This window comes from Oricola indica (genome assembly GCF_965227485.1).
Lineage (GTDB): Bacteria > Pseudomonadota > Alphaproteobacteria > Rhizobiales > Rhizobiaceae > Oricola > Oricola indica.
Map to the genome: position 1 here is coordinate 1,532,761 of NZ_OZ245747.1, position 110,647 is coordinate 1,643,407.

Below are 110,647 nucleotides of genomic sequence, written 5' to 3' on the forward strand. Positions count from 1 at the left end.
TGCCGAACTGGAAGCCGTGCCCGATGATCAGGTCCATGCCGTCATCGGCATAACCCTGGACCACGGCGGGAATATCGGCCTGGCTCACATTTTCCGAGAATGCGACCGTGAAGTCTCCCGAGGCTTCCAGTGCCTTGAGCCCCTTGTAGGCGCCTTCGTTCCAGCCGCCGTCGGCGACGGAACCCGGCAGGACAAGCGCTACGCTGGTTTCGGCGCTGGCGCCTGCCGCCGAGCCGAAACCGAGGATGGTTGCCGCGGCCAGACCGCTGGCGAATTTCCGAATACGTGTCATGTTTGACGTTCCTTCTCGACTTGTTCGGGGCCCTGACAGTCCCGTTGTCCTGATGGGTATCGCTGTTTGGCCGGATCGCACTTTCCCTAATCGGCATCCGTCTCTACGGGCCGTTGAAAGCGTTTTGCGATTGTCTGTCGAACTGCGATGGCCGGACTATAGAAAGGGACTTTGCCTTCCAAAATGCCGGGCGGCGAATTCAGTTCATATCAATGATGATATGATGCAACCTTTATCCATAACGCATAAATAATGTGCAAAAAAACGCGTCAAACTTGAAGATTGCCTATTTTAGCGGCGCGAATGATCGTGTCACGCAGCCAGATTGCGCTGGGATTTTGATTGGTCACGTCGTGCCACAGCAGCCGGAACTCCATGCGGGGAAAGAAGCCGGGCGCGTCTACGATCGAGAGAGGAAGGATGTTTGCGTAGACATCGGCGAAACGGCGGCATGTGGTGAAGACAAGGTCCGAGTCGAGCAGCACGTTCGGGATCAGGCTGTATTCGGGTATGAACCAACTGATGCGGCGGGGTGTTTTCAACGCCTTCAGCGATCCGTCGATTGGCCCCTTTTCGAAATTGGAAACGGGAAAGGGCGCGATGTGTTCGAGCGCGAGATAGTCTTCCGCCGTCTGCGGCGGCCGGGCGACCACGGGATGATCCGAGCGCGCCAGCAACACGATCTCGTCCGTGCCGATCGGCGCGTAGCGAAGGTTTTCGTATGTGTCGCGGGTGAACTCCGTCACGCAATCCACGACGACATCGAGTTCCCTTTCCTCCAGCGCCGACAGGACATCGACAGAATCGTCGATCGGCCTGACACGCGCCTTCAGGCCGGGACCCGCATGTGAAATTGCCGCGACGACCGGCGGAACGAGGCTGACCATGTTGGAGTCGGCGAAACCCAGCGAGAATTCCGTCTCCGAGGTTTGCGGGTCGAATTCCGGCTCCGGCTCGATGAGATCCGACAGGCGATCCAGAATGGCCTGGAGTTCGTCGCGAATGATCCGACCGCGATCGGTGATGACCATGCGCTCGCCGCTGCGCACCAGAAGCCCGTCACTGAAGCGCTCCCGCATTTCCGCGAGCAACCGGCTGACCGCTGGCTGAGAGGTTTCGAAATGGTGCGCCGTTTCCGTAACGCTCTTGACCTTCAGCAGATGAAGAAAAACCCGGTACTGCCTTGTAGTGATGCTCTGAAGTCTGGACATCACCGGATCATTTAGACCGCCGGAAACACCGTCAAGCCAGAAGGTGTGTCGAACGCCTATAAGCCAGCGTTGAAGAAACGAACCTGTCCGATGACGCCAATTCGTTGATGGCGGCTAATAGCACGCATCGGCACAGTTGAGCGCTCGGCCCGAGGTTCGTTGCTCATTGCGTGCGCGACTGGATCACGGCCACCGGCGCCGAGAGCTCCTGCACCGAGCCAGGCTCACCTTGGGAGAATGGATCTTGCGAGAGCTTCAAAGGACGCCTGAGGGACGAGTGCTTGAACAAGCATCTCTTCACCAGCCGTCGCCATGCTCGTGAGATCATCGAGGACTGGAGGATCGACTACAACCTGAACCGCCCCCACACGAGCCTCGACGGGCTCACCCCGAACGAGTTTGCAACCCGGTCCGCAACGAACCACAAGATGAACAGGGCTAGCCTATGAATGGGCTCATTCAGTGGAGTAGGTCAAAGGCACCCGAAAGCACCCTGCGAGCCGCCATCTGTGTGCCGCTCAAATCCGCCTCGAAGGACGTTCGAAAGGCGTTCGGGGACAAGAACTGGCAGACGCGCGAGGAAGCCGAGCGTGCGATCGCCGAGCTCGTCATGAAGGGGCTATCCGGTTTCGAGATCTCAATGAAGCCCGCCAAAACGCCGACTGCGCGATCGGTTCAATTGGCCGAGCAGCAGCTTCGCGAGGTCTTTCCGGATCACGATCCGGATGAGGCGATGGCAGTAGTGCGGAAGACTGTGCAGTGATGACGAGCACTGCCGCGTATCGATCGGAATCCGTATAGGTGCCCCGGATCGGATCTATTCCTTGATAAACTATCGGAATAACACCTATATCCACGCGTTCTATTGGCAATATTGCCCCTATTGTATTGCGACGTGGTAGTGAGATAGTCTCCCCGCATGGGGGAGGCATTCTAGTGGGATATGGATATCCGCGATTCATCGCCTACATGAGATGCATATGGTGGGTTTTGTGGCGCATCGTCGCGCTAATGACGCTATTCGGCGCCGCCGCAGGGCTCGTTGCGGACGTGCCGGGATTAAGCTCGGATCCTGGGTTCGTCACGATTTTAGCCATATTGGCTGGGTTTATACTGTATGCTTCCTATTTGTGCAGGGAGCATTGGATGCTCGTCGGCACACTTGTGCTAGGCGCAGGATTTTTGCGTTATGTTGCGGTTGTCGGTCCGGAAATAGAGCTTCGCGAACAATTCAAAGAAGCACGCAGGCTTGGGTCGGAAGGGCGAGAAAATGGCGAATGAGTACACGATAATCCTCTATGCGGGCGGTGCCCTAATTGCATACCTCTATCTGTGTAATCGTGTTGCTGCGTTAGTGCAGCCCGCGCGTCTTGAGGTGGCCATTTTTGGCGAACAGCTGCTGAAGCGAGATGACTTGCGCCCGATCGATCGAGCCAACATCGGGTTCTTGATGGATCACGTCTACAGTCGGCGCCTTGCTTGGTTACTTGCCGCGGCGGTCGTCCCTGCCGTGATATTCATTTCCTGGCGTCGAATTTTCGATCGTTCGAACGGTGGCATTCCCACCGGCGCCAAGCTCAGAATCGGCAGATTTACGCGCCTCGCTATCATTTCGGTTCTCGCGTCCAGCCCGTTTGCCGCGCTGCTATTCTCGATCCAGTTCGCGATCATGCTTCTGCTTTATCTGCCGGTGGGTCGATCACTGACGCTGATCGTCGAGATGGCCGATCAGATATGGGTTGGTGCGGGCAAACTCTTCAACGAGCATGCAAAGCAAAATTAATCAGGATTTCTGGTTGAACGCCGCTCTGTGAAACAGGCAGCGGCACTCGCCATTCGTGATGCTTGGCAGACGCGGGATTGTCGGGTGCGGATGATCCCTCTTACCGACGCTAAACTGCTGGACCAATTGCATCTGCAGCCTGGCAAATGCGAAAGAAATGCCGAACGTTGGGTGCGGATCTTTCCGGATTATCAAGTCATAGAAGGTTGGGCGCTCTACACTGCTGGCCTTTTTGTGCCTCACTACGTCGTTGGCCCTCTGGAGGATGATGCTGAGCTCGTCGACGTAACGTGCCGGCGCGCGCCGACTACGGAAGGGATTCCGTTTAACCTGCACATGCACGTCTCGGCCGAGCCGCTTTCGAGCTTTAAAAGGGCGGACCCTCTGGGGTGAGCCGCGCAATAAATGCTCCATAACCTCGTGACAAAGATTCCAGAACCAGCTGGCGCGCTACAACGGTTGTAGTTTGACACCGGGTTCTGGAAATTCCGGGAATATCCGGGATCAGGCGGGAACTGGCGATATTCTACGACAAATCAAGGCCTTGTCCGCTGTTCGCCAGGAGTCGGGCGGTCGTTCAATTGCCATCGGGTTTTGTGGATATTCGCTCAATCCTGCGCTCTTCGAATGCCTATTGAGTATCCTTCAAATGACCTTCGAAAACATGATTACACACAATGTCGATGAGACGATAAGCAATTGAATAAAATAGCATTTCGGATTTGAGCGCTTACCATTCAAGGATGGTGTACCGCGACGAAACCGGCAAGCGATATCCAAAAACAAGTTGGGCTTCGTGCACAAGTCGCGTTCAAGCTGGCTTAATTTCTAACATTTCAACAACTTAGAGGCAGGTTTCCATGCACTCTACCTCGCGTTAAGTTGTGCGAAACAATGCATACTTGGAACGGTGAGCCAATGCTACTCGGTAGGAATTTTGACGATATTGACAGGACGACCATCCAAGGCCTCGTGGATGCAGCTGCTACGGAGTCTGTTCACCTTGATTTCAAGAGAGAAACCTACGGAAGAACGGAGGATGATAAGAAGGAGTTCCTCAAAGATATTACCGCGTTTGCAAACTGCTTGGGCGGACATCTAATTATCGGTATCGAAGAGGCAGATGGCGTTGCCGCCGCGCTCTCCCCACTCGCGGGGATTGATGTCGATGCAGAACTACTGCGGCTGGAAAGTATCGCACGCACAGGTATTGAGCCGTCAATTATCGGGCTACGCATGAAGCGGGTGCCAACCGAGACCGGTGACCTGATTATCATTCATGTACCCCGCAGTTATAATCCACCCCACCGTGTCATCACTCGAAACAGCAATCGTTACTACTCTCGAAATTCAACGGGTGTGTTCGAACTCTCACTCGAAGAGCTTCGCCAGCTTTTCGGACAAAGACGCTCAATCGAAGAACGCGCGAAGAGCTTTCTTGGCGAACGACACTTGCGTATCCAAGCGAATGACGGCCCCCTGCGCATTCCCGTCGAACAGGGGGCAGTCGTTCTGCATCTTGTACCGCTTCCCGACTTTGGCGCCGACCGCCGCGTCGAAATAGAGGCGATACGCGCGCAGAGGGACAATTTCCCGCCCTTAGGAGCGCAGCCAGCCATCGATCGTATCAACCTCGACGGAATCGTTTGTTCGAGGGGCGGCGATGTGTGTCACGGTTACACCCAAATATTCCGTAACGGGAGTGTCGAAGCGACCAACGCGAGTGTCATCGGCAATTTAGGTGGCGGACGCGCACTTCGAACTACGGCAGTCGCAGAACAGCTGATTGCAGCACTTTCTTTTTACATGAGAGGACTCAGGGCGCTGGATATGTCCACACCAGTCCTAGTGCAGATTTCTTTTTTTGGGATGAGCAATGTGAGTATGGCCTTACCAGCGGAGTATTTTGATCCACCTCCGCCCTACACTCGAGACGAATTGCATCTGCCTCCCAGCGTTATTTCTGACTATCAGATTGACGATAACTACGAGCGTTTCGTTGCCGAGCAGATGGACTATCTTTGGAACGCTTACGGTTTCCCAAGGTGCGATTTATTCAATGGCGAGGGCCAATGGGTCGGCATATTGAGAGGTTAACGCTGCGAAGTCTCCTAAACGCATTTCACTTTAATGGTCCTCCAGCCCAAATTACGCGGGCGTTGATCTCTAGCTTCGCCTCGGCAACATCGGCCGGGATGGTCTGCATCGGATAGGACTGGTTGTCGGAGATGACTTGGACCGAACCGTCCAGCGCCAAGCTCAACCGTTTGAGATAGATATCGCCCTCGTAGGTGAAGACGAAGACGCCGCCGGCCGCGAGATCCTGTCGCGTCACGTCGAAGGTGACTATCAGGACGTCGCCATCGCTGATCGTCGGCTCCATGGAATCGCCCCGACCACCGAGCATACCGAGCCGTGCGCCGCGCGGCGCGATCGAGGCGAGCCAGTCGCGATTCACGTAGAAGAAATCCTCGACATCCTGCGCGATCGCGACAGCGCCGCCACCTGCCGATGCCTGCACCGCATATCGAGCGATCGCGACCACATCACTGGAGGATGAGAGAGCCTGCGTTTGCAACTGGCCCCGAACCGTTTCCCCGCCGGTGACCAACCAATTCAGATCAACGTCGGTGATTTTCCTCAATCGTTCCAGAAAATCGAAGCTCGGCTCCCGATCGCCCCGGATGTAATTTCCGAGTGTGCGATCTGAAACGCCGATCTGTTCTGAGAAATCGGCAACTGTAATTCCAGTTGGAATAAGGCTTTCTATGCGCTCGCCAACCCCCGTCGCTGCCTTTCTAGGCCTTGCCATGACAATTTAGAACAATTGGGGTTTACAATAACCCCGAACGTTCTTATTCTCCCCACTCCGGTGGGCTTTCGCCCGTTGAAAAAAGGAGGCTCTGCAAAGCCTCCCGGTTCGTGACCAGGAGCCACTATGGACTCGATCAATCCGAGCGCCAAGAGCGGAGCGAAGCCCGCAATCGACAAGCGCATCGAGCAGGCCGCCCGCATCAAGGCTCGCCTGTATGAAGCTGGATACAAGCTCAGCGACATAGACCGCGATTTCAAACTCCCCCCAGGGACGGCGCGCGACGCATTGCGCGCCCCGAACCTCAAGGGGGAGCGGGCGATCGCCTCCGCTCTCGGAACCAGACCAGAGCTGCTGTGGCGTGACCGCTATCACGCTTCCGGTCGAAGGAAGTCGCCCCAGGATCATTCCCGTCCGCCGACGATGGCGCAACGTCGAAAGGTAACGGGGGCGCTGACATGAGCCGCCTCCATTCGAAGGGCCATTTCAGAGTGTGCCAATACGACCAGGCACCAGATCCTATGGTCTACGCCATCGTCGCGATCAGCGTGGCGGCATCCGTCGCGGCGACGATCTCCTTCCTGGGACTGTTCTCATGAGCTGGAGCGTTGCCACTATCGGCTATCTGATCTTCTGCGCCGTCGTGCTGCTGTTCGTCATGGGCGCGCACAAGCAGGAGGAGATAACGCGGGATCGCCGCCGGCAGGAAGGGCAGGGCGATGACTGAGCCGTTCCCGCTGCTGTTCCAGGCGCTCGCACAATCGACCGGCGCTTCCGAACCCGAGACGCCCGCCACCTATCTGTTGAACGGCCGCGAAGCCGTCGTGCCGTTGTTCGAGGCGAGCGTGCGCGGGGTGAAGAGCCGCTTCCCGCACCTCTCCGAGGCGGACATCGCATCGCCGCCGCATCACTGGTTCGACGCCGCCCTCGCACGGCAGATCGCACTGCATCTGCTCGTCCAGCATTTCGACGTGCCGAAGCGGGCCGTGGCGGAGGAACTGGAGCGTTCCCGCGACGCTGTGAACCGAGCGCTGCGCACGATCGACGAGCGCCTGCAGTACCCCGAATTCCAGGACGCCTATGAGGCGATGGCCGAGAGCGCCCATGCAGCGCTGAAGGACGGAGGCGACGATGAGCAAGATTGAGGCCGTTGCCATCGCTGACATCCATGTGCCGGAGCGCCTGCGCGAGGTCGACATGGACCATGTCTATGCGATCCAGACTTCCATCGTCGAACGCGGACTCCTCAACCCGATTACCGTACGACGGACGCCAAACGCAAAGGGTGGTAAGTTCACGCTCGTCGCGGGCGCTCACCGGCTGAAGGCTATTTCGGAAAACGAAGAGACCGAAATCGACGCGATCATTGTCGAAGCGGACAAGCTGACCGCCGTGCTGATGGAGATCGAGGAGAACCTCTTCCGCAACGATCTCTCGGCGCTCGATCGGGCGATCTTCGTGCAAACCTATCGCGAAGTCTGGGAGCAGAAGCACGGCAAGATCAAGCGTGGCGGAGACCAAAGTGCAAACTTTGCACTTTGCCCCGTGGACGTCCTGCAGGAAGAGGCGGAACGAGGGTTCGCAGTGCACTGCGCCGAGCGTCTCGGCTGCTCGAAGCGCACCATCTATATGGCGCAGGAAATCAGCTCGAAGCTTCCTCGGGATATTCGTCGCCGCCTGCACGGCACACCTGCCGCCGATAACCAGTCCGCCCTCCTGAAGCTCGCCAAGCTTCCGGCCGACAAGCTCGCCAATGCAGCCAAGGTCTTCGACACGGTCGAGGGCGACTTCGACAAGATGATGGAGGCTCTCGGCGATCCGAAGCCGAAACAGAGCGCCGCCGACCAGCTCCGATCCCGCCTGATCGACACATGGGGCCGGGTCAAGCCGAAAGACCGCATCGCCTTTGTGCGCGATTAGGGGTTCAGCCCGCCGCCCGCACGCATACCAGGGGAAGCTGCGCCGCCCCGCCCGAGATCCAGTCGAGGACGTCCTCGATCGCGCAGCCAGCCGGGAGGGTTGCCCGGCGCCCTTCTTACCGAGGACCTCATGACCTACGCGACGCAACAGGACCTGATCGACCGTTTCGGCGAGACCGAATTGATCCAGCTCACCGACAAGGTGAACCGGCCGGCGACGACGATCGACACGACCATGGTCTCCAAGTGCCTTTCCGACGCCGAGGATCTAATCGATTCCTATGTCGGCAAGCTCTACGCGCTGCCGATCGCTTCGCCGCCCGACATTCTCACCCGTGTCACCTGCGAAATCGCCCGCTACTACCTGCACGGCCGCCGCACCGAAAAGGACGATCCCGTCACCCGCGACTATCTCGGCGCAATCGCCTGGCTGAAGGACGTCGCCAAGGGCCTCGTCCAGCTCGAGGCGGACGGCATCGCGGCGCCTCAGGCCGGCGACAGCGAGGTTCGTGTCGAAGCGCCCGATCGCGTCTTCACGCGCGACTCCATGAAAGGGTTCGGCTGATGGCGGACGCCGCTCAGATCGTCATCGACGACGCGGAGATCAACGCCGCGCTCGATCGCGTGGCCCGCGCCGGCGTCGACACCGCGCCGCTGATGCAGCGCATCGAGGGCATCATGCTGCGCGGCGTGCAGACCCGCTTCGAGACCGAGCGCGCGCCGGACGGCGCGCCTTGGCAGCGCCTGTCGCCGCGCACCGCCTCCAAGCGCATCGGCCGCGGCACGCGCGGCTACAACAACATCCTTCGCGTCAGCGGGCGGCTCTATTCGTCGATCTCGAGCGAGAGCGACGAGCGTTCGGCCGAGGTCGGCACCAATCTGCCTTATGCGGCGGCCCACCAGGACGGCGCGACGATCACGCAATATGCGCAGTCGCGCACGATCCGCCTGCGCAAGGTAAAGGGTCGCGTCCAGTTCGCCCGCAAGGCGCACAAGCGCGCCACCGAAAAGCGCGTCACGATCGGCGAACGGACCATCACCATTCCGGCGAGGCCCTATCTCGGCTTTTCCGACGAGGATCGCGCGGAGATCCTGGCGGCGACCGAGAGCTATTTCGAGGAAGCGGCGGGAGGCGACGCGAAATGAGTGTTGTCAGTTCCGTGATCGCCCGTCTGAAGGAGACCGGATCGCCCTTCGCGCTTGTCGAGGGCGCCGTAGATCTCGCGGCCGTCGACACCCGCCCACCGGCGACGCCGGCCGCCTATGTGCTCGCCGCCGAAGAGGCGAGCGCGGAAAACACGCGCGCCACGGGACCGGTTCTGCAGCGCATGGAAGCCGACATCGCCGTCGTCATCATCACCGACAACCTGACCGACCGCGTCATGGGCGAGGCCGCAGGCGACATCGAGGACCTTAAGGCCTGGGTGCGCGGCAAGCTGATCGGCTTCGAACCGGACGGGGCCGACGAACCGATGGAGCATGTCTCCGGCCAGATCGTCAAAGCCAGGTCCGGCACGGTCTGGTTCGACGATCGCTTCGCCGCCTCAACCTATCTCGAGGAGCAATCCTGATGGCTTACATCCCCAGAAAACCCGGCCGCTTCGTCCGAGAGACGGAAGGCGCCAGACCGCGCGAAGCGACGAAGGACGAGGCCGCCAAATCCCGCGGCACCGTCGTCGTAGCGCCGAAGAAGTCGAAGGAGACCTGACCATGGGACGCAAGATCCGCAAACTGGCGGTGCTCGCCAAGGTCCACAGCGCCTACAACACCGATCCGGTGCCGACCGCCGGCGCGAACGCGATGTTGATGACCGAGGTCGATCTTCAGCCGCTGGCCGGCGAGGAAGTCAGCCGCGACCTGTTGCTCCCCTATCTCGGCCACCAGGGCGTCGAACTGACGGGCGATTATGTCCGGCTGGAAGGTTCAGTCGAGATCGCCGGCGCCGGCGGTGCCGGAGACGTTCCCGCCTTTGGAGCATTGCTGCGCGGCTGCGGCCTTGCGGAAACCGTCAATGCCGGGACTTCGGTTGTCTACGAGCCGGTTTCGGCCGGCGAGGAAGCGGTGGCGATCTATTACTATCTCGACGGCGTGCGGCATATCATTCTCGGCGCGCGCGGCAATGTAACGATGTCCTTCGTGCCGAAGCAGATCCCGCGCTTCCGTTTCACCTTCATGGGCCTGGTCGGCACGATTTCCGACACCGCATTGCCGGCGGCCGACGTTTCCGCTTTCGTGCGGCCGGTTTCAGTCTCCAAGGCACAGACGACGCTGGAACTGCACAGCGTTTCGGCACTGATCTCCGAAAGCGTCGAGGTCAATCTCGGCAACGCGATCGAGATGCGTCATCTGATCGGCTCCGAGTCGGCGGAGATGACCGACCGGCAATCAACCGGAACGGCCGTGCTCGAGGCGCCGCTGCTTGCCTCGAAGAACTGGTTCGCTGCGGCCCAGGCACGCACCAGGGACGCCCTGCAGCTGGTTCACGGGACGACTGCAGGCAATATCGTGCAGCTCGATGCGCCGAAGGTCGAGATCGGCCGACCGACGCAGGGTTCCTCGCAGGGCATCGCCAACCTGTCCCTTCCTCTCATGCTGACGCCGGATTCCGGCGACGACGAACTCTCGATTACGGTGAAATGACATGAAATTCGTGCTCGCTGACGAATACACATTCTGGTGGCCGGTAACCGTCCGGACGCCCGATCCAGACAAGTCCGGCCAGATCGCCGAGCAGTCCTTCGAGGGCCGGTTCAAGGCGTTGGCCGATGACCGTGTGAAAGCGCTCGCCGCGACCCGCGACGACGATGAACTCCAGACGATGATCCGCGAGAGCCTGGTCGACTGGCGCGACGTCCAGGGACCGGACGGCAAGGACGTTCCGTTTTCCGGCGAAGCGCTCGCGCAGGCCTTGCGGTTTCCCTTTTTCCGTCTCGGCGTCTTCGCCGCGATCGTCGACGCGTCGAGCGGGAAAGCCGCGGAAAAAAACTGACGCAGGCCGCGGAGGCGTGGGCACACGCGACCCGCGGCCTTTCCGATCCGACTGCGCCAGTCACCAACGATGACGACACGGCCGGTCAATTCGCAATGCTTGGCGTGCAAGTCGATGCCGAGACCGACGCAACCGGGGAGACCTTCGCCGTGATGGCCGAGAACTGGCGCACCGTCAAAGCGTTCCTCGCGCTGGAGACGCAGTGGCGCGTCTCGGCCGGCGCCGGTGGCGTGATCTGGACGGGTCTCGACTATGGCGCGGCCACGGCCCGCTTGCGGCGACGTTCCTTCCGCGCTTTCGACAGGCTGATGGTCCGGCTTCGGATCATGGAGGAAGCCGCGCTCCCGATCCTCAATCGCGGAGGCCGGCCGTGACCTTCGTTCTCGGAATGCGAGCGGAGTTCGACGCAAGCGCGGTCGGCAAGGGCGTCGCGACCGTGCGAACCCAGTTCGATACCCTCGGCAATGAGGCGCGGGCTGCCGGCGTCGCGATGGATACGGCGTTTGAAAGGACAGCCGCAGGCGCGAATGCAGCCTCCTTCCAGGCGCGCAATCTCCAGTTCCAGATGATCGATATCGCGCAGACGATACCGCTCGCATTCCAGGCGCCGCTCTATGCGCTGCAGAACGTCGCGATGCAGGGCGCCCAGATCGCGCAGATCTACGGGCCCGGCGAAGGTGGCGCCGCGCGCGGATTCCGGGAAGCCGGAGCGATGGCGCTTGGCGTCGTCAGGACGCTGGCGCCGATCGCCGCGCTCGTCGCCGCCGGCGCGGGCGCCTGGAAGCTGTTTACTCATGAGGTCGATCAGGCGGCGGGCGCGACGCGGAGGCTCGCGAACGATGCCGCCTCCTATTCAGCCGTGCAGGGACAGATCGACGCCCTCGCACGCGTCCAGAAGGCCTATCGAGACGCGATTGAGGATACCGCGAACGCGCAGCTCATCGCCAGCAACGGGATCGTCGCATCGACGGAGCGCGAGTTCGAAGCCAAGAAGTCGCTGCTTGAACTGGAGCTGAAACGCCAGCGCGCGGCCGTCGAAACCCAGCGGATCGACCTCGTCAATGCCGAGAGGCAGTATCGCAAGCTGCTCACCGACACGGCCGCCATGTCGGATCATTCGCCCGTCGCACGCGGGTTCTCGGATCCGCGCATCGGCTCGGTTCCCTTCGTACGATCGCCGGACGCGGCAGCCGCCGTCGAGACACTCATGTCGGTGGCGGACAATTCGGAACTCGGCGACCAGATCCGGACAATGCGGGCCGAGCTCGAATTGACCGAGGTCGCGGCCGAGCGGTTGGCGGACATGCTGGGCACGACGTTCCGCACTGTCGACAGCGGCATGAAGGATACGAAAAAGCCCGGCGCCTCCGAACGCTTTCTCGACCGCTACCGGCGCACGCAGGACGAGGATCTCGCCCGCCTGCGTCTTGAGGCGCGCCTTATCGGGGCAACGACGGCCGAACGCGAAAAAGCCAATGCACTGCTGGAAGCGGAGATCGCGATCAAGCGCGGCAAGCTGGCGATCGATAGCGACGCCGCGCAGGAGATCCGAAGGCAGCAACTCGCTATGGCCGATCTGCGCCTGGAGATCACGCGCCAGGCGGGGGCCTGGACCATGGTGCGCGATGCCGGCATGGCGTCGATCGACGGGATCACGGAATCGCTTCGCTCGGGCGATCTGGCCGGGGCACTCGAACGCATCGGCGACCAGCTGCTCGACACGCTGGCGAGCCTGACGATCGCCAATCCGCTGAAGAACGCGCTCTATGGCGAAAACCTGCCGACGCTGTCCGACGTCAATGGCCAGGGCGGCTTTCTCTCGATGCTGTTCGGGGGAGGGTCCGGCGGTTCCGCCGGAACGGGCAGCGGCTGGAACGGCCTGAGACAGGTTACAACCGGCAACTCGGCTTCGGGTGGCGGTTTCTGGGGCGCGCTCACCTCCCTGTTCGGGTTCGACACCGGCGGCTGGACCGGCGACGGCAACCCGCGGCGCGTTGCCGGTTATGTCCATGAAGAGGAATTCGTGGTGAAGGCGGGACCGGCGCGGAAATTCCGGCCCATGCTCGAAGCGATCAACCGCGGCTCCGACCCCGGTCACGCCGAGGGCGGAATGGTTGGCAGTTCCTATGCTTCTTCGTCACCGTCCGCCTCCGGGGGCGGCCCGCGCGGCGGCGGCAACATGTATGTGAAGATCGAGGATCATGCCGGCGTGGCGATCGACACGCGCCGCGAGCAGACGCCGGATGGCGACGAGATGCTCGCCGTCATGATCGACCGCGTCGACGGCGCGATCGCCGATGGCGCCTTCGACAGTTCCTTCGGCCGCTATTCCGGCGGCAATGTGCGGGGGACGCGGCGATGACGGCGCTGTGGCCACAAGGATTGCCGCAATATGTGCTGCGCGAGGGTTTCGCCGAGACGCCGCACTGGCCGCTTCACGCCTTCCAGCCGGAAGACGGGCCGCCGCAGCACATGCCGATGACGACGGTCGATCTGCGCAGCCTGCAATGCGGCATGGTTATGCGCAATCATCACCTTGAGCTCTTCGAGGACTTCCTGTTTCACGATCTGGGCAAGGCGTCGCTACCCTTTATCGGCCCGCATCCGCGCACCCGCGCCTCCTGGCAACTGATGTTCATGAACAGCCCGACGCCGTTCCGGATCGTCGCGCGGACCGGCATCGAATGGACCGTCACCTTCACGCTGATGGCGCTCGGGAGCGCGGACTGACATGGCCCGTTCGATCCCGCTCATTACCCGCCAATCGCTCGAGGATTACTGCTCGGCCGAGGCGCTCGCCTTCTTCGTCGAGATCGGACACGAGGATGTCGACGAAAGCGTTCGGCTGGTGACCGACGCGGTCGATTACGTGATGGACGGCGAGACCTGGCACAAGTCCTGGTTCGAGATCACGCTGCTCACCGATACCGACAAACCGCCGGAAACGAAGTTCTCCTTTCCCAATGTCGACCGCTCGAAGACCATGCAGCTGGAAGGGCTCAACGGGCCGGTCACTGTCAATTTCTGGGTGATCTCGACCGCCTATTTCGACCGGACGGCGGATCCGCGCACCGTGCTTGCCGGCGAAACCGTCGTCGCTGCCTACCAGGCGCTGCATATCAACCTGGTCAATGTCCGCGTCACCGGCGCCTCGGTCCAGGGAACGCTTCGCGGCCTCGATATCCGCTCGGAGATCTGGCCAGGCCTCTGGGTCACGCAGGCACTGTTTCCGGGGGTCTATCTGCAATGAACGTGATCCGCGGCTATGTCGGCATTCCCTATATGGACAAGGGGCGCAGCTTCGAGGGTTGCGACTGCTACGGCCTGCCCTGGCTGATCTATCGCCGCGTGGCCGGCATCCTCCTGCCCGTCTATGACTGGATATCGTCGGCCGACACGATCGCATTCGGCCGGGCCATGCGCGACGAGACGGAAAGCGGACGCTGGCGCAGGCTCGACCGGGACGAGACGCCGCAGCCGTTCGACCTTGTCTCTATGATCGACACGCCGAAGCCCGGTGCGCGCGCCTGGCATTGCGGCATCGTCGCGGCGCCCGGAACGCTGTTGCATTCGGAGCGCGGCGTCGGCAGCCACCTCACGGATCTCGCGCGTCCGGAGATCGCGCCGCGGCTGAAGGAGTTCTTCCGGCATCTGGACGTGGAGGCGCGGCAATGACCGGTCCGCTCGTCACGGCCGTCTGGCGTCCGCCGCTTTCCATGGAGGCCGCGGAGATCCGCGAGCTGCCCGCGGGCGCGACGCCCGCGCGGTTCGTCGAACTTCTGGGTGACGCGCTGCCGATCGACTTCGCCGATCGGGGCGATATCGTTCTTGGCGGGCATGTGCTGGATCGCGCGCTTTGGGCGAAGATCCGCATCAAGCCGGGGCAGACAATCTCGCTGCACTATGCGCCCGGCCGCGGCGGTAATGCCGGCAGCCGCGCGGCGCTCGGCCTCGTTATCGCGGTGGCGACGGTGCTGACGGCCGGCGCCGCTCTGGGCGGTGCGTTCGGCGGAGTTTTCGCTGCCGGCAGTACGGCCGCCCGCCTGCTCGCCGGCGGCATCACGATCGCCGGCAGCCTGTTGCGCAACGCCCTGACCGCCCCACCGGTCGCCGCTCGGCCGAGAGACGCGTCCGGCGAGGCAATCGGCGGACCGGCGTCGCTCACCGGCAACATGATCGGCGAAGGCATCCCGATCCCGGCCGTCATCGGCGTGCGCGACATTCATCCGCCCTTCGTCACACAACCCCTCATCGAGCGCGTCGGCGAGGAGGAGGTGGTCGAAGCCGTGATGGCGCTCGCCGGATCCTACTCGCTTTCCATGCCGCGCATCGGGGACACGTCCGTTGCCGAGGCGTCGGACATTACGCTGCAGATCCGCGAAGGCCTGCCCGGCGACACGCCGATCACGCTGATCGAACGATACGGCGCGACCAATGTCGTCAATTCGGAGTTGCCGCCGCACAAGGCGGACCCCGACGATCCGGCCGATCTCGAAAGCCAGACCAACCCGGATGCAAGCCTGCCGACATGGCTGGGTGCGGCAACAGCCGGCAAATGGGACGAGTGCTGGCTTCACCTGACGTTGCCGGGCGGTCTCGCCAAGCCAAGCGCCGAGGGCGAAATCCAGGCGATCCCGATCCGCATTCGCATGCGCCAGGACGACGAAGACGACTGGCTGCGCCTGCCCGAACTGCATTTCGCCGGATCGGACGTTCGCGAGATCCGGCCGACGATCAAGCTCAAGCGCGGTGCGGTGCCCGAATTCGTTCCCGCCATGCCGGCAAACCGGGGCTGGCGCGCAGCCTTTGCCGTCTCGCCGGGGCAGACCTCGCCCAACCCCGAGACGGACAGCTGGACTGCCCATTCCTCCTTCACCGACGGCGCGGGTCCGGATTCGCTTTATGCCGGCAATGAAGGGGCTTCGAATGTCGTTCGAGTGACCGTCGAAGGCGCCGAGGCGACGATCACACTCGATCCGGCGGTCTTCCCCGAGGGGCGCTGGCAAATCGAGATCCAACGCGGCCTCTGCTACCGGGTCAGCGATTTTACCTTCTCGTCCTACGACTATGACGGCGACACGATCGACTTCTTCTCCTATGTCGAAAGCCGCGGCACCTATCAGCTCGCCCGATCGCGCGAGGCCCTGTCGGATGCCTGCTATCTCGTGCGCTGTTGCTCGGTGGTCAATTCGCATCCGGTCAATAGCGGCAAGCCCGTTCCGAACTGCGCCTTCATCGCGCTGAAGGCCTATGGACGGTCGGTCTCCTCCTTCAAGATCCGCGCATCCTCGATCGTCGACCGATGGGGCGGCACGGCCTTCGACGATTTCGGCGAAAGCGCGCGGCCGGCCGACCACTTCCACAACGTGTTGCGCGGACCGCTCGCATCGCTGCCGCTGCCCGATGCCTTGATCGACAAGGCCAGCCTCAGCGCCTGGCACGCGGCAAACGTCTCCGAGGACCGCCGTTGCGACATGATCGTCGAGGGCGGGCTCGTCGGCGATATCCTGGCAAATATCGCGGGCTGCGCGTTCGCGAAGCTGGCCGCGAGCGAGGTGTGGGGCGTCATGCGTGATTACGACCGCTCCGAAGAGGATCCGGTCCAGACCTTCACGATCCGCAATTCGTCGGGCCTCGCCATGTCGAAGGCGTTCACGCCGCGCCTGCCCGACATGTTGCGATGCGTCTATTCCGATACCGAGAACCGGCCGCGCGAGGTGGAGATCTGGCGCGCCGGCCGTGAGGGTACGCTGCGCCCCGTGGTCGAGACCGTCAACATGGTTGGCCTGACGCGCGAGGCCGACGTCATCGAGCGCGGCACGCATGACCTGCGCCAGATGGAACTGCGCGCCGCCGTCTTCGATTTCAGCGCCTTTGCCGAGACGATCCGCTGCCGGCGCGGCGACCTGATCGCGGTCAATCATCATGTCCTCGACCGGACGCACGACTCGGCGCGCGTCCGCGCGGTGACGCTGGAGAAGGACGGCGAAACGGACATGCTGACCGAGCTGATCCTGGACGCGAAAGTGCGTGTCTACAACGAGCCGGACATGCACGCGGTGACCGACATGCATGCGGTGACCGACATGCACAGCGTCGGCTTGCAGTCCGGCGTGATGATCCGCCGATCGGACGAGGAGATGACGGTCCACCCGGTCTCGAACGCGACGGGCACGAGCGACACGCTGACGCTGACGACGCCGGTCGAATTGCCCGCGGGCAGCGACGGACGTCGCGCGGTGCGAAACGGCAACCTCGTTTCGGTCGGCGCGACGGGACGCGAGGCGCGCCGCCTGATCGCGACCGACATCCAATACGAAAAGGGCTGGAAGGCGAAGATCTCCGCACTCGCCGAAGCCCCCGAGCTGCACACATGACGAGGATGATATTCGATGGCGCTTGACCGACAGATACCGACCAGTGCGACGCCGACTCCTGTCGAAGGCGATGATTTCATGGACGCGGTCCAGGAGGAACTCACCGGGCTGTGGGACCGGTCCTCGATCCTGCTGACCGATATCGGCGGGACCGCCAACGCGATCACCGGCACCGTGACGCCGGCGCTGACCGGCTCGGCCGTTGCCGGCATGATCTTCCGCTTCGTCGCCGGCGCCGACAATACGGGTGCGACTACCGTGAACGGTATCGACGTCACCGACATCGACGGGAATGCGCTGACGGGCGGCGAGATCGTCAATGGACGGCTGCATTCCTGCCTGTTCGACGGCACCAATCTGCGGCTGCTTGGCGGCGGGTCCGGCGGTTCGACCAACACCGACTACCAGGCCTTCACCGCGTCCGGCACCTGGAACAAGCCGGCGGGTGTGCCGGACGGTGGCCGTGTCATCATCGAAGCCTGGGGCGGCGGCGGTGGCGGCGGCGACCTTGCTTACTCATCAGGCGGCGGTGGAGGTGGCTATTGCCGCGCCGAATTCCGCGCCGTCGATCTGCCGTCGTCCCTGACGGTATCCGTCGCAAGTGGCGGCGCCGCGGATGCGGCCGGCGGCAATTCCAGCGTCGACAATGGCGGCACCAACTATCTGATCGCCTATGGCGGCGGTGCGGGCTACGCGAATGACGGCGTCGGCGGGGGCGGAGGTGCCGGCGCCCTTGGCAAGGGAGCCAACGCCACGAACGTTGATCCGGGCGCGGCCGGGGGTGATCTCGGCGGCGGCGCCGGCGGTACCTACAGCGGGGGGCCGGGAGCGGGAGAGCCGCCGACTTCACTATGGGGCGGCGCGGGCGGCGGCGCATCCGGCAATGAAGGCGCGACCGGTGCAAATGGCGGGAATGCCCTTTTCGGCGGCGCCGGTGGCGGAGGGTCGGCGGCTGGCTCGGCTGGCGGCATTTCCCAGTTTGGTGGCGATGGTGGCGCCTACGGCGTGGCCGGCTCACCGCGCGGTGGCGGCGGCGGCGGCAATGCCGCCGGCGGGCGCGGCGAAGTCCGTATCCACGTGATCTGGTAGGGAGAAAACGGCATGTCCACCGAGGCAGACATCACATTCCGCGACAATGAGGATTTCGGCTGGGCGTTCCAGTTCACCGACAGGAACGACAATCCCTACGACTTCACCGGATCGACCTTCAAGATGGACGTGCGGACCGCTGCCGACGCCGGCTCGGCCGAAGCCGCTTTGACGACCGCCAATGGAGGCATCGTCTCCACGGATCTCGCGGCTGGCACGATCGAGATCGTGATCGCCAAGGGCGCGCTCGATCCCGGCGAGTATGTCTATGACCTTGTGCGGGTGAATGGAGGCGCCGAAGAGGTGTTGCTCTATGGCGCGGTCACCGTGATCGACGGGGTGACGGCATGAGCAGCGTCATCGTCAAGGGCGGTTCGCCTCTCACCGTTCGCAGGCCGGCCAAGGCCACGCGCATCTCCCAGGGGAGCAAGGCGCTATCGCCGCCTGCCGGTGCAACGGGCAAGACCGGCGGCGCATTCTCTTTCGAATACGACGCCTCCTCGCTGACCATGGCCGACCCGACGGACGGCAAGTTCCGGCTGAACAACGCGACGCCAGAGGACGCCACGGCGCTGGCGATTTCGGCGGCGCTTGCGGATGCGACGGATGTCTCGGCGCTGATCGCTGCGCAACTCGGGACGCCTGTCGATGGTCGGCTGATCGTCACCACTGGCACTAACCAGCTGGAATTCGAGGTCACGGCGCTCGCCGACAATGGCGACTGGCTGCAGCTTACGCTTGCCAACGGCGTGATCGCCGGCACGCTGTCCGACGAGGATGCCTGCGAACTGGTTTTCACCGACACCAAGGCTTCGGCAGCAGCGGCGGCGGCCGTCGCGGCACAGACGGCGGCGGAGACGGCCCAGGGCGAAGCCGAAACCGCCCAAGCGGCAGCGGAAGCCGCACAGGCCGGGTCCGAGGCCGCCCAAGCAGCATCAGAGGCGGCACAAGCCGCATCGGAGGCCGCCCAGACGGGTGCCGAAACAGCCGAAGGGAACGCGGAGACGGCGCAGGCCGCCGCCGAAGCGGCTCAGACCGGCGCGGAAGCCGCCCAGGCTCTCGCGGAGGCGGCGAGCCTCGTGCAGTACGGCAATTTCTGGTTCAACGACGACCAGAGCGTCATTGCCGAGGGTGGGTATCCGATAGAGCGGAGCGCGGAGCGGGCGATCACGATCACCGATCTTGTCGGCGAGGTGACACATGGCGATCCCGGCGAAAGCCTCGACATCGAGGTCTATGTCGACGGCGTCTCGGTCTACGGCCCGACCACGGTGGACTACGGCACGCCGCTGGTGCTCGACGCCCTGTCGATCGACATCGATGTTGGATCTCTGGTCGGGGTCGATCTCAAGGACGCGTCGGGAACGCCATATGGCTTCTGGCTTCGGATGAGCGGGAGCTGACCATGCTGGAGTTTCACAACTACACGGTCGCGCCCTATCCGCTCGGCACGGGTGCGGGGACGTCTCTCCGGTTTCAGGTCGGCGCCATGCCGAAGGCCCTATGGCTCGACTTTTCCGACTTCACGACGCTTTGGCTCGCTTCGGACGAAACGGGTGGGAACGTCTCAGCGGAACGAGAAACCATCGGCAAGATCGATGACAAGTCGGGGAACAACCTTCACTTCACGCAGGCAGACGCGGGCAAGGAACCAGAGTTCAACAGGCTGCTCAAGGCGAATGCAGACCTCTCTGGAGAGCCTGATCTGGTTCCTGATCCGTACTTCGGAGATGACACCGGGTGGACCTTGCAGGGCGAGTGGACCATCGCCGACAACACCCTATCGATAACAGACTCGACCAGCACTTACGCTGCCTACCTTGATAATGCGCCGGAAGCAGGCAAATGGTTCTACTACGAGTTCACAGTAGACAGCGGGAGCATGTACGGCCTGTATCAGGCCGCCAATGGATACATTGGCGGGATCGGGAAAACGGCGGGCACCTATACGGGCCTGTTTCAGTCAGACGGAACCCCTGTGCGCTTCGTTGTCGTAGCGAATCGGACTGTGGTTATCTCGCACTTCTCCCTCAAAGAGATACCAGACTCCGAGCTCGTAAACGTCATCACACCAGACGGCGTGGATGATGCGATAGGGGTCGATAGTGGCTCTCTCCCTTCCAACTGCTCGATCTTCTGTGCAGTGAAGACGACAGACACCTCGGCAGTCCTGTTTTCCGACAAGAACGTCAACATCAGATACCTTGGCGCTCTGGTGGATGGAAACCCCTCTGTGCCGTATGAGAACGCCGGGACGCCGACAACCCACGTGGATGACGGGCCAAATCTCGCGACACGTGATGCGCTCCACACCGCTATTGCAGATGACGCTTGGCATACGCTGGAAATCGCTGAGGCCAATCTTTCTGGGTGGGCGAATTTCAGCATCAGCTATCCTGGCACCGCCACAGCAAGCAACAACTTCGCGGGACGGATTGGCGAGAGCGTCATCATCATCCCGACCGCCAACCTCACAGAAGCCCGCCGACACACGATCCTTGCCTATTTGAGAAAGGGGGTTGGCCTATGAGCGTGAACCCGAAACATTTCTGCCTCGCCATCCCGGATGGGCATCAGGGCGCAATCAACGCCGCCGGACAGGCGATCGGCTACGGGCCGACGAACTTTTCGGTGCTTCTCGTGTCTCCGCCAGATGGTGAGACGGTGACGCACTACGGATGCTGCTTCCCCGGCTCGCTCGGCTTTCAGGCCCTTGCAGAAGCCGCAAAGCAGGGCACCCTGCCGGACGATGTCAACTGGTCCGAATTCGGCGCCACCCTTGAGCAGGTCACCGCAGCCTTCGCCGCCATGCTCATGAGCGTGAAAGAGCGCGAAGAGATACAGCCGAACGCTCACTTCGCCGCGTTTCTGGAAGATAACGGGCTGGCGATTCTGGAGACTGAAACGCCGTGATCCCAATGCCCTGACCACAAATGGGGCCGGCTGAACCGGTCCTCTTTCTGCCTGCCCCTTTTCCGGGCGGCCGGAGCGCGTGAACGCTCCAAGCGACGGGCTTCAGTTGGCGCCGAGACCCGTCAGACGCACCAAAGGATAACGTCTCACCCGGCTCGCTTTCGCAAGCACCGGCAGGGTGACCGATTCCCCGAAAGCGCGACACAGATGAACGAGTTATCCCCAATCGATCCGGTCTCTCCGCCGGCCGCCTATATCGGCGGCAAGAAATTGCTGGCGAAACGGATCGTCGATAAGATCAACGCCACCCCTCACAATGGCTATGCGGAGCCGTTCCTCGGCATGGGCGGCGTCTTCTTCCGGCGCGATCGCAAGCCGAAAACGGAGGTGGTCAACGATATCTCCGGCGATGTGACGACGCTTTTCCGGATCCTGCAGCGCCACTATCCGCAGTTCATGGACACGCTGAAGTTTCAGATCACGTCGCGCCGGGAGTTCGAGCGCCTGGCCGCCTGCCGGCCGGAGACGCTGACCGACCTCGAGCGCGCGGCCCGCTTCATCTATCTCCAGAAGACCGCGTTCGGCGGCAAGGTCGCCGGCAGGAATTTCGGTGTCGACAAGACCGGCGGCGCGCGTTTCAACCTGACGCGCCTGGCGCCGCTCCTCGAGGAGGTTCACGAGCGGCTATCCGGCGTCGTCATCGAGCGTTTGCCCTGGGCGGAGTTCATTGCGCGTTATGACCGGCCGGGCATGCTGTTCTATCTCGATCCGCCTTATTTCGGGGGCGAGAGCGATTATGGCGAGGGGGTGTTTTCGCGGGAGGATTTCGGCCGTATGGCGGAGACCCTCGCCGGCATCCGTGGCACGTTTCTGCTCTCGATCAATGACCGGCCAGCGATTCGGGAGGCGTTCAAGGGCTTCGCGATGGAGGAGGTGTCGCTGACCTATTCGATCAGTGGCGGCAAGGGGACGCCGGCGAAGGAGTTGGTGATTAGTCCCGACTTGGCCATAGTAGAGTGTGGAGAGTCTACGTGTTCTAGGGGGCAAACTGCGGGCAATGGAAGTTACAGAGATCGATAAGGAGTTTCCCGAGATAGAGGTTGGCTGCCCACGACAAGGTGTCAGGTCTCGGCGGATGTCCCGCAAAGAAGTTGGCGAATGGATAGATCGTGAGGCGAGTTTTTGGAGCGAGATACGGGCGCCAACCGAATTTCAGTTCAACAACTATCGCAACCCGATCCCGTCGCTCGCCAATGTGTATTCACGTTTCTGGGCGGACATCCGAATACAGCTCAACAAGAGCGAGTTCGAGAGTAGGTTCACCGATGCGTTGTCTGCCGCAGATTCACTCGACCTTATTTTGAGCGAAGGGCACATCGGCGCGTCGTTGGCGCCGCAATCCCCAGGCGCCGAAAGGATGCTGGCTAGAGGCGAACTGAAGAGTGCGTTGCTGTTCTCAAGCCATCTTTGGGACTCACTAAACGTGAACGCGGATTTTCGCGAGTATCTCTTGGACGAGCTTATTTTCTGGAAGATGCATCCAAACATGGACGCGTCCATAAACCTGCTGGAACTCCAGTCGGTGCTCACAGACGCCCGAAAGCGTGAAAGACTTTCTCGGGATCATATGGATGAATTAGCGGCCGAACTGGATAGCCGAAGGGAGGAGATCTCGCGCCTTGAGCATACTTATAGCGAAAAACTAAAGCTCGAAGCGCCTGCTACATACTGGTCAGACATCGTCGCCGAATCCCAGAAATCAGCCAACTTCTGGCTGCGGGTATTCATCGGAACAGTTGTCGTGATCGTCATCGCGGCAGGTGTCATTCTGAATTACGGTTCCGCCGGTTTTTCACAGTTTCTGAAAGAGGCCGGTTTGGGCGGAGTGGCTTTTATCTCGCTCATCGCTCTTTCGGTCGGTTGGGTGTTGAAGCACTTCAGTCGGGGATACGTTCAGAACATGCAGGCGGCGGCTGATGCCCGCCACCGCAAGGTGCTGGTCATGACATATCTGGGTTTGGCAAAGGACGCGGCCACCGAGATTACTGACAGCGAAAGAGCGCTGATCCTGAACGCGTTATTCCGTCCTGCACCGCCGAGTACGTCCGATGATGGACCGCCGGCGGGGATATTGGAGCTCATCCGTAAATCGTGAAGCCGACTTGGCGTGATATCCGCTGGCAGGCATGGCTTGTCGACCAAGCATCGTCCGGCGTTATGTGACACTGCCGCCCAACTAGTAGGGATACGAGCCCTCGGGATAGCACATCACCGTTCCCGGCCCACCAAAGGAGGGCACGGGAATGGATACGATCTACATGCTGGAATGCGCATTGGTTGCGGCACGCCGCGAGGGGGATGAATTCCTCGTCTACCTGATTGGACTGGCGCTGACCGAAGCCTGGAGCCAGTTCAGGCCTCCCGACCGAAGCGCCCGTCACTGAAGCATCGGATAGAGCGTCCAGAGCGCCCAAAGCCCGAAACCGAGCACTGCCCAACCCGTGACCTTCAGCCATGCCTGGAGGGCGGGGCGGGGAAACTCGTCGTCGTCGTGATCGGAAGCCATGCCGCGATCATAACGCGGCGTGTGCAAAATCGCGAGCGCGCTCTTGCCATTGACCGGCCGAGGCCGGCATGCAATTTGATCGGTCGGATGGAGAGGTCAACACGAAACGGCGTGAGGATCTCCGATGAAAGTACCCGAAAGCACCCTGCGAGCCGCCATCTGTGTGCCGCTAAAATCCGCCTCGAAGGACGTTCGAAAGGCGTTCGGGGACAAGAACTGGCAGACCCGCGAGGAAGCCGAGCGCGCGATCGCCGAGCTCGTCATGAAGGGGCTATCCGGTTTCGATATCTCAATGAAGCCCGCCAAGACGCCGACTGCGCGGTCGGTGCAATTGGCCGAGCAGCAGCTTCGCGAGGTCTTTCCGGATCACGATCCGGATGAGGCGATGGCAGTAGTGCGGAAGACTGTGCAGTAACCTCTATACGTACTGCCACATGTCGTTCTAAGTTGAATCCTATCGGGGGACACAACCGGATTTGAACTTTGGAGGGGACGGGGCGTGTACGACTTCAAATTAGAGGACATCGACACAGCAACGATTTCGCTGGACCTCGAGAACAACCGCATTGTTGGCGACCCGCCCAAGAACGAGCAGGAGATCGTAGATTACCTCTATAAACACGAGGATCTTCGACGCATGTTAGCCGACGTCTCGGCGAATGGAGTGAACCCTGCCGCCGAACTTCCGTATCTCGTGCCGGCCGGGAGCGGCTACCTCGTTATTGAAGGAAACACCAGAGTTACGACCTATCGCCTTCTGTCAGGCTCCCTCCAGCCACCAGCACACCTTGCCGGCATTGTCCCAAAGGTGAGTGACGAAATTAAGCAGGGCTGTAAGCGCGTCCGTTGCGCGATAGCTCAGAACCGCGAACAGCTAAAACCATTGCAGGCTGAAGCTCATTTTGGTCGAGGTGCCAAATCGCCTTGGAGCTATCTAGGCTCCAGACAAGCAGTTTATCGCGATTGGAAATCCGGCCTTATAATCGATCGATTGGCGGACATTTACCGATCGAAACCCGCCGAGATTCGTAGTTTTCTTATTCAATACGACCTCTATCTAAAGGTCCTAGCACTTGATTGGTCCGCGGGAGAGCTGGAAAAGCTCAAGGAGCCTAACCTACAGTTCAACCCACCAGTTCGATTTTTTGACACCTCGGCAAACAGGCAGCGGGTTGGTGTCGAATTCGACACCATCGAGTGTCGCGTTAATCTCGTCGGCGAAGAGGCGGACGGAAAACTGAAGCACTTGATCCGCAAGCAGCTGCTGGAGAAGGGTAACTCGATTACCGCCACCTCCACTTATGATGAGATTTTTGCCGACTACACGCCGCCGAAAAAACCGGATAGCGGTCAATCCGACGGAGGATCTCAGGGTGGTGGTCAATCCGATGGTGGATCTCAGGGGAGCGGTTCAGCTTCCTCGGATGGAAGTTCCGAAAAGGAATCTGGTGAGGGCGATGGTACGCAGCCCTCGGGTGCGGCCGAGACAAGTGGCGCGCATTCAAGAAGGAAGCCTTATGCACTTTTTGACTATCGTCCGGTGAAGACGAGCCAGGCATGGGCGCAGATGCTGAAGGAGGCTAGGGCCCTCAATTGCAAGAATTACCCTGTGGCCGGCGCAGGTCTATTGCGTTCGATTATCGAGTATGTGCTCAAGGGAATTATCGACGACAAGAACCTCAACCCAAAAGGCAAGGATCACACGTTGGTATCAGCCCTCGACCTCGTTCTGAGCGCGCAGGTGCTCTCGGCAAAACATAAACGGATTCTTGTTGCGTTCCGGCGGGACTCTTACCCGGAGCACCTGAATCTGCTGTTGCATGGAAACCGAAAAGCGCACCATACGAAGATCTTGCAGATCCGAGATGCGATCGACGAGTTCATCAAGGACAACCGATGAGTTCGGCATCTCCACTGCGGTATCCCGGCGGAAAGGCTCGCTTATTTAGCGTCGTCTCCAGCCTGATAAGTGAGAACGGGATTGAGAATTGTACCTACAGCGAACCGTATGCCGGTGGATGCGGACTCGCCTTGGCTCTTCTGGAATCAGGAGTCGTCTCGAAGATCAAAATCAATGATATCGACGTCGGCATATATCTATTCTGGGATTGCGTGTTTCACCGGACGGACGAGTTTTGCGATCTAATCAGATCCACACCGGTTACGGTGGAGGAATGGCACCGACAAAGGGACATTCGTTCTAGCGTCGATAGCGCCAGTGAAATCGACTATGCATTCTCAGTCTTCTTTTTGAACAGGACTAACCGCTCTGGGATAATCGACGGGGCGGGCCCAATCGGTGGCTATCAGCAAGCGGGCCAATGGCTCATCGACGCTAGATACAATCGAGACCGCCTTGTTGAGGTGATCAAGAATCTCCAACGTCTTGCACCTCAGGTTGAGATCTCAAACTCCGACGCCCTCGACTTCATCGATGGGAACATCGATGAGACGAACTCGTTCATGTATCTTGATCCGCCGTACTATCGGAAGGCTCAGAAGCTCTATCTCAATTTCTATCGGCACAGCGATCACGAGCAGATTGCGGAACGAATGAAGCACCACCGACTGCGCACCTGGATCGTTTCCTACGATAAGCAGCCCGAGATCTCGCAGCTTTATAGCTCGTTCCGCGGATTGGAATATGAACTGCAATATTCGGCAGGCCGGAAGGTAAAGGGCACTGAGCTGATGTTCTTTAGCGACAGCTTGTTGCTCGGCGAGCTGAATTCAAGAGCTGCCTGATCGAACCGGCGAGTGTTCCAGAACCTTGCGTCAAAAAAACCAGAACCAGCTGGCGCGCTACAACGGTGTCAAACGGATGTGTGGATTGATGGTAGCGGAGGAGGGACTTGAACCCCCGACACGCGGATTATGATTCCGCTGCTCTAACCGACTGAGCTACTCCGCCACGCGGCGGCCTGTGGCCGCGAAGGTCGCGCGGATATAAGGTCCGGGCCTCCGGCCTGTCAAGCGCGGATGCGGCGAAAGGTGCCTTGTTTCGCAGCGCCAAAAACGCTTTAACGCGCCCGCTATCCCTCTATCCCGTCCGGAACCGACCATGACCACTTCCAATGCCCCGAGAATCGCGGTGATCGGCTGCGGCTACTGGGGTGCGAACCATGTCCGCACGCTCGGCGAAATGGGGCTTCTCCACGCGGTGTCCGACGTCAATATCGACCGCGCGGAAATGCTGGCGCAGCCTTTTGGCGCGCGGGCCTGCCTGCCGGACGATGTCTTCGCCGACGCCGATATCGATGCGGTGGTGCTGGCGCTGCCGGCGCATGTGCATGCGCAGTTCGCGCTGCGCGCCATCGCAGACGGCAAGCATGTCTTCGTCGAGAAGCCGCTGGCGCTGTCTTCCGCCGACGGCGCGCATGTTGTCGATGAGGCGGCCACGGCGGGTCTCGTTTTGATGACCGGGCACATCCTGTGCTTTCACAACGCGTTCATGGCGCTGCGCGGCCGGGTCGCGGCCGGCGATCTCGGCGAAGTGCGATACCTGCAGAGCCACCGGCTGGGTTTCGGCAAGTTCCACGCCCGTTTCGACGCGCTCTGGGACCTCGCGCCGCACGACCTCTCGATGATCATGACGCTGGCCGGCGGGGAGCCGGAAAGCGTGCGCGGCGTCCATCGGGGCGTCTCGATCGGAACCACCGATCTCGCTCATGTGCATATGGATTTCGCCGCCGGGACGGGGGCGCATATCCATGTTTCCCGCCACAGCCCTTATCGCGAGCGCCGGTTCACGGTGATCGGCTCGGAGGGCATGGCGGTCTGGGACGACCTCGCCGACTGGCCGGAAAAGCTCGCGCTTTATCGCCACAGGATCGATCCGAAAGGGACGAACTGGGATTTCGAACTGAGCGATCCCGACTACGTTCCGCTCGAAGCCAACATGGCGCTGACCGACGAACTCGCCCATTTCGCGGAGTGTATCCGCACCGGCGAGACGCCGCGTACCGACGGGCGGCAGGGCGTGGCGGTGCTGCGCATCCTCGAACAGGCGGGCGACTGACGCATCGTGCCGTTCACCGCTCGTTACAAGGCGGCAACGGGATTGATGAGCCGGGGAATACTAGGCTCTTGCCGCCGCAGGGTTTTGCGCGATACGCAGCAACGGGGTAAAGAGGGTATGACGCTTCCGTGATTCCGGGAGCGCCACGCATTGCGGGGAATTTTATGCAGTTCATAGATCTCGGCGCGCAGCGCGCCCGTATCGAGGACCGGATCCAGGCGGCGATCGGAAATGTCGTGTCGAGCGGCGCCTATATTCTCGGCCCGCAGGTGGGCGAATTCGAGCGCCAGCTCGCTGACTATGTCGGCGTCAAGCATGTCATTGGCTGCGCCAGTGGTACCGACGCGCTGCAGATCCCGCTGATGGCCAAGGGCATCGGGCCGGGCGACGCGGTATTCGTGCCGAGCTTCACCTTCGCGGCCACGGCCGAGGTTGTTGCGCTGGTGGGCGCGGAGCCGGTCTTCGTCGATATCGACCCCGACACCTACAACATGGATCCCGCATCGCTCGCCGAGGCGATCGAAATGATCGAGAAAGAGGGCAGGCTTGCCGCCAAGGCGGTCATCCCGGTCGATCTCTTCGGGCTGTCGGCCGATTACGACGCGATTGGCGCGGTGGCCCAAAAGCATGGCCTCATGGTGATTTCCGATGCCGCACAGGCAATCGGCGGCGAAGCCGGCGGACGGCGTTGCGGCAGTTTCGGCGATGTGGCGTCCACGAGCTTCTACCCGGCCAAGCCGCTTGGCTGCTATGGCGATGGCGGCGCGGTGATGACCGACGACGACGATCTGGCCGAAATCATGCGGTCGGTGGCCTTTCACGGCAAGGGCTCCAGCCAGTATGACAATGTGCGCATCGGCCTGACTTCGCGTCTCGACACGATCCAGGCGGCGATCCTGATCGAGAAGCTCGCGATCCTCGAAGACGAGATGGTCGCGCGGCACCGGATCGCGGAACGCTACCGCGAAGGGCTCGGCAATTACGTCAAGGCGGCTGGAAATATCGCCGGCACGCGGTCGGCCTGGGCGCAGTATTCCATCGAATTGCCTGAACGGGATCGCCTCCAGGCGCATCTCAAGTCGCAGGGCATTCCGTCCGTGATCTACTATGTGAAGCCGTTGCACAAGCAGGTGGCCTATCAGCATTTCCCGGTCGCGCCCGGCGGTCTGCCCGTCACCGACACGAAGCCGGGTTCAATCCTCTGCCTGCCGATGCATGCCTATCTGAGCGAGGAAGACCAGGATCGCGTGATCGGCGAGATCCGCAGTTTCGTGCTCGAAAGCCCGGCCCGCCAGGCGGCCGCCGAATAGGCGTCAGCCGGCCTCGGCCATCAGTGTATCCAGCCTTTCAAGCATGCGCTCGGCCTCGGGCGCACGTTCGGTGCGATCGATGAAGCCGCCGCCGAGAACGCGCGCGCCTTCGCCCGTGCCGTCATAGAGCACGCAGGCCTGACCCGGTGCGACGCCGGTCTCGCCCGCGTGGAGCTCCACCCATGTCCGGCCTGCCTCGTGGTGCAGCCGGGCCGGGGAAGGGGGGCGGGTCGAGCGGACGCGGGCCATCACCTCGATCCCTTCGCGAGCGACGGTGTCGAGCGGCGCATCGCCAAGCCAGTTGGTTTCGCGCAAATGGACGATACGCGTATCCAGCGCCTCGCGCGGTCCGACGATCACCCGGCGGGTGCGTGCATCCAGCTTGACCACGTAGAGCGGCTCGCCCGTGGCGACACCCAGACCCTTGCGCTGGCCGATGGTGAAACGCAGGATTCCCTCGTGCCGGCCGAGCACCCTGCCATCGACATGGACGATATCGCCGGCCAGTGCCGAATTGGGCCGAAGCTTGGTGATGATGTCCGCGTAGTTGCCGTTCGGCACGAAGCAGATGTCCTGGCTGTCCGGCTTGTCGGCGACGATCAGGCCCATCTCGGCGGCGACCCGGCGGGTTTCGTCCTTGGTCAGTTCGCCGAGCGGAAAGCGCAGAAAATCGACCTGGTCGGGCGTCGTGGCGAACAGGAAATAGCTCTGGTCACGGTCGGCGTCAGCCGGGCGGTAGAGGGCGCGGTGCGCACCGTTCGCGCGCGAGCGGATATAATGTCCGGTCGCCAGAACGTCGGCGTCGAGATCGCGCGCCGTCTTGAGCAGGTCGGCGAACTTGACTGTCTGGTTGCAGGCCACGCAGGGGATCGGCGTTTCGCCGGCGAGATAGGAATCGGCGAAATTGTCGATCACCGCCTCGCGGAACCGGCTCTCGTAATCCAGCACGTAATGGGGGATGCCGAGCGTCTCGCAGACCCGGCGCGCGTCGTCGATGTCCTGGCCCGCGCAGCAGGAGCCGGTCTTTCGCGCCGCTTCGCCGTGATCGTAGAGCTGCAGGGTGATGCCGATCACCTCATAGCCTTCCGCATGCAGCATGCCCGCGACGACGGACGAGTCGACACCGCCCGACATGGCAACGACCACGCGGGTATCTTCCGGCTTCTTTTCGATATCGAGCGAATTCATGGTGCCCATTCACGGTTTCGGGGCTGCATATAACGGGCTCGGGCGCATTCTTCCAGCCACCGGCCTGTCCGGCCTGCTGAACGTCCCGGTTTGCGCGGCGCAGACGTTACCAAATGCCTACCTTCTCTTTAGGTGTTTTTTAAAGCTGTGGCCGTAATGTGGCATCGTTAATGGTCCTTGAGTGTGTAGTGAGTGCAATGACCGACCAGATTCGACCACGCGTCAAATATGTGATCGGGCCCGATGGCAGCCCTTTGACGATCAACGACCTGCCGCCCGCTTCGACGCGGCGTTGGGTCATCCGCCGTAAGGCCGAAGTCGTTGCAGCGGTTCGCGGCGGCCTGCTCAGCCTCGAGGAGGCGTGTCAGCGTTACACGCTGACCGTGGAGGAGTACCTGTCCTGGCAGGCGTCCATCGACGAACACGGCCTTGCCGGGCTTCGGACCACGCGTATCCAGCAATATCGCCACTGACGCGGTCCGCCGCGCGGGGCACTTTCCCTCCGATCAGCGAATAAGTGCTGTGGCGATTGCCGCCGTGGCGACCGATGTCGCGTAGAACCAGAGACCCGGCTGGGTGAAGGCGTCGGCGAGACCCGAAGTCTTGGCGGCGACGATCACGAGCGCGACAACCAGCACATCCATCATCGACCATTTCGAGACGATGCCGAGCAGGCGATGCATGCGTGCGTGAAGCGCGGGATTGCTTTCGCCGCCGGCCAGGATCGCCTGGACAGCCAGGATCTTGCCGGCCGGAAACACGATCGAGAAAAGCGCCACGACCGCGCCAAGCAGCGGATCCCCTGTGGTCCAGAGCTGGCCGACCATCTCGATCAGCGACGGTGTTCGGGTGAAAAAAATGAGATGCTCGAACCGCAACAGCGGCTGGGTCACGCCGAGGGCGAGCGAGAATGCCGATACGGCGATCAGGAGTGCAATCAGGATGCGCATGGCGCGCACCTAATTGACATTGCACCGGCAAGACAAGTCGAATGCCGCGCCGGGCGGCGATCGGCTGTCTAGCCGATCATCGCCTTGCGGGGTTCTTCGGTCTGCGCGGTGTCGTCGTCGTTGCGCGCCTCGCGCACTTCCATGCGCTCCGCCTTCTGAAGCTCGGCTTCCGCCTCGAGCAGTTCCGCCTCGGCGGCTTCCTTCTGCTGCTTGAGGTCGCGGATCGACGTCGACAGATTGTCCCGGCGGGTGCGCGCGGCCTTGGCGAAGGTCGGATAGGCGAAATGCTCCTGATCGGTGATGCCGGACTTCTTCTCTTCCGCGACGATCTGGGCGTCGAGTTCGTTCGCCATGCGCTCGAACTCGCCGATCATTGTTTCAAGCTGCATCACCTGGCGGTGCTTTTCGGCCACCTTGAACTGACGGAGGCGGATCATGTTGTTCCGAGGTTTCATACGCAATACTCCAAAAACCGAAAACGCTACGGCCGAATCTGTTTCGCGGACGTTGAATCGAAATTTCGCAATCCGCCGAAAACGGCGTCTGGTAACACTTCGTTTACGTCCTCCGTTAATGATAGGCCGTAACCTTTAAGGCAGGGTAAACCTGAACCGCCATCCGGGGCGAAAGTTTTGGTGAGTCATTTGAATCAGTTAGCTTGGTTTCTTCATGTGAAGAATCCGGAAAATTGAGTCGAAAAATCAAGTGATTTCAGAAGCCTGAAGGAATGGATTAATAAGGAATGAAGTCTTGCCCAACCGGAATATGTTTTGTTAACCATTCTATGTCAGCTTTTTCGCGGGCACTTGTGATTCTGCCCCGGAATCGAACGGACGGGATCGCCGGGCGCAGGAAAAGGGGATAAAAATGCGAGTTTTGCTTATCGAGGATGATAGCGCGATCGCCCAGAGCATCGAGCTGATGCTGAAGTCGGAGAGCTTCAACGTCTACTCCACCGATCTCGGGGAAGAAGGCGTGGATCTCGGAAAGCTGTATGATTACGACATCATCCTTCTCGACCTCAACCTACCCGACATGTCGGGCTATGAAGTGCTGCGAACGCTGCGCCTCTCAAAGATCAAGACGCCGATCCTGATCCTTTCCGGCATGGCCGGCATCGAGGACAAGGTTCGCGGCCTCGGCTTCGGCGCCGACGATTACATGACCAAGCCCTTCCACAAGGATGAGCTGGTTGCGCGAATTCACGCGATCGTCCGCCGCTCGAAGGGGCATGCACAATCGGTCATCACCACCGGCGATCTTGTGGTCAACCTGGATGCCAAGACCGTCGAGGTCGGCGGCCAGCGCGTGCACCTGACCGGCAAGGAATACCAGATGCTGGAGCTGCTCTCGCTGCGCAAGGGCACCACGCTGACCAAGGAAATGTTCCTCAACCACCTCTATGGCGGCATGGACGAGCCGGAACTGAAGATCATCGACGTCTTCATCTGCAAGCTGCGCAAGAAGCTCGACGCGGCATCCGGCGGGATCAATTACATCGAGACAGTCTGGGGGCGCGGCTATGTCCTGCGCGAACCGGATCAGGTTTCGATGGCCGAAAGCGCCTGACGCGTTTTTCGACACATGGTCTGAAATTGAAAAAGCCCGGTCTTTCGACCGGGCTTTTTCGTCCCGTCTTGGGAGCAGCCAGGTCCAGTTCAGGCTGCGCTTTCGAACTCGTGCAGACAACGGGTCAGCTGCGGTCGGTCGAACGGCTTCAACAGATAGTCGTCCGCGCCGGCGCGCTTGGCCTTTGTCATCAGCGCCAAGTTCATCTCGGTCATCATCACGATGATTCTCGGTTGCCGCGTTTCGTGCATCGTGCGGACATGGCGGACGAAATCGGCCACTTCCATATCCTGCAAGTTTCCATCGACCATCACGACGTCCGGCAATTCGGCGGCGAAGACGCCGAGACCGTCGCTGCCGCTTTCGGCTTCGCTCACGACACTTTCGGTCGATGCGAGAATCCGTTTTGCGACCTTGCGGACGACATTCGAACCATCAACGATCAAACAACGCGACATGCCACGATTCCTCTTCCACATTCCCGTCAATCCGGGCATCTCCCCGCACCATACCGGAGAGGCCTGAAGGAAGCTCAAAATCGTCGTGGCAAATTTATTTCGTGTCGTTAACCGGTCGGTAACGTCGTCAATTAAGAGGCTGTGAAGACGATCCGTTCTTCGTTTTCGTCGACTTCGATGCTCATATCCGCCTCATTGGCCAGAAGCAGCGTGTAGTAAGCCTGCACCGAATGGGCATCGACCGGTTCATCCGGCGGTGCGCCGTATTTGGCTGCCGTGTACAATTCGTCGAATTTCGCGCTGACGCGCAGGAGCTTGCCGGCGACGGTCAGGCGGAAGACCGGCGACTCCTCGAGGTTGGCGAGCGTGACGTCGAGGGTACCGCCGCGCGGGATCGATCCGTTTGCGACGAGGATGAGGTTGAGCAGCAACTTCACCTTGTTTTTCGGCAGATAGGCGCGATCGCCCGTCCAGGAAAATTCCGGCTTTTCGCCGCGCATGTATTCCCGCGCCACCGCCTCGGCATCGCCGGTATCGATCTGGACGCCCGCCGATCCGGCGGCGCCGAAGGCGATGCGGGCGAATTGCAGCCGCGACGACGCGTTGCGCGCGCTCGTCTTGATCAGGTCCATCGCGGCTTCGTCCGCGCCGCCTTCCTCGAGCAATTCGAGGCCGTTGTTGATGGCGCCGACCGGCGAGATGATGTCATGGCAGACCTTGCTGCAGAGCAGCGAGGCGAGGTCGGAAGGCGTCAGCGTGAAGATGGACGTCATGGGGGGCTCCGGGATGCGGCGAACGAATCGATTGATAATACCCCGAAATGACTATCACCGCCGGTTCCGGACAGGCAAGAATGCCGCATTTTCCGCCGTTTTCGACAGGTTCGGCCGGTGCGGTGAAAAAAAGGCCTTAACAGTGCGTAAACCCTGGCAGCGTATTGCTGGATGTGCCGCAGGAGAGTCCGGGTTACGGACCGCACGGCGAAACAGGTAAAGGCGGAAGACAAGGACAGCGGCGTTGCAACGCAAACAGCGTTGGAAGGAACCGTCATGACCCCTTATTCCGAGACGACCCCGAACGTCCGCACCGCGCGCCTTGCGCCCCTGCTTGCGGTCCTGATGGCGTTCGCGCTCGTATTCGTGGCCGCGATGACGCCGCTTAAGGCGCGCGCGCAGGCCAGCGACACCTACACGGCCGAGGAAGTTGTCGATGCCGGGCACAATTTTTTCGGTGCGACCTCCGGTGGCATCGCCTCCGTCATCGAACAGATCTTCTCCAGGTACGGATTGCCGAATGGCTACGTCCTTGGCCAGGAAGGGGGCGGCGCCTTCGTCGGCGGCCTGACTTATGGTGAAGGCACGCTCTACACCAAGAACGCCGGCGACCACACGGTCTTCTGGCAGGGTCCTTCGGTCGGCTGGGACTTCGGTGCCGACGGCAACCGCACGATGATGCTGGTCTATGACCTTCAGAGCGTCTCCGGACTTTACGGCCGCTATGGCGGCGTGGCCGGCTCGGCCTATCTCGTGGCCGGTGTCGGCTTCAATGTCCTGAGGCGCGGCAATGTGCTGCTCGTACCGGTGCGTACCGGGGTCGGTGCGCGTCTTGGCGTGTCCATCGGCTATCTGAAAGTGACGCCGATGCCGACATGGAACCCGTTCTGATCGATTGACCATGGGTCAATTCCGGTGGGCCTGATGGCCCGCCGGGGCTGGATTATTGGAAGTTTCCGTGGCAGATGCTAGCTTTCCGCGCAAGGAAAACGGATTTTGTTCCAGTCGGCCCTCATATTCGCGCTTGGTTTTCTCGCCGCCGCGCTTCTGGCCCTTATGGTCGCGCCGGCCATATGGCGGCGCGCTGTCTATTTGACGCGCAAGCGGATCGAGGCGGCATTGCCGCTGACCGTCAATGAACTGAATGCGGAAAAGGATGCCCTGCGCGCCGAGCACGCGATGGCCATGCGGCGCATGGAATTGCGGCTCAAGGACACTCGCGAGCACGGAACCAGCGAGAAAGTGCTGGTCGAAGAGCAGAGCGGCCGCATCAAGGCGCTGGAGTCGTCGCTGGCCGATGCAATGGCTCGCAGCGCCGCACGCGAACGCGAGACGGCCGAACTGACCGAAAAACTGCATGAGCGCGTGACCGAATTGTCCGAGCTTTCGGTGCTTCTGGAATCCGCGCGCACGGAGCTCGATATCCGCACCAGCGAATTGAAGGCGGCGACGCGTCTTCGCGAGGATCGCGCGGCGCAGTTGCGCGAGGTTTCGTCCCAGCTCCAGTCCACCCGCGACGATCTCGGCGAGCGCGAGACGCAGATGGAGACCCTCTACGAAACGATCGCCGAACTGAAAGCCTCCGGCAAGAACCTTAAGCGCGAGGTGCAGGACTCGAACACCGACGGCCAGGCGGTTGGCGACATGCTGGCGAGCGAAAGCCGTCGCGTCGCCAAGGCCGAGGCCAAGCTCGAACTGAGCAACGCCAAGGTCGCGGCGCTCGAGGAAAAGCTCAAGAAACGCGAAGCGGACATGAAGGAACTGCGCGAGCGGTCCGGCACCGATGACGCGGAACTCGTGAAACTGCAGGGCCGTGTCGACATGGCCGAAAAGGCCAAGGCGGAGCTAGAGGAAGAGATCGAACGGATGTCGTCTCGCATCGAGGAGATGACAGCGGCATTCGAGGGCAGGGACCCGTCCGAGACGATCGAGGAACTGGAAGCCAAGCTTGCCAAGCAGGTTGCCGCAGCGAACGCGCTTGAACTGGAACGCGACTCCATGAAGGTTGAGCTTGCGGTCGCCAATCTGGGCGCATCGTCCGGCTCCGGCGAGGGCGACGCGATCTTGCGCGAGAAGCTCAACGATCTGGCGGCCGAAGTCGTTGCCATGGCGGCCCGGCTCGAAGGTCCGGATTCGCGCATCCATGTCCTTCTTGATCAGGAAAAGCCTTCGGCTTCGAGCGGCGACATCGTCAGCCTCGCCGAACGCATCAAGGCGCTCCAGCGTAGCGCAAACGGTCAGCGCTCCACCGCCTGACGGGCGGATCTACCGGGAAAATCGGCGATGCAGCGCGACCGCGCCGGCGGTGGCGACATTCAGGCTGTCGAAACCCGGCGCCATGGCGATGGAAAGCGTTTCCAGCCGCTGCAGCCATTCTTCCGCAAGGCCGGGGCCCTCGCTGCCGAGAACCAGCGCCTGGCGTTCCGCCGGTTGCCATTCGGCGATATCGGTCCGGCCAGCCGGTGATAGCGCGGCGATGGAAAAGCCGCCCGTCGACAGCGCTTCGATCCCGGCTTCCATCGATGCGATCCTGTGAAACGGCACCCGCAGGACACCGCCGACGGAGACGCGCACCGCCTTGCGGTAGAGCGGGTCGCAGCATTGTGGATCGAGCAACACCGCATCGACGCCGAAGGCCGCGGCGTTGCGAAAGATCGCGCCCATATTGTCGTGGTTGGAGATCGCCGACAGCAGCAGGAGCGTCTTCCAGTCGGCCGGCATTTCGCTGGGCAGTTCCGCCGTATCGCCGGGAATGTTCGCGATGGCGAGGATGCCGCGATGCATGTGGAAACCGGCAATGGCGTCCAGGACCGGCTGTGTCGCGCAATAGACGGGAATGCCTGCCGGGAGCGTATCCAGCAAACCGGAAAGGCCGGCCAGCCTGTTTTCCAGCACCAGCAGCGAATGCACGGGAAAGCGATCCTGATCGACGAGAACCTGAAGAACGGTCCTGCCTTCGGCAATGAAATGCCCCTTGCGACGGATCAGGTCGCGTTCGCGAATGTCGCGGTAGATCGCAATTCTCGGATCGTTGGGATCCTCGATGCGGATTGTGGCCAGATCAGCCGACATCGCCGCCGGCTTGCAGCATGAAATCGACGGCCTTGCCCGAGGCGGCTTTCTGCAGGGGCGTGAAGTCGCCTTCGTCCAGCATGGCGGTCGTTGCGTCGATCAGGATCTTGTGTGTGGCGCGTGCGAGCGCCGACCCGACACTGATCCGGCGCACGCCCGCCGCCTCGAAATCGGCCCTGGAGTATTTGGCGAACCGGCCCGCGGCGAGCGCGTTGACCGGCTTGGAGACGCTTTTGACGATTTTGGCCAGCGCCTCGATATTCGGCGGCAGCGGCACGTAGAGGAGGTCGGCGCCGGCTTTCTCGAAGGCCTGGATGCGCCGGATCGCCTCCTCGACATCATAGGCGCCGTTCATCACGCCGTCGGCCCGCGCGCAGAAAACGAAGGGCCGGCCCAGCGCCCGCGCGGCGGCGGCCGCCGCGCGGACCCGTTCGACCGCGATATCGAGCGGATAGGCGGGATTGCCCTCGGACATCATCGTGTCTTCGATGGAACACCCCGATAACCCGATTTCGCCGGCGAGCCGGATCGTCTCGGCGACGTCGTCCGGCGTATCGGCGAAGCCGTTTTCGAAGTCGCCGCTCACTGGAAGGCCCGTCGCTGCGACGATGGTCTCGGCATGGGCGAGAGCCTCGTCGCGGGTGACGCTTCCCATGTCGGGACGACCGAGCGTGAAGGCGAAGCCGGCGCTGGTCGTCGCGAGCGCCTGGGCTCCGAGCGCGGCCATCACACGGGCCGACCCGGCATCCCAGGGGTTGGGGATGACGAAGCATCCCCGTTTGTGCAGCGTCTGGAAACGCCGGTGTCGTACGGACAGTGCCGTCATTGAAGCGCTCCGATTTCCTCGCGCGCCTCGGCTGCCATCCGGGCAAGCATGCCGCGCAGTTCGGAGGCGTTTTCGAGCGGCGCGGGATACCAGACCCGGCAGGTCTTGTCGCCGGCGACGAGGTCCATCCCTTCCGAATCGAGGGCCGCGATGCGCCATGATCCGGCCTCGGCCTTGCCGATGACGCGTGCATAGAGATCGACCGCTTCGCGGTGATCCTCGTTCATGTGGGCGATAGCGCTTTCTTCCATTGCCGCGACGCCATCGACATCGCCCTTCAGCGCGAAGTCCCCGGGTGTCAGTTCGTAAGCCTTGCCGAAACCGCCATTCATGCTCGAACCCTGGATCTCCAGCCGGAAAAAGGCGAAGTCGCCGAAATCGGCATAGAGGGAAGCCTTTGGCTGGCGGGCGAGGTAGCGCCGGCGCACCCGCTTGCCCTCATCGGTATCGCGTTCGATCCTGCGGGCTTTCGTGAACAGCGTAATCCGTGGATGGGCGAGCGGGTCGCCCTTTCCCATCGCGCCGACGAGAAGCGATGTGCGCGGGTCCTCCAGCATCGGCCTGGTATGTCCGGATAGCGAGGAGACGAGAATGATCGTCGTTCCGTCCATATCCGTGGCGAGCGCGACGCGGCTCGCGCCGGGAAATCCTGTCTCATGATAGTAAACGGCCAGTGCTCCGTGACGAGCGGTCGCGACAAGGTCACGCGCCAGGCGGACGGCTTCCGCGTCGGTATCCAGCACGATTTTCTTGGGCTTGTCGTCTGCGTCCATGACTTTCGGTCCTTCATCTGTTGATTGGATGGTCCGGCGCATGGCCGCTTGCGCCGATTGCATTTATGTCATCGAATTCGGGACAGCGAAAGGCAGTCGGGACGCGGCCGATGGCGAAACTCTATTTTCATTACGCGACGATGAATGCCGGCAAATCGACCATGCTGTTGCAGGCATCCTTCAACTACCGCGAGCGGGGCATGCACACGCTGCTTTTCGTCGCGGGCCATTACCGAAAGGAAGCCGATCTCGGCTACATATCGTCGCGCGTCGGGCTGGAATCGGATGCTGAGATGTTCCGCGACGGCGACGACCTGTTTGAGCGCGTCCGCGAGCATCATGCATCCAAGACGACCCATTGCGTCTTCATCGACGAGGCGCAGTTTCTGCAGGAAGAGCAGGTCTGGCAACTCGCCAGGGTTTGCGACCGACTCGGTATTCCGGTGATGTGCTACGGGCTGCGGACGGATTTCCAGGGCAATCTCTTTTCCGGGTCACAGGCACTTCTGGCGCTGGCCGACGAAATGCGCGAGGTGCGCACGATCTGCCGCTGCGGCCGGAAGGCGACGATGGTCGTGCGGATCGGGCCGGACGGAAAGGTCGCGCGCGACGGCGATCAGGTCGCCATTGGCAAGGACGCCTATGTCTCGCTTTGCCGCCGGCACTGGGAAGAAGAGATGGGCCGCGTACAGGCGGAAGATCTCGTCGGCTTCGCGAAACAGTAGGCGTCTTGCCGTAAGCGCGGGCTTATTGCCGTCCAATAAGCCTGCGGCCGATTTCAAACACTCCACAAAGCGACGAACTCCCCGTCATGCGCTGCCGGATTGGCCGCGGCGCAGCACAACGCAACACAAGGACTTATCCCGTGCGCAAACTCATTCTCACCACCGCCGCTATCTTCGTCGCCCTGCCTGCCTTCGCGGCTGAGCTGTCGATGGGGGCGGAACTCGGCAAGAGCATGGACGAGGTCAAGGCGTCGCTTGCCTCGTTGGGCTACGAAGTCCGCAAGGGCGAGATGGAAGACGGCATGATCGAGGTCTATTTCGTCAAGGACAAGACAATGGGCGAGGTCTATGTCGATGCTGCGACGGGCAAGATCGCCAAGCTGTCGATGAATTGAGCCGGTCATGAGCGCTCATGAACTGGAGGGTGCCGGCAAAGCCGGCATCCGCACCATCCCGGTCTGGGATCCGCTCGTCCGGCTGATCCACTGGTCGCTTGTCGCCACGATTATCCTCAACGGCTTCGTGACCGAGGACGAGAGCAAGCTGCATGAATATGTTGGTTACGCCGCGCTTGGTCTCGTGGTGCTGCGGCTTGTCTGGGGGATTGTTGGGCCGCGTCATGCGCGGTTCTCTGCCTTCCCGCCCAATCCCTTCGCCGCGCTGCGCCATATTCGCGACACGATAACGGCGCGCAATGTTCTGCATCTTTCGCACAATCCCCTGGGTGCGCTTATGGTGTATAACATCTGGGCAACGGTCCTTGTCCTCTGCGCCACGGGCATCATGATGGGGACCATTCGGTTCTTCGGCCTGGAATGGGTCGAGGAGGCTCACGAGGCAGCTTTCACCTGGCTCATGATATCGGTGGTGCTGCACCTTGTCGGTGTGGTCGCCGATAGCTGGTTGAGCGGCGTGCCGCTGGTGCGGGCGATGATAGACGGTCGCAAGAGGGTCCCGGCGGACCGGGAAGTGGAATGAACGAGACGACAGGCAAACGGCGGGCTTACGTGCTCGCCGTTCTCATCGTGGCAAACATGATGTGCGCGGTGTTCTTCGCTGCGGACGTCATCGCCGATTTCGAGGCTTTGGGAAGCCAGGAGTCCTTTCATCTGATAATCGAGGCCATCGCGGCCGTCGTGCTGGTCTTCGGAACCGGTTTCCTGCTCATGGAGTTGCGTCGGCTCCTGCAGCGCAATGCGTCCATGGAGATCGGCATTCGCGCCGCGCGCGGCGAGATGCAGTCCGTCATCGACCGGTTCTTTTCCGATTGGGCGTTGTCCGACGCCGAGCGGGACGTCGCGCTTCTGCTGCTCAAGGGGCTGGACAATGAGGCGATCGCATCGATCCGCGGGACGGCGACCGGTACGGTGCGGGCGCAGTGCGCGCGCATCTACGCCAAGGCTGGCGTCGATGGACGGTCGCAACTGATGAGCGTCTTCATGGAAGAACTCCTCTCGGAGCCGCTTGGAAGCGCTGCGGCGGGACAACGCGCCGCCTGACAGTAATTTGGCGGTTTCAAACCGATTTCGCCTTGCAAGCGCCATACTTCAAAACGTAATCCTCACGGTCTATACCGAAAGCGTCCGCAACTTACGCTACGGACGACCCGCCTGGCCGAAGGAGACAGCTTTCATGGCGACCTTGCAGAATTTTGACGCCGAGATCGAGAAAACGAAGCAGGTCGTCGACGACATGCGCTCGAAGATCGAGCAATCGGGAATCGTCCTCGAGAAATTCGCCAAGGCCGACCAGGCCATCGGCGATGCGGATTTCGACATCGAGAACGCACGCATCCAGGACGTGCTCAAGCAGCAGCAGGTTATGGAAGGCAATATCGCCGACCTGATCATCGGCCTCGAGGACGCGACCAATGTCTTCGGCTCCGAATTCGAGAGCATGAAATCCTACAGCGGTTTCGAGAAGCTCGTCGGGATGTTCTCCAAGCAGCGCATGCAGCGCATGCGGTCGGAACGCGTGCGCAACATGTCGCTTGCCGGCAATCTGCAGGAACTCCTTGCCAAGTCCGACACGATCGTCGGCATCCTCACCAGCCAGAAGCAGATCCTCGACCAGCGCTACTCGACCTCGGAGGAAAGCCTGCGCACGGTCATCGAGCGGCGCAAGTCCACCATGTTGGAGCTTGAGGCGACGCAGAAGCGCATCGAGGAACTCAACCCGATGCTGCTGGACATGGAAAACCGCGTCGCGGCGACCACCAACCAGAAGGACCGCACCGAACTCGAAGGCGAGCGCTCCAAGCTGGCGACCGAGTACAACGAGATGCAGGCCAAGGAGCAGACCCTTCTGGCCGAGAGCCAGACGCTGGAACGCTACACCTCGATGTTCCAGACCTTCGTCGATTCGCTGAACAACCAGATCGCCGCCCAGCAGACGCTGATCAACAAGCTGACGATCGACACCGAACAGCGCATCGTCCTCTACAAGTCGCTGGAGGATTCGCTCAAGACCGCCGCCCAGCAGGACGTCGCCCACAAGATCAACACGCTTGGCAGCCAGGTCGACAACGCCGCCGAAACGACCATGGCCGGTATCGGCGCGGCGGCGCAGAAGCACATCGGCGACCTTCTCGAAATGCACGAGAAGAACATGGTCGCCACCGCGGATATCCAGCGGCGCAAGAAGCTCGCCGACGACGCCTTCGCGCGGCGCTTCGACGCGGTGATGAAACAGCACGACGCCGCGGACTATGTGCGCCAGTAGGCGTGGAGCCGGACCGGGGGGCGGCTGAGCCACGATGACGAGAATGCCGGATGATTCACCCGTCGATCGGTATTTCGCGTCGATTCACGCGGCGCTGGAAGGCTTGGACGTCTTCCTGCGCGACGACCGCTCGCCGCTCTACAAGCACGGCCTGGTTGCACAGGCCGTCACCGAGTATGTCGAGCGGCTGGAGGCGTCATTCACCTGCTGGCGGCATCATCTGGACTACGCGAAATCGTTTCGCATCTCGCGCGCGGAAAGCGGGTTTCCGGTCTTCCAGAACGTTCTGGAGCTCGAAAACGACCGGATGACCGCAAAGGCGCGGCTGGCGGAGATTCCGGCGCCCGACGCGCTGCGCGAGGAAATGGCGGACTTCATCCTGCGCCACAAGGCGTTCCCGCGCGATTTGCAGCAATCGATGGCGGAACGGCTCTATCTGGAACATGTGCAGGAGGGGCATGTGTTCTCGCCGCTGGTCCTGCCGGAAACGATCAAGGTCTCGGTCAATCCGAAGACGATGCGCCCCTTCTACCTCGTCCATTGGGGCGCGTTCGACGGCGTGTCGAACCTGCCGCTGGTCTATACGGCCATGATCGAGGATTCTTCGCCTGACATTGTCAAGATGCTGGTCACCGAAGACGGCAAGCTCGACACGTCGGTTGAAATTCCGCTGCCGGTCGGCGGCCTGCTCAATCCGAAACTGGCGCGCGAGTTCGATGCCTTCGCGGAGCGCAATTCGGCCTATTCGCTGTCGCCGTCTACGATCGCCACCAACATGGATCGCGATTTCGACGACCTGCATCCCAAGCAGTTGCGGCGCATCGTGCTCGGGCCGTTCTATTCGGCCGGCATCACCGAACACAACAAGCGGGTCAACGATGTTCTCGAAAAGGTCGCCAACCCTGCCAACGCCTGGCTGCTGACCTGGACGATCCAGGACATCTATTCCAAGTCGGAAAAGCCTGCCCGCAAGGGGATATGGTCGTCGGAACCGGCGCGCGAGGAATTCCACATCGAGACAGACGATCTCGACGCCGCGCGCATGGGCGTCTCGGCCTATGAGAAGCACGCGCTCATTCCGCACGAAGCCTACCAGGCCCTTTACGCTGCCGGCGAAACCGAGGCCGTTTTCGCGGGCTACCAGACGCATATCATCTCCGGCGGCGAGGTGATCAGCGATGTGTGACAAATGCGAACTCGATCTCCTGATGTATGGCGAGCCCGTGCGTTGCGCGCCGCCGGTCTTCGAGAAAGGGCGCTTCGCGGCAAGGCCGGTCGACAAGGAAGACGGCGCAGGCAAGACGAACGCAGGCAAGACGAATGCAGGTTTGCGAAAGGACGACCGGACAGCCCGGCGTGACGAGGAATAGCGGATGGATATCGGGCTGACCCGCATCGACGAGGACGACATCGCGAAACATCGCGCCACGGCGCAATCTTTCGTCACGCGCATCATCGTGATTGAGGATACGGGCGGAAAGTCCGATACGGCGCTGGCCGGCACCGGGCGCCGCTTCGTTTCCACCGTTTCGACCGGCGGCATGAAGCGCACGCGCGAAGTCGAACTGACGCGCCAGATCGCGGCCGTGCGGCCGGACGACCAGATGCTCACCCCGGTGCAGCACAACCTTCTCTACCGTACCCGGCGCGGCATCGCGGTGGCCCTGGCCGTCGCCGATGTCTTTGCCCGCCAGACCGACCTTGAGAGCCTTCAGGCGCGCAACCTGTCCGCGCCGCTGCAGGGCGACGAGGCGGTGCGCTTCAAGACGCTGGTCAACGCGGCCGCCTATGTCTCCGCCTTCACGCTCGCCGCCTATCTTCTGCAGATGCTCGATGGCGGTACGGAGCCGGTCAACGATCCGGATGAGCCGGAATTCCTGTTCGACACCGCGCAGGACGCGCTGAAATCGATGGTCGCGGGACTGGCGAAATCGATCGAGGGCGCGGCGGACGAAACCGTCATGCTGCAGCGGGCCAAGGCGTTCGCGCGGGTCGCCGTCGATGGGCTGCTCGGACGGCGCGGGCGGTTCACCGGGCTTGGCTCTTTCGAGGACAGCCATATCCGCATCGAGGCGGACGACTTCACGCTCGACGGGTTCGATGTCGCGCCGGGCCAGCGCCGCAAGCCGCTGGTGATGCAATTCAAGAAGCCGAACGAGATCATCGGCAACCACATCGCCAAATACCAGGCGACGAAGCTCGCCAAAATGCTGGTCGCCTATGATTTCGACAGACAGCTCAATCCCTTCGTGGAACTCGGCGGCTTCCTGTTCACTTTCATCGGCGATGGCGCGCCGGGCACCGGCAAGACGATCCTGATCCAGATGATCGCCGGGATGATCAACGACTACTGCACGATCGCCGGTTATCCGTTCCACTACGAGAATTTCGGCGTCGACCAGATCTCTTCCTACCAGGGCAAGTCGGGCCAGAACTGCAAGGAGTTCGTCAACACGATCGTCAACCCGAAGGCGATCGGCTTCGGCACGGTCGACGATATCGACCAGGTGGCGGCGAAGCGGTCCGACGACCGGGCATCCGCCGGCCAGCACGAGGTGACCGCCGTCCTGATGGAGAGCTTCGCCGGCGCCACCACCGTCGTGCGCGGCAACTGCTCCTTCGGCATGTTTTCCAACTATCCCGAAAATGTCGATGACGCGCTGCGCCAGCGGGCGGGCGCGCGCTGGCTGGTCGATGGACCGCAGACCGAGGACGACTATGTCGATATATTCGTTCTGCTGGCGGGCAAGAACCACGCGATCCCGCTTGGCGATCACGACCTCTATGCCGCGCAGGTCATCAAGAAGGCGGTCGCGGCGGCCTATGAAGGCCATGACAGGCCGAAGGAGGACGGGCTACTCGCGGTCTATGAGCGCTTCCTGGAAGAACGCGGCGAACCGAAAACCATGGCCGATGTCGGCGATTATCTGCATCGCATCAAGATGGCGGAGCCGCGTTTCACCGGCCGTGCGATCAAGAACATCACCGATGCGATCAAGATGCGGGCGATGGATATCGACCTCCCCGACGAGTGGTTCGAAACGCCCGAAGTCTTCCTGCACAAGTCCTACGACGACAAGAAAGCGATGATCGAGGAACTGCGCGGACCGTTCACGATGTCGATGGTGATGCAGGAGATCAATCGCTACGCCGATTCCGAGTTCCGCTACACCGACAAGTCCGACGCGGCCGCCGTCGAGACCATGATCCGCAACGAACGCCTGCGCGAACGCGCCGCTCGCGAAATCGCCGACCTGAAGTCGAAGGGGCTGTGGAACGGCGCATGAAACGCCTTTACGACAACGCACTGATCTACGGGCGGCTGCTGACGGTGACGCAGCCGCATCTGGTCGAGCGCTACAACAAGGCGCTGAAGGCGTTCGGTCTGCCGGCAACGGTGCTGGAGCGGTTCGATATCGACAAGACCGGCTTCTCGCCGCAGATCGCCGATGAACTCGATGATCCGAACTATCTCGACCCGAACGGCGTCAATCGCCGCTTCATCATCCTGACGCCGGCGCAATCGACCCTGCCGGTGGTTCACACCTGTTTTTCGAATACCGAAGCGCTCGTCTACGAGTTCTACAACTCCAACTCGCGCGCGATCCAGGCCCTGACGATCAAGGACGTGATCTATGGCGAGATCGAGGACAACGTGTCCACGGTCCGGGACGTCGAGGACCTGCTGTCTATCGAGCAGGTGGAATTCAAGGTGCTGTCGGCCGACGACGTGCTCGGCAAGGCCGCGACCCTGCGGTCGCTGGTCGACCGTCTGAAGACCGAGCCGGAGGCCTGGCGCGACGACGCCATGCTGGAGCGCATGGTCGATCTTGCCAAGGTCGCCGGCGATATCCGCGAGAACAGGCTGGTGCCCGACCAGGTCGTGTTCCGCCATGACGCGTTCTGGGCCAGCCATTTCGGCGGTTGCTACATCTTCAACGACGAGAAGATGACCACGGTGATCTGCGATCCCGACGCGCCCGGTTTCCGGCGGTCGCGGCCGTGGCAGGTCAGCTACCTGTCGATCCGCGATCAGGTGCGTATCTTCCGGTTTCTCGCCGAGACCGGGCGTCTCGACCCGCCGCGCGCCTCGTGGCTGGAGACCTCGGGCCTGCTCGAACACCGTGCCGAGATGGCGATCCGGGCGCTGTTGCGGAAGTCCGATCCCGACGCGGACTACTCCGGAATGGACGCAGTCTGGCTTCAGACCTGGATGCATCGCAATGCCGGACTGATCAATGAGGAGGGGACCTATCCGTTCCTCAACGCGATCAAGCGCGAGATCGCCCAGACGGGCCGTGTCGATATCGGGCGCATTCCCGATCGGTTCCGCTTTCTGCTGGCGCGGGCGCGTCCAGAGCACAAGGACGCCTGGCTGGTGAACCGGCTGATCACAGAATTCGTCCCCGACGATTTCGTTTCGCGTTATGTTTTCAACAAGCAGGGCTTCTACGCTGACTACACGGGCTATGACGACGCCTTCCGCCAGCACGTTGTGGAGACCCTGAAGAACACCTATTTGACCGACAAGGCCGCTTTCAGGAAGCGGCTCTACGGTCTCTGACCTTCCTGAGGGGTAGCCATGCTCGATCCGATCATCGCCTTTTTCACCCGCCTTTTCGAAATGATCGGTCGCGGGATCGGGCATTTCGTGGCGTGGCTGCTATGGCCCTTCATCGCGTTCAGGAACTGGTTGCGCGGGCGCGGCTGGTTCGTGAAGATCCCGGTTTTCCTGATCCTGATCGCCATCGTGATCGGTTACGGACACTTCATCTGGATTGCCGAGCGCTGGGTGAACTGGAATCCGGACTATGTCGCCCGGTACGATCTCGCCAATGCGACCGTGACGCCGGGCGAGCCGATGCCGGAAGGCTCGTCGACGCAATGCGCGCCTTCCGCGATCGTCCAGGTGACGCGCGACCTGATCGACTTCAACGTCAACGAGAATTACTGGGTGCCGCAGCATCCGTTGTCGAAGGCGGGACTCTTCGGCATCGAGTGGAAGAACACGCCGTTCCTCGACAACAAGGCCGCGTTCCAGTTGGGCGTGAACCAGGTCGTCCGACGCACGACCGTCGAACTTGTCGACCGGCTGGGCCGCGTCCGCGGTACGTCGCAGATCAACCAGAACCTGCAGGATGCCCGTCAGGCGATGGCCTATATCGACGACGCATGGTGGCTGACCTTCACACCGCCCTTCGTGCAGCCGACGACAGCGGAACGTCAACGCGAGGCGATGCGCGCGCTCGACGGGTTCAACACCGAACTTTCGAATTGCGAAGGCCAGTTCGACGGGCGCACCGACAATCTGATGCAGTTCCTGGACCGGATCACCGGCGATATCGGTTCGACCTCGGATATCCTGCGCCAGCAAATGGAGGCGAGCAATCTCGGCTGGTTCGACCCGCGCGCCGACGACCGGTTCTGGTTCACCTACGGGCAGCTTTATGCCTATTACGGGGTCCTGGAGGCCACCCAGGCCGATTTCAGGGGCGTCTATGACGACCGCCGTTTGAGCGCTGTCTGGGATCGCACCGAGGACCAGTTGCACGCCTCGCTCGACATGCATCCCTTCATCATCTCGAACGGCAATGAATCGAGCTGGATTATGCCGTCGCATCTGGCGACGATGGGCTTCTACCTGTTGCGCGTGCGCTCCAACCTGGTCGAGATGCGCGACATTCTCGACCGGTAGGGTCGGGTGGGTTTTGGTCGTGCCGCCCGGTGGCTTTTGCTCTTTGCCGGGCTGGCCCTCTGGGGCGCGCCGGCATTCGGGCAGGAGCCGGCCGAGCCGGCTGGTTCCGATGATCGCCTGACTGAGGCCGAGTTTCGCGAAGTCGCGGACTCGCTGCTCGCGATGCAGGTCGGTTTTGGCGACCATCGCCAGGTCGAGCTTACGGCTCGGCAACTCCATCCGATGGTCGTGGAGAGCTTCGGGCGCGATTCCGCACAGGCGCTGGAAGTCGAATGGCTGATTGCCGATGCGACGATCCGCCAGAGCCGGTTCGAAGAGGCACTTCAAATGGCGCGGAACATTGCGCCGCGTGCCAACCGGCAGCTTGATCCCGACGACCTCCTGCTTTGGCGGATTTTCAACCTGCTCGTTCAGGCGACGGTTCAGTCCGGACATGCGGAAGAGGCACAGTCGCTCGGCGCCGATATGCTGGTAGAGGCCGAGAAAAGGTTCGGCATGGACCATTTCGCCGCGCTGGCCATCCGGCTTCAAATGGCGCGGGCTGCGCAATTCCTCGGGCAGTTCGACACATCGCGGACCCACTTCACGCGGATCATAGAGGCGACGGCCCGGTCGCCCGGCAATTGGCAGCGGCAGATCCATGCGACGGCGCTCAGCGAATTTGGCGTTCTCCTGAACGATTCGGGAAAGCCCGAAGAGGCGCTCGGCCCACTGAATGAAGCGATCGCCGTCTATCTCGATCTTTATAGCGTGTTGAAGCATCCGGATATGGCGCCCGACGTCCTCACGGCGGTGGCGACGAAGGCGCGAGCGCTTTGGTACCTGGAACGCCTCGACCTGCTCGAAGACCTCGTTGCTCCGTATCTATCCCGTATCGATGACGTCTATGGGCGGGACAGTTCGCACTGGGCCGATTTCGCGAAATTCATGGCGCTTGCCGATTTTGGCAATGGAGGAGATCCGGTTCGCGCCGAGAGGGGCATCGCGTTGCTGCGCGAAGTCGAGGCGATTTATGCCGTCGATCGCAGCCCGCAGGAGCGGTTTTTGCTGGAGGCACGGGACCTTCTCGGTATGTTCCTGGCAAAAACCGGCAGGCTGGAGGAATCGCTGGACGTCTTCGGGCGGACGCTTGAAAACGATGCGCTTCCACGCGGCGATTTCTATCTTTACGCGCTGGCGCTTGCGGCGCGCGACGGCGTCTGGGACAGCGCGCGCGCCGGCGAGGGTGTGCTGGACTATCTTCAGGTCGCCCATTTGAGAGGCGCTGCGCGTGCGCAGGCTTTGCTCAACAGTCGCCTTGCCGCGGGAACCGGAGAGGCGGCGTCCGTGCTGCGAGACGTCTCGGATGCGGAGACCGCGATTTCGCTCGTCCGCAAGACCCTGGCTGCCGCCCTGTCGGTGCCTGCGAATGAACGCGATCGTTTTGCCGAAACAGCGTTGCGCGAACGCCTCAAGCGGCTGGAGGAAAGCCGGAACGCGATCAGGCAGCGCATGGATACGGAGTATCCCTCGCTTGCCGCCGTGACTGGCAATTCATCGCTTTCCAAGGCGGAGATCCAGTCCCTCCTGGGTGAGGATGAGGCGCTTGTCATCCTGGAAACCGGATCGCAGGTCGGCATTCCCATGGCGCTGGTTCTTACGCGGGAGTCCGGCTTCTGGTACTCGATCGACACGCCCCCTTCGAATATCGCGGCTGCCGTCGAAGCCATTCGTTCATCGGTGAACCTAGAACTCGACGTCCGCGCGGCTCGCTCGCGCCAGAAGGACAAGGCCGACCCGGCGGCTTTTCCCGTGGACGCCGCGCACTGGCTCTATCGGACGTTGCTCGGCCCGGCAGAGCAGGACCTCGCCGGCAAGAGCCATGTCTATTTCGATCTGCGCGGACCGGTGACGGCGATCCCGCCAGGTCTTCTCGTCGCTTCCATGCCCTCCAACGAAACCGCGCAGCCCGAATGGCTGGTGCGGCGTTTCGCGATCACGGTCCTGCCATCGACGTCCGCGCTGCGGACGGCCGGTCTGGGCAGTGTGCGGCAACCGGCGCTGCCGGTGCTCGCCTTTGCCGATCCGGTCTTCGCCGGTACCGGCAATATGGCGCCATCCGCGCTGCGTAGTGCGCTGCGGCCGCTGCCAGAGACCGCCGACGAAGCTGCCGCCGTTGTTTCCGCCCTTGACGCGTCGGACGGCATCCGGCTCGGTGCGGATGCGAGCGAGGCGGTACTCAAGGCAACGGATCTGGAGGACTATCGGGTCCTCTATTTCGCCACCCACGGCCTCGTCGCGGGCGATATCGCCGGGACCGACCGCGCGCCGCTCGCGGAGCCGGCACTGGCGCTGACGGCGGGCGAGGGCGAGGATGGATTTCTGACCGCCTCCGAGATTGCGCAATTGCGGCTCGCGGCGGACTGGGTCGTTCTTTCCGCATGCAACACCGCGCTTGGCGCGAAACCGGGTGCGGAGCCATTGTCCGGCCTTGCGCAGGCCTTCCTCTATGCCGGTGCGCGTGCGCTGATGGTCAGTCATTGGCCGGTGGAGAGTCACTCGGCCGTGCAACTGATGACCGACCTGTTCAGGCTGCGCGCCGAAGCGCCGCAAATGCGCGCCGCGGAGGCGCATCGCCAGGCCATTCTCTCGATGCTCGATGCGCCCGAAAATCCGGCTTGGACGCATCCGGCCTATTGGGCGCCTTTCATTCTGGTCGGCGTGCCCGACAGGCGCTGAAAAAGCCGCCAGTGGTCTTGCGTCATGCCGCGTGTCGCAAACCGCGCAATGAACGGCTGAATTGCGATTGCGTAGCCTTACCCGTCTGCGTGTATACACGCGCTGCGGCAGTGTTGCCCCTGCCGGGAGGACCAATCGGAGAGCACCATGGCCGAATTCAAGACCGACATCGAAATCGCCCGCGCCGCTGACAAGAAACCGATCCAGGAGATCGGAGCGAAGCTGGACATCCCGTCAGAACACCTGCTTCCCTACGGCCATGACAAGGCGAAGGTCTCCGCCGACTTCATCGCCTCCGTGAAGGATCGCGAAGACGGCAAGCTGATCCTCGTGACGGCCATCAACCCGACGCCCGCGGGCGAGGGCAAGACGACCACGACCGTCGGTCTCGGCGATGGCCTGAACCGCATCGGCAAGAAGACGGCGATCTGCATCCGCGAAGCCTCGCTTGGTCCGAATTTCGGTATGAAGGGCGGCGCGGCCGGCGGCGGCTACGCCCAAGTCGTGCCCATGGAGGATATGAACCTTCACTTCACGGGTGACTTCCACGCCATCACCTCGGCCCACAACCTGCTGTCGGCGATGATCGACAACCACATCTACTGGGGCAACGAACTGGCAATCGACGAGCGCCGCGTGAGCTGGCGCCGCGTGATGGACATGAACGACCGCGCTCTGCGCGACACGGTCGTTTCGCTCGGCGGCGTCGCCAACGGCTTTCCGCGCCAGACCGGTTTCGACATCACGGTCGCCTCGGAAGTCATGGCGATTCTGTGCCTCGCCAAGGACCTGGCCGACCTGCAGAAGCGTCTCGGCGATATCGTCGTCGCCTATCGCCGCGACCGCACGCCGATCTATTGCCGCGACATCGGGGCCGACGGCGCGATGACCGTGCTGCTGAAGGACGCGATGCAGCCGAACCTCGTGCAGACGCTGGAAAATAATCCGGCCTTCGTCCATGGCGGGCCTTTTGCGAATATCGCGCATGGCTGCAATTCGGTGATCGCGACCACGACTGCGCTGAAACTGGCCGATTACGTGGTGACCGAAGCGGGCTTCGGCGCGGATCTCGGTGCCGAGAAGTTCTTCGACATCAAGTGCCGCAAGGCTGGCCTGAAACCGGCCGCCGCCGTGATCGTCGCGACAGTGCGCGCGATGAAGATGAATGGCGGCGTCGCCAAGGCCGATCTCGGCGAGGAGAATGTGGACGCTGTCCAGAAAGGCTGCCCCAATCTCGGTCGCCACATCGCCAACACCAAGGGCTTCGGCGTTCCCGTCGTCGTTGCGATCAACCATTTCGTCTCCGACACCGAAGCGGAAATCCAGGCGGTGAAGGATTACGTCGCCCAGCAGGGCGCGGAAGCGATCCTGTGCAAGCACTGGGCGAAGGGATCCGAAGGCATCGAGGAACTGGCGAACAAGGTCGTGTCGCTTGCCGAAAGCGGCGCGGCGAACTTCTCGCCGCTCTATCCCGACGAGATGGGCTTGTTCCAGAAGATCGAGACCGTCGCCAAGCGCATCTACCATGCCGATCAGGTCATCGCGGACAAGAAGGTGCGCGACCAGCTGAAGACATGGGAAGCCGAGGGCTATGGCCATCTGCCGGTCTGCATGGCCAAGACGCAATACTCGTTCTCGACCGACCCGAACCTGCGCGGCGCGCCAACCGGACATTCCGTGCCGGTGCGCGAGGTGCGGCTGTCGGCGGGCGCCGGCTTCATTGTCGCGATCTGCGGTGAGATCATGACTATGCCCGGCCTGCCGCGCAAACCGGCCGCCGAGGTGATCCGGCTCAACGACGAGGGCAATGTCGAAGGCCTGTTCTGATCGCGTTTCGGATCGGAGTTACTTTTGGGGCGCCTGTTCGGGCGCCCTTTTTCATGCGTCGTTCAGCGGCTGCGGTCCATGCCATGAGGTCAGCGCCGAGAGCCGCGCGGTCTTCTTGAACTGGTGTCGGCCCATCCGCCGCAGGATGCCAGCCAGAAAACGGATTGTCTCGGCGGCGTAAGGGCCCTTGTTCAGCATCACGCATTCGGCGCGCTGGCCCATCGCCGCGTCCGTGACCTCGGCGCGCGAGGGTGCGCCGGTCTTCATCAGCGTCTCGAGCACCTGTGTCGCCCAGACCGAGGGCACATGCGCCGCTTCGCACAGCCACAGGATTTCCTCCTGGACCTCCGACAGGCGTTCGGTGCCGATTTCCATCGCCAGGTCGCCGCGCGCGATCATCACCGCGACCGGCTGGCTGGCGCCAGCCTGCACGATCAGCCGCGGCAGGTTGCGCACGGCCAGCCCCGTCTCGACCTTGAGAAGCAGCGGCTGCGGCGGGCGGTTGCTGCGATGCCTGTTCAGTTCGGCAACGAGCAGGCGGATGTCCTCCGGGCGCTGGACGAAGGAACAACCGACCACATCGGCATGGTCAGCCACGAAGGCGATATCGCCGATATCCTTTTTCGAGAGCAGCGGAAGATCGAGATCGAGGCTCGGAAAGTTCACGCCTTTTTCCAGTTTCAGCTTTTCGCCCTTGTCGCGTGCGACGGTCACTTCGAGCAGGACGCCGCCCTCGACGGTTTCAACGACCTTCGCGCCGATCTTGCCGTCGTCGATCCAGATCAGCGTGCCGGGCTGGATGCGCGAAACGATGTTCGGAAAACTGATCGTGATTGCGGGCAGATCGGTGTGCGATGTGGCGGGTGCGGTCAGCAGGTGAAAACGGTCGCCACGGAAGACACGCTTGCGCCCGGCCATGTCGATTGTCTCGATCCGGCATTTCGGGCCCGCAATATCCATGATTACCGGGCATGTCCGTCCGGCCTTTTGCGCGGTTTCGCGAATGTTGGCGATCATCCGCCCCCATTCGCGCGGGCCGTCATGGGCGCAATTGATGCGAAAGCAGCTCGCGCCGGCCTCGATCAGCTCGGCGACAAGGCCGGGGTCGTCGGCTCCCTCTTCGGGCACCGTCACCATGATGCGGGTGTGGCGTCCGCCGGGGTAGTCACCGAAAAACAGGTTTTGGTCGCGGGTGATGTGGTCCAGTCCGGCGGACAGTTCCTCCGGCGTTGGCCATTGCGCGGGCCGTCCCGTCAAGCCGTCGAGCGTGGCGGCGACGGAGGCGAGCGTCTGCCTGGGATGGGATTCGGAACGTCCGAGCGAAGAGAGCCCGAGCGCGGACAAATCGGCCTGGAGCTCGACGAGGTCGCGTTGCCGGGCGGCGAGATAGAAAGCGAGGTTTTCCGCAGCCGCGCGAAAGGACGCGCGCCCGATTGCCGGCTCCCAGTCGGCGAGGATCGCCGCGCAGTCGGCCTCGATCTCCTGCTTGCGCTGGTAGAGCAGGTCGCGGCATGCCTCGATGCGCGCCAATTGAGATGAAGCGTCGACCGCCACGCCTCCCACCTTGTCGTGTTCCGTTTTTTTCATCTTGCTCGCTCCGAGCGCCACGGCCCGAATGGCGGGCGATCAGGATTCGGACGGCTTGTCGTCCGCTTCGTCCTCGTCGATCTCGCGCACCACCTCGACCGTAACATGCGTCACCATCGCGGCAATCACGCCGAGAACGGCAAGCCACGGCGCGGCGAGCGCCATCACGCCGCCGGCGACCACGCCGATCGTGAGAGGCGTTTCGAGAACGATATCGCCATCCGACGCCTTGAGGCGAAGCTGACGGACATTGCCTTCCTGGACGATCGCCTTGATCTTTTCGATCAGCTGGTCGCCGGCAATCTCGATTTCCTCGGTGAAGGTTTTCTTCGTGCCCTTGTCGTCCTGCGTATCCATTGGATCACACCCTCGCTTGATATGGAGAAGAGTATGCCGGGCAGCTAACACCGCGATTGTGAAAGTGCGTTGACGCCCGTCAAACGCGTCGGATGGGCAGAAGTCGAAAACGCGGGATTACTGACAGAGCCGATAGCCGCTTCGCCTTTGGGCGAGATCCATATGCAGGTGGTCGTCATGGAACGCGTCCGACCCCGGGCCGAGGACTGTGGTGAAGTGCAGGCATGCGCCCGCGCGCACGGCCTTCTGGAATGCTTCCTCGGGCGATCCTTTTCGCTGTTGCGGCTGGATCGGCATCGGATCGTGGCCATCGAACTCGAACTGGCGCACATCGACGGCGTTGCCGCGCGCATGTTCGGAGATCTTCGCGCCCGGCTGGCTGTTGCGGGTCCGGCAGACATAGGTCGAGGCCTGGCGGATGCCCGTCAGCCGAACATCGTCGCCCAGAACCTTGGCCGCGGGGATGACCACCTCGTCGATCCACCGCGCGGTGGCAAGGACGGTGCGGCAGCGCATCTGCGTTGTCGGCGCGATCGAGATGCCGCGCACGATCTCGTCGACCGAGTAGCTCGCCGGGAGCCCGCAAATACCCGGCCCGTCTACCCCGTCCTGCCGCTTGAAGACCGTTCCAAGGGTTTCGAGTTGTGCTTCGCAGGCGGCCAGTGCCGCTTCGTCCGGCGCGGACGGCGGCGGATCGACGGGCTCCGGCGGTTCGGGCGCGATCTGTTCTTTTTCCGTATCCTTCTTATCGACAGCCTTCTCGCGGGAAGGGGCATCTTCGGCCTTCGCGCGTTCCGGTTTTTCCACTGGCAGGGGCACGACGCCGGGCACGTCGCTTGCCGCGAGAACGAACGGAATGAGCAGCGTTATCCAGACAATGCGCATGGAGGATCAGTCGACAAATTCCACAGGTGTTCCGTTCGCGACGAGCATCGCCAGTTCGTTGGCATCCCAGTTCGTCAGACGCAAGCAGCCATGCGAGGCCGTTTTGCCGATCAGTGCGGGATCCGGCGTTCCGTGGATTCCATATGTCGGTTCCGAAAGGTCGATCCAGGTGCTGCCGACGGGACCGTTCGGCCCGGGCGGGATCGTCAATTGCTCATTGTTGTCGCCCTGCTGGAAGTTCTCGTCCGGCCGGTAGGAGTAGGTCGGATCGGTGGTGACGCCGAGCACTTCGTGCGTTCCGGCGGGGGAAGGCGTGTCGCTGCTGCCGATCGTCACCGGATAGGAGAGGACCAGCCGTCCGGTCGAATCGTACACCTGAAGGCGTTCGCGCGACTTGTTGGCGACGATCCGCGCGACTTCCGTTTCCGCGTTGGCGCCGGGATTGGCCGCCAGGATGGTCGTGCCGGGCTGGGCAAAATCGACGCCGGGATTGAGCGTCTCCAGGAACTCGATATCCATGTGGAAACGCTCGGCGAGCAGTTCCGCCGCGGATTCGTAGCCAAGCCAGTCCAGCTTGGCCAATTCCCTGTAATCCTCGGGGAGGGGCGGCACGATTCCCGAAACATCTTCGACGGTGATCTGGTAGGGACTGACGGCCTCTCCGCCGTGGGCCTGTAGCGCCTGCCAGACGTCCTGATCCATGACGCCGTCGACCGGAAGCCCGTTGATCTCCTCGAAGGCGCGGATGGCCCTGTCGACATTTTCGCCCGCATAGCCGTCGATGACGCCGGGCGAGACGCCGCCGCGATCAAGCAGAATCTGTATCTTGGCGGTGATCGCGGATTGCCCCTCCGGAAGGGCTTCGCCGGTAAACTGCGCCGCGTTGATCGTTTCGGCGGATATCGCATCGGCGCCCGGATCGGGCGCTTCGCTGGCGGATACCGAATTCATCGGCTCCGGATCGAACAGGCGGGACGTTCCCTGATCCTGAGCGGTTGCGGGGATAACGCCCAAAACGGTGCTCGCAAGGAGAACAGTAAGAAAAGGTGCGGTGGAACGGGCTGTGGGCTGATCTGTCATGCAGCGATAACGTGGCAGTGGCCGAAAGGCTCCCCTTGCGACGAAAACCCGCGCAAAATATGCATTGCGCAGACAAGCGCACCGGACTAGTTTGCGGCCATGACGAACTGCAGCGCAACGAAGAATCTCTGGTGGTGGCTCCGCTCCTAGGCGGTGCTGGTCCACGGCTGCGTGTCAGAAATCGGAACCGCCAAGTGCAGAATGCGCTGGCGGTTTTTTGCTGTCTGGCGCGGATAAGAGGACAGGACAATGACAGAAATTGAACGGTCGGACCGCGACAAGGCCAAAGCCGAACCCGATCTGACTTATGTCACGCGGGGTGGCGTGACGGTGAGGCGATATCGCCGCGACGCCGATTACCGGACCGCGATCTCCGACTACACGGACATGCTGGACACCCAGCCGGGTGTGATCCTGTCCTCCAATTACGAGTATCCGGGGCGCTATACCCGTTGGGACACGGCCATCGTCAATCCGCCGGTTCTGATCTCCTCGCACCAGCGCGAGATGACGATCGAGGCGCTGAGCGAGCGTGGCAAGCCGTTGCTGGCGATGATCGAGAAGGCGCTGACAGGGGCCGAGCACATCGCCGAACTGACGCCGTCGGATGGTGTTCTGAAGGTCCGGATCGCCGAACCGGCGGCCGTGGTCATGGAAGAGGACCGCACGCGGGCGGCGAGCGTGTTTTCGGCGTTGCGCGCCATCGTCGATCACTTCCACAGCCCGGACGAGAACGATCTCGCGCTCTACGGCGCCTTCGGCTACGACATCGCCTTCCAGTTCGATCCGATCCAGCAGAAGCTCGATCGCGATACCGCGCAGCGCGACCTTGCGCTTTTCTTTCCCGACGAAATCCTTGTCGTCGACAACCACTCCGCGAAAGCATGGATCGACCGGTACGAGTTTTCCGACGGCGAGATTTCTACCGAAGGTCTCGACGAAACCGTCGCCGCGCAGCCCTTCGCCAAGTCGGAGACGATCCCCCCGCGCGGCGATCACGAGCCGGGCGAATATGCGCGGCTGGTCGAGAAGGCCAAGGAGAGCTTCGCACGCGGCGACCTGTTCGAGGTCGTGCCCGGCCAGATTTTCCACGAGCGTTGCGAGTCCGCGCCTTCGGCGATCGCGCGGCGGCTGAAGGAAACCAATCCGGCGCCTTATTCCTTCTTCATGAATCTCGCGCGCAATGAGTTCCTGATCGGCGCGTCGCCCGAGATGTTCGTTCGCGTGACCGGCCGGCGCATAGAGACCTGCCCGATTTCCGGCACCATCCAGCGCGGCGAGGATGCGATCTCCGATTCCGAACAGATCCTCAAGCTGCTCAATTCCAAGAAGGACGAGTCGGAGCTGACCATGTGTTCCGACGTCGATCGCAACGACAAGTCGCGGGTCTGCGAGCCCGGAACGGTGCGGGTGATCGGGCGGCGCCAGATCGAGATGTATTCCCGGCTGATCCACACGGTCGATCATGTCGAGGGACGGTTGCGCGACAGGATGGATGCCTTTGACGGCTTCCTGACCCACGCGTGGGCGGTAACCGTGACGGGCGCCCCGAAACTGTGGGCGATGCGCTTCATCGAGAACAACGAGAAGAGCCCGCGCGCCTGGTATGGCGGGGCGATCGGCATCGTGAAGTTCGATGGCGACATGAACACCGGCCTGACGCTGCGGACCATCCATGTGCGCGATGGTGTCGCCTCGGTGCGGGCAGGCGCGACGCTGCTGTTCGATTCCGTGCCGGAAGACGAGGAGGCCGAGACCGAACTGAAGGCCTCGGCGATGCTGGCGGCGATACGCGACGCCAAGAAGGGCAACGCCGCATCGACCAAGCGCGAGGCGGCGAAGGTGGGCGTCGGCGTGAAGATCTTGCTGGTCGATCACGAGGACAGTTTCGTCCACACGCTGGCGAACTACTTTCGGCAGACAGGCGCGGAAGTGCGCACGGTGCGTTCGCCCGTTCCCGAAAAGGCCTTCGACGACTACAAGCCCGATCTCGTGGTGCTGTCGCCCGGCCCGGGCATGCCGTCGGATTTCGACTGCAAGGCGACGATCCGGAAAGCGCGCGATCGCGACCTGCCTATCTTCGGCGTTTGTCTCGGCCTGCAGGCGCTGACCGAGGCCTATGGCGGCAATCTCAGGCAGATGAACCTGCCGATGCACGGCAAGCCGTCGCGCATTCGGGTCAATCATCCCGGCAAGGTCTTCTCGGGCCTGCCAAGCAATGTCACGGTCGGCCGCTACCATTCGATCTTCGCCGATCCGTCGCGGCTGCCGGACGAATTCGTCGTCACGGCGGAAACGGATGATGGCGTGGTGATGGGAATCGAGCACCGAACCGAACCGGTGGCGGCGGTGCAGTTCCACCCGGAATCGATCATGACGCTCGGCCAGAATGCCGGCATGCGGATGATCGAGAACGTGGTGGCGCACCTGGTCGACACGAAGGACAAACGCAAACGGGACGCGGCTGCCTGAGGGCGGCGGGCGCGTGAGGCCGATGATACAGTTCGATCCGGCCGTGAAGCGGCTGGCGGCGTGGTCCATCGCCGTCGCCGTCGGCGTGATGGGCCTGAAGCTCGTCGCCTGGTATCTCACCGGGTCGGTGGCGCTTCTGTCCGACGGGCTGGAATCGACCGTCAACGTCATTGCCGCCGTGATCGCCTTCGTGGCGGTGTCCTATGCGCAGCGGCCCGCCGACGCCGACCACCAGTTCGGCCATCACAAGGCGGAGTATTTCTCGGCCGTGGTCGAAGGCGTGCTGATCGCCATCGCCGCGCTGCTGATCATCCAGCAGGCGATCCCGGCGCTTCGCGAACCGCAACTGCCGGAAACGCCGGGGCTCGGCCTCGGCGTCAACATGCTGGCCTCGGCGATCAATGCCGGCTGGGCCACTCTCCTGATCCGCAGGGGCCGCGAGAAACGGTCGCCGGCGCTGGTTGCCGACGGCCGTCACATCCTGTCGGACGTGGTCACCTCGGTCGGCGTCTTCGCCGGGCTCGTCCTTGCGCTTCTCACCGGCTATGCGATCCTCGACCCGCTGCTCGCGATTGCCGTGGCGATCAACATCATGTGGCAGGGCTGGAAGGTGATCGCTTCCTCGGTCGATGCGCTGATGGACCGTGCGGTGGAGCCCGCCGACGAGGCGCGCATCAAGGAAATCATCGCGGCGAACGCCGAAGGCTCGATCGACGTGCATGATTTGCGCACCCGCGTCGCCGGCCCGGCGACCTTTATCGATTTCCACCTCGTCGTGCCGGAAACCATGAGCGTGGGCGACGCGCACGACATCTGCGACCGGCTGGAGGATGCGATCCGCGATTTCGTGCCCGGCGCCTCCATCGCCATCCATGTCGAGCCGCAGGGCGAAAAGGCGCACGGAATCAGGGTTCGGCTGTAATGTGCAGACCCCGGCCTTGAGTTAGGGCGCGTCTCGCCGCCCGACCGTCAGCGTCATGTCGCGGCGTTCCGTGAGGATATCATCGATCGGGTGCCGGCTTCGCTTTCGCCGGTGAGGCGGGTATCCTCTTTGCGCGGGAAGTTCCGCCGGCTGGTCCGAACGGGACGGCTACACAGCGGTCGGGAACTGTGCTTTGACGGGGCCTGCTTGTCAGGGGAAAGAGCAATGGACGAAAGCCACGTAGCGTCGCGGACATGGAGGGTCACGCCCGATCCGTTGTGTATCCTGGATCGCCAGGGCTGCTTCGCTGCGGTGAACCCGGCCTGGAAGGCGACGCTGGGCTGGACGGAAGCCGAGATGATCGGGGTCCCCTATCTGACCTTCCTGCACCCGGACGACGTCGATCGCTCCATGACGGCCTTCGAGAAGGTGAAGTCGGGCAAGCCCGTGTTCCGCTTCGAAAACCGCTATCGCGCCAAGGACGGCTCTTTCCATTGGTTTTCCTGGGTGGCGGTTCCGGAAGGCGATTTCTTCTATTGCACGGTGCGCGACAAGACCGAGGAAAAGGAACGCGAGCGGATCATCGCCGAGCAGCGCGAGGAGGCGAGCCTCAGGGAACAGTTTCTTGCCGTCCTCGGACATGATCTGCGCAATCCGCTGGGTTCGCTGATCGCGGGCGTGCGGCTGCTGTCGCGCGAGGAGCAGAGCGAGCGGGCGCGCGAGACGCTGCGGCTCATGCAGACCAGCACCGCGCGCATGTCGGAACTGATCGCCAACATGATGGATTTCGCGCGGGTGCGCCTCGGCGACGGGATCGGGCTCGACCGAAGATCGCACAACGATCTCGGCAAGCGGATTTCGGAGGTCGTCCACGAGATACAGGTCGCGTTCGAGGACGCCCGGATAGAGGTCGAGACCGACATCGACGATGAAATCTACTGCGACGCCCCCCGGATGATGCAGGTTCTGTCGAACCTCCTGGGCAATGCCGTGATGCACGGCGCGCATGATGAGCCGATCACGGTCGATGCCGACAACCGGGACGGCCAATTGACAATCACCGTGTGCAACAAGGGCACGCCGATACCCGATGTGAGCCGCGAAAACCTGTTCCGGCCGTTCTTCAAGGGCGGAAAACACGCAAGCCCGCAGGGGCTCGGGCTCGGCCTGTTCATCACCTCGGAGATCGTCTCGGCCCATGGCGGGCATATCGAGGTGACCTCGGACGAGGATCTGACCTGCTTCGAGGTCAGTATTCCGGCTGTGCGGACGGGGGAGTGAAAGAGGAACTTCAAAGGCAAAGCCGGATTGCCGCCGATTGATCCTCTCCGAAAGCCCGTCATCAAACTGCGCGCAACAAGCGATTGCGAATGAACGACGATATTGACTACGCGGTTTGGGATCGGAAGTAGCCGGCACGTACTGATGCACCGATCAGGTTCGTTATTAGTCGGCCAGCCGTAATGGAAGTGATTTCGTTGACATCCTTGCTCGGGGTGACTTCGACGATGTCCATGCCGACAACTTTGCCTTTGTTCACCAGGCCATGGATGAGCTTGTGCATCTGGGTATAGGTTACGCCTCCGGGTGCGGGCACGAGGACACCCGGCATCACCCCGGGCTCCATCCCGTCTGCATCGACTGTGATATAATATCGTTCGCCATCGGGTATCCGCGCAAGGACTGCGTCCATGCCTTTGTCGTGTAGCTCATGGGCTGTCGTCAGGTCTGCGCCATACGCTTGTGCAGCCTCGAACTCCTCTTTGCGCGCGCTTCCCTGGCAGCGCAGTCCAATCTGGAAAATCCGGTCGACGTGCGGCATTTCAGAGGCCCGGCGCATCGGGCTTGAATAGCCGTCCGTTTCGCCATTCAGGTGATCGCGCCAATCGAGATGGGCGTCGATCTGTATCACGTGTATCGGCCCGTGATCTTCAAAGGCCCTGAATACCGGGATCGGAACGCCATGATCTCCTCCGATCGAGATCGGCAAAGCGCCGGCTGCCAGGATTTTGCGGACCGCCGCCTCGGCGCGAAGATAGTGCGCATCGAGGTCTCGCGGGGTGGCGGGGACATCGCCGCAGTCGACCACACGGATATCCTGACCATCGAAAAGCGTGCCGCCCAGATCGAAATCCCAACGTTCAAGACCTTCACAGGCAATGTCGGAGACCTGCCGGACGGCAGTTGGTGCGTTCGACTGGTCATTCGTCACTTCCTCCATCGCGTAAGGGCGCCCATAGGGCAATCCCAGGATGGCGACGTCAGCCTGGAGCGCATCGAGGTCGAGCTCCAGCGGAAAATGGCAGAAGGTCTTGCAGCCTGATCTTGGCGCTACGGTGAGTGGATCCGACATGTGTTGCTTTCCTATCGGTCAAACCACGCCGATAATCACAGCGCGGCCTCGATCGCGGACAATCCCCGATCAATATCGTCGATGTTGTTGTAGTAATGCGGTGAGAAACGGATGAAATCGCGCCGCAAAGACGCGATGACATTGGCGTCTTTCAGGGTCTTGGCGAAATCGCGGCTGTTCTTGCCTGGAAAGCGCGCAGCGACGGTCGCGGAGCGGTCCGCGTCGGATTTCGGCCCGAGCACTTCAGCGCCCAACGCATTCAGCCCGGCGATGAGGTGTTTCGAGATGCGGCGATTATGCGCGACGACCTTGTCGATCCCTGTCTCAAGCAGATGGCGGATGGATTCTGTCGCACCGAAAGCCGTCCCATAGGCCATGGTCCCGAACTCATAGCGCTTGGCATTGCCCGGCAACTCGAGCCGGTCTGCCTGAAAATCCCACATGTCCTTGTGAGTGCGCCAACCCAGAATGCCTGGCGTGAGCTCTTGCAGCTTTGGCGACACATACATCATGCCCGTACCAAATGGGCCGCACAGCCATTTGTAGGTCGAGGTCGCAACCGCATCGACACCCGTTGCGGCGTCGACGGGAACCTGACCCGCGGCTTGCGTGGCATCGACAACCAGGATCGCGCCATGTCTGTGCGCTTTCTCGGCAAATCGTTTGAGATCGTATTTCTGCCCCGTGCCGTACTCGACCTGGCTAAGACAAACGACAGAGGTCGCGTCATCGATTGCAGCTTCCAACGCATCGGGGTCGATGCTTTGCGTTTCATCGGCGCGCACCCAATGCACCTCTGCACCGGTATGATCGGCAACGCGTATCCATGGGTAAATGGTCGAGGGGTGCGTGATGTCGGTGGCGATGATCTTGCTCCCGGCTTCGGGCATCACCGCCCAGGCCAGTGACTGCATCAACACCGTTTCGCTTGAGGCCACCGCGATGTCATCGACTGTCGCGTTGAAAAGGCGCGCTGTCGCCGCGTTGAGATTGTCCAGGCACTCGACTTCCGCCTGTTCGTCGAAGGCAATTGTCCCTTCCTCCGCGAGTGCGTTCTGCCAGGCGGATATTGCGGCGGCGCCGCCCTTGTGGCTCAGGCCAACCGAGGCGGCATCAAGATAGACATGCCGGTCGGCAGGTGGGAAAATTGATGCTGGTCCAAGTCGAAAGGCCGTATCAAGCGTCATTTGGAACTCCGGATGGCGGACGAGGTCCCGCTTGTGCGTTCCCCTTGTTGCAGCTTCCACGATAAAGCGACGCAATGCATTGCCGAAAATGGAAAGCTGAGGTGACGGCCCGGAAACCTTCCGAAACTAGGATGACATGACATCTTTTTCGAAAGAGCTGTCGCGAACGGCTTCAAGAAAAGCCGAGACTAGCGGCGTGCCCGCTGTCTCCATGTGGTATAGAATTCGGATGTCTGTGGTCTTCTTGATCCGATCGCCAAGCAAGGGCCGCATCTGTCCCGCGTCAACCCAACTCCGCGCGTAATGATCCGGAAGAAAGCCGATGAATCCGCCTGTCAGAATGAGCGCGGCAATATTCTCGGTAAAATGGCCAATGGCAGAGGGCGTGAGACCGATCTTTTCATCATCGCGCAACTCGGCCTCTGAATAGACATGCTGCGCAAAGCGTTGGCTGCTCAGCTGCTTCAGCGAAATCTCAGTGTCGGCCACATCAAACAATGGGTGGGATGACCCGCAATAGAGATGGCCATGTTCCGTGAACAGGGGGAGTGACTGCGTCCCTCTGATCTTTCCGCGATTGGTCGATACACCGATATGCAGGCGTTTGACTGACACGCCCTGATCGATCTCGGCCGCGGATGCGTTGAGCATTCTGATCTCCACATCAGGATAATCTTCCGCAAATCGGGAGAGCGCTCCAATGAGGGGCGAACACTGGCTTGTTATGATGGAGTCGATGCAGCCGATGTGCAGAACCCCGCTTGGCGTCTTCTGCAAGGCGTTGAGATCGGATCGAAACCCTTCGAGCGCACTGAGCAGGCCGGTGCTCTTGTCATAGACAAACTGCCCCTCATCGGTCAGCGCGAACCCGGAGCGCCCCCGGTGACAGAGCGTGACACCCAGCCGAAGTTCCAGATCTGCTATCTGCTTGCTGATCGCGGACTTGGTGGTTCCGAGCTCGATCTCGGCCAAGGCGTAACCGCCGCACTCCGCCACAGCCCGAAAAGTTCGGATGAGCTTGAGGTCGAAATCCGAAACCTGGCCGGAAAACAATCGAACAGGCAAAGCCATATCAGGGTTCCTCAGAGCGCAAAGAAATGAGTTGGTCTGTGATTATTGGAAACCTGCAGATCATCCAATCGATAGTTTCCTGGGCAGCAACCAAGGTGTCGCATTTTCACAGCGACCCATTTGGTCGGTTCGCTAGATTTAAGCTTCCCAAGCAGACCAACGACGCTTGCTGAGGGCAGAGACATGACGAGAGTGTACAGCCTGTCGGAGATCGAAGCGGTCCTCCCGAACATTGATATCGTTAAAGAAATCGGCGATGGCTTCGTTGCATACTCCGAAGGAAAGGTCGATGTGCCCCCGGTTGGGGAGCTTCTCTTTCCGGAAAACGCCGGCGAGATGCACATCAAATATGGTGCGATCCGCGGTGATGATGTCTTTGTGGTCAAGGTAGCGACCGGCTTCTTTCACAATCCGAGGATCGGTTTACCCCCTTTTGGCGGGTGCATGCTGGTGTTCAGCCAGAAGACCGGAATGGTGGACTGCGTACTCCTCGAGGAGGGAGAACTGACCAATCATCGCACAGCGGCAGCCGGTGCCGTTTGCGCGAAATATCTCGCACCTCGCGGACTGGAGTATATCGGAATCGTGGGCAGCGGGGTGCAGGCCCGAATGCAGGCGGATTACTTGCGCCGTGTCACAGACTGCCGGAGACTGTATCTCTGGGCGCGAGATGCAAACTCGGCCAAAAAGGCCGCAGAGGATATCACCGCAATGGGGTTCGAGGTCGTGATCTCACAGTCGTTGGATCAGCTTTGCAAACACGCCCGTCTGATCGTGACCACAACGCCTTCGGAGCACCCTCTCCTGAGAGCAGAGATGATAAGGCCCGGCACGCATATCACCGCAATGGGCTCCGACACGCCGGAGAAGAACGAAGTTGCGCCGGATGTTCTTGCGATGGCGGATGTCGTTGTATCGGACAGTCTGAAGCAAAGTCATTCAAGAGGAGAAGTATTTCAGGCCCGAAGAGCCAAATCCATTGCAGATGACAAACCGGTGGAACTGGGCTCCGTTATCGCCGATCCAACAAAGGGACGTTGTTCTGCAGACCAGATAACCTTCGTCGATCTGACCGGTGTTGGGGTGCAAGACATCGCGATTGCCAAAGCTGTCGTAAACGAGTTGCGCTGAAGTGAACCACGAGACAAGGAATACAAACCGGAACCTGGTTGTCTCGGTTCCGTTGAGTTCGAAATGCGGACCTTTCGATCGATGCCGTGGTTGATGACCTTCGCGGATTCCGCAATGGAATACTGGAGGCGACATCCGCTACGCTTGAACTAGAAGTCTATTTTGGGCCGGAAGCGACGCCGCACCCTATGCGGGTCAATGCCTAACTTGCCGCCAGACCATTCTGAAACCCGCCATCCTCCTCCCCACTTGACCTCCGCATCCCCCCGGCTGTATCCATTCCACCCATGAACACGCAGCGCGACCATATCCGCATCGCACCCGCCATCTCGGCCGGGCTGCTTCCGCGCGTTCTTCCCCTCCTTCTTATCGGCGGTTGCCGGGTCCTTTGAGGGGCGCCCGGCGGCCGGGTGGGCCTGTCGGCTGAGCTCCTCTCCAAACCTTTACATCCCGATATGATTGCCCCATGAGGGCTTCGCTCTCGCTTTTCCGCGACCAAACGCGGCGCGAGACGCGAACAGGACAAGAGAAGACAAAGCGATGACTGTTCACGCCGAAGCCAAAGCCGCCATTGCGCGCGGCATGCCGGAAGCCTCCCGCAAATACCGCCCCTATCCGCCGGTCGACCTGCCCGATCGGACTTGGCCGTCGAAGTCCATCGACAAAGCGCCGATCTGGTGCTCGGTCGATTTGCGCGACGGCAACCAGGCGCTGATCGACCCGATGGGGCCGGAACGCAAGACGCGCATGTTCCGCATGCTGCTGGAGATGGGTTTCAAGGAAATCGAGATCGGTTTCCCGTCGGCCTCGCAGACCGATTTCGACTTCGCGCGCTGGTGCGTGGACGAGGGCAATGTGCCCGACGACGTGTCGCTGCAGGTGTTGGTGCAGTGCCGGCCGGAGCTGATCACGCGCACGTTCGAGGCGCTGGAGGGGACGAGGAATCCGATCGTCCATTTCTACAATTCGACCTCCGAATTGCAGCGCCGCGTGGTGTTCAACAAGGACGTGGCGGGGATCAAGGCGATCGCCACCGACGCGGCCAAGATGATCATGGACATGGCCGAAAAGGCCGGCGGCGGCTATCGCTTCCAGTATTCGCCGGAGAGCTTCACCGGCACGGAACTGGAAGTCGCGTTGGAAATCTGCAACGCGGTCGCCGAGATCGTGAAACCGACGCCGGACAACAAGCTGATCATCAACCTGCCGGCGACGGTGGAAATGTCCACGCCGAACATCCATGCCGACCAGATCGAGTGGATGTGCCGCAATCTCGACAATCGCGAGAACCTGATCGTCTCGCTGCATCCGCACAATGACCGCGGCACGGGCATCGCGGCCACCGAACTGGGCCTGATGGCCGGCGCCGACCGTGTCGAGGGCACGCTGTTCGGCAATGGCGAGCGCACGGGCAATGTCGATCTGGTGACGCTGGCGCTCAACATGTTCACGCAGGGGCTGGACCCGAAGCTGGACATCCACGACATCAACAAGATCCGCGACGTCTACGAGCACTGCAACCAGCTGGCGATCCCGGAGCGGCATCCTTATGTCGGCGAACTGGTCTACACGGCGTTTTCCGGCTCTCATCAGGACGCCATCAACAAGGGCATGAAGGCCGTGCGCGAGCACAAGAAGGAGATGTGGGAGGTGCCGTACCTGCCCATCGACCCGGCCGATGTGGGGCGCACCTATGAGGCGATCATCCGCATCAACTCGCAATCGGGCAAGGGCGGTATCGCCTATATCCTGGAGGCCGATCACGGGCTTCACCTGCCGCGCAGCCTGCAGGTCGAATTCCGCGACGTGATCCAGAAGATCACCGACGCCGAGGGGCGCGAACTGACCTCGGAGCGCATCCACCGCGAATTCCTGTCGACCTATGTCGAGATTCCCGACCGGCGGCTGCGCTTCGTCAGCCATTCGAGCGCGGCGGAAGGCGAGGACGGCGCGATGCGGACCGTCAAGGCCGTCATTGTCGATGGCAATGAGAAAATCACCATTGACGGGCGCGGCACCGGCCCGATCGACGGGTTCCTCGACGCGCTGTCGAAACATCTCGGCCGCAAGATCTCGGTGATCGACTATGCCGAGCACTCGCTGCAACGCGGCTCGGACGCTGCGGCAATTTGCTACATGGAGATCGATATCGACGGCGAGCGTGTCTTCGGGGCGGCGATCAACAAGAATATCGTCGGCGCTTCGCTGGAGGCGATCATCGCGGCGGTGAACCGCAAGCTGGCGGCCGGATAGGGCATTTTTTGTCGATCAGGTCGGCGTGCCGGGCCAGAAAAAGCCCCGGCACGCCGCCATAGTATTAAGACTAATTGCGTATGGGTGTTTTTTATAGGCTATATTTTGTAGTAGTATGCTGACGTACAGTCACTTAACGAACCTTTCAATGAAACCCAGAGGCCGGGACACTTGACGGCGACCGTCCAGATCGACCAGATCGAGCCCGCCGCGATCCGGGAGGAGCTCGACCGAATCCTCGGAAGCGAGACGTTTTCCCGCTCCGAGCGGTCTCGCGAACTGCTCAAATACATCGTCGAAAAGGACCTCGAGGGCGAGGCCGACCGCCTCAAGGGCTTCGCCATCGCGCTCGACGTCTTCGACCGCCAGGACAGTTTCGATCCGTCCACCGACGCGGTGGTGCGGGTGCAGGCCGGGCGCCTGCGCGACCTGATCGATACCTACTATGCCGCCGAGGGCGCGGAGAACGATATCCAGATCAGCGTTCCGCGCGGCTCCTACGTCCCTGCCTATGAGCTGAAACGGCAAGAACAGCCCGAAAGCGGTGGCTTGGTTCGCCGCGTGGCGACGCCGGTTCCCGGTGGGTCCGCCGAGGGCGCGGACAGCGCGGCCAGAGGCCGGTTTGCGGACGACTCTCAATTGGTCTGGGCCGCGCGGATTGCGATCCTCGTGCTGCTCTGCGGCAATTTGGCGATGATGCTGTTGGGCAATCGCACGGGGGCCGATCCCGGGCCGGCGCCTGCGGTCGCGTCCGAGGTCGCCGAACTGCCGGCCGCTTCTCCAAGCGTCTATCTGCCGTCGGTCTCGGTGGCGGCGGATTTCGACCCCGCGCTCCGGGCGGCGTTCGAGGACGCGCTTCCGCGCTTCGGGAGCATCGTCTACACGACCGACCGGTCGCCGAACGTCGATGTTCCCCAGTCAGATTTCTACATGCGGGCAGTCCCGGCGGGCACGCGTTCGCACAATATCCAGCTCTATCACAGCGAAAGCGGCATCCTCATCGCAACGGACCAGGTTCCCGGCGGGCTGGATGCGAAAGCCACGGCCGAGCACGTGTCGCGCATTTCCAGCCGCTTCCTGCCTGTCGGCGGCGTCATCTATGCCTTTCTCGAGTCCGAGGGGCGGCTCAATCCGCTCACCGAGTGCCTCGTGCTCTCGGCGACCTATTTCCACGAGCAGAGCGCCGAGCGGCATCGCGCGGCGTATGACTGTCAGCAGAACCTCCTGGCGAAGCACGTCAATTCGACCCTTCTTTACTCCAATCTGGCCTCGCTGACGGTCGAGACCGTAACGGACCGGTATGATTATCCGGAAAACGCCAGTCTGGACGACGCCATCGTCTACGGTCGGCGGGCCATCGAACTGGCGCCGAGTTCGGCGGAAGCACATCGGTCCCTGGCGTGGGCATTGCAGGTCTCCGGCGAGATCGGCGCCGCGCTTGACGAAGTTCGCAAGGGCAATGTGCTCAACCCGTATGATCTGGGAATCGCGTCGAGTTACGCCAATACGCTGATCGCGACCGGTGACTTCGCGAAGGCGGTCGATGTGCTCGAACGCGCGGTGAATGCGTCGCCGGTTCATCCGACATGGTGGGATTACGCCCTGTTCGTATCGGCCTTCCAGGAGGGCAGGACCGATCTCGTGCTGGCCAGTTCGCGCAACCTCGTGGGACATGACCGTTCGCATTATTGCGCCGCGCGCCTGATCGCGGCCTGGCTCGTTGGCAATGAAGAACTGCGCAAGAAAATGCTCGCGGATGCAATGCATGGCGATGACGGGTTCTTCGACGATCCGCTTTCCCACTATTCGCGGCTCATGCCGAAGACCGCGGCCGTGAAACTGGTAACCGCCCTTCGTGATGCCGGTGCGCCGGTTTCCAGCGCCGATGACGGGTAGGGCGGCGCGCGCCGACGCGGATATCGTTCTTTCCGCACGGCAGGTTGGCATTGAAAGCGGCGAGACGCTTGTCCTGCTGCACGGCTTTGGCGGTTCGGGCCACGCCTTCGATCCGGTTCTCGACGATCTCGGCAGGAAAGCGCGGCTCGTCCTTCCCGACCTGCCGGGGCATGGCGGTTCCGTAGAGGTTGGCGGCAAGCGCCATCCGCGCGCGGGTGCGGATGCGGTCCTTTCGACGCTGGACCGGCTGGGGATAGAGCATTTTCATCTCGGCGGGTTTTCCATGGGCGGGGCGGTCGCGTGCCTGATCGCGATGAAGGCGCCTGGACGCGTGAAGTCCCTGACGCTTGTCGCGCCCGGCGGTTTCGGTCCGGAGATCGCGGCGGCGACCCTTAGGCAATTCGCCCGCGCGCGTTCGCGGGAGGAACTGCGTGACGCGCTGTCGAGAATGGTGGCGCCGGGTATGAACGCGCCGGAGACTGACCTCGCCGCGCTCGAAGAGGAGCGTCGCGACCAGGCGCTTGTCGGCGAGCTGACCGCAATCGCGGAGATGATCACGCGCGACGACCGGCAGGGCGAATTGCCGCGCGAGAGCCTCGCGGCAATCGAATGTCCGGTGCGCGTGTTGTGGGGGACGGAGGATCCCGTCCTGCCCGTGACGCAAAGCCGGGACCTGCCGGACGGTTTCGCGTTGCGCCGCATCGAGGGTGCGGGTCACATGCTGCTTCACGAAGCGCGCGAGGTGGTGACGGATGCATTTCTGGCCGCCTTGTCCAACGAACGGGCAGAAGACCGGGCGTTCTGACCGGGTCTCCATGCCGCCGCAAAAAGAGTCGCGTGCGGCGCGGATTATTGTTAACAAATCATGAACACGACCCCTTCGGAGCGGTGCATGAGTCACGATCGGGACAAGCCGGATCATCCGGTGACGACCAGACTGGTGGATGCGGTGCGGCAGATGAAAATCGCCGCGGCCGACCGTGGCGATGTCGTCGTGGAAATGCGCGAGGCGACGCGCACCCGGCTGGAATTGCTCGCGGAGGATCTCGCGCCGGTGATCGCGGATGTGCCGCCGGATGACGACCGTTTCGACTTCGCGCTCACCTCGGGTCTGCAGCCGCGTTTCTGGATCGATGCGACCGCGCATGTGATGATGGGACCGGATCGGCGCACCTATCGTTTCGTGCGCGACACGCGTCTCGGCCGTGTCGTCCTCGGCGAGTCTGCCGACCGCGCGATCGTCGCGGAGCGGATCGTGGCCTATGTCGCCGAGCGCATTCACGAGCGCGACCTCGCCATGTCGGGAGACGTGACGTCCTATCGCGAACTGGCGACCGGTCGCGCGCCGGAACCCGATGACACGGATCGCCCGGCCTCGGGGTCGGAACGGCCGCTCGACCGGATCGAGCGCGAGCTTGCAGCCTTGCGCCGCGAGGCCGCGGAACGGGACCGCCGTGTCGAGGGCGAAACCGTTTCGCTCAAGCCCGCCGAACGCGCGCCGGAGCCGGCGAAGACTTCGGAGCCGGCTAGGGCGGGCCACGCGGAGCCGGAACCTTCGAAGTCCTTCATGGGATCGGCGCAGTCGATCGCGAATGCGGTCGTATGGGTCCTGCTCGGCGTCGTTATTGGCGCAGGCGCGCTGCTTCTCGCCTTCCAGAACCTGCTGGTCCAGAACTAGAGCCGGAATCGGTCTCTGGTCCGTGGAGCACCCGGCGTTCGGTCACAGTGATGGCGCCGACCTTTCCGGCCACGGAATATTCTTTCAGGGTGCAACGCCAGTCACCGGGCTCACCGTCGATTTCAAAGTGGTTGAACGCGGCGGCGGGCTTGCGGCCTCCGGGCGCCTGGCCGCCCGCTGGCACGCCGATCACGGGCACCTGTTTGCCGTCCGGCGCGTCGATCCAGTGGCGCTGCGGCACATGGGTGTGGCCATGCAGGACGAGTTCCGCGCCGTGGCGGCGGATGACCGACTGGAAAAGCCTGATGCCGTATAGCCGCTTTTGCGGCGATGCCGCGCGGCGCACCGGCGGATGGTGGATCAGCACGACGCGGAACAAACCCTCTTCACGCGCCGTATCGAGAACCGAGGCCAGTCCTTCGGCCTGCGTGCGGGTAAAGATGCCCGAGGCCATGAACGGAGCGGTCGCGACGGCGCTGTTGACGCCGATCACGCCAAGCGGACCCCGCTCGCGCAGGAAGGGAAACCCATTGCGCGTCGTCGGCGCGTTTGGCGCTTCCGTGGTCATGTAGGTTTTCCAGGCGGTCACCGCCTTGGACAGCGCGCCGGGCACATAGGCATCGTGGTTGCCCGGAACCACGGACACGTTCTCCGGCGACCCCAGTTCCCGAAGCCAGACAGCTGCGTTGACGATCTCGGCGTCGAGCGCGAGGTTCGTCAGATCCCCGGTCACAGCGACATGATCCGGTGCGAGGCCCTTCATGGAAGTCAGCAACCGCTTCAGCGTCCCGCTTTCCATATGCGCGGCGCGGTTTCGCTTCCAGTTCACATAGCCGGTGATGCGCTTCGACAGGAGATCGACGGTGCGCACGTCGGGCAGCGGCCCCAAATGAACGTCGGAAATATGTGTCAGCGTGTATGCCATGGCTCTTTCGTAAGGCAGGATACGCGGAATACAACCGCCAGATTCGAAGGATTCGCGGTGCAAGGATGAAACCCGATCTGAAAGCGCGGCTGTTTCACGCCTGGTTTCTCGTCAGCCGGCCGATGACGCTCGGCGTGCGGGCGCTGGCCTTCGATGCCGACGGACGCATATTGCTGGTCAAGCATACATATGTTCCGGGCTGGCACCTGCCCGGCGGTGGCGTCGACAGCGGGGAAACCGTGATCGACGCGCTTGCCAAGGAATTGCGCGAAGAAGCCAACGCGGTCATTGGCGACCCGCCCCGGCTCTGTTCGGTCCATTTCAACAACCGGGTCACGCGGCGCGACCATGTCGTCGTCTACCATTGCCGCAATGTCAGGCAGACGGCGCCGAAGTCGCGAGACCGCGAGATCGTCGCCGCCGAGTTTTTCGATCTTCATGATCTGCCCGATGCGATCACCGCCTCATCGGCGGCGCGCATCCGCGAACTCGACCACGGTGTCGCCCCCGATCCCTTCTGGTGACTTGGAGAACCGGTCGCGATCATGCGGCGCGGAATAGTCGATCTCCGGTCCGGCCGGGACGATCCGGGTCGGGTTGATGGTCTCGTGGCTGCGATAGTAGTGCTTCTTGATGTGGTCCAGGTCCACCGTCTCGGCGACGCCGGGCACCTGGAACAGGTCGCGCGTGTAATTCGAGATGTTCGGATAGTCGACAATCCGGCGCAGATTGCACTTGAAGTGGCCGACATAGACCGGATCGAAGCGCACCAGCGTCGTGAAGAGCCGCCAGTCGGCCTCCGTGATGCGGTCGCCGGCGAGATATCGCTGGCTCGACAGGCGGTCTTCCAGCCGATCGAGAGCATCGAAGACATCGCCGACCGCTTCCTCATAGGCTTCCTGTGTCGTCGCGAAACCGGACCGATAGACGCCGTTGTTCACGTTCGGATAAACGAACGCGTTCACCTCCTCGATCTCGTCGTGCAGGTCTTCGGGATAGAAATCCGTCGTCTCGCCGGTCAGGTCGTTGAAGGCGGTGTTGAACATGCGGATGATCTCGGCGGATTCGTTGGAGACGATCGTCTCGCGTTTCCTGTCCCAGAGCACCGGCACTGTGACGCGGCCGCTATATTTCGGCTCGGCGCGCAGATAGACATCGCGCAGATATTCCACGCCATGCAGTGCGTCGCCCGTCGAGCCCTCCGACTGGTCGAAGGTCCAGCCGTCATCGCCCATGAAATGCGAGACCACCGATACGGGTATCAGGTCATCCAGCTTCTTCAGCTTGCGGAAGATCAGCGCGCGATGCGCCCAGGGGCAGGCCAGCGAGACGTAAAGATGATAGCGGTCGGCTTCCGCCTGAAAGCCGCCTTCGCCCGTCGGGCCGGGTGCGCCGTCCGCCGTGATCCAGTTGCGAAATTGCGATTCCTTGCGGACGAAGCGCCCGCCGGTGGATTCGGTGTCGTACCAGTCGGTATGCCATTTTCCGTCGACCAGAAGGCCCATGTCGTGCTCCTTTGCGTTCACCCGCCATCTAATTCGCGATTGGCGCGCCGTCAGGTGTCAAACGTCAAACAATGCGTCACCGTTCCAAATCGTCGGGATTCCGGGCAAAAACACAGATGGACCGGGGCGAGGGGGAGTGCTACGCGGCATGCATGAACACCGCGATCAGGGCAATTTTCTTCCGACGATGAACCGGGACGGCACCGCCGCCTTCGGCCCAATCCGCTTGTCCATCGTCGTATCTGCCTGGTGTTAACATGACCGCCTTCGCCATCGCGCCCGAAACGGGCGACCACCAATCCGCCATCGATCTCCTTCACGCCGAAGCCTTTGGCCCCGGACGCTACAGCCGCGCGGCCTTTCGCGTGCGCGAGCAGGGACCGCACGATCCGGCACTGTCCTTCGTCGCCATCGACGAGGGCGACGGCGCGCTGCTCGGCTCTGTGCGTCTGACATGGATCGAAACGGCGGGCACGGGCGCGCGGGGTTTGCTGCTCGGACCGCTTGCGGTGCAGGAACGGCTCAAGGGCAAGGGGATCGGCAAGGCGCTGCTGCGGCGGGCCGTGGACGCCGCGCGGGAAGCCGGCGCGGGCTATATCCTGCTCGTTGGCGACAAGCCCTATTACTGGCCGTTCGGCTTCGAAACCTTGCCGCGGGGCAAGGTGCAGATGCCCGGACCGGTCGATCCGGCGCGGTTCCTTGTCTGCGCGCTTCAGCCGGACGTGGGCGAGACGCTTGGCGGGATGGTGCGCTGGGCGGAAAAGCCTCGCTGCTAATCCCAACTGGCCGGATCGAGCCTGAAGAGGCTCGCCAGTTGCTCGTAGACGTCCGGCTCCTCGCGTTTCATTTCAAACGTCTTTTCGAAAAAGACCTCGACGGCAACGGCGAAGAATTCGACGTGGCTGGTCGCGCCATAGGCGTCGAACAGCGTTCGCTGTCCGCGTTCCACGTTGCGGACATGTCTGTCGAAAGCATCGACGAAGGCATGTTCCCAGTCGCGAAAACTCTGCCCTTTGCTCAGGACGGGGATGGCGTTTGTATGGCCCGAGAGGTCGTCCACCTGATGGGCGAATTCGTGAAACACGACATTGTGGCCGTCATGGGCGTCGGCGGCGCCGTCTTCCACGTCGGTCCAGGACAGGATGACCGGGCCGCGCGACCAGCTCTCGCCCAGGCGCGCAGTCTGGCGCTCCGTCACCACATAGCCGTCCTGCTCCCTGCGTCGCGACGTGAAGGCGCCCGGATAAATAAGGATCGTGTAGAGGTTGCGGTACCAGGTGTTGGTGTTCGCGACGAGCAGGCAGGCCTGCGCCGCGATTGACAGGCGCATTTCCTCGGTCACGTCGAGACCGTTGCAGCCGACGAAGCGGATCTGGTCGAGGAAGAGGCTGATCTTGCCTTCGAGCTTCCTGCGCAAGTCCGGCGGGAGGCGGCGCACCAGCGGCACAAATTCTTCGATGAGGGCGCGCTGGTGGTCGGACAGTTCGGAGGCGAGAAGCCGCTTGCGCCGCCGTCGTTTCGACCAGCCCCTGAAGACGTAAGCGCCCGCAGCGAGGACCAGGAGCAAGAGCAGGATGATCTGGCCGGTGGACATGGGGTTCTGACGCGCTCCGAGGACAATCCAGGGAAGCCCTATGTGGGATACAAGAGGGCGGTTTGCCAGGTGGAGGAGGTGCTCTGCCTCCCTACGCCCGCGCCCTATGCCGGGTCAGGCGGGGGCGATACCGACTAAAGGTTCTTGTCTCAGACGATGTGACCGGTCGTCGACTCCCGATCCCTATCGGCGGCCGGGGGCGCAAGGAATTCACGAAATTCTTCGCGCCACGTTATGCCGCGATCTTCAAACGGGGGCACGATGCCGGGACGGTCTTGCAATCGGTGCGCTACAGCCGCGCCAGCAACTCGGCCTTCTTTGCCTCGAATTCGGCATCCGTGAGAATGCCGCTTTCCCTGAGCTCGGCGAGCTTGCGGATCAGCGAGATGATCTCTTCCGAGGATTTGGAGGATGGCGAGGGCTGCGGCTCGGTGGATTTGGCCGAGGAGGCTGCATCTTGCGTTGCCGGGGACGGCCTCACGGCCGCCGGGGCGGGTGAGGGCGATGTATCTGCGGCTTGCTCTCCGGCCGCCGGCGTCTCCGGTGAGGAGCCGGGCTGTTTGACGGCGTCGGGCTCACTGCCTGGGGTGGCCGGTATCCGCGCCAAATCGGCGACTTTCACCAGTCCGTTCTGGCTGACGAAGGTCAGTGATTGATCGCCGCTTTGCTGCTGCGATACGCCGGTGATCCTGTGATCCGCGGTATCGAAAATCTCGACACGGCCGGCGACCTGGATCGCCAGGCGGCGGGTTTGCGGAAAGACGGCATATCGCATGTCGTTCTGGGCGCCTGTCGAGGACGGAGCGCCGAGCTCGGCCGGCCACCAGTTTCCGCCAAAGCCCGACCCGGCGACGAAAAAGCTGGTGCCGCTTCCCTGATACTGGCTCTGCGAGCTTGCCGGACGCTCCGCGGCCGCGAAAACCTGGCTTTCCGACAGGACTTGCGAGAGTTCGGCGCACAGCGCATCGACCTTTGCCTTCAGCGCATTGTTGAACATGTCGCCGACCATGGTCATCCCGCCCCGCGACCATTGCCCCATGCCGCCAAGGTCAGGATGGTCAAACTGCGCCTGCACGCCATGGCCGTTGGCCAGAGCGACGAGAAGCGTTTCGACCGCGCCGGAGGAGACGCCGTGGCGCTGCGCTATCTCGGCTGCGATTTTGCTGCCTTCGGGTGTCAGGCGGGACATTCTGCGATCCATGGGTTGTCGATGCGGGGAACCTGCCGAGCCGCTTAGCACTTCGTGGCCGAGGCGGCCACCGTATATTCCACAAGGCGGCAGCTCCGTCCGCTGAGCGGACCTTCAGACAGGTTGAAGGTCAGATGTGGCTGCCGCTCTTCCCTGAACCAGGCCCTCGACAGAATGAGCAGCAGAAGCGCCAGCCCGAGAAAGCCGGAGAACAGCGAGTACCGTGTGACGTCAAGGAGCTCGGTCTCGCCGGTGGTGCGCAGGCCGATCCAGGCATCGCCGGAGGCCGCGCCGTTTTAGCGGGTGGGCAGTATACCGAAGTCGTGCAGCGTGCCGCTTTCCCGACGTCAGTTGCCGGCGCGTTGCATCATCATCTCGTGGACGGCGGCCATGCCGCGATCCGCCATTGCCGAGACCTCGCCCGCATGGGTGTGCAGGGCGGCCACGACCTCCGGGTCGTCGGAGGTCTGTATGACGACGATGCCCTCGTCCGTCATGTCGATCTGCGTCTCGATCCGGTCCGCGCGTTCGAAAAAGATGTCGAGTGTCGGGCTCTGGATGAATATCTGCGGGTCCCGGCGTTCTTCCACACGGGTAATCATGCCGACGACATGGCTTGCGATGACAGCCATAAGGTCTTCGTCCTCCGAGAAGGTCACTGTGCGGATTCCGTTCGGGAGCTCTACGACTTCGCGCGAGATATCCGGGAAATTGCGGAACATTTCGGCCAGTTCGGCGCTTTCGCGTGGCGTCGCGTCGAGGCCGCGCAGGCCCGGCATGGTGACTTCGTCGTGGCCCGTGCCGTCGGCGCCGTGATGCTGCATGCCGCCATGGCCCATTCCCTGCGCGATGGCTGATACCGGTCCGGCTGCGGCAAGAGTGGCTGCAAGCATCGCGGCCGCCGACAGTCGAACGAAGCTGGCGCGCATCCGCGCGTTGGCGGTCAGGACATGTGTCATTGCGGCCTCGCCTTCCGTTAGGTCAATAGAATCGATGAAAACACCATCGAGCGTGGAAGCGCAATGCGGCAAAGAAGCCGGCTCTATCGTCCCTCGCGCAGCCACATGCCGGAGAGTACCAGCAACAGAAGCGCCAGGCCCAGGAACCCGCTGAACAGCGAGTAGCGGGTGACGCCGAGGAGTTCGGTCTCGCCGGTTGTGCGCAGGCCGATCCAGTCTCCGCCGAAGGCCGTGCCGTTGGAGCGGACGGGGAGGATGGTGGGCACGCGCAGCGCGCCGCTCGCATCGGCGAGCCGGCGAATGCTGCCCCGGCTGGCTTCGGTCACCGGTTCGAGGATCTCGGTGGTCGAGATCATGGAGCGGAATTCCGGTGCATCGACCGGGCCGGCATGGGCGAGCGTCGAGAAATCGCCCTGCGTGATCTCGTAGAGCCCGACCTCTTCGGCCTCGATCCGGGCGGTGAAGATGCCGTTGCCCTGGTTCTGGAAATCGACCTCGGTCTCGACGCCACTCGGTGAGCGCAGCCGCGCCGGTGCGACCTCGTCTTCCATGGTCTGCCGCCTGATCGTCAGGGTCTGCCCGTCCGTCGATGCGGTTAGGGCTTCCTCCTCCAGTTCCGGCTCCTTCATCAGCCAATGCGCCATGCGGCGATAGAGACCCACATGCGGCCCGCCGCCCTCGAAGCCCCGCGCCCACAGCCAGCCTTGATCGGAGAGGATCATGCCGACGCGGCCCTCGCCGAAGCGGTTGAGAACCAGGAGCGGCCGGTCGTCCGCACCGTTCATCGCGATGACGCCGTCGGGCGTCTCGACGTCGATGGTGCGGAACCAGCGGCCCCAATTGGGCGGCTCGGCCTGGCCGCCCTCCAGATCGCGGGTGACCGGATGGCGGCGACCTTCGTCGGAAATGCGCGGGAAATAGCCCTGTGCCGTGACGACGCCGGTCGGCTTGGCGGGAAGCGCGGTGACGAGCGGCGTGTTGGCGATGGAGTTCTCGCCGGCATATTCCGGGCCGGCCGCGACCAGCAGGGCGCCGCCGCCGCGCACATATTCGGCGATGTAGTCGTAATAGAGCGACGGCAGGACGTTGCGGTACTGGTAGCGGTCGAAAATGATCAGGTCGAAATCATCGATCTTCTCGACGAAAAGCTCGCGCGTCGGAAAGGCGATCAGCGAGAGTTCGTTGATCGGCGTGCCGTCCTGCTTTTCGGGTGGGCGCAGGATCGTGAAGTGGACGAGATCGACCGAGGCGTCGGATTTCAGGAGGTTGCGCCAGGTGCGCTCGCCGGAATGCGGTTCGCCGGAGACGAGCAAAACGCGCAGATTCTCGCGGATACCCTGCATCTCGGCGACGGCGCGGTTGTTGGCGAGTGTCAGTTCGCCGGGCAGTTCGTCCACGGCAAGTTCGATGATGTTCGCGCCCGCACGGTCGAGGCTGAGGTCGAGCGGCGTTTCCAGACCGGGTATGGCGATGTCGGTGGCCACGAGCTCGCCATTCAGGAAGATCTGCACTTCCACCGCGCCGCTTTCGTCACCCGCGCCCGAATCGACGACGTGATAGGTCATCGCGACCGGCTGGCCTGTGATCGAGAAGCGCGGTGCCTGGGTAAACTCGATCTTGCGGTCGAATTCGTCCTCGCGGCCGGTGGTCAGGGCGTGCAGCGGCACGTTCGGGGGCAGTCCCGTCTCCTCGCCCGTGGGCACGTCGTGAACCTGCCCGTCGGTGATCATGATGGCGCCGCCGATACGGGCCGGGGGCACGTCGCGGATCGCCGAGGCGAGCGCGTCGAACAGGCGCGTTTCGGTCTCCGCGCCACCGCCTTCCGTGTTCCCGGCCTCGACTTCGCGGACCTCGAATTGCGGAAAGCGTTTGAGGCGGTCGCGCAGCGCCTGCAGCGCGGCGTCGGTCGTCTTGACACGGTCGGTGAGTTTCTGGCTCTGGCTGCGATCGACGATCAGCGGCACCACGGTGGACAGAGGCGCGCGTTCCTCTTCATTGATCACCGGATTGGCGATGGCGAGGGCAAGCGCGGCGCCGGCACCGGCCCTGAGAAGCGCGCCGCGGGTGCGCGACAGCAGCGCCCATGCGACGAGCGCTGCGACGGGCAGGCAGACGAGCGCGAGCAGCCACCATGCGGTGAGCGGAGCGAAATCGAGCGACAGGGTCATCATGGCCTATTGTCCCAACCGTTCGAGCAGCGCCGGCACATGGACCTGGTCGGCCTTGTAGTTGCCGGTCAGCATATACATCATGATGTTGACCCCGGCGCGGAAGGCGTAGATGCGCTGCAGCGGATCGGCGGACATGGTCGGATAGATCGGCCGGCCGCTCTCATCGAGCGCCCACGCGCCGGCGAAATCATTGCCGGTGATCATGATCGGGCTCACGCCGTCGCCGCTGCGCACCGGGCGGCCTTCGAGGGCCTCCTGTGTCGTCGGGGCCTCCACCCAGAGCGGCGAGCCGTCATAGCGACCGGGAAAACGGTCGAGAATGTAGAAAGCCTTGGTCAGCACATGGTCCGGGGGAACAGGTTCCAGCGGCGGGATGTTCAGGCCGCGCAGGATATCGCGCAGGCGCTGGTTTTCCGGTGAAGCGGCGGCGCCGGAAAAGGAGGCGGTCAACTGGTCGCGCGTGTCGAACAACACCGTGCCGCCGCCCTGCATGAAGGCGTCGAGCCGAGAGATTGCCGCCTCGCTTGGCATCTCGGCGGTCGTGTCGAGCGGATAGTAGATCAGCGCATAGAAGGCGAGTTCGTCGGTTTCGAGGTCGAGACCGACGGGTGGCGCAGGCTCGAGCGCCGTGCGGCTTTGCAGGAAGCGGGTCAGGCCGGACAGGCCGGCCTCGGTGATCTCGTCGGTCTGCGGATTGCCGGTCAGGATGTAGCCGATCCGCGTGGTCTCCAGGATATCGATGATCTCGGCGTCTCCGGGCCGTTCGTCCCCGGCGGGCGGGCTGTTGTCCTGCGCGAGGGCAGGGCCGGCGAATGTCACGGCGACGGCAATCAGGGCGAGCGCGACCGCCGCGGGCGCGGCCTGCCGCGCGCCGATGCGGCCTTTTCCTGAAAACGGGAGACGGCCGTTGATCCAGAGGACGGCGAGCGTGTCCAGCGCCAGCAGGGCCAGAGCGATCAGGAAGAGCGAGCCGCGCAGGTCGCTTTCCTCTCCCATCGCATAGCCGAAGGAGGCGGTCGTCGCCTGGAATTCCGGCGTACCGAGCGGCACGAGCGTATCGTCTTCGCTCAGTACGTTGCGGGCGACGAAGCCGTCCGCCGTGCCGTAAAGCCCGGCCGGATGGTCGTAGCTGGCGGCCGTGGCGGCTGCTTCCGCATCGAGCGGACGGACATGGGCGGGCGGAGCCGTCAGCTCACCGTCGGCGCCGAGAATGCGATAGGGCGGCAATGCTTCGCCCTGGACGCCGGAATTGCCGGTCTGCAACGTCCCGGTATTGCGCGACAGGTTGGCGATGCGGCGCAGCATCTCGACGAAACTGCCCGAGATCGGCAGGTTCGACCATGTCGCTTCGGCGGTGACGTGGAAGAGCACGATAGTTCCCTTGCCACGCGACGTTCCCGTCACCAGCGGCGTGCCGTCGGCGAGATTGGCCCAGGTGCGCGAGACGAGGTCGAGATCCGGTTCGGCGAGTACTTGCCGGTTGACCGAGACTTCGCGCGGCGCGTCGAGACCGCCGAAGGGGCCACCGGGCGGGAAGGGGGCGACGGGTTGCGGTTCGGTCCAGGACAGCGACCCGCCGAGCGAACGTTCGCCGATGCGCAGATCGACCGGCAGAAGCGTGTCGTCGCCGGCCGTCGCCGCCAGCCTCGGACCGGCGAAGCGGACAAGCGTTCCGCCGTCATCCACCCATTGTACGAGGCTGCGCGAGGCGGCCTCGGGCAGGACGCCGATATCGGCCATGACGATCATCGCCGGGCCCTGCTCGATCAGCGCGGGCACATCGACGGCAAGATCGCCGGTTTCCGCCTCGACGAGGTCGGCATAGGGCTGCAACGCGCGCTGGATATAGAACAGCGGCGAAAGAAGAGGCTGGTCGAGATCGCCGGCCTGGCCCGTGATCAGACCGACCCTGCGACGCCGCGCATTCTCGTCGACAAGCCACACCCCGCCGGATTGCTGCTGGCCGGACAGTCGCAGCGTCGCGAAATCGTTGCGCAATTCGAACGGCACATCGAAGCGCACCACCGTCTCGGGGCTTCCGTCGGCGAACAGGGCGGCGTTCTCGGCGAGAAGCCGGCCCTTCTCGTCGAAGGCGGAGACGGAAACCGGGTCCGTGCCGGCGGCAAGGCCGTCGGGCGCCTGGACATGGACGTCGAAGCTGGTGGGCGTGTTGTCGATCCCGCGAATGGCGCGCAGCCCGTCGATGCCGCCATCGAACACCAGCACCTCGGTCGGTTCGAGCGCATCGATTGCCGCGACGGTCTCCTCGTCATTCTCCGTGCTCAATCCGTCGGACAGCCAGGCGATCGTCGCGCCCTGCTGTGCATCCTCCAGTGCAGCGGCGAGCCTCGCCACGGCGGCGGTTCTGTCAGGCTTGGCGGCCAGCGGTGTCGCCGCGGCGAGCGCGGGCAAGAGATCGGCGGCATTTGTCAGTGTCACGTCGGCATTGCCGGGCGCGACCGTGTAGGCGAGCGCCACCGGCCGGCCGGCATCCCCGGCTTTTTCGACGAGTTGCGTCGCCATCGCGATCCGTTCATCCCAATCCGCGCCCGTCGACCAGCCATTGTCGATCAGCAGGGCCAGGGGGCCTTCGCCGCCCGTGATATCGGCCGTGGGATTGAGCACCGGGCGCGCCAGGGCGAGGATCACCAGCGTCGCCATCAAAAGACGCAGCAAGGTCAGCCACCACGGGCTGCGGGCCGGCGTCTCCTCATGCTTGATGACCTTGGCCAGCAGGCGCAGAGGCGGGAATATCTCGGTCTTCGGTTTCGGCGGGGTCAGGCGCAGCAGCCACCAGATCACCGGCAGCGCCACCAGTCCGAACAGGATGGCGGGGGCAGCGAAGGTGAGCGGCAATCCGAACATCACGCGGCTCCGATCATCATGCGGCTCCCCTTGCGGGAACCGTGGATGGCTGGCCCGTCAGCCTGCCATGCAAGGCGACCAGCGCCTCGGAGGCCAGACGGTCGGTCCGGTTGACGGCGTAGCTCCAGTCGAGCTTGCGGCAATAGTCGCGCAGCGCCTCGCGGCGGGCGTGGTAGATCGTCTTGTAGGCTTCGCCCCAGTTCTCCGCGCGGCCGGCGGTCAGGCGCACGCCGGTTTCCGGATCCTCGAACTCGGTGCGGCCGGCATAGGGAAACACTTCCTCCGCCGGGTCCGCGACTTCGAGCAGGTGCATGCGCGTGCCGCGTTTGGCGATACTGTCGAGAAACGCCAGCGTTTCCTCCGGGGGATCGAGGAAGTCGCTGACCAGAACCACGTCGCTGTGGCGCTGAACCATGTCGAGCTGCGGCCGGTCGGGCAGCGCCATGGCATGCGAGCTGGCGAGCGCCATGGCGAGGCGTTCGGCGCCGTTGCGCGCCGCGACGGGCTTGAGCAGACCGGGATAGCCGATCCGCTCGCCGGAACGCGAGAGAAGTTCGGCAAGCGCGAGCGTCAGGACGAGGGCGCGGGACTCCTTGGAGACCGTGGCGCTGCGCGACTTGAACAACATGGACGGGCTCGGATCGGCCCAAAGCCAGACCGTGTGGGCGGCCTCCCATTCCATGTCGCGTACATAGGTATGGTTGTCGCGCGCGGAGCGCCGCCAGTCGATCTTCGCCAGCGTCTCGCCGGCGACATAGGGCCGGAACTGCCAGAAGGTTTCGCCGATGCCGCGCTTGCGGCGGCCATGCCAGCCGGCGATGACCGTCGACACGATGCGTCGCGCCTCGATCAGCAGGTCGGGAACCAGCGCGGCGCGAAGCCGTGCGCGCGCCAGCGCGTCGCTGCGATCTTCGGGGGTGTGGCGCGTGCCGACTGTTGCCATGCGGTCAGGCCCGGTCCAGCGACTTGACGAGATCGGAGATCACGTCGCGCACGCTGACGCCTTCGGCGCGGGCCGCGAAGGTCAGCGCCATGCGGTGCTGCAGGATCGGTTCGGCGAGCGCCTTGACGTCATCGACCGACGGCGCGAACCGGCCGTCGTAGAGCGCACGGGCGCGCGAACACAGCATCAGCGCCTGGCTTGCGCGCGGTCCCGGTCCCCAGGCGACATGGGCATCCGTCGCCGCGTGTCCGGTACCGGGGCGCGCCGAGCGCACCAGGTCGAGGATCGCGTCGACCACGCTTTCGGGTACGGGCATGCGGCGCACGAGCTGTTGCAGCGCCAACAGCTTGTCGGCGGTGAAGACCGCGCTTGCGTGTTGGTCGCGCGTTCCGGTCGTCTCCAGCAGGATCTGCCGCTCGGCGTCCAGCGAGGGATAGTCCACATCGATCTGGAGCAGGAAACGGTCGAGCTGCGCTTCGGGCAGCGGGTAGGTGCCTTCCTGTTCGAGCGGGTTCTGGGTCGCCAGCACGTGGAAAGGCTGCGGCAGGTCATGGCGTTCGCCGCCGAATGTCACGTGATATTCCTGCATCGCCTGCAGCAGCGCGGACTGGGTGCGCGGGCTGGCGCGGTTGATCTCGTCGGCCATCAGCAGCTGGGTGAAGATCGGGCCGCGCACGAAGCGGAAAGAGCGCTTGCCGTCCTCGGTCTGTTCGAGCACCTCGGAGCCGAGAATGTCGGAGGGCATCAGGTCGGGCGTGAACTGGATGCGCCCGGCGGAAATGCCGAGCACGGTGCCGAGCGTGTCGACCAGCTTGGTCTTGGCGAGGCCGGGCACGCCGACGAGCAGCGCGTGGCCGCCCGAAAGGATCGCGACGATGGCGTTCTCGACAACCGTTTCCTGGCCGAAGATCACCTTGCCGATCTCCGCCCGCATCGCCTTGATGCCGTCCAGCGCCTGTTCGGCTTCGGCGATCACCTCGGATTCGGTCAGCGTTTCGCCAGAACTCTGGGTGCTCATGCGCGTCTCCATCTGTAGGCCGGAAAGTCGGGGCCGCATTCAAAGGTAATTCAGTGTGGGGTGCTGACAAGCCGCTATCGACTGACTAATTCGTGAGTTGGACGGTTTTTCCACGCCGATTTATCCGAATGACGAGAGAAATGACCAAATCAGGCGAGGGCAAGGCGGAAGAAGGGACCGGAGACATCTCCGGGCTGCAGGCGTTATTGTCCCGGGCGGTGCAGGGCTCGAAGGGCCTGCCGCCCGTCGAAAAGTGGCATCCGGACAATTGCGGCGCCATCGACATGCGCATCGCCGCCGACGGGACATGGTTCTATCTCGGCACGCCGATCGGGCGCATGCCGCTGGTGAGGCTGTTCTCGACGGTGCTGCGCAAGGACGAGGACGGCAAGACCTACCTCGTCACGCCGGTCGAAAAGATCGAGATCACGGTGGACGACGCGCCGTTCCTCGCCGTCGAGATGCATGTGGACAATCGCGGGCCGGAACAGGTGCTGACGTTTCGCACCAATGTCGGCGACGTGGTCGAGGCGGGGCCGGACCATTCGATCCGTTTCGAGCAGGAAGAGGGCAGCGACGGACTCAAGCCCTATCTGCACGTGCGCGGCCGGCTGGAGGCGCTGGTCAGCCGGGCTGTCATGTACGATCTCGTCGAACTGGGCGAGACGATCGAGATCGACGGGCGTGACGTGTTCGCCATCCGCTCGGCCGGGGCGACATTCTCTGTCATGCCGGCCGAGGACCTCGAAAGGGCGATCCGGTGACGGCAGGCGGAACGGCCTCGATCGGGCGGGACTTCACGGTCGGCGAGTTTCGCGCACGGGCCGCCTCGCGCGGCTGGCATGCCGATGCGGACGATTTCGGCGATCATCATCTCAATCCGGGCATCACCGAGGAGTTGCGCACAAGGCCGTTCCGCGACGCCGCGGTGCTGATCCCGGTCATCGACCATTCGGCCGCGCCGACCGTGCTTCTGACCAAGCGCTCGGCGGCACTGCGCACGCATTCCGGCCAGATCGCCTTTCCCGGCGGACGGATCGACCCCGGGGATGGCAACGCGGAGACGGCAGCGCTGCGCGAATGCGAGGAAGAAACGGGCATTGGCGCGGAGCATGTCGAGATCGTCGGCCGATTGCCGGACTACATGGCCGGGTCGGGTTTCCGGATCTATCCGATCCTGTCGGTACTGAAGCCCGGTTTCGAGTTGCGGCCCAACCCGCACGAGGTGGACGCGGTCTTCGAGGTGCCGCTTTCCTTCCTGATGGACGAAGCCAACCATGCGCAGGGCAGCCGGATCGTCGCCGGGCACATGCGCCACTATTTCGAGATGCCCTATGGCGACTGGTACATCTGGGGCGTGACGGCCGGTATCATCCGGCTGATGTATGAAAGGCTCTATTCCGGTGAGTGAAGCGAGGATCGAGGCCGACTGGCTTCGCGATCCGGTGCTGCAGAAGATCCTGGCGATCCTCGGCGGTGACGGAGAGGAAGCGCGGGTGGTCGGCGGGGCGGTGCGCAACCACCTTTTGGACCAGCCGATCGGCGATGTGGATATCGCGACGACCTGCGTTCCCGAAGAGACGGTGCGACGCGCCGAAGCGGCGGGAATGCGCATCGTGCCGACCGGCATCGAGCACGGAACGGTCATTATCGTCGCGGACCATCGCGGTTTCGAGGCGACCACGCTGCGCGAGGATGTCGAGACCGACGGGCGGCGCGCGAAGGTGCGGTTCGGCCGCGACTGGGGCGGGGATGCCCGACGGCGCGATTTCACGGTCAACGCGCTTTATTGCGAAGCGGACGGGCGGATCGTCGATCCGGTCGGCGGGCTTGCGGATATCGAGGCGAGGGCGATCCGCTTCATCGGCGAGCCGGAGGAGCGCATTCGCGAGGATTATCTGCGCATCCTGCGGTTTTTCCGGTTCTTCGCATGGTACGGCCATGGTCGGCCGGATTCGCATGGGCTCCTGGCCTGCGCCCGGCTGAAGGACGGTCTGGATGGACTGTCGGCCGAACGGGTCTGGACGGAGATGCGCCGGCTTCTGGAGGCGCCCGATCCGTCTCGGGCGATCCTGTGGATGCGGCAGGCGGGCGTGTTGAGCCGGGTCTTGCCGGAATCGGAGAAATGGGGAACCGACGCGCTGCCCGGGCTGATCGGAGCGGAAAAGGCGTTCGGCTGGAAGGTCGATCCGCTGTTGCGGCTGGCCTCGATCATCCCGCACCGCGCGGAAAGCGCGGCGTCAGTCGCGGCGCGCTGGAAACTCGCCAATGCGGATCGCGACCGCGTGATCGACTGGGCGGAGGCGCCGGAGATCGCGCCGGAGATTTCGGAAGGGGCGCTGGCGAAACTGCTTTATCGAAGCAAACCCGGCGCGGTGCTGGACCGGCTGAAGCTGGCGCTTGCCTTGGCGCGCAGCAAGGCGAACGAGAACGCCGCCTGGCTGGACGTTGTCGCCGGACAGGTCCGGTCGCTGCGCTTTGCGGAGAACTGGTCGCGGCCGACATTTCCGCTGTCGGGCGCGGACATGGCCAAAATCGGCTTCAAGCAAGGCCCGGAGATGGGCCGGGCCCTGCGGGATCTCGAGGATCGCTGGATCGAGAGCGGGTTCCGCCTGGATCGCGAAACCCTTCTCGACGCGGCACGGCAGCTGTCAGGATGACGCCGTGTCGGCCTCGCGAATGTGCGCCTTGATCTGATCGACGGTCGATTCGCGGACCGTCATGCCGTCATGCGCGCTGCGCATGTGTTCGGCGGCGCGGCGGACGATTTCCGCCTCTTCCTCGGAATGGGTCTGCCAGGAACAGCCCGGAACGATGCATTCGTACTGTTTCATGGTGTTTCTCCTCCATGCTCTGGAACCTTGTCGGTACCGTGTAAAGTTGACGCCAATGTGCCGGTCGGGCGCATTGATGTGCGTCAAGGCCGTGTCTTACGGCCACCTCACGGCGGGCGGCATGGAAGAGAGGATGGAGTCGACATTGCCGCCGGTCTTCAGGCCGAAGATCGTGCCGCGGTCGTAAAGCAGGTTGAACTCGACATAGCGGCCGCGGCGCACGAGTTGTTCCTCGCGGTCCTCGTCGCTCCAGGGCTCGTTGAAATTCTTGCGCACCAGATGCGGGTAGAGGATCAGGAAGGTGCGGCCGACATCCTGCGTAAAGGCGAAATCGGCCTCCCAGCCGCCGGCATCGTCCGCCGAATGCTGCCAGTCGTAGAAAATGCCGCCCGTGCCGCGCGGCTCGTCGCGATGCGGCAGGTAGAAATAATCGTCGCACCACTGCTTGTATTTCGGATAGTCGGCGACGGGGTGTTTCGAGCAGGTCAGCTCGAAGGATTTGTGGAAGGCGACCGTGTCGGCGTCGTCCTGGGTGCGGCGGCGGTCGAGCACCGGCGTCAGGTCCGCGCCACCGCCGAACCACCAGCTCGTCGTGACAACCATGCGGGTGTTCATGTGAACGGCGGGAACGTTCGGGTTCTGCGGATGGGCGATCAGCGAGATGCCGGAAGCCCAGAAGCGGGGATCGGCCTCGGCGCCGGGAATCTGCTTGCGGAATTCGGGCGAGAACTCGCCATGGACGGTCGAGGTGTGCACACCGACCTTCTCGAAGACGCGGCCATACAGCATCGACATGATACCGCCGCCGCCCGCACCGTTGTCGCGTTGCCACGGCCGGCGCTCGAAGCGGCCGGGCGCGTAGTCGGCGAAGGGGCCGGAAAGATCGTCCTCGATGGCCTCGAAGGCGGCGCAGATATCATCGCGCAATTCCCCGAACCACGCGCTGGCGGCCGCCATCTTTTCCTCGATGTCGTCCGGCAAGCCTGTCGGCAAGTCGGGTCTTTGCTGCATGGCGGACTCTCGATTCGGCGCGGTCACGGACTTGTCCCGGGTTAACGATTCGCGAGATCGATTCCAAGCCCGCGATTCGCTCTTGCACGTCGGAATTGACAGCCGGGCGGCACGATCTAAACTTGAGCCATTGCGGGGAACAGAATCATGCTTCCACCCAAACCGCCGCGAAAGGCCGTCGGCCGCCAGCTCGCGAGAAGCCGCGAAATCTCGACATCGCGATCAGACAGCTTTGTGCGCGAAACCTACCGCCTTTATCGCCCCGACGCCCGCCGCAAGGCCCGCGAATGGTTTGACCAGTACCCGAAGGCCGCCTACTGGACGCAGGTCGAAAGCTGGCGTGTGCTGGATGGCGACGTTATCGAATTCACCATGCGGCGCCTGCCGACCGCCGACTGACAGAAGACCATCCATGACAGACATGCACACGACCTGCCGGCGCGCCGTGACGCGCGACGACCTCGCCGCCTGCTTCGCCATCCGCGAGGCGGTTTTCATTGGCGAACAGAATGTCGACGCCGAACTCGAGCGCGACGGGCTCGACGACGATTGCATTCACTACCTTGCAGAAGCCGGCGGCCGTGCCGTTGGCACCGCCCGGGTGCGCGTGCTTGACGATTGCTACAAGTTCCAGCGCGTCGCGGTCCTGAAGGCCGCGCGCGGCCGCAATATCGGCGCGGCGCTGATGCGCTTCATGATGGCCGACCTCGCCGCCACCGATGAAAACAGCGGCCGCCACTTCTTCCTGTCCAGCCAGGTGCACGCCGTGCCCTTTTACGAGCGGCTGGGCTTTTCCGTGTGCTCTGACGAATATCCGGAGGCGGGCATCCCGCATCGCGACATGCGCGCGGAGATGGGGAAGGGCTGACCTGCCAAGACAGGGGCCCGGTCGGTGTTTTCGCCGATGGAGCGGGTAGGGCAATCGCGTGCCCAAGCCGTATCCCGGCTGGTCCGTGAATGGCGTTCGCTTCAATGTCCGGCTTCTCATCGGCGATGGAGAAAAACCGTGAGCGGTCAATCCCGCAATGCCCCGATCACCCGGCTCATCAACGAGATGAAGGCCTGGCGGTCCTCGGGGGAAAGGGCTGACAGCGCCTTTTCGTTGACCCCTGTCGCGGCGCTTGTCGCGTCCTCTTGCAGGGCTTTCGCCTTCGGCGTCAGGCGGACCAGTTGGGCGCGGCGGTCTTCGGGGTTTTCGGTGCGGGTGATCAGGCCGTCGCGCTCCATGCGTTTCAGCGTGTTGGCCATCGTCGCCTGTTCGACGTCGAGGCGCTGGACGAGGTCCTTCTGGGTCAGGCCGTCATCTTCCCACAATTCCAGAAGCGTCATGAACTGGGCCGGGGCGAGGCCCAACGGGCGGATGCGGTCGTGCAGGGCGAGCGCGAAAAGCCGCGCCATGTGGTTGGCGAGGTAGCCGGCCGACGCGTCTTTTTTGAATGCCATGTCGGTCGATAGCATTGCATAGCAGGCTATTCAATACTATTTACATAGCACGCTATTCAAATGGAGGCTGACATGAAGAAACGCATTCACGCCGTCGCGGGCGCACTCGCCCTGGCGACCATCATCACGTTCTGGACATCGACGGTGGCCAGTGAGTTGTTCGGCTCTGCGGCGCAGATCGCCGCGGTCAAGACCGGCGTTCTCTACGGACTCGCGATCCTCGTTCCATCCATGGCGGTCGCCGGAGGAACCGGCTTCTCGCTTGGCGCGAAATGGCGCGGCCCGGTCGTTGCGCGCAAAAGGACGCGCATGAAGATCATCGCGGCGACGGGCATCCTCGTGCTCGTGCCGAGCGCCATCTTTCTCGCCATGAAGGCGGGGCAGGGCGAGTTCGACACGGCATTCATGGTTGTGCAGGCGGTGGAACTGGTCGCCGGCGCGTCGAACATCGCGCTGCTCGGCCTGAACATGCGCGACGGTCTCGCCATGCGCCGTCCGAAGCGGCAGGCCGCGTGATCGCGATCAGGGTCGCCAGGCGAGTTGCCGCATGGCCTCGCCGGCGACCATTGCCGCCGAGAGGGCGAGATTGATGGAGCGCGCGCCTTCGGCCATGGGGATCGTCAGGCGGATGTCGGCCGCGTCATGGACGGCGTCCGGCACGCCGGCGCTTTCGCGGCCGAAGAGAAGAATACCCTTCTCGCTGAACTCTTGCGCCGTGTAGGGCGCCGAGGCCTTCGTCGTCAGCAGCACAAGCCGACGGTTCTCCGTCTTGCGCCAGGCATCGAATGCCTCCCAATTGAGATGTCGGCGCATCGTCGCCATTTCGAGATAGTCCATGCCGGCACGTTTCAGGGCGCGGTCGGAGAGGTCGAAACCGGCGGGCTCTATGACATGCACCACGGCGCCGAGACAGGCGGCCAGCCGCAGGATCGCGCCGGTATTGCCCGGAATGTCCGGCTGGAAGAGGGCGATGTGAAGTGTCGGCGTGTCGGTCATCGGGCGTCAGTGGCTGGCAGGAGCGGCGCGGTGTTGCCGATCCGCACTAGTCTTTGCGGACCGCTCGGTATAAGTAGCGATCTTCAACCGCAAGCCAAGGAGGCGACGATGGAATACATTCCGATGCATGCGCGCGTCGCGCTCCCCACAGGCGATTTGCTGCGTCCACGGACGCCCAGCGTCATTCTCGCCTGACAAGCCAGCGGTTCGAACACAGCCTGTAAATTCTTTCGTGACCGCCGGTTTTGGTTCCACCAGAACGGTTTTCGGTCATGCCCCATTGCTCTGAGTTCATTGTTTTCGCGTCCGCATTCCCGGCTTTGCCGGTGCCGGACCCGTCACGCCGTTCCGCGCTTTCGCGCATCCCGTCATTCTCGCCGAACCTTTGTTCGGCGCCATATCGCTTTTCATGAGGTCCGCCATGTTCTCGTGGTTTGAAAACAGAATCGATCCTTTTCCCGCCGAGCAGCCCGAGCAGCCGCCGTCGACCCTGCTTGCCTTCTGCTGGCACTACACCAAGGGCATCTGGCCCTGGCTGGCGATCACGTCGGTGTTGATCGCCGGGATATCCGCGGTGCAGGTCGCGCTGTTCGGATTTCTCGGCAACATCGTCGACTGGCTCGCCAGTGCCGACCGCGCGACCTTCCTCGCGGATGAAGGCTGGACGCTGTTCTGGATGGGGGCGGTGATTCTCGTCCTCCTGCCGCTGCTCAGCCTCGGCCATACATTCATCATGCACCAGACGATCTTCGGCAACTACCCGATGATAATCCGCTGGAAGGCGCATCGCTACCTGCTGGGCCAGAGCTTCTCCTTCTACCAGGACGAGTTCGCCGGCCGGGTGGCGACCAAGATGATGCAGGCCGCGCTGGGCGTTCGCGAGACGGTGGTCAAGATCCTCGACGTCTTCATTTATGTGGCGGTCTATTTTACCGGCGCGTTGCTGCTGGTCGGGTCGCTCGACGTCTGGATGATGCTGCCCTTCGTGGTGTGGCTGGTCTTCTATGTGGTTCTGCTGCGCCATTTCCTGCCGAAAATGCGGGCGATCTCGGAGCTGCAGTCCAACGCCCGCTCGTCGATGACCGGGCGGATCGTCGACAGCTACACCAACATCATGACGGTGAAGCTGTTCGCCCATGCCGGACGCGAGGAGACCTATGCGCGCGACGCGATGGACGACTTCCTGCAAACCGTTCATCCGCAGATGCGTTACGTCACCATGCTGAACACCGGGCTCGACGTGTCGAACTCGCTTTTGCTGTTCTCCGTCGGTGCGATCGGCATCGTTTCGTGGACGGCCGGTTCGGCCAGCGTCGGCGCGCTGGCGGTTGCCATCGGGCTGGTGCTGCGGCTGGAAGGCATGGCGCACTGGGTCATGTGGGAACTGGCCGGCCTGTTCGAGAATATCGGCATGGCGCAGGACGGCATGGGCACGATCGCGCGTCCGCGCATCGTGTCCGACGCGCCGGACGCCAAGACGCTGGTCGTCAAGGAAGGCCGGATCGACTTCGAAAACATCCGCTTTCACTACGGAAAGGATGGCGGCGTGATCGAGGATCTGAGCCTGTCTGTGGCACCCGGCGAGAAGGTGGGTCTTGTCGGACGGTCCGGCGCGGGTAAATCAACGCTGATGAACGTGCTTTTGCGCCTCTACGATCTCGAGGGCGGTCAGATCCTGATCGACGGCCAGGACATTGCCGGCGTGACGCAGGATTCCCTGCGCTCGCAGATCGGCGTCGTGACCCAGGACACCTCGCTCCTGCACCGGTCCGTGCGCGACAACATCGCCTACGGCAAGCCGGACGCCACCGAGGAGGAAATCGTCGCGGCGGCCAAGCGGGCCAATGCGCATGACTATATCCTCGATCTCGTCGATCTGCAGGGCCGGACCGGCTATGACGCGCATGTCGGCGAGCGGGGCGTGAAACTGTCTGGCGGCCAGCGTCAGCGCATCGCGATCGCGCGGGTCTTCCTGAAAAATGCCCCGATCCTCGTGCTCGATGAGGCCACGTCCGCGCTCGATTCCGAAGTGGAGGCGGCGATCCAGGACAACCTCTATGCCCTCATGGAAGGAAAGACAGTGATCGCGATTGCGCACCGGCTATCCACGATTTCCAGCCTCGACCGGCTGGTGGTGCTCGACAAGGGGCATATCGTCGAGGAAGGCACGCATGAATCTCTTGCCGGGTCGGAAGGGATCTACGCGCAATTGTGGGCGCGCCAGTCTGGCGGCTTCATCGATGCAACAGAGGCTGTCGCTGCGGAATGAGCAATCGTTACAGGCCCGGGCAGGAGCCGGACACGCGCTATCGTGACATGGACCACCCGGTCTGGAACCGGGTGGAACGCTTCGTCGATCCGTTTTCCGATCCGGGGCGCGAATTGCTGCCGCAGACGGCGTGGGGCTTCATCCTCTATTTCGCCAACCAGGCGCGCTGGCCCTTCATCATCCTGCTGGTCGTTGGCGGGCTGGTCGGCGGGGTGGACGCGGCGCTCTACTGGTCCGTCGGCTGGCTGATCGACATTCTCGACAACACGTCCCCGGAGGCGCTGCTCCGCGACCACTGGCACCAGCTCGCGGGGCTCGCGGCGCTGCTGCTGGTCGTGCGCGCTGTCGTGATGATCGGTTCGGCGGTGATCGAGCAGCAAGTGATCGTGCCGCGCTTCTACACGATGATCCGCTGGCAGGCCTTTCGCCGGGTGATCGAGCAGCCCTATACCTTCTACCAGAACGATTTCGCCGGCCGCATCGCGACCAAGATCATGCAGGCGGGCGAGTCGACGGGCGATTTCATCGTCACGTCGCTGCAGGCGATGTGGTCGTTCCTGACATTCGTCATCCTGACCACCACGATCCTGACGACGCTCGACTGGCGCATGGGCGTGGTCGTGGCTGTGTGGGGCATGGGCTATGCGGCGATCATCCGCTTCCTGCTGCCGCGCCTGCGCCGCGCAGGCAAGGAGAACGCCAATGAGCGCGCTGTGCTCAACGGGCGCATGGTGGACATCTTCACCAATATCCTGTCGGTCAAGCTGTTCGACAGCCGCCAGCGCGAGCATGGCGGTATCCGGTCGGCTCTCACCAACTATCTCAGCGCGGTGACGCATCTGACGCGGATGATCACGACCGTGCGCGCTTCGGTGGCGCTGCTCAACGGCTTCATGATGACGGGTGTGGCCGCGCTGGCCATCTCCTCGTGGATGAACGGCGGGCTTTCGACCGGCGCGATCGCGGCGACGATGGGTCTCGTTTTCCGGCTCAACCAGATGTCTGGCTGGATGATGTTCAATATCAACGGCCTGATCCGCGCCTATTCGACCGTTCAGGACGCGACGGAGACCGTGTCCGTCGTGCCGTCGATTCGCGACCGGCCCGGCGCGATCGACATGCCGAAATCCTCGGGCCGCATCCGTTTCGACGGCGTGCAATTCCATTACGGCAAGAAGAATGGCGAATTGTTCGACGGCCTGACCGTGGAGATCGAGCCGGGCGAGAAGGTCGGGCTGGTCGGCCCATCGGGGGCGGGGAAATCGACCTTCGTCAACCTGCTGTTGCGTCTCTACGACGTGGAGAGCGGGCGCATCCTGCTCGACGATCACGACATTCGCGACCTCACCCAGGGGTCGCTGCGCGAGCAGTTCGGCGTCGTCAGCCAGGAACCTTCGCTGATGCACCGCTCGCTGCGCGAGAACATTTCCTATGGAAAACTGGGCGCGACGGAAGCGGAGATCGTCGAGGCGGCGAAGAAGGCCCACGCGCATGAATTCATCATGGGCGTCGAGGACCCGAAGGGCCGGTGCGGCTACGACGCGCATGTCGGCGAACGCGGGATCAAACTGTCGGGCGGCCAGCGTCAGCGCGTGGCGATTGCCCGGGTGATGCTCAAGGACGCGCCGATCCTGATCCTCGACGAAGCGACCTCGGCGCTCGATTCGGATATCGAGGCGGCGATCCAGGAAAATCTGCAGGGCCTGATGGCCGGCAAGACGGTTGTCGCCATTGCGCACCGCCTTTCGACGATCGCCGCGATGGACCGCCTGATCGTCATGGATCGCGGCGAAATCGTCGAGATGGGAACGCACGCCCAGCTTGTGAAGCGCCCGGATGGCCTCTATGCCCGGCTGTGGGCGCGGCAGTCCGGTGGTTTCCTGGCGCTTGGCGAAGCTGCGGAATAAGCCCACTTTTCCACGAAAAAACAGCGCGACATGTTGCCATCATCCGATGGTCGAGGCTGGACAAGCGCGTCCTTCCGAAATAAGGGATCGCGGGGGACGTGGCTGCGGGCGCGGGCACTTGCCTGTGCCTGTCCTGACCGCCCGCAGACACAGTGACTGTACCGGAAAGGAATGCTCCTGTGAGCGAAGAAACAATCACCGCTGATGAGACAACGCGCCGCGACTTCATCTACGTCGCCACCGGGATGCTCGGTGTGGTCGGCGCGGCGGGTCTCGCCTGGCCCTTTATCGACCAGATGCGCCCGGACGCGGCTGTCCGCGCGGCCGGCCAGCCTGTCGATATCGACATTTCGTCCATCGAGCCCGGTGCGGCCATCATCGTGACCTGGCGCGGCAAGCCGTATTTCGTGCGCCGCCTGACCGAGGCGGAGATCGGCGCGGTTACCGAACTGCCCGAGAGCGACCTGAAGGATCCGGCTCCGGCGGAGCCGCGCATTGGCGGTCCGGCCGATGAAGCCACCAAGGACTGGGTCGTTGTCGCCGCGAACTGCACGCATCTGGGCTGCATTCCCAAGGTTGTCGATACGGGCGCCGACGGGTGGAACTGCCCGTGTCACGGCTCGGTGTTCGACTTCACCGGCCGCATCCTGCGCGGACCTGCGCCGATCAACCTGCCACAGCCGCCGCACGTCTTCGCAGACGCTTCGACGCTGACCATCGGCACAGACACCGTATAGGAGCCCGAGCATGAGCACTTACGAAGCACACGGCACCTACACGCCGACCTCGGGTATCGGCAAATGGGTCGATGCCCGCATGCCGCTGCCGCGGATGATGTACGACTCGTTCGTCGCCTATCCCGTGCCGCGCAACCTGAATTATGCCTACACGTTCGGCGGCATTCTCTCTTTCATGCTGATCTCGCAGATCCTGACCGGCGTCGTGCTGGCGATGCATTACGTCGCCTCGACCGGCCTGGCCTTCACGAGCGTCGAGAACATCATGCGCGATGTGAACCATGGCTGGCTGTTGCGCTACATGCACTCCAACGGCGCATCCTTCTTCTTCGTCGCGGTCTATCTGCACATGTTCCGCGGCATGTATTACGGCTCCTACAAGGCGCCGCGCGAACTGCTCTGGATCCTCGGCTGCATCATCTACCTGCTGATGATGGCGACCGGCTTCATGGGCTACGTGCTTCCCTGGGGACAGATGTCCTTCTGGGGCGCCACCGTTATCACCGGCTTCTTCACCGCTTTCCCGGTGGTCGGCCAGCCGATCCAGGAACTGCTTCTCGGCGGTTACGCGGTCGGCGATCCGACGCTCAACCGGTTCTTCTCGCTGCACTACCTGCTGCCCTTCATGATCGCGGGTGTCGTTATCCTGCACGTCTGGGCGCTGCATGTGACCGGCCAGACGAACCCGACCGGCATCGAGGTGAAATCCAAGACGGACACGGTGGCCTTCACGCCTTACGCGACCATCAAGGACGCATTCGCGATGATGGTATTCTTCGTCGTGTTCGCCTACTTCGTCTTCTACCTGCCGAACTATCTGGGCCACCCGGACAACTACATCGAAGCCAACCCGCTGGTGACGCCGGCGCATATCGTGCCCGAATGGTACTTCCTGCCGTTCTACGCGATGCTGCGCGCCATCACCTTCAATGTCGGCCCGATCGACTCCAAGCTTGGCGGCGTGCTCGTCATGTTCGGTTCGATCGCGCTCTTGTTCATCATGCCCTGGCTCGACACGTCCAAGGTGCGCTCGGCGGTCTATCGTCCGTGGTACAAGCTGTTCTTCTGGATCTTCGTCGCCAACGCCATCTTCCTTGGATGGCTGGGCTCGAAGCCGGCCGAAGGCGTCTACACCATGATGGCGCAGATCGCGACGCTCTACTACTTCGTCTTCTTCCTGATCATTCTGCCGGTCCTCGGCCTGATCGAAACGCCGCGCAGGCTGCCGAATTCGATCACCGAGGCGGTGCTGGAGCGCAACCGCAAGAGCGGCGCCCAGCAGGTCGCGAGCGGAACTGCCGCATCGCCGGAAACGAGGGGATGAGCCGCGTGGCGCAAACTTACGGGAACAGAACAATGAAACATGTCATTGCCACGATCGGCGCTGCGGCGCTCGCCATGGCGCTCGTCCTGCCCGGTGCCAATGCGGCGGAAGAGGAAGGCGAGCAGCACACGGTCCACTATCCGCTGAAGAAGCCGGTGGAGCAGGACTGGAGCTTCGCGGGGCCGTTCGGCAAATACGACAAGGGCCAGCTGCAGCGCGGCTTCAAGGTCTATGCCAATGTCTGCTCGGCCTGCCATTCGCTCAAGCGCGTTGCCTTCCGCGACTTCCACGAGCTTGGCTATTCCGAAGAGGAAGTGGACGCCATCGCGGCCGGTTACGATGTCGAGGACGGACCGAATGCGGACGGCGAGATGTTCACGCGTCCGGGCCTTCCGACGGATTATTTCCCGAGCCCCTACGAGAACGAGGAACAGGCCAAGGTCGCCAACAATGGCGCGATTCCGCCGGACTTCTCGCTGATTGCCAAGGCACGCGGCGTCGAGCGCGGTTTCCCGCTGTTCGTCTTCGACGTGTTCACGCAATATGCCGAGGGCGGGCCGGACTACATCTATTCGCTGCTGACGGGCTATGGCGAAGAGCCGGCTGAGCATGTCGTTGTTCCGGACGGGCTCTATTACAACCCGCATTTCGGTTCGGGTGTGGCGCTCGCAATGGCGCAGCCGCTCTATGGCGACGATGTCGAGTATGACGACGGCACGCCCGCGACGATCGAGCAGGAAGCGAAGGATGTCGCTGCGTTCCTGATGTGGGCGGCCGAGCCGCACATGACCGAGCGCAAGGAAATGGGCTTCCGGGTGATGCTCTTCCTCATCATCTTCGCGGCGTTCCTGTACCTCGCCAAGAAGCAGGTATGGTCGCGCGTCGATCACTGACGAACTCGGGAATTCCGATTGCGAAAAGGGCGCTCGAGCGCCCTTTTCTTTTGCCCGGTATAAGGACATGATCCGCAGCGATTTGTATCGGTGCGGACGGAAAGGCACAAAATGAGCTTGCGTGACACTCTCGAAGCGGCAATCCGCACGATCCCGGATTATCCGAAACCGGGAGTCATGTTTCGGGATATCACCACGCTTCTGGGCGATGCCCGGGCGTTCCGTCGCTCGATCGACGAAATGGTTCATCCCTATGCCGGCACCAAGATCGACAAGATCGCCGGCGTCGAGGCGCGGGGCTTCATTCTCGGCGGAGCGATGTCGCACCAGCTTTCGGCGGGCTTCGTGCCGATCCGCAAGAAAGGCAAGCTGCCGCACGAGACGGTGCGCATCGCCTACAGCCTTGAATACGGCGTCGACGAAATGGAGATGCACAAGGATGCGGTGAAGCAGGGCGAGCGTGTCATTCTCGTGGACGATCTGATCGCCACGGGCGGAACGGCCGAAGGTGCGGTCAAGCTGCTGCAACAGATGGGCGCCGAAGTCGTGGCGGCCTGTTTCGTGATCGATCTGCCCGATCTCGGCGGGCGCAGCAAAATCGAGGCGCTCGGCGTGCCGGTCCAAACCCTGATCGAGTTCGAGGGCGACTAGCGCCTTGCCCGCTGGAGCCATGGACGCGATCTTCTCCATCATCACAGCAAGCGACCTTGTCGCGCTCGGCTTTTTCATTGTCGCGTGGCTCGTCTTCGAAGCACTGGTCGATTATTCCGGCTGGCGTAAAACCAGCCTCTCCGGTCTGATGGCCATCCGTCGCCGCGAGTGGATGATGACGCTGGTGGAGCGCGATCTGCGGATGATCGACACGGCGATCGTCACGGGCCTGCAGCAGGGCTCGGCCTATTTCGGGTCGGCTTCGATCCTGGCGATCGGCGGCTGTCTGGCGCTGCTCAGCTCTGCAGACGCGGTGCTGCAGATCTATCGCGACATCCCATTCACCGAGGCGGTTTCGCGCGGCGTGTACGAAATCAAGGTGTTCGGGCTGACGACGATCTTCGTCTACGCCTTCTTCAAGTTCGGCTGGGCCTACCGGCTGTTCAACTACTGCTCGATCCTGATCGGCGGCGTGCGTCACACGCAGGACTCCTCGTATGACGAGCGGCGAACGGCGGCGCTGAGAGCCGCCGAAATGAACATCATCGCCAGCCGTCATTTTACCGCGGGCATGCGGGCGATCTTCTTCGGACTTGCCTATCTCGGCTGGTTTCTCGGGCCCTGGGCGCTTATCGTGACGACATCCTTCGTCATCGCGGTCCTCGTGCGCAGGCAGTATTTTTCCGGTGCCCGCCGGATTCTGCTGGATTGAGGCGGAGCGCCTGGTCAGGAGGAAAGCCGTGGCAGACTGGATCGCCGGAACAGCCTATCAGGACATTTTCGAGGCTTCGGCCGGCCAGGCGCTCGACACGCTGGCGCCGCAGCTCTTCAAGGCCGGCACGGTGCTGTTTCGGCCCGGCGACGCGCCGTTCGGCTTCGTGCTGATCATCTCGGGCAGGGTGAACGTCTTTCTCAACAGCCGGACCGGGCGCGAATTGCTGCTCTATTCGGTCGATCCGGGAGAAACATGCGTCCAGACGACGCTCGGTCTCCTGGGAGCGCAGAGCTATACGGGCGAGGCGATTGCCGACACCGACGTGGTCGCCGTCGTCGTGCCGCCGTCAATGTTCGACACGCTGATGGCCACGTCGGAGAAATTCCGTCGCTTCGTCTTTCGCGCCTTCGCCGATCGGCTCGGCGAAATGACGCAGTTCCTCGAGATGGTCGCCTTTGTGCGGGTGGAGCGCCGGCTGGCGCAATGGTTGCTCGCGCGCGCTGGAGAGGACGGCGAGGTGAAGGCGACGCATGCCGAGATCGCTTCGGCGATCGGCTCGGCGCGCGAGGTCGTCTCGCGCCGGCTGGAGGCGCTGTCAGCACGAGGTATCGTCTTGCCGGAACGCGGCGTGGTGCGGATCGTGTCGCCCGACGCGTTGCGACGGGTCGCGGGTGGGCCTGACGAATAGAAATGCGGCCTTCGGTGACATGGTCACCGACGGCGCCCGCGAAATGTGCTTTCCTGTGTGCACAGAAACCGCCATCGAGAGGATAGCGAAATGTTCAAGAACAATATGGGCGGCACAGACCGTGCCATCCGCGCCATTGCCGGAATCATTCTGGTCGCTCTGTTTTTCATGGGCACGGTAACGGGCGTGCTGGGCTGGATCGCCCTCATCGTCGGTATCGTGCTTCTGGCGACGGCCGCGCTCGGCTGGTGTCCGCCCTACACGCTGCTCGGCATCAATACCTGCAGCACCAAGAAGGCCTGACGGCTTTCGCCGTCCGCCTTGCTCGGCATTCATGCAGGCGCGGCAGGCAGCCGCGCCTGACACTCAGACGTTGAACTTGAACAGCATCACGTCGCCGTCCTGAACGAGGTATTCCTTGCCCTCGTCGCGGGCCTTGCCGGCTTCCTTGGCCGCGACCTCGCCGCCGAGCGATACATAGTCGTCATAGGCAATGGTCTGGGCGCGGATGAAACCCTTTTCGAAATCGGTGTGGATGACGCCCGCGGCCTGCGGCGCCTTGGCGCCCTTCTTCACGGTCCATGCGCGGGTTTCCTTCGGCCCGGCGGTGAAGAAGGTCAGCAGGTCGAGCAGCCGGTAGCCTTCGCGGATCAGGCGGTCGAGACCCGGCTCTTCCAGTCCCATCGCCTCCATGTATTCGCGTGCCTCGGCGTCGTCGAGTTGGGCTATCTCCGCCTCGATCGCGGCCGAGATAACGACGGTGCGTCCACCCTGCTCGGCGGCCATTTTGTCGACGGCCTGAGAGTGCTCGTTTCCGGTCGCGGCATCATCCTCGGCGACGTTGCAGACATAGAGAACCGGCTTGGAGGTCAGGAGGTTCAGGCTTTTCAGGATGGCGAGGTCCTCGGCCGCGATACCGTCGAGCATCACGCGGACGGGCTTGGAGTCCTGCAGCAGCGCGAGCGCCTGTTCCATGACCGGAAGGATGGTCGTGGCTTCCTTGTCCTTGCCGGTGGCGCGCTTGCGGATCTGCACGATGCGGCGCTCGAGGCTATCAAGATCGGCCAGCATGAGTTCCGTCTCGACCGTCTCGGCGTCTGAGACCGGATCGATGCGGCCTTCGACATGGGTGATGTCGTCATCCTCGAAACAGCGCAGCACGTGCACGATGGCATCGACCTCGCGGATATTGGCGAGGAACTGGTTGCCGAGGCCTTCGCCCTTGGAGGCACCGCGCACGAGGCCCGCGATATCGACGAAATTGATACGGGTCGGGATGATCTCCTTCGATTTCGTGGCGGCGGCGATCTTCGACAACCGCTCGTCCGGCACGGCGACCTCGCCGGTGTTCGGCTCGATCGTGCAGAAGGGATAGTTCGCGGCCTGGGCGGCCGCCGTCTTCGTCAGCGCGTTGAAAAGCGTCGACTTGCCGACATTCGGCAGGCCGACGATGCCGCATTTGAAACCCATCAGGTCAGTCCTTTTTCCCCAGCAACTTGTTCAGCATGTCCGCCATCGGCCCGCTTGCGGGCGCCTGCGGCGTCTGCTGACGCGCCTGGCGGATATGGCTTTGCTTTCCGGCCGGCTTCGCGGTCTCCGCCGGCTTCTTCTTACGTGCGGCCATGTCGTCTCCCAGCGCGAGCGCGGTCTTGTTCATGAACCCGGAATTGTCGCCCCTGACGATCATTCCGGCATGTTCGCCGACCGTTTCCAGCAGCGTATCGAGCCACTCCTGGTCGGCCTTCGCGAAATCCCCCAGTACGTAGCCGTGCACGCGTTCCTTCGATCCCGGGTGGCCGATACCGAGGCGGACGCGCCGGTAGTCCTTGCCGCAATGCGCGTCGATGGACCGGATGCCGTTATGGCCGCCGGAGCCGCCGCCCGTCTTGATGCGCACCTTGCCGGGCGCGAGGTCGAGTTCGTCGTAGAGCACGACGAGGTCCTCGGGACCGAGCTTGTAGAAGCGGAGTGCCTCGCCGACGGCCTGACCGGAATTGTTCATGAAGGTCAGCGGCTTGATCACAAGCACCTTCTCGCCTTCGAGCCGGCCTTCGCTGATCTCGGCGTTGAACTTCTTCTGCCAGGGGCTGAAAGACGCATGGCGGCGAACGATCGCGTCCGCCGCCATGAAGCCGATATTGTGCCGGTTCGCGGCGTATTTCGGTCCCGGATTGCCTAGGCCTGCGATGACAAGCATGGGTCAGCCGGCTCCGATAGGCCGGGCGGGGGGTGTTATTACTCCCCGCCTTCCTCTTCGGTTTCTTCCTCGCCGACGACTGCGACCTCATCCGGTGCCGCCTCGTCTTCCGCTTCGTCTTCTTCGCTCTTCAGGCCAGCAGGTGTGGCGATCGTGGCGATGGTGAAGTCGCGGTCGGTGATCGTCGGATGGACGTTCTCGGGAAGCGCGATCGAGGAGATCTTGATCGCGTCGCCGAGTTCGAGACCCGTGAGATCGGCCGAGAAGTATTCCGGGATATCGCTCGCCGGGCAGGTGACTTCCACCTCGTGGCGAACCGTGTTGAGCACGCCGCCTCTGGTGATGCCGGGGCAGTCATCTTCGTTGATGAAGTGAACCGGAATGTTGACGGTCACCTCGGTCTTCGCGGAGATCCGCAGGAAGTCGACATGGATAATGAAGTCGCGAACCGGCTCAAGGTCATAGGCCTTAGGCAGGACGCGGTGTTTCTTCCCGTCGATTTCGATTTCCGCCAGGGTGGTCATGAAGCCGCCGCCGTGGATTTTCATCGCCACTTCCTTGTAGGGAAGCGTGATGGAGAGGGGCTCCTTGTTGTCACCATAGATGACAGCGGGAATTTTACCGTTGCGCCGAATTGCCCGGGCGGACCCCTTACCGACCCGTTCGCGCGCCTCGGCCTTGAGCACGTATGCTTCGCTCATGGCATTTCCTTTCGAGGACGTAATCTGGAGTGTTTTTCTGTTGCCGGAAAAACCAAAGCCGGTCGCCCGGCCTTGCCGCGCTGCCTCCAAGGGTGTCTGCGCGGATGGGGGCGCTATAGTGGAAACATGGCCGGGTTGCAAGATGCGGGCGGTCGTTCCGGCCTTGTGACACGACGCTGCGCTTGTATCGCGCGACGAACCGGTGCAGCACAATGGCCGGACGACGAGAAAGGATGAGTGCCGCATGTATGGGGACATGGCCAGCCAGAAGGACACGCAGGGCTCAAACCGCGTGATCGATCTGCGAAGCGATACCGTGACCCGCCCCGTTCCCGCGATGCGCGCGGCGATGGCGGAGGCGGAGGTGGGCGACGACGTTTATGGCGAGGATCCGAGCGTCGCCGCTCTGGAGACGCGCGTCGCGTCGCTGCTCGGCAAGGAGGCTGCCCTTTTTGTGCCGTCCGGGACCCAGAGCAACCTGCTCGCGCTGCTGACGCATTGCGCCCGCGGCGAGGAGATCATCACCGGGCGCGAATACCATGTCTGCAAATACGAGGCAGGCGGGTCGTCGGCGCTCGGAGGCGCGATCCTGACGCCGCTCGACGGGGACGCCAATGGCGGATTGACCGTGCAGGCGGTCGCGGCGGCGATCAAGGATCCCGACGATATCCATTTCCCGCTCTCGCGTCTGGTGAGCTTCGAAAACACATGGAACGGCCGCGTTCAGGACCAGGCGGAGATTGTGCGTATCGCCGAGGTCGCGCGCGAGAACGGTCTTGCCGTCCATCTCGACGGCGCGCGGCTGATGAATGCTTCGGTCGCGTCGGGTCTGGCGCCGGCCGATCTCGCCGCGCCGTTCGACACGGTGTCGCTGTGCCTGTCGAAAGGGCTCGGCGCGCCGGTCGGCTCGGTGCTGAGCGGACCGGTCGATTTCATCCATCGCGCGCGGCGCATTCGCAAGATGCTGGGCGGCGGCATGCGCCAGGCTGGGATTCTCGCCGCCGGTGGGCTCTACGCGCTCGACCACCATGTCGAGCGCCTGGCCGAGGATCATGCCAATGCGCGCGCCTTGGCGGAGGGCTTGTCCGGGATCGAGGGGCTTGAAGCGGACTATCCTGAAACCGGGACCAATATGGTGTTCCTCAGACTGTCGCCGGACCGGTTCGGTGCTTTCAAGGCGGCGATGACCGAAGCGGGCGTGCTGATGGGTGGCCGCGCCCCGCTCATCCGCCTTGTCACGCATCTTGACGTCTCGGCCGACGATGTCGCGCGGATCGTGGATGCGGCGGCCGGAGCGTTCGGCGCGCGGCGCTGAAGCGCTCCAGGGTCATCCTCCTGTCATGCGCTTTGGCGACAGGAGTACCGGAAACGGGAAACGCATGATCGGCACGCCGGAAGGGAATAATCCGCATGTCAGCACCGGCGAGGCCGCAAGGGCCTTCGCGCGGATTGGCCTCCTGTCGTTCGGCGGTCCCGCGGCACAGATCTCGGTGATGCACCGGGTTCTCGTCGAGGAGAAAAAGTGGCTCGACGAGCCGCGATTTCTACATGCGCTGAATTTCTGCATGCTGCTTCCGGGCCCCGAGGCGATGCAACTCGCCACCTATGCGGGCTGGCTGATGCATGGCGTGCGCGGTGGGCTTGTCGCCGGCCTGCTGTTCATCCTGCCGGGCCTCGCGATAATGCTGGCCCTTTCGGCGGCTTTCGTCCTGTATGGCGACGTGCCGGTGGTGACCGGGCTTCTCTACGGTCTCAAGGCGGCGGTTCTGGCAGTGGTCGCCGACGCCCTCATCAAGGTGTCGAAGAGGGCTCTGACGACCCGGTTGATGTGGGGCGTCGCGGTGACCGCCTTCGTCGCCATCGCGTTCCTGAAGGCGCCGTTTCCGCTGATCGTGATTGGCGCGGCGCTCGGTGGCATTGCGCTGACCCGGTTCAGGCCGGACGCGATTGAGACGGCAACCGCCGAAGGGGCTATCCTGCCGGAGCGTGCCTCACTCGGCGCGACACTCCGCACGACGCTGACATGGCTCGCGATCTGGCTGGTGCCGCTTGCAGCGCTTCTTGCCGCCTTCGGGCGGGGGCATGTGCTGGCCGATGCCGCATTGTTCTTTTCCAAGACCGCGGTGGTGACCTTCGGCGGCGCCTATGCCGTTCTGGCCTATGTCGGCCAGCAGGCGGTCGAGCAATTCGGCTGGCTGCGGCCGGACGAGATGCTGGCGGGGCTCGGGCTGGCCGAAACGACGCTCGGCCCGCTGGTCCTCGTGCTCGTTTTCGTCGGGTTCCTCGCCGGCGCGGGCATTGAGGGGCTCGACCCGCTGACGGGCGGTCTGCTTGGCGGGCTTGTCGCCGCCTTCTTCACCTTCGCGCCATGCTTCCTGTGGATCTTCGCCGGCGCGCCGCATGTCGAGGCGCTGCGCCATGTGCGCTGGCTTGCCGCCGGGCTGGCGGCCATCACAGCGGCCGTGGTCGGTGTGATCGCGAACCTCGCCGTCTGGTTCGGCCTGCATGTGCTGTTTGGCGATTATCCGGAATGGCGCTTCGGGCCGGTTCATCTGCCGTCGCCGGAATTGTCGCAGCTCGATGTCTTCGCCCTGGCGATCGCGTTTGCGGCGGGCGTCGCGCTGGTCCGGTTCAGGGCGAACATGCTTCTCGTGCTGGCGGCAGCGTCGCTTGCCGGGCTCGCGGTGCAGGCGTTTCGCTGATCAGTCGAACAGCGAGGAGACCGATTGTTCGTGCGATGTGCGCGCGATGGCTTCACCGATCAGGTCGGTGACCGACAGGACACGGATGTTAGGCGCGGATTCGACAGCGGCGGTCGGCTGGATGGAATCGGTGATAACAAGCTCGGTGAGCTTCGATCCCATGATGCGGTTGACCGCGCCGCCGGACAGGACGCCATGCGTGATATAGGCCGTGACACTTTTCGCGCCCTTTGCGAGCAGCGCATCGGCGGCGTTGCACAGCGTGCCGCCGGAATCGATGATGTCGTCGATCAGGAAGCAGGCCTTGCCCTCGATGTCGCCAATGACGTTCATCACTTCCGATTCGCCGGGCCGTTCGCGGCGCTTGTCGACGATGGCGAGCAGCGTGTCGTCGAGCCGTTTCGACAGGGCGCGCGCGCGCACCACGCCGCCGACGTCGGGCGAGACGACCATTACGCTCGACAGGTCCTTGTAACGGGCGCGTATGTCGCGGGCCATGACCGGGACGGCATAGAGGTTGTCGGTCGGGATATCGAAGAAACCCTGGATCTGGCCGGCATGCAGGTCAAGCGTGAGAACGCGGTCCGCGCCGGAGCGGGTGATCAGGTTGGCGACCAGCTTTGCCGAGATCGGCGTGCGGCCGGAGGTGCGGCGGTCCTGACGGGCATAGCCGAAATAGGGCAGGACGGCTGTGATCCGGCGCGCAGAGGAGCGGCGGAACGCATCGATCATGATGAGCAGTTCCATCAGGTGATCGTTTGCGGGGTATGATGTGGATTGCAGGATGAAGACGTCCTCGCCGCGGACGTTTTCCTGGATTTCGACGAAGATTTCCTCGTCGGCGAAGCGGCGAACGCTGGCGCGGCCGACGCTCATCCCCAGATACTTGGCAACATTCTCAGCGAGTTGGCGATTGGAGTTGCCAGCAAACAGTTTCATTGCGCCCTGCCGGTGCGATCTGTGGATAACTTGGCGCGGGTTTTACAGCCATGGCCTTGCATTGCAAGGCGTGTGTGCGGTTTCGCACCGCAAAAAAGCGGAGAGATTGTTTTCAGCCCGCTCACGCGGGTGGTTGCGGCGCGGGCTGGGCGGCGCTCCGAAGCCAGAGGACATACTGCGCCATGATCTTGTCGGCGATCGCTTCCATGGCCTCCGGCGTGACGGATGCCCATGGGTCGGACGTCGCGCCGGGAACCGATTCCTGCCCCTGGATACGATGGACGCGCTGGCCGCTCGGCGAAACCACGTCCCAGACATGGATGACGGTTGTCGCCCCGTTTTCGGTGAAGGCGGAGAAATAGCCCTTGATCTCGTGCGTCATGCCGGGCGTGCCGGCCGCGACCAGGCTGACGCCATTGGCCGAGCCGACGGTGACGAGCCGACGCGACATCGCCTGGATCAGTTCGACCGGAGCGCCGACGACGGGCGCGAAATAGACCCGGGCGGAGACCGGGCCGGCGGCGGGCTGGGCCGTGCCGGGCGTTGTCCCCGGTGCGCCGGGATCGGAAAGCTGGGGGAACTCGGCGTTCGAGGTGGCCTCCTGGTCGTTTTGACGCTTGCCGAACCCGAACGTGCTGTCCGCGCCGGTGCAGCCGGCGACGATGAACAGCAGGCACATGATGCCGGCCAGTCGTGGCAGGATCCCCGTCATTCAGCCCCTTTCACGCGCTTTTCGCGCTGTTTTCCTTGTCCCTGATCCCTTTACCTTAACCAACAATCAAATCAAGGTTGTGGCGGGAAAGGCATTCAGGCGAATTTTCCGTGGTCAGGTAGGTCTGGCCGAGCGTCATGGCCGTCCCGCTCTCCGAATCCGCGATGATCATGTGGGCGAACAGCACCATGTTCGGCTCGATTATAGCGGGATTGGCGGCATAGAACATCGGCCGGTCCATCCATGAGGGCGTGAAACGCGCGCCGAGCGAATAGCCGCAGGCGTTCAGACGGTGACGGGTCAGGTCGGCGGCCGCCATTGCCTTGGCGTGGGCGTCGAAAACGTCGCCGAAAGTGTTGCCCGGAACCATCGCCTCCTCGCAGGCCAGAAGCGCGCTTTTCGCGGCTTCGTAGAGCTCGAGATGGCGCTCGGAGGGTTTGCCCGTCAGCGCGGTGCGCATCATCGCGACATGGTAGTGGCGGTAGACGCCGGCCCATTCGAGCGTGAGCTGGTCGTTCTTCGTCAGTTTGCGGCGGCCGGACTTGTAGCGGCAGAGGAGGGCGTCCTCGCCGGAGCCGATGATGAACTCGTTGCCGGGATAGTCGCCGCCGCCCTCGAAGACCGCGCCCTGCATGGCGGCGAGAATGGCGCTTTCGTCCGTGCCCTGCTTGATGAGCGGCAGCGCGGCGGTCAGGGCGTCGTCGGCGAGCTTGCCGGCCTTGCGCACATATTTGATTTCCGCCTCGGATTTCACCGCGCGGAGGTTGGGGACGATGCGCGATGCGTCCTCCAGCGTGGCGAAGGTGCTGAGTGCGTCATCGACTCGCCGTCCGTTGAATGCGGTCAGGCCCTGCGTGTCGTATTCGATGCCGATGCGCGCGCCCAGAAGGTCGCGGTCGGACAGAAGATCGCGCAATTCGCGCGCGGGATTGGCGTGGGCGCGGTCCTCCCACACGACGATGGTCTCGACATTGGAGGTGTGACGAGCCTGGCGCAGATCGGCGGAACGGGTCAGCAGCGACACGTCGCCGGATTTTTCCACGATCATGCACTGAAAGAAGCAGAAGCCGAACGTATCGTAGCCGGTCAGCCAATACATGCTCTCCTGTGCGAAGAGCAGAATGGCATCCAGCTTCGCGGCTTTCATTTCTCCAAGAAGGCGCGTTTTGCGGTCCTCGAATTCCTGCTCGTCAAAATGCAGTGCCATAAGGCGTCTCCTCATGCCGGGAAGCGAAGTCAGTCAGTTACTCAACACAATTGCGGATATCTGGCGCCCATAGTCGGGCTCGCGGCGGTGTGTTGTCCGCCGATACGAAAAGAACAGGGCCTCGTCCGAATAGGTGCAGCGGCCGGTATGGTCGGCATCGACGCCGGCGTTGCGCAGCCGCATGATCGTATAGGCGGGGAGGTCGAACATGAAATGCCCTTCGCGCCCGGAAGGTGTGAAGAACTGCGCGTTCGCCGCATCCGCGGCGCGGAATCGCGCCTCGAACTCGGGGCCGACCTCGTAGTTCTCGCCGGAAATGGACGGTCCGAGCACGGCGCGTATGGCGTCGCGCCGCGCGCCGGCCTCGACCATCGCGTCGACCGTGTTCTCGATCACGCCGCCCAGCGCGCCCTTCCAGCCGGCATGGGCCGCGGCGACGACCTTGCCGGCGTCGTCGGCGAACAGGATCGGCCCGCAATCGGCGGTCAGGACGCCGACGACAACGCCCGGCGTCGTGGTGACGACGGCATCCGCCTTCGGGCGGGCGTCTTCGGCGATCGGTTCGGAGATTTTCACCACATCGGGCGAATGAACCTGGTGCGGCGTCGACAGCGGCTGGCCCGGCCGGCCAAGCCAGCGGGCGACGCGCTCGCGGTTTTCGCGAATCAGCGAGGGATCGTCATCGGAGCCCAAGCCGACATTCAGGCCGGCATAGATGCCCTGCGAAACGCCGCCCTCGCGGGTGAAAAACCCGTGCCGGACATTGGGAATGCCGGACAGACGTTCGGATCGGATCGGTCGCACCGCGTCCCGGGTTTCATCGTTCATGGATTATGCTTGCTCCGCCGCAGGCACCCTGTTTCAGCTTCATGACCATGTCAACAAGACGAATGCGCGCGCTTACCCGAAGGGCGGCAGGGTCGCCGGTTCGCCCGTCAGGCACAAGACCTTGAACAGGCTGCCCATTTCGCCTTCGCCGGCTCCGGCGAGCCGCGTGGCGGCGGTGCGGATGGCCGCTTGCGTCGATTCGTCCTTGTCGCGGCCCAGAGCGCCAGCCCTTTCCGCGAGCCCGAGCGACAGGAGGAAATCGCCCTGCGTCATCGCGGGCATGGCATGCGCACCGGCCATCTTCGCGGCGTCGGCGATCGCCTGAAAATCGACATGGCTGGTGATGTCGGCGCTGCCGGGCGTCTCGAAGACCGGGACATAGCGATGCGCGCGCAGGGCCTGAAGCGTATCCGCGAAGCCGGACCGCGTATGGCCGTAATCCACGATCAGCGCGGTGCCTCCGTGGTCTTTCAGCTGCGTGCCGATCCGCGCGGCGATCGCTTCGCGGGCGGGTGCGAACTCGAAAATCGCACCGTCCCGCGCCGTGTCGGCTCCATCCGGCAGGATCGACAGATCGGCCAGCGGCGCGCCCGCGACAAAGGCGAAGCCCTCCGCGTCATCGAGGCCGACCAGCCTTTCGCGCCACGTACCGTCCGTCTTGACGATCTGGCGTACGGGCACCGCGTCGAACAACTCGTTGGCGACGAGGAATAGCGGCGCGTGGGGCAGGGAGGCGAGGTCGTCATGCCATTCGCATTGCGCCGCGTGGGGCCCGAGCGTTTCGCGCTGGATCGCGCGCAGCCGCGGGCTGGTCTCGATCAGGTGAAGGCGGGCGGCCTCCATGAAGGCGGGATCGATGCGGGCAGTGCGCAGGATGTCGCGCATCAGCGTGCCGCGCCCGGGTCCCATCTCGGCCAGCAGGAAAGGGGCGGGGCGACCGAGGCTGCGCCAGGCATGAACGAGCCACGCGCCGACGATTTCGCCGAACATCTGGCTGATCTCGGGCGCGGTGACGAAATCCCCCTCCGCGCCGAAGGGCTCATGCGTCGCATAATATCCGCCCTGCGGGTCGAACAGGCAGGTCGCCATGTAGTCCGAGACGGGGATCGGCCCCGATGCGCGGATCAGGCGGCGTATCCGGGTCGCGAGATCGGTGCTCATCGCGCGGCGGGTTTTCCCGCTGTGGCGACGAGCGCGAGGCCGAGAAGGATCATCGGGATCGACAGCACCATGCCCATGGTCAGCCAGTCGCCATAGAGGTAGCCGATCTGGAAGTCG

General features: G+C 62.9%; 119 protein-coding genes, 1 tRNA gene and 1 pseudogene (2 of these 121 running past the window's edge). 78 read left to right on the forward strand and 43 right to left on the reverse strand.

The genetic code is table 11. The features are described from left to right. Together ACQK2M_RS07775 and ACQK2M_RS07780 are read right to left on the reverse strand one after the other, a co-directional pair. Nucleotides 1–292, reverse strand: partial view of a BMP family protein gene (locus ACQK2M_RS07775; protein WP_425417314.1) — the start only. Its footprint begins 698 nt before the window's first position; 292 of the gene's 990 nt are visible here — the first part of the coding sequence; its start codon is at nt 290–292; its stop codon lies beyond the left edge, outside the window. A gap of 269 nt (nt 293–561) precedes the next feature. Next, nucleotides 562–1,503 (reverse strand): LysR family transcriptional regulator, encoded by a 942-nt coding sequence (locus ACQK2M_RS07780; RefSeq protein WP_425417315.1) that lies wholly within the window; start codon nt 1,501–1,503, stop codon nt 562–564. 170 nt (nt 1,504–1,673) lie between these two features. On the opposite strand from ACQK2M_RS07780, the gene ACQK2M_RS07785 reads away from it, so the two are divergent. The 5 genes from ACQK2M_RS07785 (at nt 1,674) to ACQK2M_RS07805 (ending at nt 5,383) form a co-directional block, all read left to right on the forward strand. Beyond that, on the forward strand, nt 1,674–1,952 hold the full coding sequence (locus ACQK2M_RS07785) for an integrase core domain-containing protein (RefSeq protein ID WP_425417316.1): 279 nt from the start codon (nt 1,674–1,676) through the stop codon (nt 1,950–1,952). Further along, entirely contained in the window at nt 1,949–2,266 is a 318-nt protein-coding gene (locus tag ACQK2M_RS07790) for a hypothetical protein (RefSeq protein WP_425417317.1), read from the forward strand. Before ACQK2M_RS07785 ends, ACQK2M_RS07790 begins: the two co-directional genes overlap by 4 nt. A 507-nt stretch (nt 2,267–2,773) precedes the next feature. Continuing rightward, nucleotides 2,774–3,286 carry a hypothetical protein gene (locus ACQK2M_RS07795; RefSeq protein WP_425417318.1) on the forward strand — a complete coding sequence of 171 codons (513 nt, stop codon included), beginning with the start codon at nt 2,774–2,776 and terminating at the stop codon, nt 3,284–3,286. A gap of 27 nt (nt 3,287–3,313) precedes the next feature. After that, a complete protein-coding gene (locus tag ACQK2M_RS07800) occupies nt 3,314–3,679 on the forward strand; it encodes a hypothetical protein (RefSeq protein WP_425417319.1) in 366 nt (121 codons plus the stop codon). A 501-nt stretch (nt 3,680–4,180) separates the two neighbouring features. Beyond that, nucleotides 4,181–5,383, forward strand: coding sequence for an AlbA family DNA-binding domain-containing protein (locus ACQK2M_RS07805; protein ID WP_425417320.1), 1,203 nt, complete (start codon nt 4,181–4,183; stop codon nt 5,381–5,383). A 25-nt stretch (nt 5,384–5,408) separates the two neighbouring features. On the opposite strand, the gene ACQK2M_RS07810 is transcribed toward ACQK2M_RS07805, so the two are convergent. Both ACQK2M_RS07810 and ACQK2M_RS07815 read right to left on the reverse strand, forming a co-directional pair. Next, on the reverse strand, nt 5,409–5,864 hold the full coding sequence (locus ACQK2M_RS07810; protein ID WP_425420004.1) for a S24 family peptidase: 456 nt from the start codon (nt 5,862–5,864) through the stop codon (nt 5,409–5,411). Between the two features lie 21 nt (nt 5,865–5,885). Beyond that, nucleotides 5,886–6,098 (reverse strand): annotated as a pseudogene (locus ACQK2M_RS07815) (helix-turn-helix domain-containing protein); the annotation flags it as partial. A gap of 126 nt (nt 6,099–6,224) precedes the next feature. Between ACQK2M_RS07815 and ACQK2M_RS07820 the strand changes: the two are divergent. The 25 genes from ACQK2M_RS07820 to ACQK2M_RS07940 all read left to right on the forward strand — a co-directional run bounded on the left by ACQK2M_RS07820 (nt 6,225) and on the right by ACQK2M_RS07940 (nt 23,829). Then, complete coding sequence (locus ACQK2M_RS07820; protein ID WP_425417321.1) at nt 6,225–6,560, forward strand: helix-turn-helix domain-containing protein; 336 nt, start codon at nt 6,225–6,227, stop codon at nt 6,558–6,560. Beyond that, entirely contained in the window at nt 6,557–6,697 is a 141-nt protein-coding gene (locus tag ACQK2M_RS07825) for a hypothetical protein (protein WP_425417322.1), read from the forward strand. The genes ACQK2M_RS07820 and ACQK2M_RS07825 overlap by 4 nt, the downstream gene beginning before the upstream one ends. Further along, nucleotides 6,694–6,825, forward strand: coding sequence for a hypothetical protein (locus ACQK2M_RS07830; RefSeq protein WP_425417323.1), 132 nt, complete (start codon nt 6,694–6,696; stop codon nt 6,823–6,825). Before ACQK2M_RS07825 ends, ACQK2M_RS07830 begins: the two co-directional genes overlap by 4 nt. Beyond that, entirely contained in the window at nt 6,818–7,243 is a 426-nt protein-coding gene (locus ACQK2M_RS07835; RefSeq protein WP_425417324.1) for a hypothetical protein, read from the forward strand. Before ACQK2M_RS07830 ends, ACQK2M_RS07835 begins: the two co-directional genes overlap by 8 nt. Next, entirely contained in the window at nt 7,230–8,018 is a 789-nt protein-coding gene (locus ACQK2M_RS07840; RefSeq protein WP_425417325.1) for a ParB N-terminal domain-containing protein, read from the forward strand. The genes ACQK2M_RS07835 and ACQK2M_RS07840 overlap by 14 nt, the downstream gene beginning before the upstream one ends. A 129-nt stretch (nt 8,019–8,147) precedes the next feature. Further along, nucleotides 8,148–8,582, forward strand: coding sequence for a gp436 family protein (locus ACQK2M_RS07845; protein WP_425417326.1), 435 nt, complete (start codon nt 8,148–8,150; stop codon nt 8,580–8,582). Beyond that, a complete protein-coding gene (locus tag ACQK2M_RS07850; protein WP_425417327.1) occupies nt 8,582–9,163 on the forward strand; it encodes a phage virion morphogenesis protein in 582 nt (193 codons plus the stop codon). The genes ACQK2M_RS07845 and ACQK2M_RS07850 overlap by 1 nt, the downstream gene beginning before the upstream one ends. Then, nucleotides 9,160–9,588: a phage tail terminator protein gene (locus tag ACQK2M_RS07855; protein WP_425417328.1), complete on the forward strand. Its 429-nt coding sequence runs from the start codon at nt 9,160–9,162 to the stop codon at nt 9,586–9,588. The genes ACQK2M_RS07850 and ACQK2M_RS07855 overlap by 4 nt, the downstream gene beginning before the upstream one ends. After that, entirely contained in the window at nt 9,588–9,725 is a 138-nt protein-coding gene (locus ACQK2M_RS07860) for a hypothetical protein (protein WP_425417329.1), read from the forward strand. Before ACQK2M_RS07855 ends, ACQK2M_RS07860 begins: the two co-directional genes overlap by 1 nt. 2 nt (nt 9,726–9,727) lie before the next feature. Beyond that, nucleotides 9,728–10,657 (forward strand): phage tail tube protein, encoded by a 930-nt coding sequence (locus ACQK2M_RS07865; protein ID WP_425417330.1) that lies wholly within the window; start codon nt 9,728–9,730, stop codon nt 10,655–10,657. A gap of 1 nt (nt 10,658) precedes the next feature. After that, complete coding sequence (locus tag ACQK2M_RS07870) at nt 10,659–11,006, forward strand: hypothetical protein (protein WP_425417331.1); 348 nt, start codon at nt 10,659–10,661, stop codon at nt 11,004–11,006. A 95-nt stretch (nt 11,007–11,101) separates the two neighbouring features. Then, nucleotides 11,102–11,380: a DUF1799 domain-containing protein gene (locus ACQK2M_RS07875; protein ID WP_425417332.1), complete on the forward strand. Its 279-nt coding sequence runs from the start codon at nt 11,102–11,104 to the stop codon at nt 11,378–11,380. After that, entirely contained in the window at nt 11,377–13,368 is a 1,992-nt protein-coding gene (locus ACQK2M_RS07880; RefSeq protein ID WP_425417333.1) for a hypothetical protein, read from the forward strand. The genes ACQK2M_RS07875 and ACQK2M_RS07880 overlap by 4 nt, the downstream gene beginning before the upstream one ends. Further along, nucleotides 13,365–13,736, forward strand: a complete 372-nt coding sequence (locus ACQK2M_RS07885) for a hypothetical protein (protein ID WP_425417334.1) — start codon at nt 13,365–13,367, stop codon at nt 13,734–13,736. Before ACQK2M_RS07880 ends, ACQK2M_RS07885 begins: the two co-directional genes overlap by 4 nt. 1 nt (nt 13,737) lies before the next feature. Further along, nucleotides 13,738–14,256, forward strand: a complete 519-nt coding sequence (locus ACQK2M_RS07890) for a DUF1833 family protein (RefSeq protein WP_425417335.1) — start codon at nt 13,738–13,740, stop codon at nt 14,254–14,256. Beyond that, the gene (locus tag ACQK2M_RS07895; protein ID WP_425417336.1) at nt 14,253–14,681 is read left to right on the forward strand and encodes a hypothetical protein; all 429 of its coding nucleotides are present in this window, start codon (nt 14,253–14,255) and stop codon (nt 14,679–14,681) included. Before ACQK2M_RS07890 ends, ACQK2M_RS07895 begins: the two co-directional genes overlap by 4 nt. Next, nucleotides 14,678–17,383, forward strand: a complete 2,706-nt coding sequence (locus tag ACQK2M_RS07900) for a hypothetical protein (protein ID WP_425417337.1) — start codon at nt 14,678–14,680, stop codon at nt 17,381–17,383. The genes ACQK2M_RS07895 and ACQK2M_RS07900 overlap by 4 nt, the downstream gene beginning before the upstream one ends. Nucleotides 17,384–17,398: 15 nt before the next feature. Then, nucleotides 17,399–18,472 carry a hypothetical protein gene (locus ACQK2M_RS07905; protein ID WP_425417338.1) on the forward strand — a complete coding sequence of 358 codons (1,074 nt, stop codon included), beginning with the start codon at nt 17,399–17,401 and terminating at the stop codon, nt 18,470–18,472. A gap of 12 nt (nt 18,473–18,484) precedes the next feature. Further along, nucleotides 18,485–18,823: a hypothetical protein gene (locus ACQK2M_RS07910; RefSeq protein ID WP_425417339.1), complete on the forward strand. Its 339-nt coding sequence runs from the start codon at nt 18,485–18,487 to the stop codon at nt 18,821–18,823. Continuing rightward, nucleotides 18,820–19,875: a hypothetical protein gene (locus ACQK2M_RS07915; RefSeq protein ID WP_425417340.1), complete on the forward strand. Its 1,056-nt coding sequence runs from the start codon at nt 18,820–18,822 to the stop codon at nt 19,873–19,875. The genes ACQK2M_RS07910 and ACQK2M_RS07915 overlap by 4 nt, the downstream gene beginning before the upstream one ends. A 2-nt stretch (nt 19,876–19,877) precedes the next feature. After that, the gene (locus tag ACQK2M_RS07920; RefSeq protein WP_425417341.1) at nt 19,878–21,002 is read left to right on the forward strand and encodes a hypothetical protein; all 1,125 of its coding nucleotides are present in this window, start codon (nt 19,878–19,880) and stop codon (nt 21,000–21,002) included. Continuing rightward, nucleotides 20,999–21,385: a hypothetical protein gene (locus ACQK2M_RS07925; RefSeq protein ID WP_425417342.1), complete on the forward strand. Its 387-nt coding sequence runs from the start codon at nt 20,999–21,001 to the stop codon at nt 21,383–21,385. Before ACQK2M_RS07920 ends, ACQK2M_RS07925 begins: the two co-directional genes overlap by 4 nt. Nucleotides 21,386–21,592: 207 nt before the next feature. Beyond that, on the forward strand, nt 21,593–22,465 hold the full coding sequence (locus ACQK2M_RS07930) for a DNA adenine methylase (protein WP_425417343.1): 873 nt from the start codon (nt 21,593–21,595) through the stop codon (nt 22,463–22,465). A gap of 55 nt (nt 22,466–22,520) precedes the next feature. After that, on the forward strand, nt 22,521–23,540 hold the full coding sequence (locus tag ACQK2M_RS07935) for a DUF6161 domain-containing protein (RefSeq protein WP_425417344.1): 1,020 nt from the start codon (nt 22,521–22,523) through the stop codon (nt 23,538–23,540). 148 nt (nt 23,541–23,688) lie between these two features. Then, entirely contained in the window at nt 23,689–23,829 is a 141-nt protein-coding gene (locus ACQK2M_RS07940; protein ID WP_425417345.1) for a hypothetical protein, read from the forward strand. Here the strand turns inward: ACQK2M_RS07940 and ACQK2M_RS07945 are convergent. Then, nucleotides 23,823–23,951: a hypothetical protein gene (locus tag ACQK2M_RS07945; RefSeq protein WP_425417346.1), complete on the reverse strand. Its 129-nt coding sequence runs from the start codon at nt 23,949–23,951 to the stop codon at nt 23,823–23,825. The genes ACQK2M_RS07940 and ACQK2M_RS07945 overlap by 7 nt on opposite strands. Before the next feature lie 124 nt (nt 23,952–24,075). Here ACQK2M_RS07945 and ACQK2M_RS07950 point away from each other — a divergent pair, with 124 nt between their 5' ends. The 3 genes from ACQK2M_RS07950 to ACQK2M_RS07960 all read left to right on the forward strand — a co-directional run bounded on the left by ACQK2M_RS07950 (nt 24,076) and on the right by ACQK2M_RS07960 (nt 26,696). Then, nucleotides 24,076–24,366 carry a hypothetical protein gene (locus tag ACQK2M_RS07950; RefSeq protein WP_425417347.1) on the forward strand — a complete coding sequence of 97 codons (291 nt, stop codon included), beginning with the start codon at nt 24,076–24,078 and terminating at the stop codon, nt 24,364–24,366. An 84-nt stretch (nt 24,367–24,450) separates the two neighbouring features. Further along, entirely contained in the window at nt 24,451–25,851 is a 1,401-nt protein-coding gene (locus ACQK2M_RS07955) for a hypothetical protein (protein WP_425417348.1), read from the forward strand. Next, complete coding sequence (locus ACQK2M_RS07960) at nt 25,848–26,696, forward strand: DNA adenine methylase (protein ID WP_425417349.1); 849 nt, start codon at nt 25,848–25,850, stop codon at nt 26,694–26,696. Before ACQK2M_RS07955 ends, ACQK2M_RS07960 begins: the two co-directional genes overlap by 4 nt. An 89-nt stretch (nt 26,697–26,785) precedes the next feature. On the opposite strand, the gene ACQK2M_RS07965 is transcribed toward ACQK2M_RS07960, so the two are convergent. After that, nucleotides 26,786–26,862, reverse strand: a tRNA-Met gene (locus ACQK2M_RS07965). Nucleotides 26,863–27,012: 150 nt separating this feature from the next. Between ACQK2M_RS07965 and ACQK2M_RS07970 the strand changes: the two genes are divergently transcribed. Both ACQK2M_RS07970 and ACQK2M_RS07975 read left to right on the forward strand, forming a co-directional pair. Beyond that, complete coding sequence (locus ACQK2M_RS07970; RefSeq protein ID WP_425417350.1) at nt 27,013–27,969, forward strand: Gfo/Idh/MocA family protein; 957 nt, start codon at nt 27,013–27,015, stop codon at nt 27,967–27,969. 164 nt (nt 27,970–28,133) lie between these two features. Further along, nucleotides 28,134–29,279 (forward strand): DegT/DnrJ/EryC1/StrS family aminotransferase, encoded by a 1,146-nt coding sequence (locus ACQK2M_RS07975; protein WP_425417351.1) that lies wholly within the window; start codon nt 28,134–28,136, stop codon nt 29,277–29,279. 3 nt (nt 29,280–29,282) lie between these two features. Here ACQK2M_RS07975 and mnmA read toward each other — a convergent pair whose 3' ends face one another. Beyond that, nucleotides 29,283–30,467 (reverse strand): tRNA 2-thiouridine(34) synthase MnmA, encoded by a 1,185-nt coding sequence (mnmA, locus tag ACQK2M_RS07980; RefSeq protein ID WP_425420005.1) that lies wholly within the window; start codon nt 30,465–30,467, stop codon nt 29,283–29,285. A gap of 197 nt (nt 30,468–30,664) precedes the next feature. Here mnmA and ACQK2M_RS07985 point away from each other — a divergent pair, with 197 nt between their 5' ends. Continuing rightward, the gene (locus tag ACQK2M_RS07985) at nt 30,665–30,940 is read left to right on the forward strand and encodes a DUF1153 domain-containing protein (protein WP_223475878.1); all 276 of its coding nucleotides are present in this window, start codon (nt 30,665–30,667) and stop codon (nt 30,938–30,940) included. Between the two features lie 33 nt (nt 30,941–30,973). On the opposite strand, the gene ACQK2M_RS07990 is transcribed toward ACQK2M_RS07985, so the two are convergent. Both ACQK2M_RS07990 and ACQK2M_RS07995 read right to left on the reverse strand, forming a co-directional pair. Further along, on the reverse strand, nt 30,974–31,417 hold the full coding sequence (locus ACQK2M_RS07990; RefSeq protein WP_223475877.1) for a paraquat-inducible protein A: 444 nt from the start codon (nt 31,415–31,417) through the stop codon (nt 30,974–30,976). Nucleotides 31,418–31,485: 68 nt separating this feature from the next. Then, nucleotides 31,486–31,872, reverse strand: a complete 387-nt coding sequence (locus ACQK2M_RS07995; RefSeq protein ID WP_425417352.1) for a flagellar export protein FliJ — start codon at nt 31,870–31,872, stop codon at nt 31,486–31,488. Between the two features lie 412 nt (nt 31,873–32,284). On the opposite strand from ACQK2M_RS07995, the gene ctrA reads away from it, so the two are divergent. Next, nucleotides 32,285–32,986, forward strand: a complete 702-nt coding sequence (gene ctrA, locus ACQK2M_RS08000; protein ID WP_223475875.1) for a response regulator transcription factor CtrA — start codon at nt 32,285–32,287, stop codon at nt 32,984–32,986. Nucleotides 32,987–33,075: 89 nt separating this feature from the next. Here ctrA and ACQK2M_RS08005 read toward each other — a convergent pair whose 3' ends face one another. Further along, a complete protein-coding gene (locus ACQK2M_RS08005) occupies nt 33,076–33,444 on the reverse strand; it encodes a response regulator (protein ID WP_223475874.1) in 369 nt (122 codons plus the stop codon). A gap of 131 nt (nt 33,445–33,575) precedes the next feature. Further along, the gene (gene chpT / locus ACQK2M_RS08010; protein WP_425417353.1) at nt 33,576–34,217 is read right to left on the reverse strand and encodes a histidine phosphotransferase ChpT; all 642 of its coding nucleotides are present in this window, start codon (nt 34,215–34,217) and stop codon (nt 33,576–33,578) included. Between the two features lie 276 nt (nt 34,218–34,493). Between chpT and ACQK2M_RS08015 the strand changes: the two genes are divergently transcribed. Both ACQK2M_RS08015 and ACQK2M_RS08020 read left to right on the forward strand, forming a co-directional pair. Next, nucleotides 34,494–35,108 carry a DUF1134 domain-containing protein gene (locus ACQK2M_RS08015; protein WP_425417354.1) on the forward strand — a complete coding sequence of 205 codons (615 nt, stop codon included), beginning with the start codon at nt 34,494–34,496 and terminating at the stop codon, nt 35,106–35,108. 105 nt (nt 35,109–35,213) lie between these two features. Continuing rightward, nucleotides 35,214–36,473 carry a hypothetical protein gene (locus ACQK2M_RS08020; RefSeq protein ID WP_425417355.1) on the forward strand — a complete coding sequence of 420 codons (1,260 nt, stop codon included), beginning with the start codon at nt 35,214–35,216 and terminating at the stop codon, nt 36,471–36,473. Nucleotides 36,474–36,482: 9 nt separating this feature from the next. Here ACQK2M_RS08020 and ACQK2M_RS08025 read toward each other — a convergent pair whose 3' ends face one another. The 3 genes from ACQK2M_RS08025 to ACQK2M_RS08035 are packed head-to-tail and all read right to left on the reverse strand — an operon-like array spanning nt 36,483 to nt 38,888. Continuing rightward, on the reverse strand, nt 36,483–37,289 hold the full coding sequence (locus ACQK2M_RS08025; protein WP_425417356.1) for a TrmH family RNA methyltransferase: 807 nt from the start codon (nt 37,287–37,289) through the stop codon (nt 36,483–36,485). After that, nucleotides 37,279–38,115 carry an isocitrate lyase/PEP mutase family protein gene (locus ACQK2M_RS08030; RefSeq protein WP_425417357.1) on the reverse strand — a complete coding sequence of 279 codons (837 nt, stop codon included), beginning with the start codon at nt 38,113–38,115 and terminating at the stop codon, nt 37,279–37,281. Before ACQK2M_RS08030 ends, ACQK2M_RS08025 begins: the two co-directional genes overlap by 11 nt. Then, a complete protein-coding gene (locus ACQK2M_RS08035; protein ID WP_425417358.1) occupies nt 38,112–38,888 on the reverse strand; it encodes a HugZ family protein in 777 nt (258 codons plus the stop codon). Before ACQK2M_RS08035 ends, ACQK2M_RS08030 begins: the two co-directional genes overlap by 4 nt. Before the next feature lie 110 nt (nt 38,889–38,998). Between ACQK2M_RS08035 and ACQK2M_RS08040 the strand changes: the two genes are divergently transcribed. From ACQK2M_RS08040 to ACQK2M_RS08095, 12 genes are all read left to right on the forward strand, one after another. Next, nucleotides 38,999–39,613 (forward strand): thymidine kinase, encoded by a 615-nt coding sequence (locus tag ACQK2M_RS08040; protein WP_223475868.1) that lies wholly within the window; start codon nt 38,999–39,001, stop codon nt 39,611–39,613. A 140-nt stretch (nt 39,614–39,753) separates the two neighbouring features. Continuing rightward, a complete protein-coding gene (locus ACQK2M_RS08045; protein WP_223475867.1) occupies nt 39,754–40,008 on the forward strand; it encodes a PepSY domain-containing protein in 255 nt (84 codons plus the stop codon). 7 nt (nt 40,009–40,015) lie between these two features. Continuing rightward, on the forward strand, nt 40,016–40,591 hold the full coding sequence (locus ACQK2M_RS08050) for a cytochrome b/b6 domain-containing protein (protein ID WP_425417359.1): 576 nt from the start codon (nt 40,016–40,018) through the stop codon (nt 40,589–40,591). Beyond that, complete coding sequence (locus ACQK2M_RS08055) at nt 40,588–41,112, forward strand: helix-turn-helix transcriptional regulator (protein ID WP_425417360.1); 525 nt, start codon at nt 40,588–40,590, stop codon at nt 41,110–41,112. The genes ACQK2M_RS08050 and ACQK2M_RS08055 overlap by 4 nt, the downstream gene beginning before the upstream one ends. A 133-nt stretch (nt 41,113–41,245) precedes the next feature. Continuing rightward, entirely contained in the window at nt 41,246–42,334 is a 1,089-nt protein-coding gene (locus tag ACQK2M_RS08060; protein ID WP_223475864.1) for a hypothetical protein, read from the forward strand. Nucleotides 42,335–42,377: 43 nt separating this feature from the next. Continuing rightward, nucleotides 42,378–43,520, forward strand: a complete 1,143-nt coding sequence (locus ACQK2M_RS08065) for a hypothetical protein (protein WP_425417361.1) — start codon at nt 42,378–42,380, stop codon at nt 43,518–43,520. Further along, nucleotides 43,513–43,704 (forward strand): hypothetical protein, encoded by a 192-nt coding sequence (locus ACQK2M_RS08070; RefSeq protein WP_425417362.1) that lies wholly within the window; start codon nt 43,513–43,515, stop codon nt 43,702–43,704. The genes ACQK2M_RS08065 and ACQK2M_RS08070 overlap by 8 nt, the downstream gene beginning before the upstream one ends. Before the next feature lie 3 nt (nt 43,705–43,707). After that, nucleotides 43,708–45,621, forward strand: coding sequence for an AAA family ATPase (locus ACQK2M_RS08075; RefSeq protein WP_425417363.1), 1,914 nt, complete (start codon nt 43,708–43,710; stop codon nt 45,619–45,621). Next, a complete protein-coding gene (locus ACQK2M_RS08080; protein WP_425417364.1) occupies nt 45,618–46,898 on the forward strand; it encodes a DUF6638 family protein in 1,281 nt (426 codons plus the stop codon). Before ACQK2M_RS08075 ends, ACQK2M_RS08080 begins: the two co-directional genes overlap by 4 nt. Nucleotides 46,899–46,916: 18 nt before the next feature. Beyond that, nucleotides 46,917–48,029 carry a DUF2333 family protein gene (locus tag ACQK2M_RS08085; protein WP_425417365.1) on the forward strand — a complete coding sequence of 371 codons (1,113 nt, stop codon included), beginning with the start codon at nt 46,917–46,919 and terminating at the stop codon, nt 48,027–48,029. Nucleotides 48,030–48,035: 6 nt separating this feature from the next. After that, entirely contained in the window at nt 48,036–50,747 is a 2,712-nt protein-coding gene (locus tag ACQK2M_RS08090; RefSeq protein ID WP_425417366.1) for a CHAT domain-containing protein, read from the forward strand. A 147-nt stretch (nt 50,748–50,894) separates the two neighbouring features. Then, nucleotides 50,895–52,574, forward strand: a complete 1,680-nt coding sequence (locus ACQK2M_RS08095; RefSeq protein ID WP_425417367.1) for a formate--tetrahydrofolate ligase — start codon at nt 50,895–50,897, stop codon at nt 52,572–52,574. A gap of 51 nt (nt 52,575–52,625) precedes the next feature. On the opposite strand, the gene ACQK2M_RS08100 is transcribed toward ACQK2M_RS08095, so the two are convergent. The 4 genes from ACQK2M_RS08100 to ACQK2M_RS08115 form a co-directional block, all read right to left on the reverse strand. Continuing rightward, the gene (locus tag ACQK2M_RS08100) at nt 52,626–54,161 is read right to left on the reverse strand and encodes a pyruvate kinase (RefSeq protein ID WP_425417368.1); all 1,536 of its coding nucleotides are present in this window, start codon (nt 54,159–54,161) and stop codon (nt 52,626–52,628) included. 39 nt (nt 54,162–54,200) lie between these two features. Then, on the reverse strand, nt 54,201–54,518 hold the full coding sequence (locus tag ACQK2M_RS08105) for a DUF4342 domain-containing protein (protein WP_223475855.1): 318 nt from the start codon (nt 54,516–54,518) through the stop codon (nt 54,201–54,203). Nucleotides 54,519–54,635: 117 nt separating this feature from the next. Further along, nucleotides 54,636–55,403: an extensin family protein gene (locus ACQK2M_RS08110; RefSeq protein ID WP_425417369.1), complete on the reverse strand. Its 768-nt coding sequence runs from the start codon at nt 55,401–55,403 to the stop codon at nt 54,636–54,638. A 6-nt stretch (nt 55,404–55,409) separates the two neighbouring features. After that, nucleotides 55,410–56,354, reverse strand: coding sequence for a L,D-transpeptidase family protein (locus ACQK2M_RS08115; RefSeq protein WP_425417370.1), 945 nt, complete (start codon nt 56,352–56,354; stop codon nt 55,410–55,412). A gap of 378 nt (nt 56,355–56,732) precedes the next feature. Here ACQK2M_RS08115 and ACQK2M_RS08120 point away from each other — a divergent pair, with 378 nt between their 5' ends. From ACQK2M_RS08120 to ACQK2M_RS08130, 3 genes are all read left to right on the forward strand, one after another. Next, nucleotides 56,733–58,955 carry an anthranilate synthase gene (locus ACQK2M_RS08120; protein WP_425417371.1) on the forward strand — a complete coding sequence of 741 codons (2,223 nt, stop codon included), beginning with the start codon at nt 56,733–56,735 and terminating at the stop codon, nt 58,953–58,955. A gap of 22 nt (nt 58,956–58,977) precedes the next feature. After that, nucleotides 58,978–59,877 carry a cation diffusion facilitator family transporter gene (locus tag ACQK2M_RS08125; RefSeq protein ID WP_223475851.1) on the forward strand — a complete coding sequence of 300 codons (900 nt, stop codon included), beginning with the start codon at nt 58,978–58,980 and terminating at the stop codon, nt 59,875–59,877. A 225-nt stretch (nt 59,878–60,102) separates the two neighbouring features. After that, nucleotides 60,103–61,158, forward strand: a complete 1,056-nt coding sequence (locus ACQK2M_RS08130; RefSeq protein ID WP_425417372.1) for a PAS domain-containing sensor histidine kinase — start codon at nt 60,103–60,105, stop codon at nt 61,156–61,158. Between the two features lie 106 nt (nt 61,159–61,264). Here ACQK2M_RS08130 and ACQK2M_RS08135 read toward each other — a convergent pair whose 3' ends face one another. The 3 genes from ACQK2M_RS08135 to ACQK2M_RS08145 all read right to left on the reverse strand — a co-directional run bounded on the left by ACQK2M_RS08135 (nt 61,265) and on the right by ACQK2M_RS08145 (nt 64,488). Next, nucleotides 61,265–62,230 (reverse strand): agmatinase, encoded by a 966-nt coding sequence (locus ACQK2M_RS08135; protein WP_425417373.1) that lies wholly within the window; start codon nt 62,228–62,230, stop codon nt 61,265–61,267. 35 nt (nt 62,231–62,265) lie between these two features. After that, a complete protein-coding gene (locus ACQK2M_RS08140) occupies nt 62,266–63,417 on the reverse strand; it encodes an aminotransferase class V-fold PLP-dependent enzyme (protein ID WP_425417374.1) in 1,152 nt (383 codons plus the stop codon). A 126-nt stretch (nt 63,418–63,543) separates the two neighbouring features. Next, the gene (locus tag ACQK2M_RS08145) at nt 63,544–64,488 is read right to left on the reverse strand and encodes a LysR family transcriptional regulator (RefSeq protein ID WP_425417375.1); all 945 of its coding nucleotides are present in this window, start codon (nt 64,486–64,488) and stop codon (nt 63,544–63,546) included. Nucleotides 64,489–64,671: 183 nt separating this feature from the next. On the opposite strand from ACQK2M_RS08145, the gene ACQK2M_RS08150 reads away from it, so the two are divergent. The 5 genes from ACQK2M_RS08150 (at nt 64,672) to ACQK2M_RS08170 (ending at nt 71,446) form a co-directional block, all read left to right on the forward strand. Next, entirely contained in the window at nt 64,672–65,619 is a 948-nt protein-coding gene (locus tag ACQK2M_RS08150; protein WP_425417376.1) for an ornithine cyclodeaminase family protein, read from the forward strand. A 540-nt stretch (nt 65,620–66,159) separates the two neighbouring features. Then, on the forward strand, nt 66,160–67,872 hold the full coding sequence (gene leuA / locus ACQK2M_RS08155; protein WP_425417377.1) for a 2-isopropylmalate synthase: 1,713 nt from the start codon (nt 66,160–66,162) through the stop codon (nt 67,870–67,872). A 171-nt stretch (nt 67,873–68,043) separates the two neighbouring features. Continuing rightward, complete coding sequence (locus tag ACQK2M_RS08160) at nt 68,044–69,768, forward strand: hypothetical protein (RefSeq protein WP_425417378.1); 1,725 nt, start codon at nt 68,044–68,046, stop codon at nt 69,766–69,768. Beyond that, nucleotides 69,758–70,573, forward strand: coding sequence for an alpha/beta fold hydrolase (locus ACQK2M_RS08165; RefSeq protein ID WP_425417379.1), 816 nt, complete (start codon nt 69,758–69,760; stop codon nt 70,571–70,573). The genes ACQK2M_RS08160 and ACQK2M_RS08165 overlap by 11 nt, the downstream gene beginning before the upstream one ends. Nucleotides 70,574–70,660: 87 nt before the next feature. Beyond that, nucleotides 70,661–71,446 carry a hypothetical protein gene (locus tag ACQK2M_RS08170; protein ID WP_425417380.1) on the forward strand — a complete coding sequence of 262 codons (786 nt, stop codon included), beginning with the start codon at nt 70,661–70,663 and terminating at the stop codon, nt 71,444–71,446. Here the strand turns inward: ACQK2M_RS08170 and ACQK2M_RS08175 are convergent. Next, nucleotides 71,391–72,371: a metallophosphoesterase family protein gene (locus ACQK2M_RS08175; protein WP_425417381.1), complete on the reverse strand. Its 981-nt coding sequence runs from the start codon at nt 72,369–72,371 to the stop codon at nt 71,391–71,393. The two genes, ACQK2M_RS08170 and ACQK2M_RS08175, sit on opposite strands and share 56 nt — an antisense overlap. 65 nt (nt 72,372–72,436) lie before the next feature. Between ACQK2M_RS08175 and ACQK2M_RS08180 the strand changes: the two genes are divergently transcribed. Further along, nucleotides 72,437–72,895: an NUDIX domain-containing protein gene (locus ACQK2M_RS08180; protein ID WP_425417382.1), complete on the forward strand. Its 459-nt coding sequence runs from the start codon at nt 72,437–72,439 to the stop codon at nt 72,893–72,895. Here ACQK2M_RS08180 and ACQK2M_RS08185 read toward each other — a convergent pair. Continuing rightward, nucleotides 72,836–73,876: a glutathione S-transferase family protein gene (locus tag ACQK2M_RS08185; RefSeq protein WP_425417383.1), complete on the reverse strand. Its 1,041-nt coding sequence runs from the start codon at nt 73,874–73,876 to the stop codon at nt 72,836–72,838. The genes ACQK2M_RS08180 and ACQK2M_RS08185 overlap by 60 nt on opposite strands. A 257-nt stretch (nt 73,877–74,133) precedes the next feature. Here ACQK2M_RS08185 and ACQK2M_RS08190 point away from each other — a divergent pair, with 257 nt between their 5' ends. Next, nucleotides 74,134–74,652, forward strand: coding sequence for a GNAT family N-acetyltransferase (locus ACQK2M_RS08190; RefSeq protein WP_425417384.1), 519 nt, complete (start codon nt 74,134–74,136; stop codon nt 74,650–74,652). Here the strand turns inward: ACQK2M_RS08190 and ACQK2M_RS08195 are convergent. From ACQK2M_RS08195 to ACQK2M_RS08225, 7 genes are all read right to left on the reverse strand, one after another. Next, nucleotides 74,649–75,470 (reverse strand): zinc-dependent peptidase, encoded by an 822-nt coding sequence (locus tag ACQK2M_RS08195; protein WP_425417385.1) that lies wholly within the window; start codon nt 75,468–75,470, stop codon nt 74,649–74,651. The two genes, ACQK2M_RS08190 and ACQK2M_RS08195, sit on opposite strands and share 4 nt — an antisense overlap. Nucleotides 75,471–75,759: 289 nt before the next feature. Beyond that, complete coding sequence (locus ACQK2M_RS08200) at nt 75,760–76,659, reverse strand: SHOCT domain-containing protein (RefSeq protein ID WP_425417386.1); 900 nt, start codon at nt 76,657–76,659, stop codon at nt 75,760–75,762. 347 nt (nt 76,660–77,006) lie between these two features. Further along, nucleotides 77,007–77,618, reverse strand: a complete 612-nt coding sequence (locus ACQK2M_RS08205; RefSeq protein ID WP_425417387.1) for a hypothetical protein — start codon at nt 77,616–77,618, stop codon at nt 77,007–77,009. A gap of 83 nt (nt 77,619–77,701) precedes the next feature. Next, a complete protein-coding gene (locus ACQK2M_RS08210) occupies nt 77,702–79,780 on the reverse strand; it encodes a hypothetical protein (RefSeq protein WP_425420006.1) in 2,079 nt (692 codons plus the stop codon). A 12-nt stretch (nt 79,781–79,792) separates the two neighbouring features. Then, nucleotides 79,793–82,654 carry a DUF4159 domain-containing protein gene (locus ACQK2M_RS08215; RefSeq protein ID WP_425417388.1) on the reverse strand — a complete coding sequence of 954 codons (2,862 nt, stop codon included), beginning with the start codon at nt 82,652–82,654 and terminating at the stop codon, nt 79,793–79,795. A gap of 16 nt (nt 82,655–82,670) precedes the next feature. Then, nucleotides 82,671–83,597: a DUF58 domain-containing protein gene (locus ACQK2M_RS08220; protein ID WP_425417389.1), complete on the reverse strand. Its 927-nt coding sequence runs from the start codon at nt 83,595–83,597 to the stop codon at nt 82,671–82,673. Between the two features lie 4 nt (nt 83,598–83,601). Beyond that, the gene (locus tag ACQK2M_RS08225; RefSeq protein ID WP_223475834.1) at nt 83,602–84,615 is read right to left on the reverse strand and encodes an AAA family ATPase; all 1,014 of its coding nucleotides are present in this window, start codon (nt 84,613–84,615) and stop codon (nt 83,602–83,604) included. Between the two features lie 140 nt (nt 84,616–84,755). Between ACQK2M_RS08225 and ACQK2M_RS08230 the strand changes: the two genes are divergently transcribed. From ACQK2M_RS08230 to ACQK2M_RS08240, 3 genes are read left to right on the forward strand one after another with little or no spacing between them, the layout of a single operon-like run. Continuing rightward, a complete protein-coding gene (locus tag ACQK2M_RS08230) occupies nt 84,756–85,379 on the forward strand; it encodes a DUF1285 domain-containing protein (RefSeq protein WP_425417390.1) in 624 nt (207 codons plus the stop codon). Next, complete coding sequence (locus tag ACQK2M_RS08235) at nt 85,376–86,026, forward strand: CoA pyrophosphatase (protein ID WP_223475832.1); 651 nt, start codon at nt 85,376–85,378, stop codon at nt 86,024–86,026. Before ACQK2M_RS08230 ends, ACQK2M_RS08235 begins: the two co-directional genes overlap by 4 nt. After that, nucleotides 86,019–87,275: a CCA tRNA nucleotidyltransferase gene (locus tag ACQK2M_RS08240; protein WP_425417391.1), complete on the forward strand. Its 1,257-nt coding sequence runs from the start codon at nt 86,019–86,021 to the stop codon at nt 87,273–87,275. The genes ACQK2M_RS08235 and ACQK2M_RS08240 overlap by 8 nt, the downstream gene beginning before the upstream one ends. On the opposite strand, the gene ACQK2M_RS08245 is transcribed toward ACQK2M_RS08240, so the two are convergent. Continuing rightward, complete coding sequence (locus ACQK2M_RS08245; RefSeq protein WP_425417392.1) at nt 87,267–87,449, reverse strand: DUF1059 domain-containing protein; 183 nt, start codon at nt 87,447–87,449, stop codon at nt 87,267–87,269. The genes ACQK2M_RS08240 and ACQK2M_RS08245 overlap by 9 nt on opposite strands. A 96-nt stretch (nt 87,450–87,545) precedes the next feature. Continuing rightward, nucleotides 87,546–88,460, reverse strand: a complete 915-nt coding sequence (hemF, locus tag ACQK2M_RS08250) for an oxygen-dependent coproporphyrinogen oxidase (RefSeq protein ID WP_425417393.1) — start codon at nt 88,458–88,460, stop codon at nt 87,546–87,548. A 147-nt stretch (nt 88,461–88,607) separates the two neighbouring features. Between hemF and ACQK2M_RS08255 the strand changes: the two genes are divergently transcribed. Continuing rightward, nucleotides 88,608–88,859, forward strand: a complete 252-nt coding sequence (locus tag ACQK2M_RS08255) for a hypothetical protein (RefSeq protein ID WP_223475828.1) — start codon at nt 88,608–88,610, stop codon at nt 88,857–88,859. A gap of 13 nt (nt 88,860–88,872) precedes the next feature. Continuing rightward, nucleotides 88,873–89,328, forward strand: coding sequence for a GNAT family N-acetyltransferase (locus ACQK2M_RS08260; protein WP_425417394.1), 456 nt, complete (start codon nt 88,873–88,875; stop codon nt 89,326–89,328). A 146-nt stretch (nt 89,329–89,474) separates the two neighbouring features. On the opposite strand, the gene ACQK2M_RS08265 is transcribed toward ACQK2M_RS08260, so the two are convergent. Further along, nucleotides 89,475–89,903: a MarR family winged helix-turn-helix transcriptional regulator gene (locus tag ACQK2M_RS08265; protein ID WP_425417395.1), complete on the reverse strand. Its 429-nt coding sequence runs from the start codon at nt 89,901–89,903 to the stop codon at nt 89,475–89,477. A gap of 72 nt (nt 89,904–89,975) precedes the next feature. Between ACQK2M_RS08265 and ACQK2M_RS08270 the strand changes: the two genes are divergently transcribed. Then, nucleotides 89,976–90,419 (forward strand): hypothetical protein, encoded by a 444-nt coding sequence (locus ACQK2M_RS08270; protein ID WP_425417396.1) that lies wholly within the window; start codon nt 89,976–89,978, stop codon nt 90,417–90,419. 6 nt (nt 90,420–90,425) lie between these two features. Here the strand turns inward: ACQK2M_RS08270 and ACQK2M_RS08275 are convergent, their stop codons facing one another. Then, entirely contained in the window at nt 90,426–90,899 is a 474-nt protein-coding gene (locus ACQK2M_RS08275; RefSeq protein ID WP_425417397.1) for a tRNA (cytidine(34)-2'-O)-methyltransferase, read from the reverse strand. A 421-nt stretch (nt 90,900–91,320) separates the two neighbouring features. Between ACQK2M_RS08275 and ACQK2M_RS08280 the strand changes: the two genes are divergently transcribed. The 9 genes from ACQK2M_RS08280 (at nt 91,321) to ACQK2M_RS08320 (ending at nt 100,386) form a co-directional block, all read left to right on the forward strand. Further along, nucleotides 91,321–93,168: an ABC transporter ATP-binding protein gene (locus ACQK2M_RS08280; RefSeq protein ID WP_425417398.1), complete on the forward strand. Its 1,848-nt coding sequence runs from the start codon at nt 91,321–91,323 to the stop codon at nt 93,166–93,168. A 47-nt stretch (nt 93,169–93,215) separates the two neighbouring features. Next, nucleotides 93,216–95,075 (forward strand): ABC transporter ATP-binding protein, encoded by a 1,860-nt coding sequence (locus tag ACQK2M_RS08285; protein ID WP_425420007.1) that lies wholly within the window; start codon nt 93,216–93,218, stop codon nt 95,073–95,075. Nucleotides 95,076–95,254: 179 nt separating this feature from the next. Next, nucleotides 95,255–95,812: a ubiquinol-cytochrome c reductase iron-sulfur subunit gene (gene petA, locus ACQK2M_RS08290; RefSeq protein ID WP_223475821.1), complete on the forward strand. Its 558-nt coding sequence runs from the start codon at nt 95,255–95,257 to the stop codon at nt 95,810–95,812. 10 nt (nt 95,813–95,822) lie between these two features. Next, nucleotides 95,823–97,136, forward strand: a complete 1,314-nt coding sequence (locus ACQK2M_RS08295) for a cytochrome b (RefSeq protein ID WP_223475820.1) — start codon at nt 95,823–95,825, stop codon at nt 97,134–97,136. A 32-nt stretch (nt 97,137–97,168) separates the two neighbouring features. Continuing rightward, complete coding sequence (locus ACQK2M_RS08300; protein ID WP_223475819.1) at nt 97,169–98,029, forward strand: cytochrome c1; 861 nt, start codon at nt 97,169–97,171, stop codon at nt 98,027–98,029. 111 nt (nt 98,030–98,140) lie between these two features. Further along, nucleotides 98,141–98,680, forward strand: a complete 540-nt coding sequence (locus ACQK2M_RS08305; RefSeq protein WP_223475818.1) for an adenine phosphoribosyltransferase — start codon at nt 98,141–98,143, stop codon at nt 98,678–98,680. Nucleotides 98,681–98,684: 4 nt separating this feature from the next. Continuing rightward, a complete protein-coding gene (locus ACQK2M_RS08310; protein WP_425417399.1) occupies nt 98,685–99,392 on the forward strand; it encodes a DUF599 domain-containing protein in 708 nt (235 codons plus the stop codon). A gap of 28 nt (nt 99,393–99,420) precedes the next feature. Next, complete coding sequence (locus ACQK2M_RS08315; protein ID WP_425417400.1) at nt 99,421–100,083, forward strand: Crp/Fnr family transcriptional regulator; 663 nt, start codon at nt 99,421–99,423, stop codon at nt 100,081–100,083. A gap of 90 nt (nt 100,084–100,173) precedes the next feature. Further along, complete coding sequence (locus tag ACQK2M_RS08320) at nt 100,174–100,386, forward strand: YgaP family membrane protein (protein ID WP_425417401.1); 213 nt, start codon at nt 100,174–100,176, stop codon at nt 100,384–100,386. 63 nt (nt 100,387–100,449) lie between these two features. On the opposite strand, the gene ychF is transcribed toward ACQK2M_RS08320, so the two are convergent. From ychF to ACQK2M_RS08335, 3 genes are read right to left on the reverse strand one after another with little or no spacing between them, the layout of a single operon-like run. After that, nucleotides 100,450–101,553, reverse strand: coding sequence for a redox-regulated ATPase YchF (gene ychF / locus ACQK2M_RS08325; protein ID WP_223475814.1), 1,104 nt, complete (start codon nt 101,551–101,553; stop codon nt 100,450–100,452). Between the two features lie 4 nt (nt 101,554–101,557). Then, nucleotides 101,558–102,280 (reverse strand): aminoacyl-tRNA hydrolase, encoded by a 723-nt coding sequence (pth, locus tag ACQK2M_RS08330; protein WP_425417402.1) that lies wholly within the window; start codon nt 102,278–102,280, stop codon nt 101,558–101,560. A gap of 38 nt (nt 102,281–102,318) precedes the next feature. Further along, a complete protein-coding gene (locus ACQK2M_RS08335; RefSeq protein WP_223475812.1) occupies nt 102,319–102,981 on the reverse strand; it encodes a 50S ribosomal protein L25/general stress protein Ctc in 663 nt (220 codons plus the stop codon). A 244-nt stretch (nt 102,982–103,225) separates the two neighbouring features. Here ACQK2M_RS08335 and ltaE point away from each other — a divergent pair, with 244 nt between their 5' ends. Both ltaE and chrA read left to right on the forward strand, forming a co-directional pair. After that, nucleotides 103,226–104,296, forward strand: a complete 1,071-nt coding sequence (gene ltaE / locus ACQK2M_RS08340; protein WP_425417403.1) for a low-specificity L-threonine aldolase — start codon at nt 103,226–103,228, stop codon at nt 104,294–104,296. Between the two features lie 64 nt (nt 104,297–104,360). After that, nucleotides 104,361–105,683 carry a chromate efflux transporter gene (chrA, locus tag ACQK2M_RS08345; protein ID WP_425417404.1) on the forward strand — a complete coding sequence of 441 codons (1,323 nt, stop codon included), beginning with the start codon at nt 104,361–104,363 and terminating at the stop codon, nt 105,681–105,683. Here the strand turns inward: chrA and ACQK2M_RS08350 are convergent, their stop codons facing one another. The 6 genes from ACQK2M_RS08350 to lgt all read right to left on the reverse strand — a co-directional run. Further along, on the reverse strand, nt 105,684–106,622 hold the full coding sequence (locus ACQK2M_RS08350) for a ribose-phosphate pyrophosphokinase (protein WP_223475809.1): 939 nt from the start codon (nt 106,620–106,622) through the stop codon (nt 105,684–105,686). Between the two features lie 121 nt (nt 106,623–106,743). Continuing rightward, nucleotides 106,744–107,334, reverse strand: coding sequence for a hypothetical protein (locus tag ACQK2M_RS08355; protein ID WP_425417405.1), 591 nt, complete (start codon nt 107,332–107,334; stop codon nt 106,744–106,746). Nucleotides 107,335–107,389: 55 nt separating this feature from the next. Further along, on the reverse strand, nt 107,390–108,541 hold the full coding sequence (locus tag ACQK2M_RS08360) for a M24 family metallopeptidase (protein ID WP_425417406.1): 1,152 nt from the start codon (nt 108,539–108,541) through the stop codon (nt 107,390–107,392). Between the two features lie 33 nt (nt 108,542–108,574). After that, nucleotides 108,575–109,369, reverse strand: coding sequence for a peptidoglycan editing factor PgeF (pgeF, locus tag ACQK2M_RS08365; protein WP_425417407.1), 795 nt, complete (start codon nt 109,367–109,369; stop codon nt 108,575–108,577). Between the two features lie 72 nt (nt 109,370–109,441). Then, nucleotides 109,442–110,530, reverse strand: a complete 1,089-nt coding sequence (locus ACQK2M_RS08370) for a class I SAM-dependent methyltransferase (RefSeq protein WP_425417408.1) — start codon at nt 110,528–110,530, stop codon at nt 109,442–109,444. Beyond that, nucleotides 110,527–110,647, reverse strand: partial view of a prolipoprotein diacylglyceryl transferase gene (gene lgt / locus ACQK2M_RS08375; RefSeq protein WP_425420008.1) — the 3' portion only. 716 nt of this gene lie beyond the right edge of the window; the window shows 121 of its 837 coding nt (coding positions 717–837); its start codon lies off the right edge, out of view; its stop codon occupies nt 110,527–110,529. The genes ACQK2M_RS08370 and lgt overlap by 4 nt, the downstream gene beginning before the upstream one ends.

Coding starts and splice junctions, on each gene's coding strand:
- ACQK2M_RS07780 (WP_425417315.1), bottom strand. CDS start 1,503: ATGTCCAGACTTCAGAGCATCACTACAAGGCAGTACCGGGTTTTTCTT.
- ACQK2M_RS07790 (WP_425417317.1), top strand. CDS start 1,949: ATGAATGGGCTCATTCAGTGGAGTAGGTCAAAGGCACCCGAAAGCACC.
- ACQK2M_RS07795 (WP_425417318.1), top strand. CDS start 2,774: ATGGCGAATGAGTACACGATAATCCTCTATGCGGGCGGTGCCCTAATT.
- ACQK2M_RS07805 (WP_425417320.1), top strand. CDS start 4,181: ATGCATACTTGGAACGGTGAGCCAATGCTACTCGGTAGGAATTTTGAC.
- ACQK2M_RS07820 (WP_425417321.1), top strand. CDS start 6,225: ATGGACTCGATCAATCCGAGCGCCAAGAGCGGAGCGAAGCCCGCAATC.
- ACQK2M_RS07825 (WP_425417322.1), top strand. CDS start 6,557: ATGAGCCGCCTCCATTCGAAGGGCCATTTCAGAGTGTGCCAATACGAC.
- ACQK2M_RS07830 (WP_425417323.1), top strand. CDS start 6,694: ATGAGCTGGAGCGTTGCCACTATCGGCTATCTGATCTTCTGCGCCGTC.
- ACQK2M_RS07835 (WP_425417324.1), top strand. CDS start 6,818: ATGACTGAGCCGTTCCCGCTGCTGTTCCAGGCGCTCGCACAATCGACC.
- ACQK2M_RS07840 (WP_425417325.1), top strand. CDS start 7,230: ATGAGCAAGATTGAGGCCGTTGCCATCGCTGACATCCATGTGCCGGAG.
- ACQK2M_RS07845 (WP_425417326.1), top strand. CDS start 8,148: ATGACCTACGCGACGCAACAGGACCTGATCGACCGTTTCGGCGAGACC.
- ACQK2M_RS07850 (WP_425417327.1), top strand. CDS start 8,582: ATGGCGGACGCCGCTCAGATCGTCATCGACGACGCGGAGATCAACGCC.
- ACQK2M_RS07855 (WP_425417328.1), top strand. CDS start 9,160: ATGAGTGTTGTCAGTTCCGTGATCGCCCGTCTGAAGGAGACCGGATCG.
- ACQK2M_RS07860 (WP_425417329.1), top strand. CDS start 9,588: ATGGCTTACATCCCCAGAAAACCCGGCCGCTTCGTCCGAGAGACGGAA.
- ACQK2M_RS07865 (WP_425417330.1), top strand. CDS start 9,728: ATGGGACGCAAGATCCGCAAACTGGCGGTGCTCGCCAAGGTCCACAGC.
- ACQK2M_RS07870 (WP_425417331.1), top strand. CDS start 10,659: ATGAAATTCGTGCTCGCTGACGAATACACATTCTGGTGGCCGGTAACC.
- ACQK2M_RS07875 (WP_425417332.1), top strand. CDS start 11,102: ATGCTTGGCGTGCAAGTCGATGCCGAGACCGACGCAACCGGGGAGACC.
- ACQK2M_RS07885 (WP_425417334.1), top strand. CDS start 13,365: ATGACGGCGCTGTGGCCACAAGGATTGCCGCAATATGTGCTGCGCGAG.
- ACQK2M_RS07890 (WP_425417335.1), top strand. CDS start 13,738: ATGGCCCGTTCGATCCCGCTCATTACCCGCCAATCGCTCGAGGATTAC.
- ACQK2M_RS07895 (WP_425417336.1), top strand. CDS start 14,253: ATGAACGTGATCCGCGGCTATGTCGGCATTCCCTATATGGACAAGGGG.
- ACQK2M_RS07900 (WP_425417337.1), top strand. CDS start 14,678: ATGACCGGTCCGCTCGTCACGGCCGTCTGGCGTCCGCCGCTTTCCATG.
- ACQK2M_RS07905 (WP_425417338.1), top strand. CDS start 17,399: ATGGCGCTTGACCGACAGATACCGACCAGTGCGACGCCGACTCCTGTC.
- ACQK2M_RS07910 (WP_425417339.1), top strand. CDS start 18,485: ATGTCCACCGAGGCAGACATCACATTCCGCGACAATGAGGATTTCGGC.
- ACQK2M_RS07915 (WP_425417340.1), top strand. CDS start 18,820: ATGAGCAGCGTCATCGTCAAGGGCGGTTCGCCTCTCACCGTTCGCAGG.
- ACQK2M_RS07920 (WP_425417341.1), top strand. CDS start 19,878: ATGCTGGAGTTTCACAACTACACGGTCGCGCCCTATCCGCTCGGCACG.
- ACQK2M_RS07925 (WP_425417342.1), top strand. CDS start 20,999: ATGAGCGTGAACCCGAAACATTTCTGCCTCGCCATCCCGGATGGGCAT.
- ACQK2M_RS07930 (WP_425417343.1), top strand. CDS start 21,593: ATGAACGAGTTATCCCCAATCGATCCGGTCTCTCCGCCGGCCGCCTAT.
- ACQK2M_RS07935 (WP_425417344.1), top strand. CDS start 22,521: ATGTCCCGCAAAGAAGTTGGCGAATGGATAGATCGTGAGGCGAGTTTT.
- ACQK2M_RS07940 (WP_425417345.1), top strand. CDS start 23,689: ATGGATACGATCTACATGCTGGAATGCGCATTGGTTGCGGCACGCCGC.
- ACQK2M_RS07945 (WP_425417346.1), bottom strand. CDS start 23,951: ATGGCTTCCGATCACGACGACGACGAGTTTCCCCGCCCCGCCCTCCAG.
- ACQK2M_RS07950 (WP_425417347.1), top strand. CDS start 24,076: ATGAAAGTACCCGAAAGCACCCTGCGAGCCGCCATCTGTGTGCCGCTA.
- ACQK2M_RS07960 (WP_425417349.1), top strand. CDS start 25,848: ATGAGTTCGGCATCTCCACTGCGGTATCCCGGCGGAAAGGCTCGCTTA.
- ACQK2M_RS07970 (WP_425417350.1), top strand. CDS start 27,013: ATGACCACTTCCAATGCCCCGAGAATCGCGGTGATCGGCTGCGGCTAC.
- ACQK2M_RS07975 (WP_425417351.1), top strand. CDS start 28,134: ATGCAGTTCATAGATCTCGGCGCGCAGCGCGCCCGTATCGAGGACCGG.
- mnmA (WP_425420005.1), bottom strand. CDS start 30,467: ATGAATTCGCTCGATATCGAAAAGAAGCCGGAAGATACCCGCGTGGTC.
- ACQK2M_RS07985 (WP_223475878.1), top strand. CDS start 30,665: ATGACCGACCAGATTCGACCACGCGTCAAATATGTGATCGGGCCCGAT.
- ACQK2M_RS07990 (WP_223475877.1), bottom strand. CDS start 31,417: ATGCGCATCCTGATTGCACTCCTGATCGCCGTATCGGCATTCTCGCTC.
- ACQK2M_RS07995 (WP_425417352.1), bottom strand. CDS start 31,872: ATGAAACCTCGGAACAACATGATCCGCCTCCGTCAGTTCAAGGTGGCC.
- ctrA (WP_223475875.1), top strand. CDS start 32,285: ATGCGAGTTTTGCTTATCGAGGATGATAGCGCGATCGCCCAGAGCATC.
- ACQK2M_RS08005 (WP_223475874.1), bottom strand. CDS start 33,444: ATGTCGCGTTGTTTGATCGTTGATGGTTCGAATGTCGTCCGCAAGGTC.
- chpT (WP_425417353.1), bottom strand. CDS start 34,217: ATGACGTCCATCTTCACGCTGACGCCTTCCGACCTCGCCTCGCTGCTC.
- ACQK2M_RS08015 (WP_425417354.1), top strand. CDS start 34,494: ATGACCCCTTATTCCGAGACGACCCCGAACGTCCGCACCGCGCGCCTT.
- ACQK2M_RS08025 (WP_425417356.1), bottom strand. CDS start 37,289: ATGTCGGCTGATCTGGCCACAATCCGCATCGAGGATCCCAACGATCCG.
- ACQK2M_RS08030 (WP_425417357.1), bottom strand. CDS start 38,115: ATGACGGCACTGTCCGTACGACACCGGCGTTTCCAGACGCTGCACAAA.
- ACQK2M_RS08035 (WP_425417358.1), bottom strand. CDS start 38,888: ATGGACGCAGACGACAAGCCCAAGAAAATCGTGCTGGATACCGACGCG.
- ACQK2M_RS08040 (WP_223475868.1), top strand. CDS start 38,999: ATGGCGAAACTCTATTTTCATTACGCGACGATGAATGCCGGCAAATCG.
- ACQK2M_RS08050 (WP_425417359.1), top strand. CDS start 40,016: ATGAGCGCTCATGAACTGGAGGGTGCCGGCAAAGCCGGCATCCGCACC.
- ACQK2M_RS08055 (WP_425417360.1), top strand. CDS start 40,588: ATGAACGAGACGACAGGCAAACGGCGGGCTTACGTGCTCGCCGTTCTC.
- ACQK2M_RS08060 (WP_223475864.1), top strand. CDS start 41,246: ATGGCGACCTTGCAGAATTTTGACGCCGAGATCGAGAAAACGAAGCAG.
- ACQK2M_RS08065 (WP_425417361.1), top strand. CDS start 42,378: ATGCCGGATGATTCACCCGTCGATCGGTATTTCGCGTCGATTCACGCG.
- ACQK2M_RS08070 (WP_425417362.1), top strand. CDS start 43,513: ATGTGTGACAAATGCGAACTCGATCTCCTGATGTATGGCGAGCCCGTG.
- ACQK2M_RS08075 (WP_425417363.1), top strand. CDS start 43,708: ATGGATATCGGGCTGACCCGCATCGACGAGGACGACATCGCGAAACAT.
- ACQK2M_RS08080 (WP_425417364.1), top strand. CDS start 45,618: ATGAAACGCCTTTACGACAACGCACTGATCTACGGGCGGCTGCTGACG.
- ACQK2M_RS08085 (WP_425417365.1), top strand. CDS start 46,917: ATGCTCGATCCGATCATCGCCTTTTTCACCCGCCTTTTCGAAATGATC.
- ACQK2M_RS08095 (WP_425417367.1), top strand. CDS start 50,895: ATGGCCGAATTCAAGACCGACATCGAAATCGCCCGCGCCGCTGACAAG.
- ACQK2M_RS08100 (WP_425417368.1), bottom strand. CDS start 54,161: ATGAAAAAAACGGAACACGACAAGGTGGGAGGCGTGGCGGTCGACGCT.
- ACQK2M_RS08105 (WP_223475855.1), bottom strand. CDS start 54,518: ATGGATACGCAGGACGACAAGGGCACGAAGAAAACCTTCACCGAGGAA.
- ACQK2M_RS08110 (WP_425417369.1), bottom strand. CDS start 55,403: ATGCGCATTGTCTGGATAACGCTGCTCATTCCGTTCGTTCTCGCGGCA.
- ACQK2M_RS08115 (WP_425417370.1), bottom strand. CDS start 56,354: ATGAATTCGGTATCCGCCAGCGAAGCGCCCGATCCGGGCGCCGATGCG.
- ACQK2M_RS08120 (WP_425417371.1), top strand. CDS start 56,733: ATGACAGAAATTGAACGGTCGGACCGCGACAAGGCCAAAGCCGAACCC.
- ACQK2M_RS08125 (WP_223475851.1), top strand. CDS start 58,978: ATGATACAGTTCGATCCGGCCGTGAAGCGGCTGGCGGCGTGGTCCATC.
- ACQK2M_RS08130 (WP_425417372.1), top strand. CDS start 60,103: ATGGACGAAAGCCACGTAGCGTCGCGGACATGGAGGGTCACGCCCGAT.
- ACQK2M_RS08135 (WP_425417373.1), bottom strand. CDS start 62,230: ATGTCGGATCCACTCACCGTAGCGCCAAGATCAGGCTGCAAGACCTTC.
- ACQK2M_RS08140 (WP_425417374.1), bottom strand. CDS start 63,417: ATGACGCTTGATACGGCCTTTCGACTTGGACCAGCATCAATTTTCCCA.
- ACQK2M_RS08145 (WP_425417375.1), bottom strand. CDS start 64,488: ATGGCTTTGCCTGTTCGATTGTTTTCCGGCCAGGTTTCGGATTTCGAC.
- ACQK2M_RS08150 (WP_425417376.1), top strand. CDS start 64,672: ATGACGAGAGTGTACAGCCTGTCGGAGATCGAAGCGGTCCTCCCGAAC.
- leuA (WP_425417377.1), top strand. CDS start 66,160: ATGACTGTTCACGCCGAAGCCAAAGCCGCCATTGCGCGCGGCATGCCG.
- ACQK2M_RS08165 (WP_425417379.1), top strand. CDS start 69,758: ATGACGGGTAGGGCGGCGCGCGCCGACGCGGATATCGTTCTTTCCGCA.
- ACQK2M_RS08170 (WP_425417380.1), top strand. CDS start 70,661: ATGAGTCACGATCGGGACAAGCCGGATCATCCGGTGACGACCAGACTG.
- ACQK2M_RS08175 (WP_425417381.1), bottom strand. CDS start 72,371: ATGGCATACACGCTGACACATATTTCCGACGTTCATTTGGGGCCGCTG.
- ACQK2M_RS08180 (WP_425417382.1), top strand. CDS start 72,437: ATGAAACCCGATCTGAAAGCGCGGCTGTTTCACGCCTGGTTTCTCGTC.
- ACQK2M_RS08185 (WP_425417383.1), bottom strand. CDS start 73,876: ATGGGCCTTCTGGTCGACGGAAAATGGCATACCGACTGGTACGACACC.
- ACQK2M_RS08190 (WP_425417384.1), top strand. CDS start 74,134: ATGACCGCCTTCGCCATCGCGCCCGAAACGGGCGACCACCAATCCGCC.
- ACQK2M_RS08195 (WP_425417385.1), bottom strand. CDS start 75,470: ATGTCCACCGGCCAGATCATCCTGCTCTTGCTCCTGGTCCTCGCTGCG.
- ACQK2M_RS08200 (WP_425417386.1), bottom strand. CDS start 76,659: ATGTCCCGCCTGACACCCGAAGGCAGCAAAATCGCAGCCGAGATAGCG.
- ACQK2M_RS08205 (WP_425417387.1), bottom strand. CDS start 77,618: ATGACACATGTCCTGACCGCCAACGCGCGGATGCGCGCCAGCTTCGTT.
- ACQK2M_RS08215 (WP_425417388.1), bottom strand. CDS start 82,654: ATGTTCGGATTGCCGCTCACCTTCGCTGCCCCCGCCATCCTGTTCGGA.
- ACQK2M_RS08220 (WP_425417389.1), bottom strand. CDS start 83,597: ATGGCAACAGTCGGCACGCGCCACACCCCCGAAGATCGCAGCGACGCG.
- ACQK2M_RS08225 (WP_223475834.1), bottom strand. CDS start 84,615: ATGAGCACCCAGAGTTCTGGCGAAACGCTGACCGAATCCGAGGTGATC.
- ACQK2M_RS08230 (WP_425417390.1), top strand. CDS start 84,756: ATGACCAAATCAGGCGAGGGCAAGGCGGAAGAAGGGACCGGAGACATC.
- ACQK2M_RS08245 (WP_425417392.1), bottom strand. CDS start 87,449: ATGAAACAGTACGAATGCATCGTTCCGGGCTGTTCCTGGCAGACCCAT.
- hemF (WP_425417393.1), bottom strand. CDS start 88,460: ATGCAGCAAAGACCCGACTTGCCGACAGGCTTGCCGGACGACATCGAG.
- ACQK2M_RS08255 (WP_223475828.1), top strand. CDS start 88,608: ATGCTTCCACCCAAACCGCCGCGAAAGGCCGTCGGCCGCCAGCTCGCG.
- ACQK2M_RS08260 (WP_425417394.1), top strand. CDS start 88,873: ATGACAGACATGCACACGACCTGCCGGCGCGCCGTGACGCGCGACGAC.
- ACQK2M_RS08265 (WP_425417395.1), bottom strand. CDS start 89,903: ATGGCATTCAAAAAAGACGCGTCGGCCGGCTACCTCGCCAACCACATG.
- ACQK2M_RS08270 (WP_425417396.1), top strand. CDS start 89,976: ATGAAGAAACGCATTCACGCCGTCGCGGGCGCACTCGCCCTGGCGACC.
- ACQK2M_RS08275 (WP_425417397.1), bottom strand. CDS start 90,899: ATGACCGACACGCCGACACTTCACATCGCCCTCTTCCAGCCGGACATT.
- ACQK2M_RS08280 (WP_425417398.1), top strand. CDS start 91,321: ATGTTCTCGTGGTTTGAAAACAGAATCGATCCTTTTCCCGCCGAGCAG.
- ACQK2M_RS08285 (WP_425420007.1), top strand. CDS start 93,216: ATGGACCACCCGGTCTGGAACCGGGTGGAACGCTTCGTCGATCCGTTT.
- ACQK2M_RS08295 (WP_223475820.1), top strand. CDS start 95,823: ATGAGCACTTACGAAGCACACGGCACCTACACGCCGACCTCGGGTATC.
- ACQK2M_RS08300 (WP_223475819.1), top strand. CDS start 97,169: ATGAAACATGTCATTGCCACGATCGGCGCTGCGGCGCTCGCCATGGCG.
- ACQK2M_RS08305 (WP_223475818.1), top strand. CDS start 98,141: ATGAGCTTGCGTGACACTCTCGAAGCGGCAATCCGCACGATCCCGGAT.
- ACQK2M_RS08320 (WP_425417401.1), top strand. CDS start 100,174: ATGTTCAAGAACAATATGGGCGGCACAGACCGTGCCATCCGCGCCATT.
- ychF (WP_223475814.1), bottom strand. CDS start 101,553: ATGGGTTTCAAATGCGGCATCGTCGGCCTGCCGAATGTCGGCAAGTCG.
- pth (WP_425417402.1), bottom strand. CDS start 102,280: ATGCTTGTCATCGCAGGCCTAGGCAATCCGGGACCGAAATACGCCGCG.
- ACQK2M_RS08335 (WP_223475812.1), bottom strand. CDS start 102,981: ATGAGCGAAGCATACGTGCTCAAGGCCGAGGCGCGCGAACGGGTCGGT.
- ltaE (WP_425417403.1), top strand. CDS start 103,226: ATGTATGGGGACATGGCCAGCCAGAAGGACACGCAGGGCTCAAACCGC.
- chrA (WP_425417404.1), top strand. CDS start 104,361: ATGATCGGCACGCCGGAAGGGAATAATCCGCATGTCAGCACCGGCGAG.
- ACQK2M_RS08350 (WP_223475809.1), bottom strand. CDS start 106,622: ATGAAACTGTTTGCTGGCAACTCCAATCGCCAACTCGCTGAGAATGTT.
- ACQK2M_RS08355 (WP_425417405.1), bottom strand. CDS start 107,334: ATGACGGGGATCCTGCCACGACTGGCCGGCATCATGTGCCTGCTGTTC.
- ACQK2M_RS08360 (WP_425417406.1), bottom strand. CDS start 108,541: ATGGCACTGCATTTTGACGAGCAGGAATTCGAGGACCGCAAAACGCGC.
- pgeF (WP_425417407.1), bottom strand. CDS start 109,369: ATGAACGATGAAACCCGGGACGCGGTGCGACCGATCCGATCCGAACGT.
- ACQK2M_RS08370 (WP_425417408.1), bottom strand. CDS start 110,530: ATGAGCACCGATCTCGCGACCCGGATACGCCGCCTGATCCGCGCATCG.